This is a genomic window from Paracoccus caeni, from assembly GCF_016629665.1.
GTDB classification, from domain to species: domain Bacteria; phylum Pseudomonadota; class Alphaproteobacteria; order Rhodobacterales; family Rhodobacteraceae; genus Paracoccus; species Paracoccus caeni.
Genome location: NZ_JAEPRQ010000001.1, coordinates 736,187 through 849,780, shown reverse-complemented (window position 1 = coordinate 849,780; position 113,594 = coordinate 736,187). Strand labels below are relative to the sequence as shown.

The window sequence follows — 113,594 nt, the reverse complement described above, 5'->3', positions numbered from 1 at the left end:
GCCAAGCTCGTAGGCTGCGTTGATGTCTTTCATTCCGGCCAGATCGTCATTGTCGGATGCTTCGCGCTCACCCACGACGTTGAACGAGGGCGAGATGCCGAAGCCCTGCAGATCGGTCGAGCCGTCGCTGTCAAAGCCGGCATTGCGCCAGATCAGCCACGGGCTTGCCTCACCATCGTCGGAGCCGGGATAGTCGGGGCCGTAGGATGCGCCTGCGCCCAGATCCACCGAGAATGTGCGACCGGTAAAGCCGAAATCCTGAGCCGAGACACCGGTGGCAGCCGATGCGGCAATAAGGGCGACGACCAGAGCAGTTTTCATGGCACGATTTCCAATGGGAGGGCAGCAGGTGAAATGAGCTTTAGGGCCGAATCGGTGACCGGCACAAGGCGGCGGAAGTCACTGTTTCGACAGCAGGACATTTGCGCAACAGGTCAGCCGCCCTCGGCTTTATCAAGGTTTTCCAGCGCCTGCATCCACAACACCTCGGCCCGGGTCATCGCCGAGACGGCTTCGGCATGTTTCTTGCCCCATTTTTCAGCCTCGACCGAATCCTGATAAATCTTTGGATCGGCAAGCTTCAGATCCAGCTTTTCCAGCATCTCGGTCAGTTTCTGGATACGATCTTCGGACTTGCGAACCTCGGCGCGGAGCGCGAGGATCTCGTCGCGACCGGCCCGTTTGGCAGGCTGCTTAACCGTCTCAACCGTGGATTGCGCCTTTGGCGAGGTATCGCCTGACAGCAGAAACCTGCGATAGTCGTCCAGATCGCCGTCATAGCTTGACACGGCGCCGTCCTTGACCAGCCAAAGCCGCTCGGCCACCAGCGCCAGCAGGTGCATGTCGTGGCTGACCAGCACGACCGCGCCGGTATAGTCGTTCAGCGCCTCGGACAAAGCCTCGCGGCTTTCGATGTCGAGGTGGTTGGTCGGTTCGTCCAGCACCAGAATATGCGGTGCGTCGATGGTGGCGATCAGCAGCGACAAACGCGCCTTTTGCCCGCCCGACAACTGCCCGACCTTGGTGCCTGCCTGCGCCTCCATCAGCCCGAAACCGGCGAGGCGCGCGCGCAGACGTGGCGGAGCCTCGTTCGGGCGAAGGCGGCGGATATGGTCCAGCGGCGTTTCGTCCAGTTCAAGCTCGTCCACCTGATGCTGGGCGAAATAGCCGACCCGCAGCTTGCCCGACCGGACCATGCGGCCCTGCATCGTCGGCAAACGCTCGGCCAGCAGTTTCGACAGCGTGGATTTGCCCTGACCGTTCCGGCCCAGGAGCGCGATCCGGTCATCCTGATCGATGCGCAGCTCCAGCCGTTGCAGAACCGCCCGACCGTCATAGCCGACGGCGACATCCTCCATCGCGATGATCGGCGGCGACAGGGCTTCCGGCTGTGGGAAGCCAAAGCGGTGGAACTTCGCCTCTTCCGGGGCGGTGATCGGCTGCATCTTCTCTAGCATCTTCACGCGGGACTGCGCCTGCCGGGCCTTGCTGGCCTTGGCGCGGAAACGGTCCACGAAGCTTTGCAGATGTTCGCGCCGGGCTTGCTGCTTTTTCGCCTCGGCGGCCTGCAAGGCGCGCTTTTCGGCGCGGATGCGGGTGAAGCTGTCATAGCCGCCGGTGTAAAGCGTCAGCTTGCGGTTTTCGAGATGCAGGATATGGCCGACAGCGCGGTTCAGCAGGTCGCGGTCGTGACTGATGATGATAACCGTATAAGGATAGCGGGCCAGATAGGTTTCCAGCCACAGCGCGCCTTCAAGGTCCAGATAGTTGGTTGGTTCGTCCAAGAGCAACAGATCGGGCTGCGCGAACAGCACCCCGGCCAGCGCCACCCGCATCCGCCAGCCGCCCGAAAAGTCGCTGGTCGGACGCGCCTGATCCTCGGTCAAAAAGCCCAAGCCGTCGAGGATCGAGGCTGCGCGCGCCTCGGCTGACCAGGCGTCGATATCGGCCAGCCGGGTCTGAATGTCGGCGATCCGGTGCGCGTCGGTCGCGGTCTCGGATTCGGCCAGCAAGGCGGCGCGTTCCTTGTCCTCGGCCAGAACCGTGTCCAGCACCGAAGTCTCCGTGCCCGGTGCCTCTTGCGCGACACCCCCGATCCGCGCCCGCGACGGCAGCGAGATCGCCCCGCCGTCCAGCCCAAGCTCTCCCCTGATCAGGCGGAACAGGGTCGTTTTGCCCGCGCCGTTGGGGCCGACAAGGCCGACCTTGTGGCCATCGGGAATCGTTGCAGAGGCCTGCTCGAACAGCGGCCGCCCCTGAATGGAAAAGGATATGTCGTCGATACGCAGCATGCACGCCGCATGGCCCATGCGCTGGCTGGCGTCAATGCCCCTCAAATGTCGGTTGCGATGCGTAATGTTATAATATAACTAGTCACGCTACCCACGCGAGCCAGCTGCTGAAGGAAGACCGATGAACGCCCTGATGAAACATGACGACGACCGTTTGCCCGTGACCGTGCTGTCGGGATTTTTGGGGGCGGGAAAGACCACGCTTCTGAACAATGTGCTGAACAACCGTCAGGGGCTGAAGGTCGCGGTCATCGTCAATGACATGTCCGAAGTGAACATCGATGCCGATCTGGTCCGAGCCGAGGGCACCATTTCACGCACCGATGAAACGCTGGTCGAGATGTCGAATGGCTGCATCTGCTGCACCCTGCGTGAGGATCTTCTGGCCGAGGTTCGCAGCCTGTCGGAAAGCGGTCGTTTCGATTACCTGCTGATCGAATCCACCGGCGTGTCAGAGCCGCTGCCTGTCGCGACGACCTTCGAATTTGCCGATGAAGAGGGCGTCAGCCTGTCCCAGGTCGCGCGGCTGGACACGATGGTGACCGTCGTTGATGCGGTGAACCTGCTCAAGGATTTCTCCAGCCACGATTTCCTTGCCGATCGTGGCGAGGTGATGGGCGAAGGGGACGACCGTACATTGGTCGATCTGCTGACCGATCAGATCGAGTTTGCCGATGTGGTGGTGCTGAACAAGGTTGGCGATGCCGGAGCTGATCGCGTGCAGGCCGCGCGCAACATCATCCGCGCGCTGAACGCCGATGCCCGGATCATCGAGACCGATCATTCGCGGCTGGACCCGCGCGATATCCTGAATACCGGCCTGTTTGATTTCGACCGCGCGCATGAGCATCCGCTTTGGGCGAAAGAGCTTTACGGATTTGCCGACCACACCCCCGAGACCGAGGAATACGGCATCTCGTCCTTCGTCTATCGCGCGCGCCAGCCCTTTCACCCGCAAAAGATCCACGATGTCCTGAACGGCGAACTGCCGGGGGTGATCCGTGCCAAGGGCCATTTCTGGATCGCCTCGCGGCCCGACTGGGTTGCCGAATTTTCGCTGGCGGGGGCCTTGTCCAGCATCCGGCCTCTGGGCCGCTGGTGGGCCTCGATCCCTCGCGAGCGTTGGCCCGCACATGAACAGGGGATCGCCTATCTGAACGAACACTGGGCCGAGCCGCATGGCGACCGCCGTCAAGAACTGGTCTTCATCGGCGCAGGGATGGATCAGGACATGATCCATGCGCGGTTGGACGCCTGCCTGTTGGAGGCAGAGAACACCGATCAGGCCTTGTGGCGGCGCCTTGCCGATCCGTTCCCGCGTTGGGACAGCGCGCAGTGACGGGTGTATGATGGCAGGCCGCTTCCCGCGATCCGGCAATCTGGGTGCGACCGCGCAGCGCTGTCGGCGGCGCACGACAGATCCCATGGCTGCCTATGACGCTTTGCCTGCGCCGCTGCGGCTATGGCTTGCCCATGCCGCCCTGCCATGGTCACCGGCATCCTGCCGCAAATTGTGGGACAGGGCGCGCGCAAAAGGCGCTTCGGCGGAAGAGGCAATCGCCACGCTCGAACGGGCGCAGTGCCGCGCGTTGCAACGGGAGATGCTGGCGGGGTTCTAACCCCGCCGGGTCTTGGTTAAGTGAATGCCGCTTGCCGCCGTTGGAAATGCATCAGGACAAGCGGGGCGGCGAAACGCGCGCCTCTCTTATGTTTTGCAAATTGTCTGAGACGGATCGTCTGAGGGATGCAGGCATTCGCCGTTCAATGTGAGCGTAAGGACCTGATCGCCCAGTGTCAGAATAACCTGCCCGTCGTCATCAAGCCGATAGCTCCCAATCATCGGTGGCAGCGCTGTATCTCCTTGCCAGAACTGCACATTGCCGTCCTCAAGGATCATCGTTGCGCTGCTACCCTCTCCATCATCTGTGTGATAGGTTCCTTCGACGGCATCCTTTCCGCAAGCTGCAAGGATGAGGACAAGTCCGAGGGCCGATTGCCGTGAAATATTGGCGGCTTTTGCAATTGATTTGGTGGATGGGGACAGCAAGGCCCTTGCCCAGCCTGACCGGAATATCATGTTCCAGCGTCTGAGCTCTGGCTGGGTGAGCCTTTTTCCGGACGTGAAGATGGTCCGAAGATCGATCCGGTCCGGGGAAAGGCGGCGCATCTCAAGATCCTTCTATGGGTCGATCTACCCGCCCGACAGCATACTGACGAACATAGTCGCCACAACCGACATGACGATGATGCTGCTTGGTCATCGCTTCCGGTGGTTCGAGGGCGATAGAATACAGACCCTCCCGGACCTGCCGGAGGCTACCTGCACGTGAATCGTCCGCCCCATCTGAAATGCAAGAACGCAGTCAATCTCACCGGTTCCATCTTCCAGTCTTTGTCGCCGGCTGGGCATCGTTCAATTTACAGCGCTTCGCTGCCATTCATGACTCTGGCCAAAATCGCGATGTTCTTGAATCGCACGGAACCCAACAACGGAATATCGAATGTTGCTCCGTCCTATGCCCGGTCATTCGAGGTAGTGATGAAGGGGATGTCGCCGTAGGTTCCCGTTTTCCCGGTTGTGAAGCGACGCTCGATCTTCATGCCAGCTTGTCCCCCTGCAATCACCGTCCCTCGCCCTTGCCTGCACGGGTTTGCCCACGGTCGGCGCAGAGTCCGCCAAGCCGCAGACGGTGGCCCGTCTGACAGGTAAAGGTCGTCAATAATGACAAGGGACTGGTAGAGTTCGGATCACCCGCCACTACATCTTGCGGTTCCATTGCCATGAGCCACAAGGTGCCGGGATCGCGCTCAGTTTTCAACCTAAATTTTATATGACAAAGATCCGGTTTCTCATTGACAGAGCGCCCGACACGCCGCGTTGGAATGTGTTCACAGTGAGGGTGCAGAAACACGTCCACCGCGCGAAAACATGAATTTCTTCCAAGGATAATAATCCGCTGCGACGATCTGTTCAGATTTTTTCCACAGGCTTATCCCGAAGCTATCCCGTGCCTGCACACAGCCTCAGCCCTTCGGCCACAAATCGCAGATTCAGTGCGAAATTTCGAGGACACCCCGGTCGGTCACGATCCGGTCCAGTGGCTGATCGAACGGCTCTGCCGGAATGAGCGGCAATTCCTGCGCCGCGAAGGCCAGTCCGATTGCATGGACCTGCCCCGATTCGCGTAATAATTGCAACGTGCGGTCATAGAAGCCGCCGCCATAACCTAATCGGTTCCCCGCCCTATCGAACCCGGCAAGTGGCACGATCAGCACATCCGGCACCAGAACCCGCGCCGATTCGGCGGGTTGCGATGTGCCATAGGCACCGGGATGCAGCGCGCCGCCGTCCCATTCGCGAAAGATCAACGGTGTCGCCTTGGCCAAAACCACCGGCAGGCAGATCGGGCCATCATGTGCCTTGATCGCGGGCAGCGGGTCCGCCTCGCCCCTCATTGGCCAATATCCAGCCAGCACCTTGCCGCGATACGGTCGAAGCGCCTCGATCAGCAACGCCGTCAGCGCCTGCTGATCGCCGCCTTGCTGGCGGGCGGCCATCGCCTCGGCGCGCAGCGCCTTCTTTTCAGCGGCGCTCACAGCAGCACCACCGTCGCAAGGCCAAGGAAGGCGAAGAAACCGACCACATCGGTCACCGTCGTCACGAAGGTGGGCGAGGCCAGCGCCGGATCGGCACCCAGCTTGTCCAGAGCCAGCGGCACCAATATCCCGGCCAAAGCGGCAACGAAAAGGTTGATGATCATCGCAAAGCCGATCACCGCGCCAAGGGCGAAATTCCCGAACCAGAAATAGGTCACCGCCCCGACCGCCAGCCCGAAGATGGTGCCGTTCAAAAGGCCCACCAGCGCCTCACGCCGGATCACCCTCATCGAGTTATCCACGGTCAGATCCTTCGTTGCCAAACCGCGCACGGCGACGGTCAGCGTCTGTGTTCCGGCATTGCCGCCCATCGAGGCGACGATGGGCATCAGCACCGCCAGTGCCACAAGCTGCGCGATGGAACCCTCGAACAACCCGATGACCGAGGCCGCCGCCAAAGCCGTCAGAATATTCGTGGCAAGCCATGGCACCCGCTGACGGACCGTTTGCGGCACCGTGTCGGTCAGGCTCGATTCATCGCCGACACCGGCAAGGCGCAGAATGTCCTCTTCATGCTCTTCGTCCAGCACGGCCATCGCGTCGTCGATGGTGATGACCCCGACCAGCCGGTCGTCGGCATCCACGACCGGCGCCGAGATCAGGTGATACTGATTGAACGCATAGGCCACGTCGCCCTCATCGGCATAGGCGCTGATGGTGCGAAAGCTGTCCTCTTCCAGCTCGCGCATCGGCGTGCTGCGCTTGGCGGCCAGAAGGCGGCCAAGCGTCACATAACCGACCGGATGGCGGCGCGGATCGACAAGGACGATGTGATAGAACTGCTCGGGTAGCCAATCCTCGCGCCGCAGAAAGTCGATCGCCTCGCCAGCGGTCCAGTGTTCGGGCGCAGTCACCACCTCGGATTGCATCAGACGACCGGCCGAATATTCGGGATAGGCCAGCGATTGCTGCACCGCCGCCCGGTCGCCCGCATCCAGAGCGGCAAGGATTTCCTCGCGCTCGGGCTCATCCATATCCTCGATAAGGTCAACGACATCGTCGCTGTCCATCTCGCGGACGGCTTCGGCCAGAACGTCGCGGGGAAGCTGTTCTACGACCTCGTCCCGGATCGATTCATCGATCTCGGACAGGATTTCGCCGTCGATCTCTCCGCCATAGAGGCCGATGAAGATCCGCCGCTTGGCCGGAACAAGATGTTCGATGATATCGGCGATGTCGGCAGCATGCATCGGCTCGAGAAGCTGGTTCAGCCTCTCGGGGTCCTCGTTGTCGATCGCCTCGTTGATCTGCTGACGTAATTCGCGGCGGGGGGTGAATTCATCCTCGTCGCGCTCGGTCTGCTTTTCGGCAACCTGCTCTTCCGGGGTCGGGCTGTCGTCGGTCATGCCTAGCTCCTGCAGGGGTCTTCAGTGGGAAACGCCAAACCGGGCTTAGCCGTTCAACAGTTCCAGCGCAGCTTTATGCAGCAAAGGTGACGCGGCGGCGACAACCTGCCCGCCCTCCAGCACCGGCCCGCCCTGCCAATCGGTGACGATCCCGCCCGCAGCCTGCACCACCGCCATCGGTCCGGCGATGTCATAGGATTGCAGCCCCGCCTCGATCACCAGATCGATCTGCCCAAGCGCCAATAACGCATAGGCATAACAGTCCAGCCCATATCGCGTCAGCCGCACCTGCTGCGAGACGCGCTTGAAGGCGGCAGCCTCGGCCTCGGTTCCGACCTCGGGGAAGGTGGTCATCAGCGTCGCATTCGCCAAATCGACGCCCTGCCGCACCGCCAGAGGCCGTTCGCCAGCCGCCGAGACCAGCCGGGACACGCCCAGCCCGCCCTCGAACCGTTCGCCGATATAGGGCTGATCGATGATCCCGTAGATGATGTCGCTGCCATCCGAGAGCCCGATCAGCACACCCCAACTGGGCGCCCCGCAGATGAAAGCGCGGGTGCCGTCGATAGGGTCCAGAATCCAGGTCAGGCCGCTGGAACCTTCCGTGCGGCCATATTCCTCGCCCAGAATGCTGTCATTCGGCCGTCGTTCGGCAAGCACTTCGCGCATCGCCCTTTCGGCGGCACGGTCAGCCTCGGTTACGGGGTCGAAACCCTTCGTATATTTGTTGTCTGCCGCCAGCCCCGCACTGCGAAAAAGGGGCAGGATGGCCGCGCGTGCCGCGTCGGCCATGTCATGTGCAGTCGCGATGATATCCTGCGCGTCGTCCATACCAGCCCCCGCAATTGTCGTTGCGGCAAGGACTAGCCTGATCCGGCACAGGCTGCCAGTCTGAGTTGCGAAAATGCGCGGCGATCAGACCAACGGGCCCGAATGCCAGGCAAACATCCGTTCAGGGGGTGCCGCAACCTGCAGCACCCTGCACTGTCCGGTTTCCCGCAAACCTCAGGCAGCGTCCGACAAGACGCGCGCCAGTTCAAAAATCTGGCGCCGCTGCGCGACCGGCATCGCATAATAGGCGCGAACCAGTTGCAACGCTTCCTTGTCGGCGAGGATATCCCCCTCGACATGGTCGGCGATATCACCCTCGCTCAGTCCTTCGAAAAAGAAACTGACAGGAACGTCCACTGCCTGTGCAATATCCCACAGACGCGACGCAGATACGCGATTCATTCCGGTTTCGTATTTTTGAATCTGCTGGAATTTGATCCCGACCTTGTCAGCCAATTGCTGCTGTGTCATTCCGATCATCCAGCGACGATGGCGGATACGCTTACCAACATGAACATCTACACCGTGCTTCATCGTCAAAACCTCGCTCAATCTATGCTGGCACTAGCTTAACCAACCTCAATTTTCGAGTGTTAACGTAGTTAACGAACTACTTTCTGACCAAAAAGACAGGTTCTTTTATGCGTTACGTGCAGAAAATTTTTCGTCAGCTGTAAGGATTGAGCCTTTGAACACCACTTCTCCGGCTTTTATTGACTCACGAATCAGCGCTGCTTTCATTGATGAGACGGGCGGAAATCCGGTTATCCGTGAGGTCGCCGCACCAATTCCTCAACCCGGTGAGGTTATTCTGCGAATGCATGCCGCCGCATTGAATTTCGCCGATCTGCTGAAAGCGCGCGGACAATATCAGGAACGCGCCGACTGGCCCTTCGTGATCGGTCTTGAAGGCGCCGGAGAGGTTGTGACCGCGCCCGAGAACAGCGACTTGCATCCGGGTGACCGTGTTGCTGTCCTTGCACAGGGAAGCATGTCGCAGATGCTGGCGGTGCCTGCCGATGCCTGCGTGAAAATCCCGGACTCGATGAGCTATCAGGAAGCCGCAGGTTTCCAGATCGCCTATGGCACCAGCCATCTTGCACTGACCCTTCGCGCCGGACTTCGGGCGGGTGAAACGCTGCTGGTGCTTGGCGCTGCGGGCGGCGTCGGGCTGACCGCGGTTGAGATTGGTCATGCGATGGGCGCAAGGGTGATCGGTGTGGCGCGCGGGCAGGATCGGCTGGAGGTGGTGCGGAAGGCGGGTGCGGACCTTCTGATCGACAGCGCGACCTGTGACAACCTGACCGCCGCACTTCGCGAGGCGGGTGGCGTCGATGTGGTCTATGATGCGGTCGGCGATGCCCCCGGCGAGGCGGCGTTTCGTGCCTTGAAACCCGGCGGGCGCTATCTGGTCATCGGCTTCGCGGGGGGCAAGCCCCCTGCTCTGCCGTTAAATCATGCGCTGGTGAAGAATATTGCGATCCATGGTCTTTACTGGGGCGGCTACGGCCAGCTTGACCCCAAAGCGCGTCTGGACAGCCTGAACCAGCTTTTTGCCATGTTTCAGGCGCGGCAATTGCAGCCGGTAACAGGTGAGGTTCTGCCGCTGGCAGAGATCGCAAAGGGCTTTGCAATGCTGCGAGAAAGATCATCTGTCGGAAAGATCGTGATATCCCTGTGATCTGCGCGCATTTGACGCGCCTTCAGGATTGAAAAAACGGGTCAACCTGCCAATATTGTCGGATAAGTCGGCATTGGCCGATACCGCAGAGGGAGACTTTGATGGCAGATTACAACACGTACCGTACCGCGCAGGGCGTCGGCACCCGCTCGGCGGTGATCGACGAAGGCCTGCGGGCCTATATGAACAAAGTTTATGGGCTGATGGCGGTCGGCATGGGTGTGACCGCCGTCGCAGCCTACGGCACCAGCACCGCCGCGATGAGCAATCCGGCGCTGGCGAATGCCCTTTACAACTCGCCGCTGAAATGGGTGCTGATGTTTGCACCGCTGCTCGTGGTGTTCGGCTTCGGTGCTGCGCTGAACCGTCTTTCGGTTTCGGCCGCGACGATGGTCTTCTATGGCTTCGCCGCCCTGATGGGTGTGTCGATCAGTTCGATCTTTCTGGTCTTCACCGGCACTTCGATCGTGCAGACATTTCTTGTGACGGCAATTGCCTTCGCCGGTCTTTCGCTGTGGGGCTATACCACGAAGAAAGACATCTCGGGGTGGGGCAGCTTCCTGATCATGGGCGTGATCGGCCTGATCGTCGCCTCGATCGTGAACATCTTCCTGCAATCTTCGGGGATGCAGTTCGCGATTTCGGCCCTCGGCGTGCTGATCTTCGCCGGTCTTACCGCGTATGACACGCAGAACATCAAGAACACCTATCTGCGCCTTGCCGGCTCGGACAGCGAATTCCTTGGCAAAACCGCCATCATGGGCGCGTTGCAGCTTTATCTGGACTTCCTGAACCTGTTCATGTTCCTCCTGCAATTCCTGGGCAACAGAGAGTAATCTGTTCCCCGTCGAAATCGAAAACCCGCCAGATTAAATCTGGCGGGTTTTTTCATGCCTCGTTCTCCGCACGACGGCAGCAGCGAAGTTCCGAAAGCGTCCTGCACGGTTTCCTTTGCTCACTTAAAAATTTTATGCATGAAATAACTGGCACGACGATGGGGGACCAAATCGATGCCAGAGGCCGAGCAGACCGAGACGACAACAGATCCGGGTCTGGCCCGTCAGCGGTTGCGTCTCTGGCTACAGATGCTGAAGGCCGTGCGCTTCGTCGAGGCTGATCTGCGCGACCGATTGCGGCAGCAGCATGACATGACCCTGCCTCGCTTCGACGTGCTGGCCGCGCTTATGGCCGCGCCGGACGGGTTACGGATGACCGAACTCTCACAGCAATTGATGGTCTCGAACGGCAATGTCACCGGCATCGTTGACCGCCTTGTCGCTGACGGTCTGGCGCAGCGCGAGACCATCGAGACCGACCGCCGCGCCTACAGAATCCGCATCAGCGCCCAGGGTGATCGCCTGATGCGCCAGATCACCGCCGAACATCTCGGCTGGATCGATGAACTGTTCGAACAGGTGACCGAGGCCGACGCGGCGCGCGGCATTTCCATCATGCTGGATATTCGCCACAAGACCCCGCGATAATCGACCCAGACAGTGCCACCGCATTCCCGACCAGTTTTTTCTTGCGTGATGGAAATTTTAAGTATGAAATTGTTTGCAACTGAATCACGGAATTCAGATCTTCAACGGGAGCCATCGTCAATGCGTTATCTTGCTGTTTCGACCGCGCTAGGTCTAGCCATGACCTCCGCCGCTTTCGCCGAAGACCCGGTCAAGATCGGCGTTCTTCTGACCCTGTCCGGCCCGCCCGCCGTTCTGGGTGAACATGCCCGCGACGGCATCCTTCTGGCCGAGAAGGCGCTGGAGGGCAAGATCGGCGGGCGCGACGTCGAACTGGTCATCGTCGATGATGAGGGCAAACCCGACATTGCCGCGCAAAAGGCGCGAGAACTGGTTGAGGGTCAGGGCGCGGATTTCGTGGTCGGGCCGATCTTTTCCAACATCATGACCGCGATTGCCGGGCCGGTGACCTCTGCCGGGGGTATCCTCGTTTCGCCCAATGCCGGTCCGTCGAATTTCGCGGGCAAGGACTGCAACCCGGATATCTTCGTCGTCTCGTATCAGAACGACCAGATGCCGCAGGTGCTGGCCCAGCATATGAACCAGCAGGGCATTGCCAATGTCTATCTGATCGCGCCGAACTATCAGGCCGGGCAAGACAGTCTGAACGGGTTCAAGGCGCTTTATTCCGGCACCGTCGCGGGAGAGCTGTATGTGCCGCTAGGCCAGCTTGATTTCTCGGGCGAGCTTGCGCAGATCGCCGCATCGCAGCCCGAGGCGGTCTATGCCTTCATGCCGGGCGGCATGGGCGTCAATCTGGTCAAGCAGTGGAATCAGGCGGGGCTTTCCTCGATCCCGCTGATGTCGGCCTTCACCGTCGATGAGACCACTCTGCCCGCCGAACAGGACGCGGCTTTGGGGATGTTGACCGGATCAAACTGGGCCCCGGATCTGGACACGCCGGGCAATGCCGAATTCGTCACCGCCTTTAAGGAGGCATATGGCCGCGTGCCCTCGCTCTACGCGATGGGCGGCTATGATGCGATGATGCTGATCGACAGCGCCGTCACCGCCGCCGGAACCGAAGATCGCGAGGCTTTGCGCACCGCGTTGAAGGCCGCCGATTTCCCAAGCCTGCGCGGCGAGCTGAGCTTTTCGTCCAACAACTTCCCGATTCAGGACTTCTACCTGACCAAGGCGATCAAGGATGACGAAGGCTTCTATCGCACCTCGGTCGTCGAGAAGGTCTTCACGCAGGCAGCGGATTCCCATGTCGGCGAATGCCCGATGAACTGATGTCCACCGGGCATCACTGACGGACGCCCCGGACCCGCCCATGGGTCCGGCATCCGCATCCGAGGGGGACCATGTTCAACCTTTTCCTTCTGCAACTGCTTAACGGCGCGCAGTTCGGCATTCTGCTGTTTCTGGTGGCGGCGGGTCTGACGCTGGTTTTCGGCATCATGGACTTCATCAATATCGCGCATGGCGTGCTTTACATGGTCGGCGGCTATGTGATGGCGATGATGATGGGAACGACCGGGAATTTCTGGCTGTCTCTGGCGCTGGTCCTGCCGGTGACGCTGGCCGTCGGTCTGGTGTTGGAGCTTCTGGTTTTCCGAAGGCTTTACGACCGATCACATCTGGATCAGGTGCTGGCGACCTTCGGGTTGGTGCTGGTGCTGTCGGAACTGGTAAAAATCTTCTGGGGCTCCGCGCCGCTATCGGTCGCCATGCCCGAGATGCTGTCCGGCTCGGTCCCGCTGGCCGGGCCGATGCGCTATCCGGTCTATCGGATCGCGGTGATCGGCGTCGGGTTAAGCGTCGCGATTGGCCTGTGGTTCGTGATCGCCCGCACCCGCGTCGGCATGCTGTTGCGGGCGGGGGCGGCGAACAGATCGATGGTGTCGGCGCTTGGAACCGACATCAACCGGCTGTTCATGCTGGTCTTTGCGGCGGGCGCGATGCTGGCGGGCTTTGCCGGGGCAATCGTGTCGCCAATCCTGTCGGTCGATCCGGGCATGGGCGATTCCATCCTGATCCTGACATTTGTGGTCATCGTCATCGGCGGCGTCGGCTCGGTCAAAGGCGCGTTCTATGCCGCGCTGCTGGTGGGCATCGTCGATACGCTGGGCCGCATGTTCGGCCCGATCCTGTTGCGGCTGGTGATGGAGCCCGCCGCCGCCGCGCAGGCCGGACGCACCATAGCCCCGATGCTGGTCTATATCCTGATGGCGGCAGTGTTGTTCTGGCGACCTGCCGGCCTTTTCGGGCGCAAGGTGTCGCAATGAGCGACCTTCGCCCCCGCCTCGCACCTCGCCTAAAACTGGCACTGGTGATCTTCGCCCTTCTCGCCGTCGTTCCGCCGATCGCGCAAGCCATTGGCGAGCCTTTTCTGATCGTCGTCGCCACTCGCATGATGGTCTTCGCCATTGCCGCGCTGTCGTTGGACCTGATCCTTGGCTATGGTGCGATGGTGTCCTTTGGCCATGCCGCCTATCTGGGCTTCGGCGCCTATGCGGTGGCGATCCTGTCCCGCGCCGGGATTAATGACCTGCTGCTGCAGATATTGGCGGCGATGGCGGCAGCGGCGCTGTTCGCGGTGGTGACCGGCGCAATAAGCCTGCGAACCCGAGGCGTCTATTTCATCATGATCACCCTCGCCTTCGGGCAGATGGCGTTCTTCTTCTTCGTGTCGTTTTCGGCCCTTGGCGGCGATGACGGGGTGGCACTTCGGGCACGCTCGACCGTCTTGGGCATCCCGCTGCTGCAAACAACACAAGGGCTGTTCTATGTCACGCTGGCCCTGCTGGTCGCTGTGTTCGCCGGGCTTTACCGGCTGACCCTGTCGCGCTTCGGGCGGGTGCTGACCGGCACCCGTGAAAGCGCGCTGCGCATGCAGGCCATCGGCTTTCGCCCCTTCCCCTATCAACTGACCGCCTATGTCATCGCCGCCTGCCTTTGCGCCATCGCCGGGGTGATGCTGGCCAATCAGGCGGTCTATGTCTCGCCCGCCTATATGAGCTGGCACCGCTCGGGTGAGATGATCGTCATGCTGGTCCTTGGCGGCATCGGCAGCCTGACCGGCGCCATGGCCGGCGCGCTGATCACCGTCGGATTGGAGGAAGGGCTGGCCCGCTGGTCCGAACACTGGCGGCTGGGCTTCGGCCTGATCCTTGTGCTGGTGGCATTGTTCTCGCCCGGCGGGCTGACAGGGCTGCTGCGCCGTCTCAATCTGATAAGGGGCGGAAAATGAGCCAGCCATTGCTGCGCGTCGAGGGGTTGAGCAAAGCCTATGGCGCGCTGAAGGTCACGCAGAATGTGTCGCTCGATGTCGATGAGGGACAGCTTCACGCCATCATCGGCCCGAACGGCGCGGGCAAGACCACGCTGATCGCCCAGCTTTCGGGACAGTTGCGCCCGGACAGCGGCACGGTGGTCTATGCGGGCGAGGATGTTACCCGGTTGGATATGGCCTCTCGCGTGCAAAAGGGGCTGGCGCGGTCTTTCCAGATCACCACGCTGCTGGCCGGTTTCACCGCATTGGAAAACGTGGCGCTGGCGGTGCAGGCGCGGGCCGGGTCGTCCTTCCGCTTCTTCCGCCCCGCCGCGACCGAGCAGGCGCTGAACGACGAAGCGATGCAATATCTGGCCGATGTCGGTCTTGCCGGACGTGAGGGCCGGGTGGCCGGATCGCTGAGCCACGGAGAGAAACGCCAGCTTGAAATGGCCGTCGCTCTGGCCACACAACCGCGGCTCTTGCTGCTGGATGAACCGCTGGCAGGCACCGGACATGAGGAAGCCGCGCAGCTGATCGCGCTGTTTGATACGTTGAAAAGCCGGGTGACGATGGTGCTGATCGAGCATGACATGAATGCGGTCTTTGCCTTGGCCGACCGCGTATCGGTGCTGGTCTATGGTCAGATCGTCGCCAGCGGAACCCCGGCCGAGGTCCGCGCCGATGCCAAGGTCCGCGCCGCCTATCTGGGTGAAGAAGAGGTGTCCGATGCTCTCGGTTGAAGGTTTGCAGGCCGCCTATGGCGACAGCCGGGTGCTGTTCGGCATCGATCTATCCGTCGCGCGTGGCGAGGTGGTCACGCTTCTGGGCCGCAACGGCATGGGCAAGACAACCACTGTCCGTTCGATCTTCGGACTGCTGCGCCCCTCGTCTGGCAAAGTCTCGATCGAGGGGCGCGACCTCACTGCGGCAGCCCCGCATCTGATCGCCCGCGCCGGTCTGGGCCTTGTGCCGGAAGGACGGCAGGTCTTCGCGCCGCTGACGACCGAGGAAAACCTGATCGCCACCGCCCGCACACGCGGCAAGGCGAAATGGACGCTGGACCGGGTCTATGCCCTCTTCCCGCGCCTGAAGGAACGACGCCGCAATATGGGAGATCAGCTTTCAGGCGGCGAACAGCAGATGCTGGCGGTAGGACGGGCGCTGATGACCAATCCAGCGCTTCTGGTGCTGGACGAGGCGACCGAAGGGCTGGCCCCGCTGATCCGCGAGGAAATCTGGTCCTGCCTGCGCCACCTGAAGGACGAGGGCGAGGCGATCCTGGTCATCGACAAGAACGTGGACGCGCTGGTCCGCTTTGCCGACCGCCATGTGGTGATCGAGAAGGGCAAGGTCGTCTGGACCGGCACCACCCCCGACCTGATCGCAACCCCCGATGTCAAAAGCCGCTTCCTTCAGGTCTGAACCCCGGGCTTCTTCTTCACGCAAATATCCTCGGGGGGTTGCCTGCTGGTACGCCGCTGGTTCGAGAACCAGCAGGCGACGGGGGCGAAGCGCCCCCAGCCTGCCTATGCCTCGCCCGCCGTCTTTCGCAACTGGAACCGCTGGATCTTCCCGGTCGCCGTCTTCGGAAGCGCATCCGTGAACACAACGCTCCGCGGATATTTGAACGGTGCAATCGTCGCCTTCACGTGATCCTGCAACACCCGCACCATCAGCGCATCGCCCGCATAGCCTTCTGCCAGCACCACATGCGCCTGCACGATCTGGCCGCGCTCGTCATCCGCAACCCCGATCACCGCGCATTCCTGCACAGCGGGATGGGCCAGCAGCGCCGCCTCGACCTCTGGTCCCGCGATGTTATAGCCGGATGACAGGATGATATCGTCGGTGCGGGCGGCGAAGTGGAAATGGCCGTCCTCGTCCTGCCAGAAGGCGTCGCCGGTCAGGTTCCAGCCGTCGCGGACATAGACCGCCTGCTTCGCCGCGTCGGTCATGTAGCGGCAGCCGGTCGGCCCACGCACCGCCAGACGACCCGTTTCGCCGCGCGGCAGTTCCTGCATGTCGTCGCCGACGATCTTCGCCTGATAGCCGGATACAGGCTTGCCGGTGCAGCCCGGCAAGTGGTCGTCGAAGCGGTTCGATATGAAGATATGCAGCATCTCGGTCGCGCCGATCCCGTCCAGCATCGGCTTGCCGGTCTTGGCTTTCCATTCCTCGAAAACCGGCGCGGGCAGCGTCTCGCCCGCGCTAACCGCCGCGCGCAGACTGGACAAATCCGCGCCCTCATCCATCGCGCGCAGCATCACCCGATAGGCCGTCGGCGCGGTGAAGCAGACTGTGGCGCGGTGTTCCTCGATCATCTGGATCATGTTCGGGGGGCTGGCCTGTTCCAGCAGCGTCGCCGCCGCACCAAAGCGCAAGGGGAAGATCGCCAGACCGCCCAGCCCGAAAGTAAAGGCCAAAGGCGGGCTGCCGATGAACACATCCTCGGGCGTCACGTTCAGCACTTCCTTTGCATAGCCATCCGCGATGACCAGCAGATCGCGGTGGAAATGCATGGTGGCCTTTGCCTCGCCCGTCGTCCCCGAGGTAAAGCCCAGCAGCGCCACATCATCGCGCCCGGTCTGGACCGCATTAAAGTGCACCGGCTTCTTCAGCGCCACCCGGTCCAGTTCGGCATCGTGATTGGCAGTGCCGTCGAAACCGACCACGGTTGTCAGAAAATCGCTTTGCTTCTGGCACAACGCCAGTTCCTCGATCATCCGCGTATCGCAAAGCGCGTGGCTGATCTGGGCCTTGTCCACCAGCTTCGCCAACTCTCCCGCCCGCAGCATCGGCATCGTATTGACCGCAACCGCCCCCGCCTTGGTCGCCGCCAGCCAGCAGGCCACCATTGCCGGGTTGTTGGCCGAGCGGATCATCACCCGATTGCCTGGCTTTACGCCGAAATCCTCGACCAGCGCATGGGCAATGCGGTTCGACCAGTCCGAAAGCTCTTTATAGGTGCGCGAGCGGCCATTGCCGATCAGCGCCACATGGTCGCCGAAGCCCTTTTCGACCATCCGGTCGGTCAGTTCGACCGCCGCGTTCAGATATTCGGGATAGTCGAAGCCGGTCAGGTCCAGTTCGGGCCAGCTCTCCGCCGCAGGCAGGTTGTCGCGGGTGAACGTGTCGATATGGGCCGAAGGTCCAAGCGGCGCATTTGCGGTCATCTTCATTCTCCCAGTTGGGCGGGCGGGCATCTTGGCGTGCCCTGTCCCGCGATTGTCCTTTTGTCAGGCGGGGATCACCGCAGTCGCCTCGATCTCGACCTTGGCGCGGTCCTCGACCAGCGCCACCACCTGAACCAGCGCCATCGCCGGATAGTGGCGGCCGATGGTTTCCTTGTAGGCCGCCCCGATCTCTTTCAGCGCGCCAAGATATTCTTTCTTGTCAGTGACATACCATGTCAGCCGCACCAGATGTTCAGGCCGGGCGCCAGCTTCGGCCAGAACGGCGACGATGGAAGCCAGCGCGGTGCGGACCTGACCGGCGAAATCGTCCGTCTCGAATTCCTGCTGGTCGTTCCAGCCGATCATGCCGCCGGTGAACACCATCCGTCCGGTCGCGGCCATGCCGTTGGAATAGCCGGGCGTGGCTTTCCAGTTCCTCGGATGCAGAACCTCATGCACCATCCCGTGTCTCCTTGAATTCAATGATTTTGTCTCGAATGATCCCCGGCCAGCCAGCGGCCTTGCCGTCACGGCCAACCCAAACGATGGTCGAGCGGTGTTCCAGCTTCACCTGACCGTCCACACTGACCACCTGCGCCAATCGCAAGCTGGAGCCGCCGACATGTTCGACCTCAAGCGTGAAATCCAGCACCTCGCCCAGGCGCGAAGGGGCGCGGAAATCGGTGTCGATCTTCACTGTCGGCACCGCGCAGCCTTCGTCGATATGAATGCGCGCGAAGGAATAGCTCAGCACTTCGGCGAAGAAGTTCTCGATCACCGAGTTCAGCATCTCGAAATAGCGCGGATAAAACACGATCCCCGCCGGGTCGCAATGGTTGAACTCGACCTGTATCCGGCGGCGATAGATCATCCAAGGATGCTCCGCGCGATGACGACCCGTTGCACGTCGCTGGCCCCTTCATAGATGCGCAGGGCGCGGATATCGCGGTAAAGCTCCTCGACCTTGACGCCGTGCCGCACGCCGTCGCCGCCATGCAGTTGCAGGGCGGCGTCGATCACCTCTTGCGCGGCCTCGGTGGCGTAAAGTTTCGCCATCGCGGCTTCGCGGGTGATGCGCGGCGCGCCCATATCCTTCGCCCAAGCGGCGCGATAGACCAGCAAAGCGGCGGCATCGACCTTCAGCGCCATATCAGCCAGATGCCCCTGAACCAGTTGCAGATCGCTAAGCGGCTGGCCCTGAATGCGGCGGGTTTGCGTGCGCTCCAGCGCCTCGTCCAGCGCGCGCCGCGCCATGCCAAGCGCCGCCGCGCCGACCGTGGGGCGGAACACGTCCAGCACCGACATGGCCAGCTTGAAGCCCGCACCCGATTCACCGATCAGGGCCTCATCGGGTAGGAACACCTTGTCCAGCTTCAGCGTGGCAAGGGGATGCGGCGCGATCACCTCGATCCGTTCGGCGATGGTCAGGCCGGGGCTGTCGGCGGGCATCAGGAAGGCGGACAGGCCGCGCGCGCCCGGAGCCTCGCCGGTCCGCGCGAAGATCACGTAAAGATCGGCGATGCCGCCGTTCGAGATATAGGTTTTCTCGCCAGTCAGCCGCCAGCCACCCACGACACGTTCAGCCGTGGTCGCGGTATTCGCCACATCCGAGCCAGAGCCTGGCTCGGTCAGCGCGAATGCCGAAATCGCCTCTCCTGCCCGGGTCCTCTCCAGCCATTCACGCTGGCCCGGCGTGCCGAAAAGCGAAATCGCCCCCATGCCAAGCCCCTGCATCGCGAAGGCAAAATCGGCCAGCGCGTCGTGGCGGGCAAGTGTTTCGCGGGTGAGGCACAGGCTACGGACATCCAATCGCTCACCCTCGGCCGCACCTGAATGGCGCAGGAAACCTGCCGCACCAAGCGCCGCGACCAGCCCCTTGCAGGCGGCATCGACATCGCCGTGATCGACCGGCAGATGCGCCGCGCACCATTCATCCAGCGCCGATGCCAATTCGCGGTGACGGTCCTCGAAGAAGGGCCAGTTCAGGAAACTTTGATCTGCCACGGCTCAATCCCCCTGAAAAACCGGCTTTTCCTTGGCGACGAAGGCGCGATAGGCGCGTTCGAAATCGCGGGTCTGCATGCAGATCGCCTGTGCCTGAGCCTCGGCCTCGATCGCCTGCTCCAGCCCCATATTCCATTCCTGATTGATCTGCGTCTTGGTGATGCCATGCGCAAAGACCGGCCCGGCAGCGATCCGTTCAGCCAGCTTCCGGGCCTCGGCCTCCAATTGATCGGCAGGGTGGATCGCGTTCCAGAAGCCCCAGGCCTTGCCCTCCTCCGCCGACATGGCGCGACCTGTATAAAGCAATTCCGCCGCCCGCCCCTGCCCGATGATGCGCGGCAGCATGGCGCAGGCGCCCATATCGCAACCGGCCAGACCGACGCGGGTGAACAGGAAGGCGCATTTCGCCTCGGGCGTTGCCAGCCGCAGATCCGAGGCCATGGCGATGATCGCCCCTGCCCCCACGGCCACACCATCGACCGCCGCAATGATCGGCTTGCCGCAGCCGATCATCGCCTTGACCAGATCGCCGGTCATCCGGGTAAAGGCCAGCAGATCCTTCATATCCATGCCGACAAGCGGGCCGATGATGTCATGCACATCGCCGCCGGAACTGAAATTCCCGCCATTCGAGGCAAAGATCACCACATCGACATCCGTCGCATAGACCAGCGCCCGAAACGTGTCGCGCAATTCGGCATAGCTTTCGAAGGTCAGCGGGTTCTTGCGGTCGGGGCGGTCCAGACGGACGGTGGCGATGCGGTCGCTGACCTCCCACTGGAAATGCTTGGGGCTCAGCCCGGCAAGCTCGGTTCTGGTGAGATTGCTCATGTCTTCTCCGCCCTCTTCAGAATATCCGTGATCGCGTCCACATCGTCGTCGCTCAGCCGTGCGAACAGTCGCGTCACCTCGACCTCATGGCCCGCCGCCTGCGCCTCGAACGCCGCCAGCCCTTCGGGCGTCAGCACAACCGAGACCGCGCGCCGGTCGGTTTCCGACGGAATACGCCGGGCCAGCCCGTCCTTTTCCAGCCGATCCACCACCACCGTCGCATTGCCGTTGGAGACCAGCAGCATCCGCGACAGCTCGCCCATGGTCAGCCCGTCGCGCCGCCGATAAAGCGCCGCCATCACGTCGAAACGCGGCAGCGTCGTGTCATGGGTGAGACGCAGATATTCGCGCAGCTCGCCCTCGGCCCGGCGGGTGACGCCCAAAAGCCGGATCCACATCTTCAGCCGCCGCTTGCTGCCTTCGGTCATGTCTCCCCCCCGGCAATCGCGATGGGCTGGCCGTTGATCCCCTCGGACCCCGGCGCGCAGAGCCACAGGGCGGCGGCGGTCACCTCGGCAGGCTGGATCAGGCGTTTCTGCGGATTGGCGGCGGCCAGCGTGGCGCGGGCATCTTCGGCGCTCATCCCGGTCTTTTCGGTGATCGTCGCCACAGATCGGTCGGTCATTTCCGTATCGAGAAACCCCGGACAAAGCGCATTCACCGTGACCGGCTTCTTCGCCACCTCCAGCGCCAGCGACCGGACCAGCCCCACCACCCCATGCTTCGCCGCCGCATAGGGCGCAACATAGGCATAGCCCTTCAGCCCGGCGGTCGAGGCCACCGCGATCAGCCGCCCCCAACCGGGCATCTGCGCCAAGCCCTCGCGGAAGGTCAGGAAAGTGCCGGTCAGGTTGACGGCCAGCGTGGCGTTCCATTGCTCCAGCGTGGTCCGGCCCAAAGGCGCGCTATCCGCCGCCCCCGCATTGGCGATGACAATGTCGCACCGCCCGGCCTCGGCAAAGAGGCGCTTTAAATCGGCTTCGCTGGTGACATCGGCAGTCACGAAGCGCGCGCCGGTGTGTTCGGCGACCGATGCCAGCGGACCTTCACGGCGACCGCAGATCACCACCTCGGCCCCGGCTGCGGCAAAGCCCGCGGCAAGATCGGCGCCAACGCCGGTGCCGCCTCCGGTAATGAGAACGCGCTTGCCCGCGACGCTCATGCCCGGATCGCTTCCTGCTGACGTTCGTGCAGGCGATACAGAAGATCGCGACCGCCCTTGTAGGGCGCGGGCCATTCCACCCCGGTCTCGCCCTGTTCGACGGCGGCGTGCAGCGTCCAGTAAGGATTGGCCAGATGGGCGCGGGCAAGGCAGACCAGATCGGCGCGGCCCGCCATCAGGATGCCATTCACCTGATCGAAATCGCTGATATTGCCCACGGTCATCGTGGCAAGCCCGGCCTCGTTCCGGATGCGGTCGCTGAAAGGCGTCTGGAACATGCGGCCATAGATCGGCTGTTCCGCAGGATCGGTCTGGCCCGAGGAAACGTCGATGATATCCGCCCCCGCCGCTGCGAACATCTTGGCGATCTCGACCGCCTCTTCCGGGTCCACGCCGCCATCGATCCAGTCATTGGCCGAGATCCTGACCGACATCGGCTTTTCCTCGCCCCATGCGGCGCGCATCGCCCGCAGCACCTCCAGCGGATAGCGCATCCGGTTTTCCAGCGAGCCGCCATAATCATCGGTCCGCTTGTTGGTGATGGGCGAGATGAAGGTCGCCAGCAGATAGCCATGGGCCGCGTGCATCTCGATCATGTCGGCACCGGCCCGCGCAGCCATTTCGGTCGAAGCCACGAACTGGTCGCGGACCATATCCATATCGGCGCGGTCCATTTCCTTCGGCACGGCGTTGGCGGGTTTGTAAGCGATAGGGCTTGCCGCCATCAGTTGCCAGTTGCCGGAAGCCAGCGGCGCATCCATCCCCCCGTCCCACGGCACGCAGGTCGAACCCTTGCGCCCGGAATGGCCGATCTGGATGCAGAGCTTGCACGAGGTCTCGGCATGGATGAAATCGGCCAACCGCTTCCACGCCGTCTCATGTTCGGCGGCATAGAGGCCGGGGCAGCCGGGGGTGATACGGCCCTCTGCCGACACGCATGTCATCTCGGTATAGATCATCGCCGCGCCGCCCTTGGCGCGTTCGGCGTAATGGATCAGGTGCCAGTCGGTCGGGCTGCCGTCCACGGCCTTGTATTGCGCCATCGGCGACATGACGATGCGGTTCTTCAGCGCCATGTTGCGCAGACGGAACGGCGCAAACATCGGGCGATGGCCGGGCGCACCGCCCGCCTTTCGCTGAAACCAGTCTTCCGCCGAGGCCAGCCATTCAGGATCGCGCAGGCGCAGGTTTTCATGGCTGATCCGCTGACTGCGGGTCAGCAGGGAATAGGCGAACTGGACCGGGTCCATGTCCAGATACCGCTCGACCTGTTCGAACCATTCAAGGCTGTTACGCGCCGCCGATTGCAGGCGCAGCACTTCCAGCCGGCGTTCCTCCTGATACCGCTCGAACGCGCGTTCCATCGTCGGTTCGGAATGCAGGTATTCCGCCAGCGCGATTGCGCTGTCAAAGGCCAGCCGCGTCCCCGAGCCGATTGAAAAATGCGCCGTCGCCGCAGCATCGCCCATCAGCACGACATTCTCGTGATACCACTGCTCACAGATCACCCGAGGGAACTGCATCCACACCGCCGAGCCGCGCAGATGCGCCGCGTTCGAGCGTAGCGAATGCCCGTCCAGATGCCGCGCAAAGATCCGGCGGCAGGTTTCGACCGTTTCTTCCTTCGACATATCGGGGAAGCCCAGCTTCTCCCACGTCTCGGGCAAGGTCTCGACGATGAACGTCGCGGTGCTGTCGTCGAACTGATAGACATGCGCCCAGACCCAGCCATGTTCGGTCTTTTCGAAGATGAAGGTGAAAGCGTCGTCGAATTTCTGATCGGTGCCCAGCCAGACGAATTTGCATTGACGCGTGTCGATATCGGGCTTGAAAACCTGCGCATATTCCTGACGGACCAGCGAGTTGATGCCGTCGCTGCCAACGACCAGATCATATTCGCGGCGGTATTCTTCGGCGGTGCGGAACTCGGTTTCGAATTGCAGATCGATGTCCAGCTCGCGCGCCCGCTGTTGCAGCAGGATCAGCATCTGCTTGCGCCCGATCCCGGCAAAGCCGTGGCCGCCCGACACCGTCCGTTCGCCGTCATGGATCACGGCGATGTCGTCCCAATAGGCGAAATGGCTGCGGATCGCCTCGGTGCTGACGGGGTCGTTCTGCTGCATCCGGCCAAGCGCATCGTCCGACAGCACCACCCCCCAGCCGAAGGTGTCATTCGCCTTGTTGCGCTCCAGAACGGTGATCTTGTGCGATGGATCGCGCAGTTTCATCGAAATCGCGAAATAGAGACCCGCAGGCCCCCCGCCCATGCACAAGATCTTCATTCCATTCCTCCCCGCGGACTTCGGTCCGTCTGCGGAGAGACTGCCAGCGAATCGGATTCATTTCAAGTTTGAAATTTCGAACTTGAAATGATATGACCGCGTGAATGAGAGGAGCGCGGGAATGACGACAATCGCGGTTATCGGTCTTGGCGCAATGGGCCTTGGCATTGCGCAGGTCTATGCGGCTGCCGGTTTCACCGTGCTGGCAACCGACGCGGTGCAGGACGCGCGCGACAGCGCGATTGAAAGGCTGCGCACAAACCTGCTTCCGCGTGTCGAAGCGCGAAAAATGCCGTTGGCCGAGCTTGAGGCGCTGCTGTCCCGCATCACCATCGTTGACCGCGTCGCGGCAATGGCCGCTGCCGATCTGGCCATCGAGGCCGTCATCGAGAAGATCGACACCAAGCGCGCGCTTTTCACTGATTTGGAAGCGGTTGTTGGGCCGGATGCCGTTCTGGCGACCAACACCTCATCTCTTTCAGTCGCGGCAATGGCCGAGGGGCTGGCCCACCCGGAGCGCCTGCTCGGCCTGCATTTCTTCAACCCCGCGCCGGTGATGAAGCTGGTCGAACTGGTGGCCCATCCGCTGACCAGCACTGATGCCTTGGGCCATGCCCGCCGCCTGACCGAAGCCGCAGGCAAGACGGTGATCGATTGCCCCGACCGTCCCGGCTTCATCGTCAATCGCTGCGCCCGCCCCTTCTATGGCGAGGCTCTGGCGCTGCTGGAGGAAGGCCGCTCTGCCACCGACATCGATGCGGCGATGTTGGCAGCGGGCTACCGACTTGGCCCGTTCGCGCTGATCGATCTGGTCGGCGCGGACATCAATCTGGCGGCGACCGAAAGCCTGCACGCCGCGATGAACGGCAATCCCCGCTATTATATCCACAGCGCGCTGCGCGATCAGGTCACCTCGGGCAATCTGGGCCGCAAGACCGGCAAGGGGTTCATTCATCCCGAAACGCCCGGCCCGGCCCCTGCGGACGCCGCAGCCATTGCCCTGCGTATCGAGGCGATGATCGCCAACGAGGCCGGGTGGCTTCTGGCAGAGGGTGGCACCACTGAAACCGGCATCGACACGGCGCTGAAACTTGGCCTCAACTTCCCGCGCGGTCCGTTTGAAATCCTTGCCGCATATGGCCGCGACCGCCTGCGGGACGAACTTCATCGCCTTGCAGAAATCGCGCCTGCCGGGTTGGCTGACCGATACCGGCCCGCGCCGATACTGGAATTCGCCTGACAATCTGAAAATCACATCTGCGGATCACGGGGTTCGCGGAAAGGTTGCGCCGGAGCCCGCGTTTACATCATATGCAGGGCTCTCGCCCGCGTGATAGGCTCTCTTGTCAGCACGAATTGGCCCGTTTTTTCAGCGTTGCTGACCCGTACGTGTATATGGGGTGAATATCTATGACGATCAGAAAGTTTGCGACGGCGACGTCGCTGGCCGCTTTGGCCAGCCTCGCGATCGCCTCTGGCGCTTCGGCGGCAACATTCACCATCGATTCCGGGGATATCACTGTCTCTGGTGCCGATTTCTGCGTTCCCGGCGACTGCACGCTCGACGGTGCCGTCAATGGCGGCACGTTCGATCTGAGCAGTGTCGGAGAAAGCGTCACACTTAACGATCTGTTCAACTGGGAAATTCTCGTCACCAATCCGCTTGCCACCGGCTTTGGAGCCTATGGGATCAATGTGACGCTGAACTTCTCTTCCCCGTCCAGTGCTTCCGGCGACGGAGAGGGTCTGGGCGGCTTCGTGACCCTGCTTGGGACCGTTTCCGCAGGCGCATTGCTATGGACCGTCGGGACCGGATCGGTCGATTTTGCCGAAGGATACCAGCTTGCATATGAATTGCATGACGAGCTGGAATTCGGCATCGGCCTTGAAACCACCACCGGGGCAAGCTTTACCCTGACGCAGATTCCCGCCGTGGTTCCGCTGCCCGCAACAGCATTGCTGCTGATGGGTGGTGTCGGTGCCCTTGGTGGCGTGGGCTATCGTCGCCGCCGCAAGGCAGCCTGACGGAACGGCCTGCCATCACTTGACACGATCCCGGCCCGGAGCACCGAAAGGCGTTCCGGGCCGCAGTCGTTCTGCCGACAGCCGCATTGCTGAGCGCAAAGAAAAACGACCGGCAGAGGCTGCCGGTCGTTGCGATTTTCTGAAGCCTCGGCTCAGTTCCGGGTCGAGTCCCCGTGATGCTGCGCCAGATCGTCCACGTTCTGCAGATCACCCGGATGCGGCTTGTGGCTGACCCGGTTCCAGATCCAGGTCAAAGCCCACAGCACCACACCGATCGCCAACAGCCAACCGGCAACACGATACTGTCCCATCTGCTCGGGGCTGCGCGCCCACGGACCAACCAGGAAGGCACATGTCAGCGCGCCGATCCAAGGCACGAAGACCGGGACCTTGAAATGCTCGTGCTTGACCGGATGCTTGCGCAGCACCAGCAACGAGATGTTGACCACGGTAAACACCGCCAGCAGAAGCAGCGAGGTGGTGCCACCCAGCAGGCTGACCGCCGGGGTCGAGGATTTGGTGACCACGAAGTAGATCAGACCGAAGGCCAGCAGGGTGGTGAAGATGATCGCCACCCAGGGCGTACGGCGCGTGCGATGCACAAGGCCCAGACCATGCGGCAAGACGCCCTGCCGGGCCAGACCGTAAAGCAGGCGGCTGGCCATCAGCATGTTGATCAGCGCCGAGTTCGCCACCGCGAACATGCCGATGAACGGGAAGATCTTGTCGAAGGGCAGGTTCGGCGCACCGGCGCGCACAACCTGCGTCAGTGCCGAGCCCTTGTCCGGGTCGGACAGATCGCCAACCGGGACCAGCGCGACCGCAAAGATCGACACCAGAATATAGATGATGCCGGTGATCGTGAGGCCGGTCAGCATGATTTTCGGGAAGATGCGAACCGGGTCCTTGACCTCTTCGGCCATGTTCACAGAATCCTCGAACCCGACCATGGCAAAGAAGGCCAGCGCGGTTGCCGCCGTCAGCGACATGAACGCGCTCTTTTCTTCCGAGGAATGGAAAACCATCACCTCGCTGAAATCGGCACGACCCTGCGACGCCGCATAGAAACCGATGAAGATGATCATCAGCAGGCCGGACAGCTCGATACAGGTCAGGACCACGTTCGCCTTGACGCTTTCGCCGACGCCCCGGAAGTTGATGACCGCGACCAACAGCATGAAGCCAAGCGCAAGCAACAGAATGCCGGTGCTGCCCGAGGTGAAGCCCAGCCCGAACCCGTCATTCAGAAAGCCCGCAAAGGCGTTCGACGCGGTCGAGGCCGAAGTGATCCCCGAACACATGACAGTAAAGGCCACAAGGAAGGTCAGAAAATGGATGCCAAAGGCGCGGTGCGTATAAAGCGCTGCACCCGCAGCCTGCGGATAGCGCGTGACCAGTTCCAGATAAGACAACGCCGTGATCGTCGCGACCAGAAAGGCTACCAGAAACGGCGCCCACGCCGCCCCTCCGACCTCTCCGGCGACCGTGCCCGTCAGGGCATAGACCCCGGTGCCTAGAATATCCCCCACAATGAACAACAAAAGCAGCTTCGGCCCCATCACGCGGTGGAGTTCGGGCTGCTGCTGAGGTTGAGGGGCGCTGCTGCTTGTCGTCGTCATCCTGTCATCCTCGTTGAAGTTTCTTTTCTGAGATCAGGTTGCGCCTAATGATCCATATGCGCAAGAGGCTGTTAATATATTGATTTTTATTGAAAATGCTGGAACATGTTGCGGATTTGGCGCGGTTTGCCGAAATCGTGTGTTGACGCCATTCGCGCGATTCGAACCACCCTTGGCGGACGGTGCAGCACGGAAGGTTCGACAGTTCTGAACCGCCCCGTTTACATCCCGCCGATGCCCGCCCTCACCCGGTCCGGACTGCCGCACACCTCGTCGTCGCCGACCCGCCTAGTCCGGTAATTCGTTGATCGCGCCTGTGTTCCTGCCGCAATATTGCTGAAGATTATCGTCATTCAGTGGTAGAAACCTGCCACAGACAGTCATAACCTTGATGATAAAGTGTCACTCGGGATGGAAACCCCGATGCGGCCCGTGCCTGCGTTGCTGGATTAACTAATATTAACAAGTGTTTCCCGGATTCTGCAGATCCTTGGCTCTGCGTCGGGTGTTTCGGAGTTCAAGCCCTGGCTTTTACGTTTTCCATCATTGAGTGGTCATCTGTCATCGACCCGACCGGCCTGTTCCGCCAGACCGGCACGTCCGAAGGCGATGTCGGCTCTGGCGGGATTCCTGGAAGCACACGGGTTTCATTCTCTGCCGTCGCGACACGGACGATCACGACCGGCTCTGACAGCGGCGCAGCGGATTTTCCCGATGACGGCGGCGCGCGTCTTTACGCCCCGGTCACGCTGAACGGGACCAGCTTCGCCACCGGCGCCCGTGTTGAGGCGGATTTCGAGGTGATCCTGCACGATCCCGCAAGCGGTCATTACTTCCGCGCGACATGGCTTGCGATCGATAACCAGCCGGTCGGCGTCAGCCTGTCGCGGGCCTGGGATGCTGCGGCGGGGCGCTATGTGGACGGTCCGGGCGGCATCTACGATCCGGGGCAGTCGCTGGTCCTGATCGACGGCGACACACTGGACGGCAGCCCGAACATTGCCCAGTTCGCCACCGACAGCAATTACGCCAGCGACGGCATCGGCAATGATGCGGTGCTGAACGACTCGAACGGCTCTGTCACCTGCTTCCTACGCGGGACCGAAATCATGACCCCGCAGGGCGAGCGGCGGGTCGAGGATTTGCGCGTCGGCGATCTGGTGGCGACGCGCGATCACGGGTTGCAGAAACTGCGCTGGATCGGCAACCGCCGGATCATGGCGCGCGAACTCTCGGCCCGGCCCGAACTGCGGGCGATCCGTATCTCTGCGGGTTCTCTGGGTCGCGGCCTGCCGAAATCCGATCTGCTGGTATCGCCGCAGCACCGGATTCTGGTCCGCTCGCTGATCGCGCAAAGGATGTTCGGCACGCCCGAGGTTCTGGTCGCGGCCAAGCAATTGCTGGAACTCGACGGTATCGACAGGGCCGAGGATCTGGACGAGATCGAATATTTCCACCTGCTCTTCGACCGTCACGAGATCGTCTATTCGAACGGCGCGGAAACCGAATCGCTCTATACCGGGGCCGAGGCTTTGCGCGGCGTCGGCATGGCAGCGCGCGATGAAATCTTCGCGCTTTTCCCGGAATTGCGGCGGGATGGCTGGCAGCCCGCTTCCGCGCGTCCGCTGGTCCCCGGCAGTCAGGGCCGCACCCTTGCCGCACGTCACCTGCGCAATGGCAAATCGTTGCAGCATTAGCGGCCAAAGGTGGGGATGACATCGCCGCCGCAACATCTAATCTGGCGGGATAGCTCACCAAGGAAGATTGCAGTGCAGATACGTCTCGTCGGCCCGCTATGTCTTGCGCTGACCCTTGCGACCGGCGCTTTGGCACAGCAGCCGGACCTGTGCTTCGGACGCACCTATGACGCCGCGCATCTGGCCGCCAATCCGTTGCAGCAGGTCCGCGACATCCGCGTTCTGGAGCTTCCTCCGGATGACAGCGACCCGGCTTACGGTGTCACCAACTATGATATCCGGGTGCTCTTTCGCGACGACCCGCGCGAATTCAATGCCGCTCCGGGCTGCCTGAAAGGTGAAACGGATGCCTTGCGTTGCATCGTCGAATGCGACGGCGGCGTGATGTTCCCCGAGCGGCTGGCCGATGGCCGCCTGAAGATCACCACCTCATATCTGCGGGCCGAGACGACCGAGGGTGCCGATGGCGAAGGCGGCTGCGCCGAGCCGGTGACACGCAGCATCGCCGACAACCGACCCGAAGGTGCGGATGAGGAACAGGTCCACCAGACGATTTTCCTGCTTTATCCCCGCGATCCCCGCGAATGCAAATGGCAGGGCCACTAGCCCCCGATCCGGCCCTTGAATGCACACAACTGCAACAATATCTGGTATAATCCCCCTAAGTTGCGACCAAGGAGCGTCCGATGAGCCGCTTTGCTGCGCCGATTGCCGAACAGATCTGGGATATGAAATACCGGCTGAAACAGGCAGACGGCCAGCCCGTCGATGCCTCGGTCGAGGATAGCTGGCGGCGGGTGGCGCGCGATCTGGCCTCGGTCGAGCCCGACCCGGCAGCCTGGGAAGACCGCTTCTACGCCGCGCTTGAGGATTTCAAATTCCTGCCCGCCGGACGCATTCTGGCAGGCGCGGGAACGGGCCGCTCGGTCACGCTGTTCAACTGTTTCGTCATGGGCACGATTCCCGACAGCATGGAGGGCATCTTCCAGTCCCTGAAAGAGGCCGCGCTGACCATGCAGCAGGGCGGCGGCATCGGCTATGACTTCTCGACCATCCGCCCCAAGGGGGCAGAGGTTCATGGGGTGGCGGCGGATGCCTCTGGCCCGCTGTCCTTCATGGATGTCTGGGATTCGATGTGCCGCACGATCATGTCGGCGGGCAGCCGTCGCGGCGCGATGATGGCCACGATGCGCTGCGATCACCCCGACATCGCGGCCTTCATCGAGGCCAAACATGACAGCGCCCGGCTGCGCATGTTCAACCTGTCAGTGCTGGTGACGGATGCCTTCATGGCCGCGGTCAAGGCCGACGGCCCCTGGGATCTGGTCTTCGGCGGCAGGGTCTATCAGACGGTTCAGGCGCGCGATCTGTGGAACCGGATCATGCGCGCCACCTATGACTTTGCCGAGCCGGGGGTGATCTTCATCGACCGGATCAACCAACAGAACAACCTGCACTATGCCGAGACGATCTCGGCCACCAATCCCTGCGGCGAACAGCCCTTGCCACCTTACGGCGCCTGCCTGCTGGGCTCGGTCAACCTTGCACGTCTGGTCTCAGACCCGTTCACCGACCGGGCGTCGCTGGACTTGACCGCGCTGGATGATCTGGTCCGCGTGGCCATCCGCATGATGGACAATGTGGTCGATGCCAGCCGCTTCCCGCTGCCCGAACAGGCGGCCGAGGCACAGGCCAAACGCCGGATCGGACTTGGCGTGACCGGGCTTGCCGATGCCTTGCTGATGCTGGGCCTGCGTTATGGCGCGCCGGATGCGGTTGAGCAGACCCGCATCTGGATGAAGGCCATCGCCCACGCCGCCTATCTGTCCAGCACCGATCTGGCCCGCGAGAAAGGGGCGTTTCCCCTGTTCGACGCCGATGCTTTCCTGCAATCGGGCTTCATGCAGCGCATGGACCCCGAAGTGCGCGAGGCGGTGGCGCAACATGGTATCCGCAACGCCCTGCTGACCTCGATCGCGCCGACCGGGACGATCAGCCTCTATGCGGGCAACGTGTCCTCGGGGATCGAGCCGGTCTTTGCCTACGCCTATACCCGCAAGGTTTTGCAAAAGGATGGCTCGCGGACCGAGGAAGAGGTGGTCGATTACGCGGTCCAGATGTGGCGCGATCTGCACGGCGATGCGCCGCTGCCGGATCATTTCGTCAATGCGCAGGTGCTGGCGCCGATGGATCACGTCGCCATGCAGGCGGCGGCGCAGGAATGGGTGGATTCGTCGATTTCGAAAACCATCAACGTCCCTGAGAATATCGATTTCGAGGCGTTCAAGGACGTTTACCTTGCCGCGTGGGATATGGGCTGCAAGGGCTGCACCACCTATCGCCCGAACGATGTGACGGGCAGCGTCCTTTCGGTCAGCGAAACCTCGGAGACGGCACCCGAGGCGGATCGCGGCGCGGCGGTGGTCTATCTGACCGAACCGCTGGACCGCCCGGGAACGCTGGAAGGCGCGACCTATAAGGTGAAATGGCCCGGCTCGGAACACGCGATCTACATCACCATCAACGACATCGTGCAGTCGGGCCACCGACGCCCCTTCGAGATCTTCATCAACTCGAAGAATATGGAGCATTTCGCCTGGACCGTCGCCCTGACGCGGATGATCTCGGCGGTGTTCCGGCGCGGCGGCGATGTGTCCTTCGTGGTCGAGGAACTAAAAGCCGTCTTTGATCCACGCGGCGGCGCATGGATGGGCGGGCGCTATGTCCCCTCGATCCTCGCGGCCATCGGCGGCGTGATCGAGCGGCACATGATCGCCATCGGCTTTCTGGCGGGCGAAGGCATGGGCCTGAAAACCGACCCGCAGGCCGAGGTGATGGTGGTCGGAGAACGGCCAATCGGCCCCGCCTGCCCGAATTGCGGCCAATACGGCATGCGCATGATTGAAGGCTGCATGACCTGCCCCAGTTGCGGCCATTCGAATTGCGGCTGAACGGATCGCGGCTTTACGCTTGAGAACCGCTTACAGGCTTTCGTCCGACAGCAACCCAGCCCGCACCGCCGCCTCGCATTGGGCGGCCAGCGTCTTGCGCGTCTGCCCCTCGACCATGATCGGCGCATGCAGCCGGATCACCACCCGGCCCGGATGTTTGACCGACAGCACGGTCAGCAGATGCGGACCCAGATCCATATCGGCCCACCATCCGTAGAAGCGCGGATCTTCGCCTTCCGGGGCCTGATAGCTTGCGGTCAGCGGCTGCACGACCAGCCCTTTCGGCAAAGCGGGGTCCAGAAAGCCCTGAAACAGCGTCGGCTTGAACGGCAACACCCGGCGTCCATCGGTCGAGGTGCCCTCGGGGAAAAACAGCAGCCTATGTCCCGCACGCACCCGCGCGGCAAATTCCTCGGCCTGAGCGCGGGCCAGCTTCGGGTCGCGCACCACGAAATGCGTATCGGTCACGCGGGTCAGGATATTGATGCCGGGCCATGTCCGCACCTCGGCTTTCGAGACGAAAAACACCGGCATCGCGGCGTTCATCGTCAGAATATCCAGCCAGCTCGAATGGTTCGCCACCACCGCGCCCGCCCCGCTCATCGGCACGCCCTCGCGCCGCCAGCCGATGCCCATGCACAAAAGCGCCAGTCGGCAGACGATCTGCACATGCGGCCCGGTCCATGGACGGCGCGGCCCATGAAACAGCCGCTCGATCCCGCGCATCGGCAGGATCAGCAGCACGCCGATCAGCAGAACCAGAACCGCAGGCACCCCGCGCCGGATGACACGCCACCAGCCCGCCACACCTTGCGGTCGCCGCATCTCCGGCGGCTCAGCCCCCCGCCATGTCGCCTCACCCCGGCCAGCGGCCACGGGCCCGACATCGGCATCGACAATGGCGGGCGAAACGATCTTCTCGCTCATTTCTCCTGCCGGCGGCCTTCATAGAATTTTCGATGTTTTTCGGACATCGCCTTGGTGTCCATCAGCAAAAACACATCGGTCGTGTTGAAGTCGTGATCGATAAACGCCCCCTCACCGACCAGACCGCCCAGCCGCAGATAGGCCTTGATCAGCGCCGGCATCCCCACCATCGCCTCGCGCCGGTCCAGCCTGTCCACCGGGATCAGGTCCATCCGCTGATACCCTTCGGGCAGGGCCACCGGGCGCAGCCCCTCGGGCGCCAGATGCTCATGGTGCAACCAGCTTAGCGAGGGCGCCAGCATCGTCGCATCCGTGCCATGGAAAGAGGCCACGCCGAACAGGATCTCGATCCCGTTATCCAGCACGTAATCGGCCAGGGCGTTCCACAGAAGAAACATCCCCGAACCGCCCCTGAACTCGGGATCGACACAGGACCGGCCCAGTTCCAGAACCGAGCGTCCGCATTCCCGCATCGGCGTCAGGTCATATTCACCGTCGCAATAGAAGCGCCCGAACTCTGCCGCCCGATCACCCGGCAGCAGCCGATAGACGCCCACGACATGATCCAGATCCTCGACCGAGCGGCGATTGTCGATCAGGCACAGATGATCGACCACCGGGTCGAACTCATCCATCTCCAGCCGCGCGTCGTGATCGACCAACGGCCCGTCGCCGCCCAGCTCCTCGACAAAGACACGATAACGCAGCCGTTGCGCCGCCTTCAGGTCGCTTTCCGTCCGGGCCAGACGGATGTCAAAGAAATGCGTCTCAGAATTCATATATTCGCGGTCCAGTCGGGCAAGGCCAAGCCCGCCCTGCATAGGTCTGCGATAGCGGTGATGCAACAAAGTTCGCTTGACGCTTGGTAAACTTACAGAGCATTCTTGACCGACACAACCATTGGTTGCAATTTAGTCATATCAAACAGCTAGCCTTCACCCGGCCAGACAATATCCAAAGAGACACGTCGCCCGTCTATGACCTGCTTGCCCGCCTCGGCGAAATTGACCGTGATCCGGTCGCCGATCCTTGATTGCACCTGCCCCTTGCCCCATTCGGGCGCGCCGGGATGGCGAACGATCATTCCGGGCTCAAGCATTTCGTTCATTGTCACGACTCCATCACGATTGAAGAAGGTAAACCCGCATGACCATCGACACAACGCGTCTTCGCCCCGGCCAGCTTACGCAACTTCTGGGCTCTCGCCTGTGTCATGATCTGGTCTCGCCGCTGGGCGCGATCGGCAATGGGGTAGAGCTTCTTGAAATGTCGCCCGACTATCCCGCCCTCGCCAAAAGCGCCGAGCTGCGACTGATTTCGGAATCGGTTCAGGCGGCGCGCAACCGCATTCAGGGCTTCCGCGTCGCCTTCGGCCAAAGCGCGGGCGGGCAAAGGATCGGCCGCCCGGAACTGGTGAAACTGCTGGAAGGCTTTTCCTCGCAAACCCGTCTCAACGTCACGCTGGACGCCACAGGCGACTTTGCCCGGCCCGAGATCCGCATGGTCCTGCTGGCGCTGATGTGTCTTGAGACCGCCATGCCCTGGGGTGGCCGCGTGCTGGCCGTCCACAGCCCCGGCCAATGGCGTCTGGTGGCCGAGGCCGACCGCACCCGCCCCGAGCCAGAGCTTTGGACATGGCTTGGCCCCGTCCCCGACGAGACCGAGCCGCTGACGCCCCGACCGCCGCTGGCCTCGGAGGTGCAATTCCCGCTGCTGGCCGACGCAGCTGCCGAACAGCAACGCCAGATTCACTGGGAACTTGACGACAAGGGCGCCGAGATCGCCTTCTGATCCGGCCTAATCCCGAATGGTGCCGTCGCCGGTGACCAGATATTTGAACGTGGTCAATTGCTCGGCCCCGACCGGGCCACGCGCATGCATCTTGCCGGTGGCGATGCCGATCTCGGCCCCCATGCCAAACTCGCCGCCATCGGCAAACTGGGTCGAGGCATTGCGCATCAGGATCGCCGAATCGAGGCTGTTGAAGAAGCGATCGGCGGTGGCGTCATTCTGGGTCAGGATCGACTCGGTGTGCTGGCTGCCATAGCGGCGGATATGGGCAATCGCCTCATCCACCCCATCGACCAGCTTCGTCGCGATGATGCTGTCCAGAAACTCGCGCCCGAAATCATCCGCCTCGGCCTTCACCGTGCCCGGCAGCTTCGCAAGCTCACCATCGGCGCGCACCTCGACCCCCGCCGCCAGCAGATCTTCGATAATCGCTGCGCCGTGCTTGGTGTAGAACTGCCAGTCGATCAGCAGACATTCCGCCGCGCCGCAAATCCCCGTCCGCCGGGTCTTCGCATTCAGCACCACCCGCCGCGCCTTTTCGGGGTCGGCATCGCGGTCCACATAGACGTGGCAAATCCCCTCAAGATGCGCAAAGACCGGCACCCGAGCCTCGCGCTGCACCAGCCCCACCAATCCCTTGCCGCCGCGCGGAATGATCACGTCGATCAGCCCTTGCGCGCCCAGCATCGCCGACACCGCCTCACGGTCGCGCGTCGGAACCAGTTGGATCGCCTTCTCGGGCAACTTGGCCTGCCGCAAACCCTCGACCATGCAGGCATGGATCGCCTGCGAGGAATGCAGACTTTCCGAGCCACCCCGCAAAATCACCGCATTCCCGGCCTTCAGCGCCAGCGCACCGGCATCGGCGGTGACATTCGGGCGGCTTTCATAGATCACGCCGACCACGCCGATCGGCGTCCGCACGCGCTTGATATGCAGGCCGGTCGGACGGTCCCATTCGCTGATCACCTGCCCCACCGGGTCCGCCTGCTCGGCCACGGCGCGCAAGCCGTCCTCGATCCCGCGCAGCCGGTCATCATCCAGCCGCAGCCGGTCCAGCATCGCGTCGGACAAGCCCTTGGCGCGCCCGAATTCCATGTCCTTTTCATTGGCTGCAATGATCTCTGGCACACGCTTGCGGATTTCGTATGCCGCGCCGATCAGCGCCGCATATTTACGCTCGGCCCCTGCCTGCGCCAGTTCCACCGCCGCCGCCCGCGCATCCTGACCCATCGCGGTGATCAGCGCCTCGGCCTCTGCCAGATCCTTCATCTCAACCTCCTGCGTCCGAATGCGACGCCCGTTCCGCGCGCCCATCCGGCGCGGGTCATCTGCATAACCGCAATCACACCGGAACAGGAGTCCCAAATGCGCCTTCACTACACCCCGATCCCGACCGAGATCGCCAACAGCTACCGCAGCGGTCAGCCCGACGCCTTCAGCCTGACACCGGAACGAAACGCAGCCTCGTCAGGTCGCGGCACACCCTGCCGCCACTGCCTGAAACAGGTGCCAAAGGGTGAACCCTATCTGATCCTCGCCCACCGTCCCTTCAAGACCCTGAACCCCTATTCCGAAACCGGCCCGATCTTCCTTTGCGCAAACGACTGCCCGGCGGCAGCCCCGGATTTCCCCGCCGCGATCCTGACCGCGCCACATCACATCGTCCGAGGCTACTCGGCCGACGAACGCATCATCTATGGCACCGGCGCGGTGGTGAACAGTTTCGACATCCCGCTCTACGCCGCCGACCTCTTCGCCCGCCCGGATGTCGCCTTCATCCACATCCGCTCGGCCAGCAACAACTGCTACCTCTGCCGCATCGACCGAGTGTAATGGCAGCAAAGTCGGAATATCCTAAGCTGGCGGCAGGCTCAGGAGGAATATATGCGACTCACTCTTCTCATCGCCACGGCGATTGCGCTTCTGGCGGGCTTCCCGCTCCGGGCGGATCAGAGCTTTCGCGATTTCCTCGCTGCTCTGCCGGAAAGCGCACTGACGGGTCCGACCAGCGCGCTGGTGGAATATCTGAACATGCAGGCCATGTTCAGGGACGCCAGCCCGTTCCGGAATCCGACCATGGATATGAGCCTAGGGCAGACGATGAGACCGGTTATTGCTCTCGCAGTTGGCGGCGAAACCAATTTCAGGACGAACACCGACATCGACCCTCGCGAACTCGGATATTTCGCCAGCTTCGGGTGGCCAACGGACAATATCGTCCTGTGGGGATTTCCAGACGAACAGGCTGCGACCGCTGCGTTCACCAACCTTCCCGGTCATGGCTTCAGCGACGTCACATCAAGCCCGGGACTGCTTGCGAATGGCGAACCGGATCATATCGATATCAGGCGACGCGACCCGTTCCACCCTTTCATCGGACCTCTCGGCCTTACTTCCGTCTTCGCACAGAAGCAGAGCGCGTTGCTTCACGGCAGCAATCCCAAAGCCGTCACCGCCGCGCTAGACGGGTCCACGCCTGCGCTGGACATGCCATCGATCCAGACGCTGCTGGCGGGTCTGGAAACCGAGAACGCAACCGTGCGGCAGGCGATTATCCTGTCCAACGATCCGCCCGAGCCGGTCGGCGGCAAAACTTTCTCGCTCATCCTATCAGCCGAACTTCGCAATCCTGACGGCCAAAGAACGATTCTGATCTCTATGGCGCATGCAGATTGTACTGAAGCTGAAACCAACCTCGCCGCGATGAGTATGATCATTTCCCCCTCCGGCTCCAGAATCCTCCCAACCCCCGCAGGCTGCGCAGCGGTGATGACCTTTGGCCCCTTCGTCGCGGGCGACAACTCGGCACAGACAACCTTCGACGGATTAATCGGCGGCACGCTAACCCCCTGACAGCCTGCTTGCTCCGAGCATCGTCCATTCTTCTTCACGCAAATATCCCGGGGGGCCCGGGGGGCGGCGCCCCCGGCCTCGACCACCCGCGCAACGCTCGCAAGCGGTGTACAGCCCGTGCACATCCGGTTTACGCGCGGTGTGTGCCCTGTGCAGCCAAAACCCCAGCAAATGCTGACAAACCAATACATCGGCGCAGAACCTGCCCCGTTGCGTCGTTAACCGAATTTTCAGAAAGGATAATGGCGCGGTTGACGGGGCTCGAACCCGCGACCCCCGGCGTGACAGGCCGGTACTCTAACCAACTGAGCTACAACCGCGCTATATCTGGGCGAACAAGGTGCAAGTGGCGCGGTTGACGGGGCTCGAACCCGCGACCCCCGGCGTGACAGGCCGGTACTCTAACCAACTGAGCTACAACCGCACACTCACCTTCCCCGGCTAATCGCCCGCCGGAGTGAAGGGGGTTTACGCAGCCCCGCGCCCTGCGTCAAGAGCGTGTCGGAATATTTCCGAACTTCCCCGCGGATAAGAAATCCGCCCCCCGCAACAGGGCTCTGACACCCCGGTCGTCGAAGGCCCCGAAGTCGGCAATCCGCGCATCACCCGGACGGCCAGCCAGCCAAATGCTTGGGCCTCCAACATATCTCCATCCAGCCCGATCACCTCGACCGGCGCGACCGCAGAGGGCAAAGCCGCGTCCAATGCCGCCATGATCGCGGGATTATGCCGCCCGCCGCCACAGACCAGTATCGAGGCGGGAGCCGAAGGCAACCACCGTAACCCCGCCGCCACCGATCCCGCCAAAGCGGCCACCAACGTCGCCGCAGCATCGGCATCAGACAGTGATGACAGCGCTTCCACGAGACCGGAAAATTGATCTCTGTCCAATGACTTGGGCGGCACACGCTCGAAATATATATGGCGCAGAAACGCCTTGACGACGGCCATATCTGCCGCCCCGGAAGCCGCCAAAGCGCCCCCGTCATCCCGGCTCTGCCGCAGCCGTGCCCGCACCAGATCATTGATCGGCGCATTCGCCGGACCGGTATCGAAGGCCAGACATGCCCCCGCCGCCTCGGGCGCGGCAGCCCTCGGATCGACCCATGAAATATTCCCGACCCCGCCCAGATTGAGAAACGCGACCGGCTCGGGCGACAACGCTCCCTGCCCGACCGCCCATTCCGCAAGCGCCCAATGAAAGAACGGTGCCAGCGGCGCGCCCTCGCCTCCGCGCCGCACATCCTCGCTGCGGAAATCCCAGACAACAGGTCGCGCCGAAGCCACCGCCAGCAACGCGCCGCTTCCCGCCTGATGCGTCCCGCGCCCCTGCGGATCATGCGCCAATGTCTGGCCGTGATAGCCGATCACCCCGGCCTCGGGGAACGCCTCGGCCAGCGCCGCATGGCTTGCCACCGAAATCTCGGCCGCATCGGCCACGCCCTCATCCCCCGGCCATCGCCCAAGCGCCGCATGCAGCACCGCCGCCTCGTTATCCGAATAGGCCCGAAACGCGCTTCGCCCGAAGCCGCCGATCCGGCTGCCATCGGTTTCGATCACCGCCGCGTCCACCCCGTCCATCGAGGTTCCCGACATCATCCCCAAAGCCGTGATCATCGCGCTTTTCCTTCAGCCTTTCAGCCGGTATATCCGCCCGGACCAGAAGGAAACAGCCCATGACCTACCAGCCCAAATCCGATTTCCTCAATGTGATGATCGAGCGCGGCTATCTTGCCGATTGCACCGATATCGAGGCGCTGGATCAGGCGCTGCTGGCCGGGCAGGTCACCGCCTATATCGGCTATGACGCCACGGCGGCCAGCCTGCATGTGGGCCACCTGCTTAACATCATGATGCTGCGCTGGTTCCAGAAAACCGGCCATCGCCCGATCACGCTGATGGGGGGCGGCACCACCAAGGTCGGCGATCCCTCGTTCCGCTCGGACGAACGCCCGCTGCTGGATGGGGCCGCGATTCAGTCGAATATCGACGGCATGCAGCAGGTCTTTGCCCGCTACCTATCCTATGACGGCGATGCGGCGCTGATGCTGAACAATGCCGAATGGCTGGACGGGCTGAACTATCTGGAATTCCTGCGCGATATCGGGCGGCATTTCAGCGTCAACCGGATGCTGGCCTTCGAATCGGTGAAATCCCGGCTGGATCGCGAACAATCGCTGTCCTTCCTCGAATTCAACTACATGATCCTGCAAGCCTATGATTTTCTTGAGCTGAACCGCCGCTATGGCTGTCAGTTGCAGATGGGCGGCTCGGATCAATGGGGCAATATCATCAACGGGATCGACCTGACCCGGCGCGTCGATGATACGGTGATCTGGGGGCTGACCTCGCCGCTGCTGACCACTTCGGACGGGCGCAAGATGGGCAAATCGCAGGGCGGCGCGGTCTGGCTGAACGGGGCGATGCTGTCGCCCTACGAGTTCTGGCAGTTCTGGCGCAACACCACCGATGCCGATGTCGGGCGGTTCCTGAAGCTTTACACCGAGCTTCCGGTCGATGAATGCGACCGCCTTGGCGCGCTTCAGGGGTCCGAGATCAACGACGCCAAAATCCGCCTTGCCAACGAGGTGACCACGCTTCTGCACGGCGCCGAGGCCGCCGCGAGTGCCGAGGCAACCGCGCGCGAGGTCTTTGAACAGGGTGGCGCAGGCGGTGATCTGGAGGTGGCGATCTTGGCCGCAGCGGCGCTGGATGGCGGGCTTTCGGTCACGCAGATGCTGGTTCAGACCGGCATCGTCGCTTCGGGAAAAGAAGCCAAGCGCCTGATCGCCGAAGGCGGTTTGCGGCTGAACAACGAAGCCGTCACCGATCCGCAACTCACAGTAGATGCAGCACTTATCGGCGACGGGCTGAAGGTTTCGGTCGGCAAGAAAAAGCACCGGATGGTCCAGATCGGCTAGTCATTTGCTGCATAGCAGCATTGCAGGCGCAGTTTACGCTGCGTCGCAGCGCTGGATTTTCGACTGCTAACTTCCTATTTTCTGCGCGTGGGAGGGATTTAGGCCCAACCGGAGAGTGGAAATGGCACAATCGCAGACGAAAACGCTGACCATCGCCGACGCCAAGGCACAAGCCAAGGCCGCCGATGCGGTTCTGGAGCAGATGTTCGCCTATTATGATCGCGTCGAGATCAAGGACGACAGCGCGACCGGGCACGATATTCGCCACGCAGCCTGATCTGATCAGGTAAGCCAGCTATTCATGGGGGCGGAGACGCCCCCTTTTCGTATCCGGCCCTCGCCCACCTGCCGACAGGCGATCAGCGCGCCACCGCGCCGGGATAGCCATTTTGCCGCAGATGATGCAGCGCGCGCACAACTTGTTCGCGATCATCAAAAGGCCCGGCCAGCAGCAATCGCCCTTGCCCCCCATCCCGGCCACGTCCGGTTGCATATCCCATTGCCGTCAGCCGCAGCCGCGTCTGCCCATAGCCGCCCTCATCCGCGAAAGAGCCGATCAGCACATAACGCGCACCGGCGGGAATCATATCGGCAAGGTCGCGTGCTGATTTATCCACCGCGGATCGGGTTGTAGCCGCCCTGTCCGAACGCGCCGGTCGCTGCACTTCGACAGTCGTCCTGGTCTCTGTTACAGTTGCCCGCGCCCGGCTTTCGCCCACCGCAGCAGATACGACCCCGCTATCGGTTCTGCCTTCGGTTTTTCCGCCCGGCAGACGCGTGGTAAATGTCGCGCTCAATTCATCGGCGCGCATGCCAGCGCATAGCCCCTGGGTGACATCGGCGCCAACCGCAGGTTGCTTATCCACCACCCGACGGTAACCCAGCAGCGCGCAAAGACCGCCATTCTGATCGGGACTGCCCGCGCCGACGATTCTTGCCGCCTCGCTGGCTGCAATCCGTGCCGAAATCGCCTGTCGCATGGCATTCTGTGCGGGGTCCGGCTCAGGTTCGGCGCGTTCTTCGCGTGGTCGCAGATCGCTGGTCAATTCACCGTCACGCAGACCCTCTGACAACAGCGCCGCCAGCTTTTCGCCGGAGGTCTGTTGCACATCGCCCTCTGCCGCTTCCGCAGGGCGCAGCGTCGATGTCGGGGGAAAACCGCAAAGCTGCGCGCCCTGGCCGTCCCTTCGCGCCACCCAACCGGTGTCCCCGCGCGCGTACACGCATCCGGCGCCGTCGATATATTGGGCACCGGTAAAATCAGGGGCCGGCGCTGGCACGGGACTGCCCCATACCAGCACCGGCAGCAACATCGCACCAGCTACGACACCCCAAATCCTCATCTGTCATCCACGAATCGGTCTGTTGAACCAAGCCTATGACAAAGATCTGGAGCAATCGTTAATGGCGGCTATTTCGTGCCGAACATCCGATCCCCGGCATCGCCCAGACCCGGCACGATATAGCCGTGATCGTCCAGCCGCTGATCCAGCGCTGCGGTAAAGATCGGCACATCGGGATGCGCCTCTTTCATTCGCGCAACACCTTCAGGAGCGGCCAGAAGGCACAGAAAACGCAGGTTTTTCGCGCCTTCCTTCTTCAGCATATCGATGGCCGCCACCGAAGAGTTTCCCGTCGCCAGCATCGGATCGACAACGATGGTCATCCGCGCATCCAACTCGCGCGGAACCTTGCAGTAATATTCCACCGGTTGCAGCGTCTCGGGGTCGCGATAAAGCCCCACAAAGCCCACGCGAGCCGAGGGGATCAGTTCTAAAATCCCGTCCAGAAGCCCGTTCCCCGCCCGCAAGATCGAGATCAGCGCCAGCTTTTTCCCTTCCAGCGTCGGCGCGTCCATTTCGGTCAGCGGCGTCTGGATCCGCATGGTCGTGACCTCAAGCTCGCGGGTGACCTCATAGGCCAGAAGCAGGCTGATCTCGCGCAGAAGACGGCGGAAACCGGCGGTCGATACGTCCTTCTGCCGCATGATCGTCAGCTTGTGCTGGACAAGCGGGTGGTCGATGATGGTCAGATGCTGGCTCACGAGAACTCCTTTCTCAGCCGGTCGCGTGTCACCTCATCACAGAAGGCGGCATCGGCGGCCCAGCGGTTGATCTGGCGGAACTCGGTATCGCCCCAACCGAAGGTTTCGGCAAGCCGGTCATATTCGTGACGCATGGTCGTGTGGAAAAACGGCGGATCGTCGGTCGAGACGGTCACCCGCACCCCCGCATCGGCCAGCCGCGCAATCGGGTGGCTGGGCCAGTCTGGATAGACCCCAAGCGCCACATTCGAGCCGGGACAGACCTCCAGCGTGATGTCGCGCGCCACCAGATCGCGGATCAGCGCCGGATCTTGTATGGCATGGACGCCGTGCCCGATCCGGGTGCAGCCAAGCTCCAGCGCCTCGCAGATACTTTCCGGCCCGCCCCACTCCCCGGCATGGCAGGTCAGACCCAATCCGGCCTCGCGGGCGCAGTCGAAGCTCCAGCCGTAATCGGTTGCTTTACCGACGCTTTCCGCGCCGCCCATGCCAAATCCGGTGATCCAGCCGCCAGCGGTTTCCGCCGCGCAAATGGCGGATTTCTTGGCCCTCTCGACCCCGAAATGGCGGACGCAGGTGATGATCGCGCGGCTGTCGATGCCCTCGGCCCGCGCCTTCAGCGCCACCTCATCCATCGCCGCCAGATATTCGCGCCACGCCACCAGATCGCCACCACCGCAGAATTCGGGCGAGACGAACAGCTCGGCATAGATCACCCCTTCCTCGGCGCAGCGTTCCAGCACCTCAGTCAGCAGCCGGGCATAATCCTGCGGCGATTGCAGCACGCTGGTCGCGGCCTCGTAGCAGCGCAGGAACCCCTCGAACCCGTCATAGGCATAATGGCCCTGCGCGTCGAAAACGCCGGTCAGATCGGCGCGCTTTTCGGCAGCGATGGAGCGGATGAATGCGGGTGGGGCTGCGCCTTCCAGATGCAGGTGAAGTTCGATTTTCTTCATATAAAGGATTGTCCGTGTTGAGTTTTGGGAAGCCCCAGATGTGCCATGACCGAGGCTCCGATATCGCTATAGCCGACATTACCGACCGCGCGCGATCCCAGACCATATCCCAGAACCGGCACCCTTTCGCGAGTGTGATCGGTGCCGGGCCAGCTTGGGTCATTACCGTGATCGGCGGTGAAGATCGCCAGATCGCCGGGCCGCAAGGTTGCCAGAAACCGGCCCGCCACCGCGTCGAACCATTCAAGCTGCGCCGCGTAGCCCGGCACGTCGCGTCGGTGGCCGAAATTCGTGTCAAATTCGACGAAATTGGCAAAGGTCAGGCTGCCCGGTTCCGCCTCTTGCCCCAGACGGACCAGATGCTCGGCCAGATCCGCATCGGATTTGCCCTTGTGCAGATGGCTGATGCCGCGATGGCTGAAGATGTCACCGATCTTGCCTATCGCATGGGTCACGCGCCCAGCCTTCGTCGCAATGTCCAGAATCGTGTCGGCGGGCGGCGCAATCGCGAAATCGCGGCGGTTCGGGGTGCGCTTGAACTGCCCCGGAGTCTCACCCAGAAAAGGCCGCGCAATCGCCCGTCCGACCCGCATCCGGTGCAGCATCGGCGCGATCCCCTCGCAAAGCGCGATTAGCCGATCCAGCCCGAAATGTTCCTCATGCGCGGCGATTTGCAGCACGCTATCGACCGAGGTGTAACAGATCGGCCAGCCGGTGCGGATATGCTCGACCCCGAAATCGTCGATCACCTGCGTCCCCGAGGCGTGGCAATTGGCCAATATCCCCTCGGTCCCGGCAAGCTCGCATAACCGCTGCGTCACCTCGGCGGGGAAGGACGGCACCGTGTCGGGGAAATAATGCCATTCCCACGGCACCGGCACGCCCGCGATCTCCCAATGACCCGAAGGCGTATCCTTGCCCGGCGAAATTTCGGTCGCAGCCCCCCACAGTCCCTCGGGCTGAACCATCAGCCCCGGCGCATCCTGACCCGAGGCCAGCCTGATCGCCGATCCAAGCCCAAGCCGCGCCAGATGCGGCATGTTCAGGGGCTGCGCGGCGGCGATATGGCCGATGGTATTCGCGCCGCTATCGGGCAAGGCGCCGTTGAAGAACCGATCCGCATCGGGCGCGCCGCCGATGCCTGCGGAATCCATCACGATCAGAAAGGCGCGGTTTTCACTCATTCACTCACGATCCTTGCACGGACCAACGGTCCGGGTTGCCCATCGCCCAATCTATACGCCGCCTGAACACCCGCCACAGCGATTTCCGCCGCCGTCTCATCGGCGGCATGAACCATCGCCAGCGGACGATCCGGCCCGACCTCTTCCCCCAGCTTCGCCAGATCGGACAGCCCGACGCGGTGATCAATCTTCTCGCCCGCCCGCACGCGCCCGCCGCCAAGCGCCACCACCGTATGGCCAAGCGCGGTCACGTCGATCGCCCCCACGCGCCCCGCCACGACAGGCACCGGCGCGATGACCGGAGAGATCGCCAGAAACACATCCGGGCGTTCCACCAGATCGGCAGGCCCGCCCTGCGCCGCAACCATCTGCCCGAAAATCTCGGCCGGTCGCCCGGAATCCAGCAGCGCCGCCGGATCGCCCGGCACATCGGCCAGCCGCAGACATTCCGCCGCCAGTTCCAGCACCAGATCGCGCAACGCGCCCTTCTGACCCTTCAGAACCGCAATCGCCTCGAACACTTCCAGCGCATTCCCGGCGCTGCGGGCAAGCGGCTGGTCCATATCGGTAATCAGCGCCGCCGTCCGGCAGCCAGCGCCATTGGCGGTCTTGACCAAAGCCTCGGCCAGCCGCTGCGAGGCATCGTCTTTCTTCAGAAACGCCCCCGACCCCGCCTTCACGTCCAAAACCAGCGCCTGCAACCCCGCCGCCAGCTTCTTCGACAGGATCGAGGCGGTGATCAGATCGATCGACTCGACCGTGCCGGATTCGTCGCGGATCGCGTAAAGCCGCCGATCCGCCGGGGCCAGATCGCCGGTGGCTGAAACGATGGCACAGCCCACCTCGCGAACGATCTTGCGAAACGCCGCCTCGCCCTGATCGCAGACGAACCCCGGTATCGCTTCCAGCTTGTCCAGCGTGCCGCCGGTATGCCCCAGACCCCGCCCCGAGATCATCGGCACGAACGCCCCCGCCGCCGCCAGCAGCGGCGCAAGGATCAGACTGGTCGTATCCCCGATGCCGCCGGTCGAATGCTTGTCCACGACCGCCCCCGGCAGATCCCAGTGCAGGACCTGCCCGGAATCGCGCATCGCCCGGGTCAGCGCCACCCGCCCCTCAGTTCCGACGCCCTTCAGCAGCACCGCCATCGCAAACGCCGCCGCCTGCGCATCGCTGACCGAGCCATCGGCCAACCCTTGCGCCATCAGCGCCGCGCCGGGCCGGTCCAAACCGCGCCCGTCGCGGATCGCGGCAATCACCTGCCTCGGATCGGTCATCCGGCGTTCTTCATGTGATCGGCGCCAAACCGCCCCGGCAACAGCTCGCCAATCGTGGTCGAGAAGGTCTCGCCTCCGGTGGTCGCCAACGTCACCGGCACATCGCCCGCCCCGAACTCAGCCAGTTTCTGCCGACAGCCGCCGCAGGGCGGCACCGGCGAAGGCGCATCGGCGATCACCGCCACCTCGACCAACGTGGTCTCACCCGCCGCGACCATCGCGGAAATCGCCCCTGCCTCGGCACAGGTCCCCTCGGGATAGGCCACGTTTTCCACGTTGCAGCCACGATAGACCTTGCCCGAAGCCCCACGAATGGCCGCGCCGACCTTGAATTTCGAATAGGGCACATAAGCCGCCTCGCGCACCTCGCGCGCCGCATCCAGCAGAGACATTCCCGACCTCCTGCATATTCAGTATCGCGCATTTTTGCGCCCTGCCATGCGCTAACGCAAGGCGAAGCCGCCTGTTCCCCGCCTGCCAAATGGTTTAGGAGATGGTTTAACGGTGAACTAATTCCGATGCTTGAGGGGGCAGAGATGGACGAACGCAGGCAGGACAACGCCAGACAGGAAGCTCTGGACTATCACGAATTTCCCCGTCCGGGTAAGCTGGAGATCCGCGCGACCAAGCCGCTGGCCAATGGCCGCGACCTCAGCCGCGCCTATTCACCGGGCGTTGCCGAAGCCTGTCTGGAAATTCAGGCCGATCCGGCCAATGCCAGCCGCTACACCTCGCGCGGCAACCTTGTGGCGGTGGTCTCGAACGGGACCGCGGTGCTGGGCCTTGGCAATATCGGTGCCGCCGCCTCGAAGCCGGTGATGGAGGGCAAGGCCGTCCTCTTCAAGAAATTCGCCAATATCGACTGCTTCGATATCGAGGTGAACGAGGCCGATCCCGAAAAGCTGGCCGATATCGTCTGCGCGCTGGAGCCGACCTTCGGCGCGATCAACCTTGAGGACATCAAGGCCCCCGAATGTTTCATCGTCGAGAAACTGTGCCGCGAGCGGATGAATATCCCGGTCTTCCATGATGACCAGCACGGCACCGCCATCGTCGTGGGCGCCGCGGCCACCAACGCGGTTCTGGTGGCGTCCAAGAAGTTCGAGGATATCAAGGTCGTCTCGACCGGCGGTGGTGCGGCGGGGATCGCCTGCCTCAACATGCTGCTGAAACTGGGCGTGAAGCGCGAGAATGTCTGGCTCTGCGATATTCATGGGCTGGTCTATAAAGGCCGGGTCGAGGATATGACGGCGCAGAAAGCCGAATTTGCCCAGCACAGCGATCTGCGCACGCTGGACGACGTGATCGACGGCGCGGATATGTTCCTTGGCCTCTCCGGCCCCGGCGTGCTGAAGCCCGAAATGGTCGCCAAGATGACCGACCGGCCGATCATCTTCGCCCTTGCCAACCCGACCCCGGAAATTCTGCCCGAGGATGCCCGCGCGGTAAAACCCGACGCGATCATCGCCACCGGCCGCAGCGATTACCCGAACCAGGTGAACAACGTCCTCTGCTTCCCGTTCATCTTCCGGGGTGCGCTGGACGTGGGCGCGACGACGATCAACGACGATATGGAACTGGCCTGCATCGAGGGCATTGCCGCCCTTGCCCGCGCCACCACCGCCGCCGAAGCCGCTGCCGCCTATCGCGGCGAAACGCTGACCTTCGGCCCGGAATATCTGATCCCGAAACCCTTCGATCCGCGGCTGATGGGTGTCGTGTCCTCTGCCGTGGCCCGCGCCGCGATGGAATCCGGCGTCGCGCAACGACCGCTTGAGGATATCGAGGCCTACAAGCGCAAACTTGACGGCTCGGTCTTCCGTTCGGCGCTGATCATGCGCCCGGTCTTTGAAGCCTCGGCGCTTGCCAGCCGCAAGATCGCCTTCGCCGAGGGCGAGGATGAGCGGGTCCTGCGCGCCGCCAATGCGATGCTGGAAGAAACCACCGACGTTCCGATCCTCATCGGACGCCCCGAGGTGATCGCCATGCGCGCCGAACGCGCCGGCCTGCCGATCCGCCCCGAACGCGACTTCGAGATCGTGAACCCGGAAAACGACCCCCGCTACCGCGATTACTGGGAAACCTATCACAGCCTGATGGCCCGTCAGGGCGTCACCCCCGACATTGCCCGCGCGGTGATGCGCACCAACACCACCGCCATCGGCTCGGTCATGGTCCATCGCGGCGAGGCCGACAGCATGATCTGCGGCACCTTCGGCCAGTTCTCGTGGCACCTGCGCTATGTCCGCGAAATCCTGGCCCGCGGCGATCTGCACCCGGTCGGCGCGCTGTCGATGATCATTCTGGAAGACGGCCCGCTCTTCATCGCCGACACCCAATGCCACAACGACCCGACGCCGACCGAGGTGATGGAAACGGTGATCGGCGCCGCCCGCCATGTCAGCCGCTTCGGCGTGACGCCCAAGATCGCGCTGTGTTCGCATTCGCAATTCGGCAATCTCGACACCTATTCGGGCCGCAAGATGCGCGAGGCGATGCGCCTTCTGGACGAACGCAATCCGGGCTTCATGTATGACGGCGAAATGCATGTCGATGCGGCGCTGGACCCGGACCTGCGCGAACGCATCTTCCCCGGCTCACGTCTGGACGGGATCGCCAATGTGCTGGTCTTCGCCGGAACCGACGCCGCATCGGGCGTCCGCAACGCGCTGAAGATGCGCGCGAACGGACTGGAGGTCGGACCGATCCTGATGGGCATGGGCAACAAGGCCCATATCGTCACCCCCTCGATCACCGCCCGCGGCCTTCTGAACATGAGCGCCATCGCTGGCACCCCGGTCTCGCATTATAGCTGACAAAGACAGGGTGCGTGCCCCGCACGCACCTTATCCACACCAGACGCAACACCCACCGTGCGCAAGCGGTGTACACCCTGTGCACATCTTGTGACTACGCGTTGCACGCTCGGTGCAGCGGAAAACGCAGCATTTGCTGGTCTCTTCTCACCCGGCCAGCATCTCCGTTGCACAAATACCGAATGCAACGCCCGCTGCGTTGCGCCTAGCCTGCCGCCTGCCACTCTCTGACCGCATCCAGCGGCCACAGCAACATCAGCACATTCAGCGCCAGCCCGTCGCGGATGATCCACAGCGTCAGCAACTCGAACCCGATCACGATGGCGACGGAGGCCCAGACCGGCAGCCACCGGGCAAGGTAAAACCCCAAGACCATCGCCAGCATATCGCTGACCGAATTGATCACGCTGTCGCCGTAGTAATCCAGCGAGATCGTCACCGCCCGATACCGCTCGATGATCGCGTCCGAATTCTCGACGATCTCCCAGATCGCCTCGATCAGCGTGGCGATGGCCAGCCGCCATCCAAACGACAACCGCCGCGCCACCAGCCACAGCCCGGCATAGAACAGGAACCCGTGCAGCAGATGCGACGGCGTGTACCAGTCGCTGATATGCTGCGAGTTTTCCGAGCTGAACTTCACCCCATGCCACAGCTTCACATAGCCGCAATCGCAAATCGGCACCCGCCCGGCGGCAAGAAGCCAAAGTGCGGCGATCAGGATGATTCCCGCAGAAATCCAGTAGGGTAGCGCCTTCTTCGAAATCATGCTTCCCGCCTTCGACAGCTTTCCTCCGCTTTGCCCTGTCATGCGATGGCTGTCCAGTCCCGGCTGGTTCGCCACAAAAGCGCGCCGCCTGATACAGGCAATTTAACCAATTGTATCTGCGGACCTCGGGTCTATCATCGACCTTGTTACGTATTGAATAAACATTGGAAGGAGGGGCCAATGGTTGTCTTGCATACCGTAATTGCAATCGTTCTCGTGATCGGACTGATTATCCGCTTCCGCGTCGATCCTGTCATCTCACTGATCCTCGGCTCGCTTTATCTTGGCCTTGCCAGCGGCGTCGGCTTCGGCGGCACGCTGGAAGCCATCACCGGCGGCTTTGGCGAGATCATGGCCAAGGTCGGCTTGCTGATCGGCTTCGGCGTGGTGATCGGATCGCTTCTGCACGCGACCGGCGCGTTCAGGCGCATGGTCTCGACACTGGTCAACGCGGTCGGGCCGAAGCGCCTGCCCTATGCGATGGCCGGAGCGATGTCCACGATCTTTCCGTCGATCTATGTCGATGTGCAGGTGGTTCTGGCCTCGCCCGTCGCCCGCTCGGCGGCACCGCATCTGGGCAAGAACGGCCTGCCGCTTCTGGCAGGCGCCATCGGCACCGGCATCTTCTCGGGCTATGTGTTCGTGGTGCCGGGCCTGGCAGTGATCCTGGTCGCGGGTCAGGTCAATGTCAGCCTTGGCACATGGTTGCTGGGCGGTCTGGTGATCGGCCTTGCGACCGCGCTTCTGACCACATTCCTGTTCCAGATGCTTCTGAAAACCAGCTACTGGAAGCCCGAAACCGACGAGGAACCGGACGAGGCGATGCTGGAGATCGAGGCCAGCGACGACAAGGCCAGTCTTGACGACGCGCCCAGCCTTGGTGTCTCGGTCCTGCCGATCATCGTGCCTTTGCTGATGATCGCCTTCGGCGCGTTTGCGAAACTTGCCGGGGTCGAGAACGACTTCATCGCCTTCATAGGCAACGCCAATCTGGCGCTGTTCGTCGGCCTGATGATCGCCTTTCTGATCGCCCGCAGCCGGATCGGCGTGGACAAGACCAATGAGGCGCTGTCCGAAGGTTTCCATACCAGCGGCGAGATCCTTCTGATCACTGGCGTCGGCGGCTCGCTGGGCGCGGTGATCGAGGCGTCGGGCATGGACAAGCAGCTTGGCGCGCTGTTCGCCGCCGATGCGGGTGCGCCGATCATCATCAGCATCCTCTTGGCGTGGTTCATCGCGGCGGTGCTGCATATCGCCATCGGCTCGGTCTCGGTCGCGGCGCTGACCGCAGCCGGGATCATCGGTCCGATCGTCCCGCAACTGGCGGTCTCGCCGGTGGTGATCGGCTTCGCCATCGCCTCAGGCGCGCTGTTCGCGGTGCAGGTGAACAGTAACTTCTTCTGGATGTTCAAGGCGCTATTGGGCCTATCTACCAAAGGTGCGTTAAAGACGCTGACCATGGTGACCTCAATCGCGGCGGTGGTGTCGCTGCCAATGGTCATCGCGATAAGCTGGCTTCTCTAGGGCAGCCCGCGCCGCGCATTGTTCCGCGCGGCGCGCCGCGCAAGCAACAAGGCCGCGTCCGAAAATCGGGCGCGGCCTCCGACTTTCCGCCATATCGACGAATGTTACCGCTAAGATAGTTGCGTCACGAAGGCCTTCTTGCGACACAATCGGATCAGGTGGGGGAGTATTCTTGATGGCTTATCGCGACGTTTACGCCGACTGGCAGGCGGATCCCGAGTCGTTCTGGCTTCGGGAGGCCGAAAAGATCGACTGGATCAGGATGCCCAGCAAAGCCTTTTTCGACCAAGGCCCGGCGGGGGAATGGTTTGCTGATGGCATTCTGAATGCCTGCTGGAACGCGGTTGACCGGCATGTCGAGGCGGGTCGCGGCGAGCAGGTGGCGATCATCCATGACAGCCCGATCACCGGCACGCACCAGACCCTGACCTATTCCGAATTGCTGCAGAACGTCGCCCGGCTAGCCGGTGCCCTGCGCGAACGCGGCATTGCCAAGGGCGACCGCGTGATCATCTACATGCCGATGGTGCCCGAGGCGCTGACGGCGATGCTGGCCTGCGCCCGCCTTGGCGCGATCCATTCCGTCGTCTTCGGCGGTTTCGCCGCGCAAGAGCTTGCCGTCCGCATCGATGACGCCACGCCCAAGGCGATCATCGCCGCCTCTTGCGGGATCGAGCCGGGGCGCATCATCGCCTACAAACCCTTGATCGACAAAGCGATAGAGCTTGCCCGCCACAAACCCGAATTCTGCGTGATCCTGCAGCGCGAACAGCAGCCCGCCGAAATGATCAAGGGGCGCGATCTGGATTGGAACGGCTTCCAGCAGGATGCCACTCCGGCGGAATGCGTCCCGGTCGAGGGTAATCACCCCTCTTATGTGCTCTATACATCGGGGACGACCGGACAGCCGAAGGGCGTGGTGCGTGATAGCGGCGGGCATCTGGTCGCGCTCAACTGGACGATGAAGAACATCTACGGGATCGACGCGGGCGATGTGTTCTGGGCGGCCTCGGATGTCGGCTGGGTCGTGGGACATTCCTATATCTGCTACGGGCCGCTGGTCGCCGGGGCGACAACGGTTGTCTTCGAGGGAAAGCCCGTTGGCACGCCCGACCCCGCAGCTTTCTGGCGTGTAATCCAGAACAACAAGGTGAAAAGCTTTTTCACCGCGCCCACCGCGATTCGCGCCGTCAAGCGCGAGGATCCGAAGGCCGAATTGCTGGCTGAATATGACCTGTCGAGCCTGCAAGCGCTGTTCCTTGCGGGCGAGCGTGCCGATGGTGACACGCTGATCTGGGCCGAAGAGGCGCTGAAACTTCCGGTCATCGACCATTGGTGGCAGACCGAAACCGGCTGGCCGGTCGCGGCGAACCCGCTGGGCCTTGAATTGCTGCCGATGAAAAAGGGCAGCCCGACCGTGATCATGCCGGGCTATGATGTGCAGGTGCTTGATGAGGGTGGCCAGCCCGTCGGGCCGGGAACGCTGGGCGCGGTCGCGATCCGCCTGCCCTTGCCCCCGGGAACGCTGCCGACCCTGTGGAACGCCGAAGACCGCTTTCGCCGCGCCTATCTTCAGCATTTCCCCGGCTTTTACGAGACCGGAGATGCGGGCTATGTCGATGAGGACGGCTATCTCTATATCATGGCGCGCACTGATGACGTGATTAACGTGGCCGGGCATCGCCTGTCCACCGGCGCGATGGAGGATGTGCTTTCCCATCATCCCGCCGTTGCGGAATGCGCGGTGATCGGGGTTGCGGACGACCTGAAGGGACAGATGCCGCTGGGCTTTCTGTGCCTGAAAAAGGGTGCCAACGACAACCATGACAGCATTGTGCGCGAAGTGGTGGCGATGGTGCGCGACCAGATCGGCCCGGTTGCGGCGTTCAAGACCGCCTGCGTGGTGGATCGCCTGCCCAAGACCCGCTCTGGCAAGATCCTGCGCGCGACCATGGCGAAAATCGCCGATGGGGAAGAGTTCAAGGTGCCGGCAACAATCGATGACCCTGCCATTCTGGACGAAATCGCCGTCGTGCTGCGTCAGGCGGGCTACCCCCGCGGCTGATGTTTGAACCATCAGCGCGTTTCCGCGTTGCATTTGCGGAGGCGCCTATGAAAGTTGAAAAGCCCGACCCCAGCAGCGAATTGATCGATCACATCCACCTGCGAACGGCCAATTTCGACCTGTCCTGCCCCTTCTACATCGCGATATTCGACGCGATGGGCCGGGGCAGTGCTTTGCACAAAGGTCGGGACTGGCTTGAGATCGGGGCTTTTTATCTGGAACAGGCCGAACCGACATTGCGTCCAAGCAGCATCCATCTGTGCTTCCGCGCCCGGTCGCGGGACGAGGTCGAAGCCTTCCATCGCGAAGGTCTGAAAGCAGGCGGCCGCGACAATGGTTTACCCGGCCTGCGGGACTATCATCCGGGCTATTACGCGGCATTTCTGCTTGATCCTGACGGCAACAACATCGAAGCGAAATTCGATGAGAGGACGGATCAGGACGATCTCTAAGCCGGTTTCCATCTCTCTTGCCCTGATTTTCTGATGGCGTCGCACAGGGAAAAATCTTCTCCCCCGACCATCGAAAAAACATGACCTCTCTTATCGTCATTCCCCGGCGTCGGTGACATGATCAGCCCATGCGCCCCCATGGGACGCGCCTTTGCTGAATCAGGAGCGGTCATATGCCTCTGGAAGCGGTTGGTCTGGGCGATACGCTGGCCAGAATGTGCACCAATGAAGCCTTGCGGAAGGCAATTGAACGTCGCTCTGACGAGATCGAGGATATCGATCAGCAAGAGCGTGCGTTACTGTCACCGCCAATCCCCGGGGCGATCCCGGTCCCTCACCGATATGCCGTCGCTGCCTTCGTGGCGGCGTGGCATCAGGAGCAGGCGATTGCGCAGCGCTATCAGAGCATTCTTGCAGCGCGTGAGGATGCCGACGCCGCTTTCTTGAAAGCCGTCCGCATCTGGTCGCGCAGTCTCGGCAGAAGCAATGAGCCCGTGTCAGAGGACGCCCCGGATGAGGGCGGATCGTGGCTTGGCGCGGCCGCTTCGTATAGCCGCGCCCTTCTGGGCGGCACTCCGCAGATAGCTCAGCACGGATACTGGCTGAATTCCGACGAACGCGAAGAGATCGGGCAGATCGCGAGTATCGTCATCTTACGTGTCCGACTGGTCGCGGGTCTGCGCCAATGTGTGCTGGCAGCGCAGGAGTTGCCAGGCGAGTTTTCAGGGAAAGGTCGCAGTCATGATGTTTGATGCACAGATCGGCACCGGCGGTTCGAAATCACGATGGCCCTGGCGCAGCAGGCCGCAGGGCCTTGAGAACGGCGAACGCGCATTGATCGCACTGGTCGTCGCGCGTCAGGCAGGACTGACCGAGCTTGCCCGCCAATACGCCGACGAGGCCGCCGACGCGACACATGACCCGTTCGCCGTCACGCTGCTGCTTGAGGAGGGGCTACCGTCCCCGCTAACAGGTCGGCTGGGCGCGCTGGCAACCGCCGCAGGGGCGCTGGCGCAGACACCGCCAAGTCTTGGGGCGTTTGAGCTGAAAAGGCTGAACGCAAACGGTATTCAGCCCGATGAGTTGCTGGACGTGGTCTTCACCGTCGCGCGGATCACCAGCGAGTTGCAGGCGAAGTCCGGCGAATAGAGCCGACTGTGTTGTGTCCTTGTTGTCGGCGGATGCCATAGCCTCTTACTTGAAAATTCCGCATCACCGCCCGCAATCTCGGCAGCGCCACCCGCCTTTGCTCCCCAAAATAGGGGTGGGGTAAATATTCCACCAAAGCATGGATTTTTTATCTCGACACCATGCTGTCATCTCCAAGAACATCCTCACCAGTTTCTTGTTTAGATTTACCGCTGCAAAACCAAACTGCATTTATAAAAATCAGATAAAAAATTTATTTATAGGCAGTGACTTACAATAAATATCCATCCAGAAACCTTGCCCGCGGATTGTGGGCAAAGCGCCCATTATATGATCCTTCAGCACCAAGCAGGTTCCTTTTCCAACCACAGCAGGAAAGTCTGACGATGGCGGCACAGGGAAATGCTGCCGAGGCAGCGGCCAGATTGCTTTATCTGTGTCACCATTGCCCTTTTCGCCCCAGTAAGGCGAGATCATCCCACCTTTAGAATGATCGAAAACGCGGCACATGCGCGTCGATCGATCAGCGCGAACTGTCCCCGCATTCCATTTCCTTGCGCAAAACGGGAACTCGTCGAAAAATCAATGTCATCGGATAATAAGTCCAGTTGAGATGACGAAAATTCGATGATATTATTAACAAACCACAGCATTTTCATTTCGAATCCCCAGCACCTCAGCCAACTCTGAGTATTTTGCGAGGTTATCGTTGTGAATCCTGACAAAGCCTTTCCGCACGAGGAAAACGCGCGGGTTATCTTCAAGACACTGAAATTCAGAAGCCTGGAAATAAAGAACCGCATATTCCGCTCGAATATTTCTGGCACTTTTGACGACTACAACGGACATGGCAGCCACACCCGGTTGAACTGGGAGGAAAAGTTCGCGCGTGGCGGGGTGGGCGCTATCCTGACCTCGTTCACGCCGGTCTCGGTGCGCGGTCGCATTCTGACGCGCTATGCGATGATCGATAGTGACGACAAGATCCCGTTCTGGCGGGCCGCCGCGGACCGGGTGCATGGGCATGACTGCAAGCTGATCATGCAATTGTCCCATTCGGGCAGACAGCAGGATCTGGGCGGGGTCGAGAACCTGCATCTCAGGGCGCAAAGTTCTACCAGCAAGCGGGATTACTTTCACGGCATCCTTTGTGAGGCGATGACAAAGCCCCAGATCGCAAATGTCGTCAATCTGTTCGCCCAAGGCGCTCGCCGCGCGCGTCAGGCGGGGCTGGACGGGGTCGAACTACACGGCGCGAACGGCTATCTGATCACGCAATTCCTCTCATCCGGCATCAACGACCGCAAGGACGAGTATGGCGGCAACTGGGAGGCGCGGGCACGGTTCGTGCTGGAAATCGTGCGCGCGATCCGGGCCGAGGTCGGGCCGGATTTTCACCTGCAGATGAAGATCAACGGCGAGGATCATAATTCCTGGCTTTATCCGTGGCAGAAACCCGGCAACACGTTGGACGAGACTCTGCGGATCTGCCGCTTGCTGATGGATGACGGCAAGGGGGTTGATGCCTTCCATGTCTCGTCAGGTTCGACCTTCCCGCATCCACGCAATCCTCCGGGTGATTTGCCGATGCGCGATCTGGTGCGCTGGTATGACGGCATGATCAGTCAGGGAACACGTGCCGGCTTCAATCACGCGATCTTTTCGAACCGCCTGACGGCGCAGGTTTTTCGTGCCTATTGGCGCTGGCGGCGCGGCAAGGTGATTGAGGGGATCAACCTGCCCTATGCCCGCGCCGTCCGCGAGGCGGTTCACGCGGTCGATCCGGCCATCCCGGTGATCTGCACTGGCGGCTTTCAGCATGCCGACGCGATTGCCGGGGCGATCCGTGACGGTGACTGCGATGCGGTGTCCATTGCGCGCCCGCTGATCGCCAATAACGACCTGCCGCAGATCCTGCAGCGGGCCAATGGTCCCGAACAAAGGCGCGAATGCACCTATTGCAACAAGTGCCTGATCAACGATCTGGAAAATCCCCTTGGCTGTTACGAGGTCAGCCGCTTTCCCGGCAACAGCTTCGAAGAGAGATATGAGGCCATGATCGCCGATGTGATGTCGGTCTTTGAGCCGCCAACCTATCCGCCCCCCACCACCGCTGCACACCAGCGGGTGCAGCCATGAAACGCGACGATGAGCCGCTAACGCCCGTCGAAAGATCGGTACGCAACCGCAAACGGCTGGTCTGGCTGATCATCCTCGCGCTGCTGGCTGGGCTGTTCTACTGGCTGGTGGTGGTAAACCAGTATGTCGTCGCCCAGAAATCGGAACAGGACCATTTCCTGCATGGTTCGATCGGGGCGGAGACTGCGAACGGCCTGCCCTATTGGGTTTTCAAGGCGCTGCCCGAAATCTACGACGACAAACTGGGCGGTGAGGGGTGGGGGAAATTCGGCCTGATCACCCTTCCCGAAGATGACCTGCCACTTGGCTTTTCGCGCCGGGTCGTCACCGGCGTCGAGCGGGTCTGGTTCAACTGCTCTCTCTGCCATATCGGCAGCTATCGGATGTCCGGAGGGGAGCAGCGCCTTATCGCGGGCGCGCCGTCGAACAATCTGCGCCTGCAAGAGCTGATCGTCTTTCTTGCCGAGGCAGGCCGTGATCCCGGTTTTACGGCCGACAGCCTGATGGACGGGATAGAAACGGCCGGGGGCGACCTGCCATGGTATCAGCGGCTGATCTATCGCCATCTTGTCTTCCCGGCTGTGAAGACAAGATTGCAATGGGTCAGTGAACGTCTCGCTTTCATCGACCGGCAACAGGAATGGGGTCCGGGTCGGGTGGACACTTTCAACCCCTACAAGGCCATCCAGTTCAACTTCCGCATGGATCAGGCGCATGTGGGTGATGATGTGCTGAACGGTTCGTCCGATTACCCGGCGATCTGGCAACAAAGCCCGCGCGAGGGCATGAACCTGCATTGGGACGGCAACAACGATTCCGTGGCCGAACGCAACCTTTCGGCGGCACTTGGCGCGGGCGTCACGCCGGTCACTGTGGACCGTGCCGCGATCGCGCGGATCGAAGAATGGATGTGGCAGCTACCCGCGCCACGCTATCCCGGCCCGATCGACGACGAGGCGGCCAACCGGGGTGAGACCCTTTACACCCGTTACTGCGCCGCGTGTCACGGTCGCTTGGCCGTCTCGCCGCCCCCGTATCCGGCTCTCGACGCTGCGGCCCCCTATGGCCCTACGCCCCCGTTGCGGGACTGCGCCGCACCGCGCCCCGCCACCTATGCAGCGGTCTGGAATCCGCAGACCAGAGGCGAGGCGGATGACCAGCCCGACACCTATGGCGAAGGTATCTCCGCCTATGCGCCCGCCCGGCGCTATGACTACGACCGGGGGCGCTATCCTTGTCTGGGACAGGTGGTGCCGCTGGACCGGATCGGCACCGATCCGGGGCGCTGGCGATCCTATACCCGCGAATTCTCAGCCGCGCAGAACCTGCTTTACGCAGGCTACCCTTGGCGGTTCGAGCGGTTCCGCAAGACCGACGGCTATGCCAGTCACCCGCTGGACGGGATATGGGCACGCTCACCCTATCTGCACAACGGCTCGGTTCCGACGCTCCGCGATCTGCTGGAACCGCCCGAGGCCCGGCCAGTCGAATGGTATCGCGGCTCGGACGAGATTGACCCGGTTCGGGTCGGCTATCGCTCGGATGCAGCCGCGCCGGGGCGTCTGTTCCTGTTCGATACAAGCCTGCCCGGTAACGGCAATGGCGGCCACGACTACGGTACCGGGCTTTCCGCCCGGCAAAAGGATGACATCGTCGAATACATGAAAAAGCTATGAAACGCATCGACTCTCTCAGCCACTGGAAAAGCCGCCACGCCATCGTCGTTTGGCTGGGGATCGTGCTGAACATGGGATTCGTGCTGCCGCTGATCTTCGCCCCCGAATGGTTCCTGTCGCTCTTCGGGCTGACGGCCGAGCCGCTGATCTGGCCGCGCTTCTCCGGCATTCTGCTGGGCATCCTGTCGGTCTTCTATATTCCCGCCACGCTCGACATCGACCGCTACCGGATTTTTGCCTGGCTGTCGGTCTTTCCGTCGCGGACCTTCGGGGCGGTGTTCTTTTCCTACATGGTCTTCGTGGCACAACAGCCCGCCGCCTTCCTGATGGGGGTCGCGCTGGACGGCAGCATCGGCATCGCCTCGCTCTGGTGCCTGATCCGCATCGTCTCGCTGGAACAGCAGATTGCCGAGGGGGACACCTGATGCGTTTGGCGCGGATCCTGCAGGCGCTTCTGTTGCTTCTGGTCATCGGCGGCATCGGTGGCTGGCTTTTGCTGTTCCGCCCGGTATCTCAGCCGCGAACGAATGACATGGCGGCGGTGTTCAACCACGGCTCCATCGGGAACGAGGAAACGCAGGGCATCCCCTACTGGATTTGGCGGGTGCTGCCGCAGGTTTTTCCCGATCTGCTGCCGGATGGCGGTGATGGCTATGCAGCCTTCGGCGTTTACTGGCAGCGCGGACAGGAATTGCCCGTCGGCTTTTCCAGGATGACGCTGGGCGCCATTCCAAGGGTCGCACCGAATTGCGCCTTTTGTCATCAGGGCAGCTACCGCCTGACCGAACAGATGCCGGCACGGCTGGTCAGCGCCGGTGCGGGCACGCGGGTCAATGTGCAGGCCTATCTGCGCTTTCTGATCGCCGCCGGGCAAGACCCGCGTTTCACCTCGGACCGGCTGATGGAGGAAATCGACGGCATCGTCGCGCTGCCCTTCTGGGAACGGTCGCTCTACCGCTATCTGCTGATCCCGGCGACACGGAGCGCGCTGCAACAGCAGGCGCAGCGCTTCGCATGGACCGAGACCCGGCCGGATTGGGGGCCGGGCCGGATCGATCCGTTCAACCCGGTGAAATACGCCAATCTGCAACTGCCCGACGACGGCACCATCGGCAATTCCGACATGATGCCGCTCTGGGCGCTAGGCAGCGTGGCGACGACGCAATCGGTGATCCGCTCGATGCATTGGGACGGGCTGATGACCGATCTGCACGAGACCGTGGTGGCCGGAGCCATCGGCGACGGCATGACCCGACTCAGCTATCCACGGACGCGCGACAACCTTGCCCGGATGGAGGATTTCATCCGCGTTCATAAGCCGCCCCCCTCGCCCTTCCGCACTACTTTGCCGACGGGCGATCCATACCGTGTCGAGCCCGGCGCGGTAGAGCAGGGAAAGGCGATCTATCGCAGGCTCTGCGCCGATTGCCACGAGCCAAGCGGGCCGCGTTTCCGCCAGCCGATCCCGGTGCTGGAGCTTGATACCGACCGCCACCGTCTGGACATGTGGACGCCCGCCGCCCGCGACCGCTATGCCAGCTACGAACATGACTATTCATGGGGTTTCCGATCCTTCCGCAAAACCGAGGGGTATGTCGCCGTCAACCTGACCGGGCTTTGGCTGCGCGCGCCCTATCTGCATAACGGCTCGGTCCCGACGCTGCGGGCCCTGCTGTTGCCGCCGGATCAGCGCCCGCAGACCTTCATGCGCGGCAGCGATCTGATCGATCCGGTCAACGGCGGCTTTCGCGACGATCCTCTTCGTCCCGGCTGGCTTTACGACACGCGCGAGCCGGGGAACGGCAATGGCGGCCATCTGTGGGGGACCGAGCTTTCCCCGGCCGACCGTGACGCCCTGCTGTCCTATCTGAAGACATTGTGAGGTTGCCATGCGTCTTCTGAAGCGAGTTGTTAAATGGCTGGCCGGGCTGGCTGTCGTGCTGGTCCTGATCATAGCAATCGGAGGGTTTCTGCTGGTTCGGGCCTTCGTGGAACCCGACGCGGCAGCCTTCGGCACGGTCAAGGATGAAGCTGCCGCCGCAAACCTCAAGGGCGAACATTTCCGACCTGCCGATGAAGGCTATTTCGCGGCGATGGACAAGGGCCTGCTGCTGCCCCCCGCCACAGGCCAGGATTATCCGGCAGAGATCCTTGAGATCGCCGACCTGACCGGCCTGCCCCCGGAAGATGTGCGAAACGCGGCGATCCGTGGCCAGAATGCGTGGATAGTCTGGACTGGTGGCAATGACCGCTTCTGGGACTTCGCCGCGGCAAATACAGTCGGCTCGTTCGATCTGCTGAAGACGATCTCGTCGCATCCCTCGCAATATTACAGCCGCGACAACCGTTTCCGCTGGCTGGGCCTGATCAATGAGCCATGCTTCTCACGGCCGACCGAACCTGACGGCGATCATTTCGGCCTGTGGCTGGATCAGCGCGACAGTGGCTGCCCAGACGATCCCTTTGCCGATGAGGCGAAATATGCGGGCGTCGCGGTCGGCGCGCGCGGCAAGACCCAGCCGGTCGGCTCCTATTACGGCGAACCTACGGGCGTGATCGGGCTGCGCCTGTTCCCCAACCCTGATTTCGACGAAGCGGCGAAGGAAAGCTGGGATCCGGTCCGCTACTATACCGATCCCGACTATTACAACGACGGCAAGCTGGTCCGGCCCTACCGGGTCGGTATGTCCTGCGCTTTCTGCCATGTCGGCCCGAACCCGATCAATCCGCCGCAAAACCCGGAAGCGCCGGAATGGGAAGAACTGACCTCGAACCCCGGCGCGCAGTATTTCTGGGTCGAGCGCATCTTCTTCTGGAACACCCGCCCCCGGTCCGAGCCGGGCGCCCCTGCCCCGAACGAGGCGAATTTCCTGTTCCAGCTTTTCCACACCAATCCTCCGGGATCGCTGGATACCTCGCTGGTCTCGTCGGATTACATGAACAACCCGCGGACCATGAACGCGGTCTATGAGGTCGGCGCGCGCCTGCAGATCGCCGCCAGACTGGGGACCGAGCAATTGCAGGGCGGCGAGAAGGACAACCGGCAGCTTCAGGACTTCCCGCAGACCGCCGCCCTTGCCGATCTTTATGATGCGACCAAGGGGACCGTCGCCTCGATGCGGGTGCTGAAGGACGGCGCGGATTCGGTTGGCGCACTGGGCGCGCTGAACCGCGTCTATCTGAATATCGGCCTTTTCTCCGAGGAATGGCTGCTGCATTTCCGCCCCTTCCTTGGCGGACAGAAGATCTCGCCCATCCTGATCGCGGACGCTCAGAAGAACTCGGCCTATTGGCAGGCGACCGAGAATATGACCGCCGACATGGCGATCTTCTTTCTGGTGACGGCGCGGGCCGACCTGCTGGCCGATGCGCCCGGCGGCCCGGACCTTCTTGATGCACGCGACCCTGCCGGTGTCGCGCGCGGCAAAGAGGTCTTTGCCGAGAACTGCGCCGCCTGCCATTCCTCGCGCCAGCCCGCACCTCCGGCTGAATCGGGCGTCGATCAGGGCATCTGCGAGGGCGGCGGTGCGGGGCCGCATTACCGCGAATGCTGGGACCGTTACCGGACATGGACGTTGACCGATGACTACAAAGCCCAGATGCGCGCCATCGTCGCAGAGCCTGATTTCACCGCTGCAAACTATTTCTCGACCGAACGCCGCGTGCCGATTGACGAGTTGGGGACGAATACCTGCTCGGCCATCGCGACCAACGGGCTGCGGGGCGATATCTGGGACAACTTCACCTCGGACAGCTACAAATCGCTGCCGCCGCCGGGGCCGGTGACAGTGCATCACCCTGTCTCCGGCGCGGCCTCCAGCTTTCAGTCGCCTGGCAACGGGCGCGGATATCTGCGGCCCGCATCGCTGGTCAGCCTGTGGTCAACCGCGCCCTATCTGCTGAACAACTCTGTCGGCTACGATGGCTATTCCGGTAGCTCCTATTCCGGAGATCAGTCGGCAAGCTGCCCCGCCGCCGATATCCGCGATCCCGACATGCCCTGTGTCGAGAACCGGCTTTATCAGTTCGACAAGTCGATCCGCCAGATGCTGTGGCCCGAAACCCGCCGCAGGGATACCCTGACGACAGAGCCAGTGCCGGGCTATATCTATCGCCTTTCCGCCCCGGCCTGCCTGATCGTGCCCAAGGGCTTTGCCCCCGATCCGATCCGCAACAATGCCCGGCTGCTGTCCCGGGTCGCCCCATGGCTGGTATCGCCCGACGGAACCGTGCGGGTCGGCCCCTTCCCGAAGGATTTCCCGATCAACGCGCTGGTGAACACCAAGCTGTTGCCGGACAATGATGAACCCGAGATGCTGACCCATCTTCTGAATATGGCCAAAGCCTCGCCCACGCTTCTGGGCGCGGTGCGGCAACTGGGTGGCCGCTGCTCGCCCGAGGAACTGGCCGACCCTGCGGTGCAGGCGGATGCCGAGCGGATCGTCCGCGAGACGGGTCTGGTCGATACACTGGTGGGCCTGTCGAAATGTCCCGACTATGTCGTCAACAAGGGGCATGAATTCGGTGCCGATCTGTCCGATACCGACAAGGAGGCGCTGATTTCCTTCCTGATGGAGCTTTGACATGACCCGCGCCGCCCCCGATTACATCGTTGTCGGCGCGGGGGCTGGCGGCGCGGTGGTCGCGGCCCGACTGGCAGAATCCGGCTTTCGCGTGCTGGTGATCGAGGCAGGGGGCGATCCACTTTCAGGCGCGGTCGATGAAAGCCTCGACATGCCCGTTTCCGATGCGATCCGCGTGCCCGCCTTTCACGCCTTCGCCTCTGAACATCCTGGTCTTTGCGACGATCACTGGGTCAAGCATCACGACGATATCCAGCTGCGCCGCCGCGACTGGCGCTATGACCCGCAGCGGGATGGCGTGTTGTATCCGCGTGCAAAGGGCCTTGGCGGCTGCACGGCGCATCATGCGATGATCACCGTCAGGCCGAACGATTCCGACTGGAACCAGATCGCTGCGATCACCGGCGATCCGGGTTGGCGCGCCTCGGCCATGCAGCGTTATTTCGAGCGGATCGAGCGGTGCCGATATCGGCCCTTTTTCTGGCGCTGGCTGTGGCGGCTCACCGGGTTCAATCCGACCGGGCATGGCTGGTCCGGCTGGCAGACAACCGAACGCGCCATTCCGTTGCGCGCCATCCTTGATCTGCCGCTGCGACTGGCGCTGCTGCGTTCGGTCGGCAGCGCCACCGATTTGCAGGAAGAAGCCGGGACGCGTTGGGAAACGACGACGCTGGACCCCAATGACCGCCGCTGGTGGAACCGTGGCATCGCCGGGATCCGCGTGGCTCCTCTGGGCACCCGCCGCCATGCCCGCCACGGCGCGCGAGAGCGGCTTCTTGATGTTCACGACCGCCATCCCGAGCGGCTGGAACTGCGCCTTCACAGCAAGGTGCTACGGGTCGAGATCCGCAATGGCCGCGCCATCGGTGTGGTCGTGCGGAAGCCCAGTGGAGGTGAAGAACTGATCGAGACAAGCCGCGAGGTGATCCTTGCCGGAGGTGCCTTCGGCACCCCGCATCTGCTGATGCTCTCGGGCGTTGGCGATGCCCGTCACCTGCGCGACAACGGGATCGAGCCGCAGCAGGATCTTCCCGGTGTCGGCAGCAATATGCAGGACCGCTACGAGATCGGTGTGGTCAACCGAATGAAAAAGCCATGGGGCGCGATGCGTGGCGTCACCTATTCCCGCAAGGATCGCCATTATCGCGTCTGGAAATGGTTCGGTCGCGGCAATTACGCCTCGAACGGGGTGCTGTTTTCACTTGCCATGCGCTCTGACCCAAGGCTGGCCGAGGTCGATCTGCACTGCTTCGCGCTGCTTGCGGATTTTCGCGGCTATTACCGGGGCTATTCGGAAAGGCTCCGGCGCGGAGATTACCTCAGTTGGGTGATCCTGAAAGCCTATGCCGCCAATCGCAACGGCAGCGTGCGGCTGACCAGCGCTGACCCGGACACGCCGCCCGATATCAGTTGCCGGTCGTTCAGCGGTCCGGGTGACACGCAGGATCTGGACGCCGTGGTGCAGGCGATCCGCGTGGTCCGGCGTCTGGGCGATTCCATGGACGATCTGGTCGCCGAAGAGGAAGAGCCGGGACGGCAGCGTAGTTCGGACGAATCCTTGCGGGACTATGTCCGCCAGAATGCCTGGGGTCATCATGCCTGCGGAACCGCCGCCATGGGCCCCAAGGCCGAGGGCGGCGTGCTGGACGCACGGCTTCGGGTCCATGGAATAGGCGGATTGCGCGTCGTAGATGCCTCGGCCTTTCCGCGCATCCCCGGCTATTTCCTCGCCATGGCGATCTTCATGCTGGCCGAGCGGGGGGCCGACATGCTCATCGAAGATGCCGATCAGAAATAACCCTCGTCGATCATGAACTGGAACATGTCGTTCATGCTCTCTGCAAGCGGGCGATAGGTCATCCCCAATTCGCGACGCGATTTCCCGTTATCGGCGCGCCACGGCACATTGATATTGCGGCTGACAAACTTGCGCGTCAGGCCAAGGCGCGGTGCCAGCAGCCACAGCAGCGCCTTGGGCGCCGGGCGGCGGGGCAGCGGATAGCGGGTGCCGTAGGTCGGTTGCAGGGTCATCAGCGCCGCCAACAGATCGGTCTGATGGCCGACGATGATGTTACGCCCCTCTGCCTGCGGCAGGAAGGCGGCGGCCAGATGCGCCTCGGCCACGTCACGGACATCGACGATCCCAAGACCAAGCCGCGGCGCACCGTGTCGAAACTCTCCGCTACCGGCGCGTTGCATGATGGCAAAGCTTTCCGAGCTTGGCTTGCCGCCCACCGCCGGACCCATGATCAGCGCGGGATTGACCACGACCAAGCGGAAACCGGCACCTTCCGCAATGCGCCATGCCTCTTGCTCGGCCAAGGTTTTCGACAGCGAATAGGGCTGATGGTCCAACGAGGCTGTGCTGTTCCAGATCGCCTCGGTCAGCACACCGCCCGGCGCGTCGGCGCAATCGGCCGCGTCGGTATAGATCGCCGCGCAGGAACTGGTCAGAACCACCCTCTCGACACTTTCGGTCTTCGCAGCCTGCATCAGCACATTGCGCGTGCCCAGCATTGCAGGCTCGATCAGCTCTTTCTGCGGGTCTTTGACGACGGTCTTGAAGGGCGATGCGGTGTGCAGCACCACACGGCATCCCTGCATCGCGTCGGCGAAATCGTCCGGCGACAGAAGTTCGGCGCGAAACAGATGCAGCCTGCCCGGTCCGGCCTCGGCCATATCGGTCAGATGGCGCAACCGGGCCGTGTCCGAAGGATCACGCACCGTGGCCTGCACGGTCACTCCGCTTTCCAGAAGTCGCCGGATAATCCAGCCCGCGACATAGCCCGTGGCGCCCGTGACAAGCACCGGTCGAGAGGGATCGTCGATCGCATGTTCCATGCTGCCCGTCCGTATCGCCGCTTTCGTGCAATCATACCCACGAAACCGCGCCCCGCAAAGGAGACTCCGTCCCCCTGAGACACAAATCCCGCCCCTGCTCGGGCGGACGGCAGCAGCGATGTGACCTCTATTCTGCCTCGGGCACGTAGATCATCCGCCCGTCATCCAGCCGATAGGTCACGCCCGCACGGACGCCCTGCCCCTCGCCTATGGTGTCATTGGCTTCGTAGCTTTGCAGCACTTCGCCTTCTTTGATGGTGACCCGCATCTGGTCGGTGCCGGGATTTTCGACCACGGTCACGCTGTCCGAGGCGAAGGGGTTCAGCGGGTTTTGCAGGATCACGATCATCAGGATGCCGATCACCACCAGAAACAGGTCGATCAGGTTGACGACCGACAGGATCGGATCGTCATCCTCTTGGTCCAGAAACCGCATCAGGCAACCCCCTGCCCGCGTTCCGCCGCGCGTAGTTCCACAAGCAGCCAGCGGCGACGAATGGTCAGCACCAGAAAGGTGATCGAGGCCGCGATCAGCGCAAGGATCACCGCCGAGAACGCGACGACCAGATTTTCCGCCACCGCAGCGGAATCGTTTTTCCCAAGCGCCAGAAGCGCCGGGCCCATCGGGATCATCGTCGCCACCAGCCCCAGCATCGGCGCGGCGCGCGACACGATCCGCAACCATTCGGTGCGGCGCAGGATCTCAAGCTCCAGATCATCGCCAGAGGCGCCAGCACCGGACAGCACCAGCACCGGACGATAACGACCCGCGCGGCGCTGCACATATTCGGTCAAGAACATGCCAAGGCTGACAAAGGCATAGGCCAGCGCGGCAAGGATCAAGATCAGGACGGGCACCTGAAACAGGCGGGAAATCTCGAACAGGTTGGTTTCCAGCGCGGTCATGCGGGGACTCCGATGGGGCGGGCGCGGTTGGCCCGGATTTGAAGGAAGGCGCCAAGGACGATCAGCGCCAGAATCGCCGAGGCGCCCAGCAGAAGCTGAATTGTGATCGGGGCGTCAGCAGGTGGCGGCGGGACGGGCGCCAGCACCTTGCCTTGCACCTGCTGTGCCGCCGGTTGCGAAGGGGCCGCATCCTGCGCAGCGGGCGCGGAAGCAGAGGGCGCGACAGCGGCGGGCACGGCAGCACCAGCGTCGGTGCCATAGCCCTGCCCCATCTGCTTCAGAAAGTCCTGAATGACGGTGGCCTCGTGGACGCTGACCTCATCCATCGCCACCAGTTCCTGCCAGCGTTCGGCCATGCGCGCACGGGTTTCGGCGGGTGCGTCCCAATAACCCTTGCGGATCGCCTCGGACATGCGGGCGATCAGTTGCGCCTGTGCGGTCGGGTTGTGCTGCTCGAACCACTCATTGACGCCAAGGTCCAGCCGGTCCTCGACATAGGTTTCAAACATCGCCTGCCACTGATCGGCACGAACGCTTTCGGGCGCGACCACCTGCCAGCCGAAGAGGTTGTTGGTGCCGTCCAGCACCGCAAGTGTGCCGGAATACCCCTCTTCCTGCATCGCCGACAGCCATTGCGGGCTAAGATAGCGCAGCCGCAACTCATCCGAGAGGAAGCTGGAAAGCGAGGCGGTGCGCGGCTCGCCGCGGCGCAGATCCGAGATGTAGAGGTCGGGTGTCGCACCATCCAGATGCCGGATCGCCAGCCCAAGCCCGCCCAGAAATTCGAACGGGTGATCGCTGTTCAAGACGCCATGCAGGTTCGAACTGCGCGACATGATCGCCGCATCGCTGCCCCGCAATTGCTGGGCAAAGAGGTTGACGCCCTCGGGTGCCACGCCCCAGTCATCGGCGCCGTAGGCAAAGCGCGTGCCCTCAAGGAAGGTGCGGGCCGGGACTGCTTCATCCTCCCAACTCGCGGAATCCAGCGTGACATGGCTGATCCCCGAACCATAGCTTTCCGGCGCATTGCTGAAGATACGATGCCGGGCCAGTCGGGCGGCCTGATCGGCCTCTACCCCTTCACGCGCAAGTTCCGCCGCGATGCGTCGGCTGTTCAGCGACACGGTATTTCCCGGCTCGTCCAGTTCGGCCAGCCGGTCGGTCGCCTCTGCCAGCAGCCGCATGAAGCTGTCAAATTGGTCGCGATAGACGCTGGTGACCGAGATCACCACGTCGATCCTTGGCCGCCCTAATTCCGCGGCGGGGATGATTTGCAGCTCGGTCAGCCGCCCCGCCGGATCGCGGATCGGACGCAGACCAAGCGCATGCAGGATCTGCGCCTCGGTCACGCCAAGATGATTGATCGCCTCGCTGGCCCAAAGGCTGAAGGCCAGCCGGTCCGGAATCGCGCCGTCATGATCCGCCGCATAGGCATCCAGCAATTGCTGCAATCCGCGTTCGCCCGCGGCATAGGCGCTTTCCGACGGAATGCGGTTCGCCTCGAAGGCGTAAAGATTGCGGCCCGAGCGCAGGTCAGGATTGCGGATCGGATCACCGCCCGAGCCGGGCGGGACATATCGCCCGGCCAGCCCGGCCAGAAGCGAGGGGATTTCCTCGGGCGCGGCGGCGGCTCGGTCAAGCTCGATGGCGCGGGCGCGCAGGGCGGCCATGTCGGGATCGGTGGCCGCTTCACCGTCACGCAGCCAACGGCGAAGCTGGGCCACGGGTTCGCTTTGGGCCAACAAGGCAGGGTCGAGTGTCAGCGGCTCGGGGCTGTGGTCGTGATCGTGGCTGCCGTGGTCATGGGTGAAGCTTTCGCGATAGGGCTCTCCAAGCTGTTGCAGGATGGTGACCAGCCGGTGTTCGGGATCGGCGGCCTCCCCAAAGGTATGCAAGCCCAAGGGCACCGCGCTTTCGGCAAGGTGATGCAGATGATCGTGCAACGCCGACATGAAGGCGGGGAAATCGGCCGCGATCCGGGCATCGTCCCAGTCCATATCCGCCGCGATGCCGGTCTCTGCCGCCATCTCCTGCAACCTGTTGGCACTTTCGTCACGGACCGGGCCGGGGGCAAGTTGAACATATTCGTGGATCGCGTCGTGAAGATCGCGCAGATCCTCTTGCAGGCCAGCGGGCGCGAAGGGCGGGGTCTGGTGGCTGACGATCACCGCGCGGCCACGGCGACGGGCCTGAATCGCCTCGCTGATATTGTCCTGAAGATAGGGGTAAAATACCGGGATATCGCCAAGCGCGAGGAACGGATAATCCGCCGCCCAAAGCCCGCGATCCTTGCCCTTCAGCCATTCCTGCGATCCATGCGTGCCCAGATGGATCAGCGCATCCGCGCCGAATTCCTGCCTGAGCCACAGATAGGCCGCCATATACAGATGATCCGGCGGCATCGCGGTATCGTGGTAATGCGAATGCCCGCCCTGTCCGGTGCGCGGCATCTGCGGCAGGATCGCCAGATTACCCAGTTGCAGCCGCGGGATGACAAACGCCGCCTCGCCGTCAACCTGCCTGACCGCCCAATGCCGCAGGGGATCGCCCGCGCTGGCAAGTTCGGCCCTGCGGATTTCGGGCAGGCTGTCCAGCCATTCACGATAGGCCGAAACGGGCAAGCTGTCCGCAAGCCCGCGTTCCAGTAGCTCCTCGGGCGGTACGGTGCGCCAGACCATCGACAACAGCGCCTGAAGGTTCTCGATCGCACCTGCCTCGTCCAGCGGATCGACGCGGTAGCCAGCATCGGCAAGCGCCTTGGTGATCACCTCGATGCTGCGCGGGATATTCAGGTTCGAGGCCGAAAAGTTCCGCTCACCAGGAGGATAATTCCAGAACATCATCGCCAGCCGCTTGTCGGCGGCAGGGGTGCGGTGCAGCGCGGCGATCCGGGCCAGTTTTCCGGTCAGAGCATCCAACTGCTCGGGGATCAGCACTTCCTGCCCGCCTTCGATAGCGGTCAGCACGATCGGATCACTGGCTCCCCAGACCTCGGCCCCGGCCAGAAACACCGCCGCCGAACCCTGCGAGACACCGCTTTGCGCGGCGCGGAAATCGTCAGGTGTGCCTTCGCGATAGGCCAGCGTCTGAATGACAGGCAGGTCGATCTGCAAAAACTGCTGCGCCAATGCCGGGCCGTCGCGCAGATGGGTGCGGATCACCACCGCCTCGGCCCCGGCTTCAGCAAGCAAACCCGGACGAGCCTCGGGTGGCGACCAGAACGCCACCGGGATCAGACCTGCCGCCTCGATCCCCCGGATCAGGCCATCGATGGGACCAGAGGTCAGATCGGTGACCGTGCCGGAATGGGTGATGATACCGACCACGCCCTTGTCGCCGGTCCCGCGCCCCTGCTGCCAGTCCAGATAGGCGGCGACATCGGTGAACAGGCCCGGCGCGTCGGGGTGATGGATTGCGGTTTCGGGGATCTGGATCGGATCGGGGAAAGCGCTCCGGTCGGCATCCTGCGACCATGCGGACAGATAGCGGAAGAAATTGCGATAGTTCTCGGCCCCACCCGCCGCGTAATATCCGGCCAGCCTTGCCGCATCCGAGGGCGGCAGGCCCTGCCATTCCGGCGCGCCTCCGCCCACGGTGACCCAAGGCGTGCCGCCATCCTTGAGATCGGCCAAACCCGCGTCCAATGCGGTGCGGTCATTCAGACGCGGCGCGTCGATCAGCACCAGATCGGCATCTTTGAACCATGCGGCATCGCCCTGCCCCGGCCCGACGATCACCGATTGCAGCGTGACGCCTTCGGTCGCGGCCAGTTCCTTCAGCGCCTGAAACTTGCCCGGTATGACGAAATCCGGCGCAAGAATGCGCAAGACCGGATCGGCAGAACCGGCCTGAGCAGACAGGATCAGCGCAAGCGCCGCCAGCAGGGTTCGCAGCATCAGAAAGGCTCCGTCAGAAACGCGCGGTCAGACCGGCAAAGATGCGTCTGCCGGGATCGGCGAATTTGTAAGCCTCATCCTCCAGTGCCAGCCGCTCATCGGTGAGGTTCTCGATCCCGAATTGCAGCGAGGCCGCCTCGCTGACCGCATAATCGCCATAGGCCGACACCATCGTATAGGACGGCGCGGTGCCGGTGCCCGTGGTGCTTTTCTGCGTGCCGACATGCCGCAGGCTCAGCGTCGCCGAGAAGCGGTCAACCGGCTGCCATTCCAGATCGACCGTCCCCGAATGGCGCGGACGCCCGGTCAGTTGTTCCCCCGTGCCGCGATCAATGGCGTCAAGATAGCCATAGCTTGCGCGCAGGATCAGATCCGGGCGCAATTCGATATCGCCGCCCAGTTCCAAGCCGCGAATCCGCACCTCATCGACATTGCTATAGGTCCATGTCTGCGGCAGCCCGTTGGTGCAGTTCACCACGCAGCCGGATTGAATCAGGTTATCGACATCGTTCTGAAAGACGGTCGCATTCGCGTTCCAGCCGGTTCCCGCGTAATCCACGCCAAGCTCGGCGCTGACGCTGGTTTCGGGTTCCAGATCGGGGTTGCCGATCACCGTGAACCGCCCGCCCCCGGCTGTTGCCCGATATTCCGGCGAAAGCTCTTTCAGGGTCGGCGCGCGGAAGCCCTTGCCGATGCCGCCCTTGACGGTCAGCGCATCGCTGGCATGCCAGACCAGGTAGGCGCGCGGGCTGGTTTCCCAACCAAAAACCTCGTGCCGGTCAAAGCGGGTGCCGAAGACCAGTTCTAGCCGATCACCAAGCGCGATTTCGTCTTGCAGGAACACCGCGTAATGGGTTGCGTCCTCACGACCTGCGGCGTTGACAGTCGGATCCTTCAGCCGCTCGTCGCGAACTTCTGCCCCAAGGGTCAGGCGATGGCCGTCCAACGGCGTCGTCACGATCTGCCCGTCCAGCATCGTGTCGATCAGCCGGTTCGGCCCGCCCGCCGGCATCCCGTCGCTGCGCTGGTTGGTCCGTTCGATATCGGTGCGCGTCAGCCGCAGCCGCGTCTCGGCCCAGTCCCAATCGCCTTCATGGCTGAGCGAGACCCGATTGCGTCGAATGTCGTCTTCCGAACGATAGCTGGACGGGCCGGAGACCACGTCGTGCCACCGCTTTTCACGGCCATAGCCAAGGCTCAGATCCACCGTTTGCCGATCATCAGGCGTCCAGACAAGGCCAAGCCCGGCAGTCGTGGCATCCTGCTGACCCAGCTCCGTCCGCCCCGGTTCGCGTTCCGAGCGCATCGCATCACGACGACGCTGCTCGGCCCAAAGGCTTAACCCTAGCGTTCCCGGCACCAACGGCCCATCAGCATAGATGCTGGCCGCGCGCTGATCGCCGCCATCGCGAGGCGCGGTGACATTGGCGCTGACTGCACCTGCCCAGACATCGCCCGGACGGCGGGTGATAACGTTGACCACCCCGCCAAGCGCCTCGGACCCATAGAGCGAGGACATCGGCCCGCGCACAACCTCGACCCGATCAATCGCCGCCGAGGGGACCCAACCGTGCTCATAATCCGAATGCGCCACCGCCGAGGATGAGGTGCTGATCCGCGCGCCATCGACCAGAACCAGCGTATGATCCGAATTCATTCCGCGCAGGCTGATGCCGCGATTCCCCATGCCGACACCGTCCAGCGTCACACCCGGCGTTCCGGCCAAAGCATCGCTAAGATCATTGATCGGCTTTTGGCGAAGCGCCGCCCCATCGACGACCGAGATGGTCGCCGGAGCGTCACGCTGGCTGCGTTCCCCCTGGGTCGCAGTGATGACGATAGTATCAAGAAGGACCGGCGCATCGGCCTCTTGGGCATGTGTGAGGGTGGCAACGCCCGACAGCAGCAGGGCAATTACGGCACGCTTCGAGGCTAGGGAATGTCTGATCATGACGGGCTCCGGTCGAGTTCGAAGCTGCATTACGTAATAACATTACGTTTATCAAGGGGAGGTCGGAGACGAGCGATGTAGCTGCAAAGGACCGGCGCTTATGACAACGGTGCGGGCAGGTCTGCGAAAGTTAAGGCGACTGCAGAAGCTTTATCGACGGTCCTACGGGTGCCCGACGCAACACCGACCGTTCGCAAGCGGTGTACAGCTTGTGCACATCCTGTGCATGCGCGGTGCACACCCTGTGCAGCAAAATCCCCAGCATTTGCTGGAAACATTCACCCGGCTCATTTCTCCGTTGCGAAAATACCGACTGCAACGCCCGCCCCGTTGCGCGGCGTCTGCGCAGATCGCATCACACCAGAACGTCCCCCGGCTCCGGCTCATCTCCCCGCGCGACCGCCTGCAGGTTCGCAATCATCCGCCTCAGCCCCGTTGCAAAACCTTCGGCCGACAACGCCCCTACATGCGGCGTCAGAACCACCTGCGGCAGGCCGAGCAGCGGATTATCCGTCTCGACCGGCTCAACCGAAAACACATCGATCCCGGCCCCGCGCAGCCGCCCCTCCCGGATCGCCTCGGCCAGATCAGCCTCGACCAGAACCCCGCCTCGCGCGGCATTCACCAACACCGCATCCGGCTTCATCAGCGCCAGTTCCCGCCGCCCGATCAGGTTGCGCGTGCTGTCGTTCAACTCGCAATTCAGCGTCACGACGTCGGCCTGCGCCAGCAGATCATCCAAGGGCGAATAGCGTGCGTTCAGCGCAGCCTCGTCCTCTGCCGATAATGGATTTCTTTTGAAATACAGAACCCTGCATCCGAATCCCTGCAACAGCCGCGCCAGCGCTTGCCCGATATGACCCATGCCGATGATACCCACGGTCCTGCCGCTCAGCGTCGCACAGCTTGGCCCGACCTCGCCCTTCAGCCATTTGCCCTGCGCGATCCCCATATGCCCCCGCACGATATTGCGATTGACGGCAAGGATCAGGCCCAGTGTCGTCTCGGCCACCGTCACCGCATTCGCGCCGGTCGTCCGCATGACTCTGACGCCCGCCGCCCGCGCCGCATCAAGATCGAAGCCGTCATAGCCCACGCCCCATTTATGCACCGCCTTCAGCCCCGGAACCGCGAACATCGCCGCCGTCACCGGCACATCGCCGGTGATCGCAAAGGTCGCGCCCTGCAAGGACGCCACCTGATCTTCGGGCGCGCGCGATACCGCCGTGGCGATGTCCCAACCCTCTGGCAGATATGGCTTTATCCGCTCCAGCCGCTCTGGCCCCATCGGGTCAAGCATCACCAGTCGCACCATATCGCCCCTCATATCGTGAACCGCACGCCCGGCCGTGCCAGCCCGCCGCCCTGCGCCAATACCGTCCCGTCCGCCCGCCAGCAGGCCGCGCCGGTCATCATCCCATCCGCCTCGAAAGAGATCGCGTTCATCCCGCCACCGATGGTCTTGACCAACCGCACCTCATGCCCAAGCGCGCGAAGCGCATCGGCCATCGGCGCATAAGCCGGTTCAAGCTCGACATGCTGCCCGTCTGTCCAAACTCGCGGTGCCTCGACCGCCTGTTGCAGGTCCATCCCATGATCAATCAGATTGACGATCGCCTGCATCGCCGAGGGGAAAATCCGCACTCCACCCGGCAGCCCAAGCGCAAAGGCGGGCCGTCCGTCCTTCAGCACGATCATCGGCGCCATCGAGGTCGGCACCCGCTTGCCCGGCTGGATCGACAAAGCCAGCCCCGGATGCGGATCGTAGTTCAGCATATAATTGTTCGGAATGATCCCGGTCCCCGGCACCATGAAGCAGGCACCGAACAAGCCATTGATCGTATGGGTAGAACTGACGATGTTGCCATCCCGGTCGGCAACCGTCAGATGCGTGGTATCGCGGCTTTCGTGAATGTTCGGCTTGATCGGCCCGGCCATTCCCAGCCTCGCCAGACAGTCCCGCGCATAGGCTTTCGAGGTGAACCTCTCGACCGGAACATCGACGAAATCGGGATCGCCCGACGCGGCGCGGCGATCTTCGAACCCCTGCCGGATCACCTGTGCCAGCAGGTGCAGGCTCTGGGCCGAACCGAAGCCCATCGCGCCGATGTCGAAACTCTCCAGCATGTTCAGCATCTGCACCACATGCACCCCGGACGAGGCAGGCGGCGGCGGACCGGCAATCGTATAGCCGCGATAATCGCCAAAGATCGCCTCACGCTCGACCGCGCGGTAATCGGCCAGATCGTCCAGCGTCACACTCCCCGCATCCGGCCCTCCCGTCGCCAGCCGCTGCACCAAAGCCGCGCCAAGCGCCCCGCCATGCAGTGCCGCATCGCCTTCGCGCTGGATCAGCCGCAGGCTTTCGGCATAGTCGCCCATGACCAGCCGAGACCCGACCGCGACCGGCTGACCCTCTGGCAGCAGAAGCCGCGAGATTTCGGGGTCGCGCAGCAGGTCCGACTGACACTCATGCAGCGCGCCGTTCAGGTAATGGCTGACCAGAAACCCACGAGAGGCAGCACGAATGGCGGGCTCGACCACATCGGCAAAGGGCAGCTTGCCATAACGCCGCTGCATCATTGCCCAGCCGCGCAGATTGCCCGGAACCGCCACAGCCGAGGGGCCGATGGTGTTTCTCCGCCCCGCGACTTCCATATAATCCGGCGGCTGATCCGAGACCGGCTGGAACATATCGGGCCGCGCATTTCGCCCAGTCACCGACAGCGCATCGATCACCACATGCCGCCCATCGGCCAGACGGATATGGCTGATCCCGCCCCCCGCAATACCGACCATCATCGGCTCAACCACCGTCAGCGTCAGCATCGCCGCTACCGCCGCGTCGATGGCATTCCCACCCGCCGCCAGCATCTCTGTCCCCGCAGCCGAGCCAAGCGGCGCGTTCGTCACCACCACGCCCAAGGCTCCGCTGGCCGGGCGCTTCTCGCAGATGAAGGGCAATGTGGACGGCAAGGCAGGCTCTCGGTTGCGGATAGGCTGACCATAGGCGCGGCGCGCGGGCAGTAAAAGACCTTGGAAACCCGGCCTTCCGCACAGAGCATAGGGCCGTGCCCGACCGCGGAAGGGCACAGATACAGTTGTTCTTGGCACTTTATCGTGCAACCCCGTCGGACATAGCTGTTGAGCGGAACATCACCGAAGTGCCCGCCCGGTGGGCGGTCGGGCACTGCCCGGCGTCGCCTGAAGGCGACTTGAATCCGGGCGGGTTCTTCATCTTCAAGGTGCAGGTCCCGTAGTCATTATCCTTTCGCCCTAGGCTTGCACTTCCCCGCAATCCCGCCCTTCATCGCTGCTGCAAGACAGGAGGCGATGATGTTCGATTTCTTCTCGGCCCGCAGGCGCCCGACATTGACGGGCCGGGCGATGATCGCCACCTCGCATCCCCTGCCCTCGGCGGCGGGTCTTGAAATTCTTGCCGCAGGTGGCAATGCGGTCGATGCCGCGCTCGCGGCGGCGGCGGTTCAGGCGGTGGTCGATCCGCTGATGAACGGGATCGGCGGCGATTGCTTTGCCCTCTATGCCCCGGCAGGCGGCAAGATGAAGGCGCTGAACGGCTCGGGACGCGCGCCCGCCGCAGCGACCATCGAGGCGTTGCAACAGGCAGGGCTGACCGACACGATCCCGCATGAAAACCCGCATGCCGTGACCATCCCCGGTGCGATCTCGGCATGGTGCCGGTTGCATCAGGATCACGGCAGTCTGCCGCTGTCACGGCTGTTCCAGCGTGCGGTAGAATATGCTGAGAACGGCTTCCGGGTGACGCCTCGTGTCGCGAAGGACTGGGCGGGATCGGTGCAGGTGCTGGGCGCGGATGCCCGCTCGATCCTGATGCCGTTGGGCCAGCCGCCCGCCCCCGGCGACCATCTGAGCCAGCCGCTGCTGGCCAAGCTTCTGCGAGACATCGCAGAACATGGCGCCGCTGCGTTCTATGAGGGTGCGACCGCGGAAAGCATGGTGAACTTCCTGCGCTCGAAAGGTGGCCTGCACAGCGTTGAGGATTTCGCCGACGGCCGCGACGGCGCGACGTGGCATGACCCGATCAGCGCCGATTATCGCGGCTTTACCATCCAAGAATGCCCGCCGAACGGCCAAGGTATCGCCGCCCTGATGATCCTGAAGATCATCGAGGGTTTCGACATGGCAACCCTGCCCGAGGTGGACCGCACCCATATCCTCGCCGAGGCGACGAAGCTGGCCTATCACCACCGCGACGCGCTGGTGGGCGATCCAGATCATTCGGGCGATGTGGTCAGGACGCTGCTGTCCAACGAAGCCATCCTGCGCCTGCGCGACCGGATCGACATGAACCGCGCCCAGCCGCCGGTGCTGTGGGACGAGCCGGAGCATAAGGATACGATCTATCTCTGCGTCGTGGATGCCCAAGGGAACGCCGTCTCGTTCATCGGCTCGATCTTTCAACCCTTCGGCTCGGGTCTGATGGACCCGGCGACAGGGGTGCTTTTTCAAAGCCGCGGTGCCTCGTTCCGCCTGATCCCCGGCCATCCGAACGCCATCGGGCCGCGAAAACGTCCGATGCACACGATCATCCCCGGCATGGTCACCCAAAACGGGCGCACTGTCATGCCCTTCGGCGTCATGGGCGGCCAGTATCAGGCGACCGGCCATGCGGCATTTCTGTCGAACCTGATCGACCTTGGCATGGACGTTCAATCGGCCATCGACGCGCCGCGCAGCTTTGCCACCGGCGGCAGGCTGGACATCGAGCCGACCATACCGCAAGAGGTGCGAGACGCGCTGGAAGCCCGGGGGCATCGGGTGAATGTGCTGAAAAGCCCTATGGGCGGCGGTCAGGCGATCCGCATCCGCGAAGATGGATTGCTGGAAGGTGGCTCGGACAGCCGCAAGGACGGGATGGCACTGGGCCTCTGAGGCGCATTGAAGATGAGACGCAGATGAAGTTCCTGAAACGCTTTGGCATCGATCTTTACATGCTGCTGCTGATGGCGGTGGTGACGCTGGGCGCGCTGATCCCGGCGCGGGGCGTGGGGGCCGAGGTGCTGGGCCACGTCACCTTCTGGGCGGTGGCGCTGCTGTTCTTTATCTACGGGGCCAAGCTGGATCTGGCCTCGATCCGCGCGGGCATCATGAACCTGCGCCTGCAATCGCTGTCCTTTCTGGCGACTTATGTGATGTTCCCGCTGATCGGGCTGGCCTTTGCCGGGTTGCTGGGCCGATGGCTGGGACCGGAGCTGACGCTGGGCCTGTTGTTTCTGGCGGTGCTGCCTTCGACCATTCAGTCGTCGATTGCCTTTACCGGCATGGCGGGCGGCAATGTGCCTGCGGCGATCTGTTCGGCCACAGTGTCGAACCTGATCGGCGTGGTGCTGACGCCCGCGCTGATGGCGCTGATCCTGCATCAAAGCGGCGGTGTCAGCGGCGACGCGGTGATCAAGATCGCCACCCAGATCCTGCTGCCTTTCGCGGTGGGCCAGATGCTGCGCCGCTGGATCGGCAGCTTCATCCAGCGCCACAAGCTGCTGACGATGATCGTTGACCGCGGCTCGATCCTGCTGATCGTCTATTCCGCCTTCAGCGCGGGCACGGTCGCGGGCATCTGGTCGGCGATCCCGGTGCCCCGCTTCATCCTGCTGGGGCTGGTGATCGCGCTGTATCTGGCCATCGTCATGGGGCTGATGAGACTTGCATGGAAGCAATTCCGCCTGCCCCGACCCGACGGGATCACGCTGTTGTTCTGTGGCTCGACCAAAAGCCTTGCGACCGGATTGCCGATTGCGACAGCATTGTTTCCGCCCTCGCAGGTGGGTGCGATCGTGCTGCCGATCATGCTGTTCCACCTGCTGCAACTCTTGGTCTGCGCAGTGCTGGCACAGCGTTTTGCCGAAGAAATTAACCCTGCGTCATCCTCAAACCCTTCGAAACAGGGTTAACGAAACTCCGGGAATTGGCTGGTTTGCCAGCGGCATGAGGGCAGTTATCCTTTGCGCCTCGCTGACAAAAATGCGATGGTCGCCGGATATTGACTGAAGACCATTACCGGAGACGGACGCGAATGAACGCGCCTTTCAAGCAATTGCAACGTTTGGGTCGGTTGACGACCGTACTTGGTCAGGACGAATTGGTCCTTCTGCGCTTTGACGGCACCGACCACCTGAATGACCTTTTCGAATTCCGTGTCGAAGCCTTGGCCACCCGTGAGGATGTCGATTTCGACGCCCTGATCGGCACCCATGCCACCGTCGAGATCGAGGGGCGAGAGGCTTCCCGGCCCTTCGACGGCATCGTCACGCAGGCCCGCTGGGCAGGCGTGGGCGAGAATGGCCACCGCTATGATCTGACCTTGCGTCCGTGGTTCTGGCTTGCTGGCCGTCGCCGCAACCAGCGGATCTTTCACAACAAGACCGTGGTGCAGATCATTCAGGAATTGCTGTCGGACTATGCCCAGCTTGGCGATCCGGCGCTGGAGATCAAGCTGAACAACGACTATCCAGTGTTGGAATACACGGTGCAATACCGCGAATCCGACCTCGATTTCGCCCGCCGCCAGATGGAGCGGCACGGGATCAGCTTCCACTTCAAACATACGCGGGGCAGCCACACGCTGGTCCTGACCGATGACGTGCTGGCGCATGAGACCATCGGCGCGCGGCCCTATAAACGCTATGACGGCCACCATCAGCCCGAGGGCGAGCATTTCTGGGAATGGGCGCCCGAGCGGAACCTGACCACCGGCGCAATCCGGCTGACTGATTACAACTTCAAAAAGCCCGATCAGGCGATGGAGGCGGATCGCATCGGTGATGCCGCCTATGCGCAGGGCCAGATCGAAAGTTTCGATTATCCTGGCGATTACCCGGCGCAATCGGTCGGCAAGATCGTTGCCGGGCTTCGTGCCCATCAGGAACGCGGCTCTGACCGCCGCAATCGCGCCATCGGCGACACGCTGTCGCTGGGCGCGGGCAAGATCGTCGAATTGTCGGGCGATCCGGTCCCCGGCTCGGGCGAACGGTATCTGTGCCTGTCAGCCGTCTATCACTTCGTCAGCGAAGCCTATGGCTCGGGGGATGAGACCAGCGATGGCTATAGCTTCACCGGCAGCTACACGCTGACCCCGGATACCGCGCCGATGGTGCCCCCGCGCAAGACCTTTGTGCCTGCCGTCCAGGGTCCGCAGACCGCGGCCGTGGTCGGCGACGGCGAGATCGACTGCGACGAATATGGCCGCATTCTGGTCCGCTTCCATTGGGATCTGGAGGATGCGTTTTCGATGCGTTGCCGGGTCAGCCAGAACTGGGCCGGCAATGGCTGGGGTGGCATGGTGATCCCGCGTATCGGCATGGAGGTCGTGGTCGAGTTTCTGGAAGGCGACCCCGACAAGCCTCTGGTCACCGGCTGCGTCTATAACGGTCGCAATCAGGTGCCCTATGCGCTGCCCGCCAACAAGACGGTCAGCACCTTCAAATCCGACACTCATCAGGGCAGCGGCTATAACGAATTCCGCTTCGAGGATGAGAAGGGCCGCGAAGAGGTCTTCATGCATGCGCAGAAAGACCACAACACGATCATTGAAAACGATGAAAGCCACTCGATCGGCCATGACCGCAGCAAGACGGTGGGCAACGATCAGTCGGAATCGATCGGCAATGACAAGACGATCAGCGTCGGCCACGATCACCGCGAGAATATCGGCAACGACATGTTCTACGATGTCGGTCAAAGCCAGCAGGAAAACTATGGCAAGGACCACATCCACCGGGTCGGCAATATCCACAAACAGTCGATCTATGCCGACCATCTGTACGAGGCAGGCCGCAATTTCGAGGGCGAGGTGTTCGGGCGCTACACGCTGGACGTAGGCGATTCGATCACCAACAACACCAAACGCCACACGCTGATGGCCTATGAGAAGATGCAGATCAAAGGCCCCGGCGGCAAGATCACCATCGACGCCAGCGGCATCACGCTGGAGGCGCCGACGATCTGGCTGAAGGGCAACGTGATCATGGGCGGCTCGGGCGGGGCGCAGGTGCCGACGCTGCAAATGGCCGCGCGCGAAGGGCTGCCGCTCTGCGAGGAATGCGCCAAGTTCGATGAGGAAGCCTGATGATCGTCGCGCGCGTCGGTGACAAGCATCTGTGCCCGCAGCACGGCCCGAACGTCATTATCGAGGGCGGCAGCGCCACCGTTCAGGGCCGCGCCGTGGCCCGCGTCGGCGATAAATGCGCCTGCGGCGGCGTGATCGTTGAAGGCAGGCCGGGGGCGCTGATGGATGGCCGCCCGGTGGCCTATATGGGCTCCAAGACAAGCTGCGGCGGCGTCATCGTCGAATGCAGCGGCAGCGCCACTTTCGCCTGATCATAGGCGGCAATTTAAGACGGTAGAGCACACGCCCGGAATCAAGTCGCCTTCAGGCGACGCCGGGCGGTGCCCTGCCCTCTTCTTCGGATCGCAACCGCCTCAAAAAGCTGAATGCCGGTCCGAACCAGCCCGCTCGACCAGCGGCTCTTCCTGCTCGACCGGGCTATTCGCTTCCCACCAATCGCCAAGCGCATCGATCAGCGGCACCAGTTGCTGACCGGCTGGCGTCAGATCGTATTCCACCCGCAGCGGATAGCCGCCAAATTCAGTGCGCTGAACAATCCCCGCCTCTTCCAGTTTCCGCAACTCGACCGTCAGCATCTTGTGCGAAATCGTCGGGTTGTCGCGGCGCAGGTCGCTGAAGCGCTTGGTGCCTTCCTGCAGGTAATAGATGAGCAGGGTCGGCCAGCGACCGCTGAGAACCTGCATCACCTCTTCGATCGGGCAACGGGAGATCAGCGTTTTCATGGCGTCCTCGTGGTTACGAAAAGGTGCGTAATTTACTTTGCATTGAGGGTGCTTAGGTTCCCGTCATGCTGCGCAGCGTGATCCTTATCAAATCACGAGGAACTGAAACATGGAACCTGTTCTGATCTATGGCTTCCCGGCGGGAAGCTCGATGGGGCTTGTCGCGGCTCTGGAATGGCTGGGGCAACCCTATCGCCTCTGCCGCGTCGATATGATGGGCGAGATGCGCGAGCCTGCCTACAAGCGCATCAATCCGCGCGTCGAAACCCCGGCGCTGATCACCGATCAAGGCGAGGTGCTGACCGAGACGATGGCCATCGCCGCATGGTTCGAAGCGCGCGATACCGAACGGCGCATCAGCTTTGACCCGCTCAGCCGAGAAGCGGACCGGATGCATCAGATGATGGCCTTCATCAACACCGGCTTTACCGGCGCGTTCAGCCCGCTCTGGGCCGCGATGGAGATGGAGCCGCCCAATCCCGCGCTGCAATCGGCTTTGCGGGAATGGGGTCGGGATGCGGTGATCGAACGCCACGACCGGCTGGAAGAGATGATAGAGGGCGACAGCTTTCTGATCGTAGATCATCCGACGCTGGCCGACGGCTTGCTGATCGGCATCGCGCGTTGGCTGGACTTTCATCAGGTGGCGCCGCAAGCCCACTGGCCAAAACTTGCCGCCCTGCGCGCCCGGATCGAAGCGGACCCGGCGGTGATCTATGCCACCGCGCTTGAGAATGGCGAAAACCAACCCGGCAATGGCGCCTGTAAAGGTCATCTGCCGCTGGCGGAGGTGATCCGGCGTTTCGGGCGCAACTGATCAAGGAAAGGGCCGGGATCATCTCCCGGCCCTTGTCGTTATGCAGGCTCTGCCACCGTCTCCGCTTCATCATCGTCGGTCGGTGGTTTCACCCCCATGACCACGCAATAAAGCGCCGGGACGAACAGTAGCGTGATCACCGTCCCGGCGATGATGCCGCCCATCATCGAGAAGGCCATCGGTCCCCAGAAGACCTGCCGCGAGATCGGGATCAGCGCCAGCGATGCCGCCGCCGCCGTCAGCAGGATCGGACGCGCCCGGCTGTCAGATGCCTCATAGACAGCCTGCCATTGCGACCGGCCCTTGTGCAGCAGTTCCTGTATCTCGTGGACAAGGATGATCGAGTTGCGGATCAGAATCCCGATCAGCGCCAGAATCCCTAGGATCGCCACGAAGCCCATCGGCACACCAAATGGCACCAGCACCGCGACCACCCCGATAAGGCCCAGCGGAGCCGCTGCGAAGACGATCAGCGACAGTCGGAAGCTTTGCATCTGCATCATCACCAGAACCGCCATGATCAGCAGCATCACCGGCACGACCTGGGCAATCGGCTCCTGACTTTCCGCCGAGGATTCGACCGTCCCGCCGATTTCGATGGTGACCGATGACGGCAGCGTCTGGCGATAGGCCTCGACCCGGTCGGCCAGTGCGTTGACCAGTGTGGCGGGTTGATCTGCCGTGCCGATGCCCGCCTTGACCGAGACGGTAGGCAGGCCGTCGCGTTGCAGGATCATCGGCTGCTCGGTCCCGTATTCCAGCGCCACCAGTGAGGTCAGCGGAATGCGGCGGCCATCGGGCACTGCAAGTTGCAAGTTGCGGATCGAATCCAGCGATTGCCGGTCCGCAGCCTCGCCCCGCGCGATCACATCGACAAGGAAGATGTCGTCGCGCAACTGCGTGACCGTGGTGCCGGAATAGACCGCCGACAAGGCATCGGCGATGTCCTGCGAGGTCACGCCAAGCTGCCGGGCCTGATCCTGATCGACCTCCAGCCGCACGACGCGGGCAGGCTCGTTCCAGTCCAGCGTGATCTCGCGCAGGCGGCTTTCTTCGGACAGAACCGTCGCCAGACCGCGCGCGGCATCGCGTGCCTCGTCCACATTCGGGGCGCTGACGCGATACTGCACCGGCTTGCCGACCGGCGGCCCGATTTCAAGGTTCTTGATGGTGATATCGACCCCGGCGAAGTCGTTCTCGGCCAGATCGCGCAGCTTCGCCTTGACCCGGTCGCGTGCGGCCAGATCGGGCGTCTGGATCACCAACTGTCCCATCTGCGGCCCAGCCGTCGGCACGTCGAGCGACAGCACGAAACGCGGCGCGCCCTGCCCGACATAAGAGGTCCAGAACAGCACATCGTCATCGCCCTTCAGCGCGGCTTCCAGCTTGTCCATATCCGCCCGCGTCTTGGCAATCGAGGCATTCTGACGCTCGTTGATATCGACCAGAACTTCGGTCCGGTCCGATGATGGGAAGAACTGCTGCTCTACGAACCGCATCCCGTAAAGCGAGACCATGAAGACCAAGAAGGTCAGCACCACGGTCGTCCAGCGGAAACGCATCGCCATCAGCAGCAGCCGATGAAACTGGCGACGCAGCCATCCGGGCTTTGGCTCGTGATGCCCCAGATTTTCCTTGAGGAAGGCCACGCCCAGAAGCGGCGCGAACAGGACGGCGACGAACCACGACACCGTCAGCGACACCGCGATCACCACGAAAAGCGAGAAGGTGAATTCGCCCGCAGCCGAATTGTTCAGCCCGATAGGGATGAAGCCCGCCACCGTCACCAGCGTTCCCGACAGCATCGGAAAGGCAATCGAGGTCCACGCATAACTGGCCGCCTTGCCCAGCGACTCGCCCAGTTCCAGCCGTGAGATCATCGTCTCGATGGCGATCATCGCGTCATCGACCAAAAGCCCAAGCGCGATGATCAGCGCGCCGAGCGAGATCCGCTGCAGCGTGATCCCATACAGCTCCATGATGACGAAGGTGATCGCCAGCACCAGCGGTATGGTCAGCGTGACCACGAAACCGGCACGGAAACCAAGGCTGACAAAGCTGACCGCCAGAACGATCACCACCGCCTCGATCAGCGCGGTGATGAAATGGCCCACGGCCTCTTCGACCACATGCGGCTGATCGGCAAACTTCGCCATCTCGATCCCGATGGGCAGATCGGCCGCAATCTCGGCCATCAGCGCATCAAGCTCTTTCCCGAATTCAAGGATATTCTCGCCATCGCGCATGCCGATCTGCAAACCAATAGCAGGCTCGCCATTATAGCGGAACAGACTTTGCGGCGGGTCTTCATAGCCGCGTGTGACGGTCGCCACATCGGTCACGTTGAAGAACCGTTCGCCCACGCGCAGGTTCACCGCAGCAATCGCCGAGGCGTCGTCGAACTGACCGCCGACGCGGACCAGCACCCGTTCCGGCCCCGCCTCGATCACACCCGAGGGCGCGATGGCATTCTGCTGTGCCAGCGACTGCATCACCTGCTGCTGGTTCAGCCCAAGCGCGGCCAGCCGTGCGGGCGAGAATTCAAGGAAAATCTGCTCTTTCTGCTCGCCCAGCAATTCGGTCTTGCCAGCGGCGTCCAGCGCGCTCACCCGTTTGCGAATGGTCTCGACCTGATCGCGCAATTCGCGGGGGCTGAAGCCATCGGCGGTGAAGGCGTAAATATTGCCGTAAACGTCGCCGAAATCGTCATTGAACTGAAAGCCCAGAAACTCCTGCGGGAAATCCGGCCTGATGTCGGACATCATCTCGCGGACACGCTTCCACACCTGCGGCACTTCCGATCCCGGCGTAGTCGGCAAAAGCTCGACATAGACGACCGATTGCCCCGGCATCGTGACCGAGCGGGTGAAGTAAAGCTCGTCAAGCTCTTCCAGCTTGGTCTCAATCCGCGTGGTGACCTGTTTCAGCGTGTCATCGATGCTGGCACCGGGCATGGCCGCGCCGATCACCATGACCTTGATGGTGAAGTTGGGGTCTTCCTCGCGGCCCAACCGGGCATAGCTGAGCGATCCGGCAAGCAGCGAGATGATCAGCAGGAACCAGACGAAGCTGCGGTGATGCAGTGCCCAGTCGGACAGATTGAAGCGTTTCATGGATCAATCCTCCGGCCCACGGCCTGACCTTCTTCAAGCGAGTGAATGCCGCGGATGACAATCTCATCCCCCGGCTCGACCCCGGACTGGATCAACACGCGCCCCTGAAATTCCGGTGTATGTTCTATCGCGACCGCATTGACCGACGCCTGATCGTCCTGCCGTGTCACCCGCCAGACATGCGGGCTGCCGTCGCGGTCGATGACCGCCGTTGCGGGAAGCGACAGGACCGGCGCGCCCTCGGTTCCCGGCCGGGCGCGGATCAGCGCACCAAGCCGGAAAGGCGCATCGGCGGGCAGCGTCAGGTAAAGGCGGCGGGTGCGGGTCGCGGGATCGGCAATCGGATCGATGCGGTCCAGCACGGCTGCAATCTCGACCGTCGGCGCGGTTCGTTGCCAGACGGTGAAAGCGGCGTCAGACGGCAGGCCGGTCAGCGCAGAATCGGGAAGGTCGATCACTGCCTCGCGCCGGTCGTCGGCTGACAGTTGCAGGATCGGCGCACCGGCGCTGACCACCGCGCCCGGCGCTTCATAGACGGCGCTGACCACACCGGCGAAGGGCGCGACCATGCGGGCAAAGCCTTCCGCATCCTCGGCCTGAACCAATTCCGAGCGCGCCTGTTCAGCGGCAGCATCAGCGGCGGCGGCGGCACGCTGCGCCTCTTCCAACTGGGCGCTGCTGGCGACATTGCGGTCAGCCAGAGCCTGCGTCCGTTCTAGCGTTGTGCGCGCGGTGTCGCGCTGCACCTCTGCGGCGTCCAACGCCGCCCGCGCGGCGCGGGTCGATGCCGCCATGTCCTCACCGGCAAGCTCGGCCAGCACCTCGTCCTTTTCGACGCGGTCGCCCAGTTCGACATCGCGCCGCACCATGCGGCCCAGCGTCTGGAAGGCCATCGTCACCTGCGTCCGCGATTCGACCACGCCGGGAATCCAGCGCACATCCTCGCCATGGCCCTCGACGATCTCCGAAACGATGGGACGCGGCGGCCCCGCCGTTTCCTCGGCATGGCCCGAAAAATCCAGCCAATCGGGCAGGCTCAGCGCCGAAGCGGGTGCGGCCAGCAGCGCGCCAAGGCCAACAACGGTCAGAAAGCGCGTGATCATGGCAGGGTCTCCGCCTTCTGGACCTGTCGGCCCGGATACATCAGTTGCGAACCGGCCCCGACGATCCTTTCGCCGGGCTGAACGCCTTCCGACAGGAACACCAGACCGTTCAGGAAATGGCTGATCGTGACCGGGACCAATTCCACCCGATCCTCATCGCCCACGCTCCAGACAGCAGAGGCCGCACCGTCGCGCATCAGCGCCGTCCACGGGACAGCGATCCCGGTATCGGTCGCAATCTCGACCTGCCCCCGCACCGCTGCACCCAGAAGCGCTGTGTCGGCGCGCACATCGTCGATGGCGACGCGCAAGGTCACCGTGCCGTCCTGAGGATCGACCAGCGGCGCGATTTCAATGATGGTGCCGGTCATCTCGGGTCGGGCGATATCCAGCGTCTGAAGCTGCAACTTCGCCCCTAGCGCCGCGTCCAGATGCGGGTGATCGGGCGCGCCAAAGACCGCCTCCAACCCGTCCAGCGAGGCCAGCGACACCGCTGGCTGCGCCGCGCCGACGATCTGGCCGGGGGCAAGATCGCAGGCCGTCACCACCGCCGACTGCGGCGCGCGCAGCACCGTATCCTCGACCGCGCGGCGCGCCTGATCCAGCGCGCTTTCGCCACGCTCGACCGCGCCATTCGCCTCGGACTCGGCCTGCACGGCGGCATCGCGTGCCGCCCGTGTGCCGACGCCGCGCGCCAGCAAAGCCTTGGCCCGGTCGCTGGCCTGCTTGGCCTGTGCCTGCGCCGCCCGGGCCGAATCCAGCGACGCCTGCGCCACCCGCAGCGCCTGATCCTGCTGCACCGAATCCAGCCGGGCCAGAGGATCACCGGCGGCAACCTCATCGCCCTCGTCGACCATCACCTCGATCACGCGCCCGCTTTGGCGAAAGCCAAGCTCGATACTGTCGCGCGCCTCAATCGTGCCGGAAAGCTTCAGGTCCACCAATACCGGCTGTTCCTGCGCCTCGACGATCTCGACGCGAAGCGGGCCGTCCTGCGCCAAGGCACCTGCTGCAAAGAGCGGTAAAGCAATAAACGCGGTCAAAATGCTCCGCGCCGTCGTCCTTCGAAAAACTGGCATGCCACCGACCCTCTCGTATCGGATGACATTTGGGATCAAGTTTGCGCTATTGCAAAGCCCTGTGTCCCTACGTCACCGCGGATTTCTGATGAAATTCCGGCCTGTCCCATGAGGATTTTCGCAGGATTTCCCCTAACACTTCAACAGCCTGCGACACATCGTCCCGGTCATTATAAAGCGGAGCAAAGCCAAAGCGCAGCACATCGGGTGCGCGGAAATCGCCGATCACCCCTTCGGCAATCAGCGCCTGCATGATCGCATAGCCCTGCGGATGGCGGAAACTGACCTGCGAGCCGCGCTGCGCCGGATCGCGCGGCGTGTTCAGGATGAGATCGGGGCTGGTCGCCTCGACACCATGAATGAACGCCTCGGTCAGCTCGATCGAGCGGGCGCGAAGATCCGCCATATCAACCCCGTCCCAGACATCCAGCGCCGCATCAAGGCCGGTCATCGCGATGACCGGCGGCGTGCCGACACGCATCCGCTCGATCCCCTTGGCGGGGTGATATTCCAGATCAAAGGCGAAGGGCGCGGCATGCCCCATCCAGCCTTGCAGGATCGGTTCGGCCTCATCGGCAAGGCGCGGATTGGTCCAGATGAAGGCGGGCGAACCGGGTCCGCCATTCAGATATTTATAGGTGCAGCCGACCGCAAAATCGGCATCCGCGCCCAGCAGGTCAACATCGACAGCCCCTGCCGAATGCGCCAGATCCCAGACCGTCAGCACGCCATGTTCATGTGCTTTCCGGGTCAGCGCCTTCATGTCGTGACGGCGGCCGGTGCGGTAATCGACCTCGGTGATCATCAGGACGGCCAGATCGTCGGTGATATTGGCCTCGACCTCTTCCGGCGCGACCACGCGCAATTCGGCACCGACGGCGCGGGCAAGGCCTTGGGCCACATAGAGATCGGATGGAAAATTGCCGCTGTCGGACAGGATCACCCGCCGGTCGGGCCGCATCACCCGCGCTGCACTGACCGCCTGAAACACCTTGATCGACAGGGTATCGCCCATGACCACCTGTCCCGGCCCTGCCCCGATCAACCGCGCCACCCGGTCGCCGACCTTGCGCGGCTGATGATACCAGCCCGCCCGGTTCCAGCCGGTGATCAGCATCTCGGACCATTCCCCGACCATCATCTGCGCCACGCGCTGTTCAGCCCCGATCGGCATCGGACCAAGCGAGTTCCCGTCCAGATAGGTGATCCCCGCCGGCAAATGAAACGCGCGGCGGGTGGCGTTGAAATCCGTCATGATTGTGCCTCCTGTTACCGAAAGGTTAACAGTGCCATGATCGCGCCGGAAGAGGGAGAAACGCCGATGCTCTATCAGGTCACCGATTGGGACGACGCCTATGCCAACAGTCCCCATATCGCGAATGCCGCGGCGATTCTGGAGAAGCTGCGGACATCCTCTGACGCCTTCCGCGCGGCCCATGATCCGCGGCCTCTGGGCCGGGGGCGGATCTATCTGCCCGATGCACCGGCGCGCGGATTGGCTGTCTTCATCCATGGCGGCTACTGGAAAGAGCCGTTCCCCGATCTCTGGTCCGGCCTTGCTGCGGGGGCGTTCGCGCAGGGCTGGGCGGTGGCGATGCCAAGCTATGAACTGGCTCCGCATGCCCGGATCAGCGCGATGACCGCCGAGGTCGCGGCTGCGATCACCGAGGCCGCGACACTGACCGAAGGCCCGATCGCGCTGACCGGCCATTCGGCGGGCGGTCATTTGGCAGCGCGGATGGTCTGCGACGATGGCACGCTGCCGGATGAGGTTTTCCGGCGGGTCACGTCCTGCGTTCCGATCTCGCCCATCAGCGATCTGCGGGCGATGATGCGAACGAAGATGAACGAGACGCTGGGCATCGACACCGAAGAGGCGTTGCGGGAAAGCCCTGCTCTGCTCCCCCCCCGCCCCGACGTGCCTGTGACCACCTGGGTCGGCGGCTCTGAACGGCCCGAATTCATCCGGCAGGCGCGGCTATTGGCGGATGTCTGGGCCGGGTTGGGTGCTGCGACCGATTGCGTGGTCGAGCCGGGCTGCAACCACTTCACCATTCTGGACGGCCTGACCCGCCCGGACAGCCCGCTGATGAAGCGGCTGTTGGGCTGACGGCAACCACGCCGAACACGGCAGTTCACGCGGCATGACAATCACGCCAGAAACGCGCGCTACACGCGCTTGTCGTTTTGCGGCGCCATGGGCTGGTGGCAGCATCCGGTCATTCACACGAAGGACAGGCTCATGCGCAATTTCGCCCTTACCGCTTCCGTCAGTTTCTCAACCCTGCTTTTTCCCCTTTCCGCAATTGCCGAACAGGACCGACAGCAAAGCACCCAATCCGCCCGCCCGCAGGTGCAGGTGGCGTTCGTCCTTGACACGACCGGCTCGATGTCCGGCCTGATCGAGGGTGCGAAGCAGAAAATCTGGTCGATTACCAATACCATTCTCGACGTGAACCCCGATGCCGATATTAGCATGGCGCTGATCGGCTACCGCGACCGGGGTGATGAATATGTGGTCAAGCCGTTCCATATGACGCGCGACGTGCAGGGGCTTTATTCCGAACTTCGTCGCTTCACTGCAGACGGCGGCGGCGACACGCCGGAATCCGTCAATGAGGCACTGGAAGCCGCCGTCCGGGGGCAGGATTGGACCGAGGGCGACAATGTCCGCCGGATCATCTTCCTTGTGGGCGATGCCCCGCCGCATATGGATTACCAAAACGCGCCCCGCTATGCCGAGGTGATCTCGGCCGCGCGGGAAAAAGGCATCATCGTGAATACGATTCAGGCCGGAGACGACCCGGAGACGCGTGAATACTGGCAGGAAATCGCCCGGCTGGGCGGGGGACAGTATCACCCGATCCCGCAGGACGGTGGCCAGATCGTGCAGATCCAGACCCCTTATGACCAGCAGATCAACGATGTGCAGCGGCGCATCGACGATACCATTGTGCCCTATGGCACCACCCATGCACAGGAGGCTGTGCGTGAAAAGGTGGCCGAACGGGCCGACGCCCCTGCATCGGTCCGCGCCGACAATTCCAGCTTCTACGCCAAGCGCGGCGGTGGTGAGGCGGTGACGGGCGGCAGCGATCTGGTCGCCGATATCGAAAGCGGCTCGGTCTCGCTGGATGCTGTTCCCGAGGCGGAACTGTCGCCAGAACTTCGCGGCATCGCTGCGGGAGAACGCGACGCCTTCGTCCGCCAGAAGCAAGATGAACGGAAAGTGCTTGAGGCAGAAATGGCCGATCTGGTCGGCAAGCGCGATGATTTCATCAAGCAAGAAAGCACGGCATCAACCGGCGGCGACAGCTTTGACAACACCGTCCGGTCGTTGCTCCGCGATCAGTTGGGCTGAGCGTATCATCTAGGAGAAACGGCAGGGCGCGAGCAGAATGTTCGCGCCCTTGTCAGCACATAAGCCCGCCGATCAGCGAAGCCTCTATTCTTCGTCCGACGCGCCCTGACAGCCCTCGAAGAACGGCTGCATCTGCGCCACGATCACCGAATTTTCGTCCAGCGCCCGGGTCATCAGCTCTTTTTCCTCGTCGCTGATCTCGTGCCCGTCATCCAGCCGGTCCTGAAGCGTGCCGTAGCCGGTCACATCCAGCGGCGACAGTCCCGCCTGTTTCAGGATGGCGACCGTCTCGCGTACCGCCTCGGCCTGATCCTTGCCCGAGGCGTAGCACATCAGCGCTGCGCCGGTAGAGCCATCCGGCAAGCCGTCATCCTTGGTGCGACCGACTTCGACCAGCAGGGTATAGACGTTCATTCTGGCTCTCGCTCTTCCTTGGCTGGTGCAATCCACTGTGTCGAACTGCAAAACTCGCATACCCCATCGGGCAGCACGGTGGCGGCGCGGGCTGTCGCGCCACAGGTCAGACAGCATGCCAGCCCGCCGGGCGCAAGGGCCGGATCGCGCAGTGGCGCCGGACGATCTTGGGAGGGGAAGACCCCGTCGGGCGGAAGGAGCGGCAATCCGGGACGGGCATGCGGCCGGCGAAAGATCGACAGCTTGCCGCTGCTTTCCAGATAGGCGTGCTGAACCTGCCCCAGATTGCGGATACCGGCCTCGCGCAGCAGACCCCGAATCTCGGCCGGTCCCATGTCGCAGGCGTTCAGCCCCTCATGGACCAGCCGCCCATCGCGGACCAGCTCGACCGGGCGACCGTCGATCAGATCCTTCGCCCTGTCGGATCGCAGCAACAGCAAATCCAGCAGCTTGTTCGCGGAAATCACCACGGTGATCACCAGCATGGCGACCAGCAGCGGCACCTCTGGATAGAACATCGCATCGCCCACCGCCGAGCCAAGCGCGATGACCAGCACGAATTCAACCATCGACAGTTGCGCAATGCCGCGCCCGCCGATCCAGCGGATCATCAGCAGCGTGTAGATGTAGATGATCAGCGTGCGGACCAGAATCTCGGCATAGAAAAGCAGAGGTTGTTCACCCAGAAACATCCGGTGCAGATCGAAGGGAATGATGTTCTGATCCATGGTGCCTTGCGGTTTTCCCGAACGCGGTGTTCTTGATTGCCGATCTATTCGAACCATTCCCGCTCGAATACGTTCCCGATCGACAGTTGATCACAACCCGCTGAAGGAATTCGCAGATGGCTAAAGTTCTGGTTCTCTATTACTCGGCCTACGGTCACATCGAGCAGATGGCAGAGGCCGTCGCCGAAGGTGCCCGCGAAGCCGGAGCCACCGTAGATATCAAACGTGTGCCCGATCTGGTTCCCGACGATGTCGCGAAAGCGTCCGGCTACAAGCTGGACCAGAAGGCGCCCATCGCCCAGATCGCAGATCTCGAGAATTACGATGCCATCGTCATCGGCACCGGCACCCGCTTTGGCCGGATGAGCAGCCAGATGGCGAATTTCCTTGATCAAGGGGGCGGTCTTTGGGCGCGTGGCGCGCTGAATGGCAAGGTCGGGGCGGCCTTTTCCTCGACCGCGACCCAACACGGCGGGCAAGAAACGACGCTGTTTTCGATCATCACCAACATGCTGCATTTCGGTCTGACCGTTGTCGGGTTGGATTACGGTTACCAAGGTCAGATGGACGGCTCGAAAATCGTCGGCGGTTCGCCCTATGGCGCGACGACCATCACCGGCGGCGATGGCAGCCGCCAGCCCGGCGAAGAGGATTTGGGCGGTGCCCGCTATCTGGGCCGTCGCGTTGCAAACACCGCGGCGAAACTTTTCGGCTGAAGCTGGCCGGTTCACGGAATGGCGGGGGCGTCCTCTGGACGCCCCCTTTCGTTTGCGCAATCATCACCGCCTGACCTGACAGCGAGGGAGGCGGGATTGAGCAAAAGTCTTGCACGGGTAAAGGCGGCTTTGGCGGCTTCAGACACGCCCGTCGAGGTGCTGGAAATGTCCGAAAGCACGCGGACCGCCGAAGAGGCTGCTTCCGCTGCGGGCTGCGAGGTCGATCAGATCGCCAAATCGATCATCTTTCGCGGCGAGGATAGCGGCCATGTCGTGCTGTTCCTGACGGCTGGCGGCAATCGCGTCGATCCCGCCAAGGCCGCCCTTGTCGCCGGGCAACCGCTGGGCAAGGCCGATGCCGGACTGATCCGGGAAGAGACCGGATTTGCCATCGGCGGTGTCGCCCCCATCGGCCATCTGAACCCCGTAACCGCCTATTTCGACCCTCGCCTTCACGACTTCACCCAAGTCTGGGCGGCTGCGGGCACCCCGCGCCACATCTTTGCCATTGCGCCGGATCGCCTGCTGGAAATCACCGGCGCGACCGAAGCGGATTTTGTTCAGTAGTTTCTTACCCCTTATTCCCTCTTTTCAAAGGAGCCTTCCGATGCAGCAACCGACATTGATGCTCAACGATGGCAGACGCATTCCGCAGCTTGGCCTTGGGGTCTGGCAGATGCCCGAGGATGAGGTGCAGGACGCCGTCGCGTCCGCGCTGAATATCGGCTACCGGCTGATCGACGGTGCCGCGATCTATCGCAACGAGGCCGGAATGGGGCGCGGTGTCCGCGAGGCCGCCGTGGCCCGGGACGAGGTGTTCGTCACCTCGAAACTGTGGAACGCCGATCAGGGTCGCGACTCCACCTTGCGGGCGTTCGACACCACGATGGAGCGGCTGAAGCTGGAATATCTGGATCTCTACCTGATGCACTGGCCGACCCCGGCGCGCGGGCTTTACGTCGAGACATGGAAAGCGATGATCGAATTGCGCGCCTCTGGCAGGGTGCGGTCCATCGGGGTGTCGAATTACCACGAAGCGCATTTGCGGAAACTGATCGACGAAACCGGCGTGACCCCGGCGGTGAACCAGATCGAACTGCATCCTTCGCTGAACCAGTCGCATATGCGCGAGGTAGATCGCGACCTTGGCATCATCACGCAAAGCTGGTCGCCACTTGGTCAGGCGACTGCGCTGGCCTCGGGTCCGGTGCAGCAGATCGCAGACCGACTGGGGGCGTCGCCCGCGCAGGTGGTGATCGCCTGGCATATGGCGCATGGGCTGTCGGTGATCCCGAAATCCGTCAACCCCGACCGCCAGCGCGAGAATTTCGAGGCGCTGACGCTGCGCCTGACCGATGAGGACATCGCGACAATAGACGCGCTGGACCGCCCGGACGGACGGATCGGGCCGAACCCGGACGACTACGAGACGACCTGAGCGGCGCTCAGCCGCGAACCGATCCTAACAGGCCGCATGCCCCTGTCGGCGCCATTCCGGCGCCTCTTCCTCGGTCACGTCGGGCCAATCATCCGGCCAGGCGGGACCCGGGATACCGCGCTTGCATTCCAGTTCGGCCAACTGCGCTTCGGCGTCAGCAATATAGTCGCGCGTGACCGGCACGGCGTCGCTGCGATGGGCAAGCTGGATCTGATAGACGACCATGCTCCCCTCGCGGAAAGACACCTCGCTGCCTGCAAGATAGAATTCCCACATCCGGCAGAACGCCTCGTCATAAAGCGCTTTGGCCTCGTCGCGGCGGGCAAGGAAGGCTTCGCGCCATGCCTTCAGCGTCTCGGCGTAATGCAGGCGCAGGATCTCGACATCGGTCGCGATGAGCCCGGATTTTTCGATGGCGCGGGAAATTTCGGACAGGGCCGGGATATAGCCGCCGGGGAAGATATATTTCTGCAGGAACGGATTGGTCGCGCCCGGCGGTTCCGCGCGGCCAATCGTGTGCAGAAGCATCACCCCATCCTTGCGCAGCATCGCAGCGCTTTTGCGGAAGAATGTATCGAAATGGTTGACGCCGACATGTTCGAACATCCCGACCGAGACGATGCGGTCGAAGGTCTCATCGATGTCGCGATAATCCTGCAGCCGGAAATCCGCAGGCAAACCATCGCGACCGGCACGGCGCTGCGCGACTGCAAGCTGTTCGTCCGACAGCGTCACCCCGGTCACGCGGGCCTCGGCGACGCGGGACAGATACAGCCCCATTCCACCCCAGCCACAGCCGATATCCAGCACATCCAGCCCGTCACGCAGCAGCATTTTCGCGGCGATATGCCGCTTTTTCAGCAGTTGCGCGGTGGCCAGCGGCGTATCGGGCGTCGGGAACCAGCCGCAGGAATATTGCATGTCGGGATCAAGGAACATGCGGTAAAGATCGGCCGAAAGATCATAGTGCCGATGCACGTTGTCGCGCGCGCGCAGGCGCGTGTTCATCTGACGAAACCGCCTTTGTGCGATCCGCGCCTTATCCAGCGCCTTCATCCAGAAAACCGGCATCAGTTCGCGCCCGGCATTCAGATGCGCCAGCATGATGAGGTCATAGACAGAGCCTTCGAGGATATCGACCTCACCCTCCATGAAGCATTCACCCAGCTTCAGGGCCGGATTGACGGCGACCGCGCGTTCGGCGCTGGCAGAGTTAAAGCGCATGACAATGGCCGGGCCAGAGCCGTCGCCGTAGGCAATCCGGTCGCCATTACTACTGATGACGGTCAGATTTCCCCGGCTGACAAATCTGCCCAGAAAACTGCGTAGGATTGTGTTCATTTTCTTCATCCGACCTGGACACATTGCATCAAGGCAAGGGGCAGGATGAGCCGCAGCGTTTTGGGACAGCCTGCCACGAGAGATTTAACCGCGCGCGGTTGCCGAAGGTTTCTCTCATTTTACACGATATGCAAGTCTGTTGCTTCGCAGCAACAGTTCTAACCTGCCAGATGAACCGCCCAATCACAGCCCGCCGAAGATCGCGGCAGTCCGAATGGCGGCAAGGTGCCCGTGGCTGGACGTTACCCTATCCAAGCCGAATCGCATTCGTTACAGTGAATCACAATAAGAACCCAAGCAGTCACGAACAGGCGAACCAATGGCTTTCATCCGCGTATTCACCTCCTCCGTCCTGATCGGAGCCCTGGCCGCATGCGCCGCTCCGCTGAACCGCAGCCCCGGCTTTTCCGCCGCCGGTCCGGTAGAAGTTGCCCCGATCCCTGCTGCCTCGGCGGGTGATGAGGCCGGTCTGCAGCGCTTTGTCCAAAGTTTCCGGGCCCGCGCCCTGTCCTCAGGCGTTTCCGCCGCGACCTATGACCGGGCGATGCAATTCGCTCGCTACAACCCAGAGGTGATCCGTCTGGATCGTCGGCAGGCCGAATTCTCGCGCCCGGTCTGGCTGTATCTGGACAGCGCCGTGTCCGAAGTTCGGATCACCACCGGTCGTCAGAAAGCCTCGCAGCTCAGCAGCGCATTGTCCGCGATCGAGGCCCGTTACGGCGTTCCGCGCGAAATCGTGCTGGCCGTCTGGGGGATGGAATCGAACTTCGGCGCCAATCGCGGCAAGATGCAGATCATTCCGTCGCTGACGACGCTGGCCTATGACGGGCGGCGCGGCGAGATGTTCCAGAACCAGTTGATCGCGGCGCTGAAAATCCTGCAGGCAGGCGATACCGACCCGCAGCACATGCTGGGAAGCTGGGCGGGCGCGATGGGCCATACGCAGTTCATGCCGACCTCTTATCTGGATTACGCCGTCGATTTCACCGGCGATGGTCGCCGCGACATCTGGTCCGAAGATCCGACCGACTCGCTTGCCTCGACCGCGAATTACCTGCGCCGCAATGGCTGGGTGCCCGGACAGGCATGGGGGGCCGAGGTGCAACTGCCCTCGAACTTCAACATGGGCCTGATCGGCAAGGGCACCCGCAGATCCAGTGGCGATTGGTCGTCGCAAGGCGTGCGGCGGATCGGTGGTGGGTCGCTTCCCAACGGGAACGGCTCGATCATCATGCCGGCGGGCGCGCGTGGCCCGGCCTTCCTGATCCTCGACAACTTCCGCTCGATCCTGCGCTACAACAACTCGGACAACTACGCGCTTGGCGTGGCCTTCCTGGGCGAGCGGATCGCCGGGCGGTCGGGCATTCAGGGCGCATGGCCGCGCACCGACCGCCCGCTTTCGACCAACGAGCGCGAGGAAATTCAGCGCAGGTTGGCGCAGAAGGGCTTCTATCAGGGCGAAATCGACGGTCTCTTCGGCTCGGCGACGATGGAATCGGTCTCGGCCTATCAGCGTTCGATCGGCGTGACACCGGACGGATATCCGACCTCTGTCCTGCTGGATCAACTGCGCCGTTAAGGCAGTTTGCGTATTTCCGGGGCAGCAAATCCTGCTGTCCCGGAGGTTTGCCGCAGAAAATATATCTATTTGTTCAGATTGATTATTTGCAGCGTCTATCGTGCTATGATTGCATTATTGACGCTGACACAGGATTATCATCGTGACGAAAAAACTCATTGCCCTTGGTGCGCTGGCAGTTTCGCTCGCGGCCTGTTCGCCGCAGCAATTCGAATCCGCGCCGGTTACGGTGGACTCGCCGCAAGGCCCGGTCACCTGCCAGCTTTACACCAAAAACATGCTTGATTGGGATCGCTCGACCGACCGTCCGAACGGGATGAGCGTGACCGAGGCAGACAATCTCTGTCGGGCCGAAGGGCGTCGCCAACAGGGCGGGTCAAGCTGAGCAAACAGACCTTCCGCGCCAATAGCTACGGCGCGGACCGAACCTAGGCGAGATGGTCGCGGAAGGCCGCGATGACCTGTGCATAAACGTCGCGCTTGAAGGGCACGATGTTGTCCAGCAGGTCGTCAGCGCCGATCCAGCACCATTTGTCGAACTCGGGATGGTCGGTATCGATGCGGATATCGGCATCGCTGCCGGTGAAACGCATCAGCACCCAAATCTGGCGCTGGCCGCCATATTTGCCCTTCCATGCCTTGCCCAGCAGTTCGGGCGGCAGATCGTAATAGACCCAGTCGGAGGTTGCGCCCAGAACCTCGACCTTGTCGGGTGAGACCCCGGTTTCCTCGACCAGTTCGCGCAATGCGGCCTGCAACGGCTCTTCGCCCTTGTCGATCCCGCCTTGCGGCATCTGCCACGCGCCCTGCATCTCGATCCGCTGACCGGCAAAAATCCGGCCTTCGTCGTTAATCAGGACCACCCCGGCGCAGGGCCGGTAGGGAAGCCCCCCCGGCCCGCGGATTTCACTTTCGTCTTGCGCCATCGCAGGATCAGCCGTCATTGCCTGAGGCGTCGGCACCACCCTCGCCCGCGCCAGATCCCTCGCCGGTGACGGCGGGTGTCTGTGCGGGCTGCACCTGATCGGCACGGAAATCGACGGCAGCCAAGCCTTTGAGGATATCGACCGCATAGGCCAACTGGTAATCCTCATCGCGCAGCTTCGCGGTCGCTTCGACCTCGGCTTTCTCCTGCTCGATCTGGCTTTTCTCTTCGTCGGACACGGAATCGTTGCTCAGCGCGCCACGCAGATCGGCCTCGGAGCGACCGAAATTCGACTGGCTGCGCGGACCGTTCTCGGCCTCTTCGTCCTCGTTGACGGGCGGGCGCGGCGGTTGGGCGACCAGAATGTCGGGCTGGATGCCAAGCGACTGGATCGAGCGGCCCGACGGCGTGTAATAGCGCGCCGTGGTCAGACGGATGGCGCTGTCCTGCGTCACCGGCATGACGGTCTGGACCGAGCCTTTGCCGAAGGTCTTTTCGCCCACGACGATCGCCCGACGGTGATCCTGCAATGCACCGGCGACGATCTCGGACGCACTGGCGGACCCGCCATTGGTCAGCACCACCATCGGCTTGCCCTGCGCCAGATCGCCCTCTTCCGCGTTCCAGCGTTCGCTTTCTTCCGGGTGACGGCCACGGGTCGAGACGATCTCGCCCGCGTCAAGGAAGGCATCCGAAACGCTGATCGCCTGATTCAGCAATCCGCCCGGATTGTTCCGCAGATCCAGCACGAAGCCGGTGACCTTCTCGATCCCGCCCGCCTCGGCGACGGCTTTCTCAAGCTCGACCTTCAGCGTGTCATAGGTCTCGTCGTTGAAGGTCGAGACGCGCAGAACGACCGCGTGACCCTCGATCCGGGTGCGAACGACGGTCAGTTTGATCGTGTCGCGGGTCATGGTCAGATCGAAAGGCTCGGTCTCGCCTTCGCGCAGAAGGGTGACGGTGATCTCGCTGCCGACCGGGCCGCGCATCATGTCCACCGCCTGATCCAGCGTCAGCCCCATCAGCGATTCGCCGTTTACATGGGTGATGAAATCGCCCGATTGCACCCCGGCCTCTGCCGCAGGCGTGTCGTCGATCGGCGAGACGACCTTGACCAGACCGTCTTCCTGGCTGACCTCGATCCCAAGGCCGCCAAAGCTGCCGCGGGTCTGGGTCTGCATGTCCTCGTAATCGTTTGCCGACAGGAACGAGCTGTGCGGATCAAGCGAGGTCAGCATGCCGTTAATCGCGGCCTCGATCAGTTCCTTGTCGCTAGGGGCCTCGACATAATCGGCACGCACCCGTTCAAAGACATTGCCGAACAGCTCAAGCTGCTCATAGATCGATGCGTTGTCGCCCGTTTCCTGCGCGACAAGGGGGCCGGCGATCTGGGTCGTCAGCAGCGCTCCTGCAAGCACACCGCCGATGCCGGCGATCAGATAGTGTTTCATATCGGCCTTTCCTGCCTCAATCCTGTTCAGGCTCCACGACGGGATTCAGCACGAACCAAGCCGCCGGGTCCAGTGTTTCCTGACCCTTGCGCAGTTCCAGATACAGGCTTTCGCTTTGCCCTGCATCTCCGCCCCGAGCCGCGTCGGCGACGAATTGCGCACCAAATTCCTGTGCCGAGACTTCCGAGCCGCCCATCAGGCCCAGCGGCTCACCCGCATTCAGCACATCGCCCACCTCGCCGAAGACCTGCGACATTCCCGCGAATACCAGAAGATAGCCACGCGCGGGCTCGATAATCATCACATTGCCGTAATCCAGCAGCGGCCCGCGATAGCGGATCGTTGCCGACCATGGCGTGGTGACCAAAGCGGCAGGCGGCGTCGCGATAACCCAGCCGGGACGACGCACACCCGCCGCATCCGGTTGATCATAGGGCCGCATCACGGTGCCCACCACCGGCAAGGACAGGCTACCTGCCGCGCCCTCGAAATCGCTGATCGGCGGGCCGACATCGGCCTGCATCTTGCTGACGCCGCTGGCAAAATCATCAAGGCTCTGCGCCGCGTCGCGCAGCTTTTGCAGCTCTTCCGGCGCGTCGGCGAAGCGGATCGGCATGCTGGAGCGGTCGGTAACCGCGCTGGCCAGCAACCTGCGCGCCTCTTGCACCGCGCCCAATCCCTCGCCCAGCATCGTGGCAGCGCCTGCCTGCAATTCGCGCACCGTCGCGATTTCCTCAAGGCTGGTCTGCAACTGCTCTGCCTCGGCCCGCAGGCCGGGCGTCACATCCGAGAGGATCATCCCCGAACGCGCATTGGCCAGCGCCCCCGCCGGATGCAGCAGCATCGTCGATTCCGGCGATTGCTGCAAAGCGGTCATTGCCCCAAGCACGCTTGCAAGGCGGGTGCGCTGCGTCTCGAACCGCTGCTGCAATTCCTCCTCGCGGGAGCTTGCCTCACGCAGGCCGTCGCGCAAAGCGGCCAGCCCCTGCTCGTAACCCCGGATCACTTCGGTCAGGGCGACCACCTGATCGTCCGCGGTCACCGCCTCGGACAGTTTGCCAATCGAGTCGCGAAGTTGCGCCGCCGCACCCTGTGCGTCGATCACCGCCTGAGAGGCAGGCGACAGATCGCCTTCAGCCTCATCCTGCGCCACGACGGGCGTGACGGTCAGACAAGCACTCAACAGGACCGGAAACAGAAAACGAGCGATCATGCGGTCACGATCAGGCTTTCGCCGGTCATCTCGGCGGGCTTGTCCAAGCCCATCAGTTGCAGAACGGTCGGGGCCAGATCGGCCAGACGCCCTTTGCGCACCGTCGCCCCTGCCGGGCCGTTATAGACGATCACCGGAACAGGGTTCACAGTATGCGCGGTATGCGGGCCGCCCGAAACCGGGTCCACCATCGTCTCGCAATTGCCGTGATCGGCGCAGATTACCGCCGCACCGCCCACGCGATCCAGCGCTTCGATCATTCGGCCAAGCCCCTGATCGACCGCCTCGCAGGCGCGCATCGCGGCGGGCAGGCTGCCGGTATGGCCGACCATATCGGGATTGGCGAAGTTGACGACAATCAGGTCATATTGGGCCTCGATCGCCTCGACCAGCTTGTCCGCGACTTCAAAGGCGGCCATTTCCGGCGCCAGATCATAGGTCGCGACCTTCGGGCTTTGCGGCATGAACCGGTCTTCGCCGGGTTCGGGGGCTTCCTTGCCGCCGTTCAGGAAGAAGGTGACATGGGGGTATTTCTCGGTCTCGGCCAGACGAAACTGCCGCAGCCCCTTCTGCGCGACCCAAGCGCCCAGCGTGTTGACGACCCGCCGTTTGGGATAGGCAGAAGTCATGTAGAGATTGTGGCGATCGCTGTAATCAACCATGCCAAGGGCCGCCGTCCATTCAGGCCGGTCGCTGACATCGAAGGCGTCAAAATCGCTGTCGGCCAAAGCGGCAAGGATTTCGCGGGCGCGGTCGGCACGGAAATTGAGGCAGAAAAATCCGTCCCCATCCAAGGCGCCATTATAGCCGTCGATGATATAGGGTTGGATGAATTCGTCGTATTCGCCCTTGCGATAGGAATCGGCAACTGCGGCATCGGCGGATTCAGCGCTTTCGCCTGTCCCGGCGACGATGGCACGATAAGCGCGCTCCACCCGCTCCCACCGATTGTCGCGATCCATCGCGTAGTAACGCCCAATCACCGTGCCGATCCGTGCGCTGTCGGGCAGATTGCCCTGTAATTCGGTGATAAAGCCCATCGCCGATTGAGGAGGAACGTCACGGCCATCAGTAATGGCGTGGACGGTAACGGGAATACCCGCCGCTGTCACCGCGCGGACGGCGGCCAGGACATGCTGGATATGCCCATGCACCCCGCCATCGGACACTACACCCATCAGATGCGCGGTCCCACCGCTGGCCTTCATCTTCTCAATGAAAACCCCAAGCGCCTCGTTCTTCAGAAAGCTGCCATCCTCGATGGCAAGATCGATCTGGCCCAGATCCATCGCAACCACGCGGCCTGCGCCGATATTGGTGTGGCCGACCTCGGAATTGCCCATCTGTCCGGTGGGCAGCCCCACATCAGGCCCGAAAGTGGTCAGCGTCGCATGCGGGCATTCGGCAATAAGGCGATCATAGTTCGGCGTCCTCGCCTGATCCGGCGCGCTTTGTTCGGGACGGTCCGAAGTTCCCCAACCGTCGAGAATGCACAGGATCACCGGTTTCGTCATATTGCCCCTCGTCATGCTTTGCGCCTTGTTACGCCTGCCTGCGCGGTCGGGCAACCTGTCACGACGCAAGGCCCCGCGCGATTCGTTCACGTCCTGAAGAGAAGGCACGTCCTGAAGAGAAGGCGTCAGACGCGATGATAGGGCGACCCGGCAAGAATGGTGGCCGCACGGTAAAGCTGTTCGGCCAGCATCACCCGAACCAGCATATGCGGCCAGACCATCCGGCCGAAGCTGATCTGCCAATCGGCACGGGCGCGGATCGACGGGTCCAGCCCGTCGGCCCCACCGATCACAAGACAGATGTCGCGGGCCTGATCGCGATAACCGGCGATCCTTGTGGCAAATTCGGGCGAAGTCGGCTGTTGTCCGCGTTCATCCATGACGATCAGGGCCGAACTTGCCGGAATGGCTCGGGCCAACAGATCGGCCTCGGCAGCCATACCGCCACCGCGCTTGTCCTCGACCTCGATGATATTGACGGCGGGCAGGCCCAGCGGGCGGCCGGTGCGGGCGAAGCGGTCCAGATAATCGCTGACCAGATCGGACTCGGCTCCGCCGCGCAGCCGACCTACGGCTGCGATGTCGATTCGCATGGGCCGTGCCCGATCCTAGTGCTGCGAAGGGGCGCCTTCACGCACGCGCGCAAGCGCGTCCGAGGGCATCCACATCTTTTCGAGCTGATAGAATTCGCGCACTTCCGGGCGGAAGACATGGACGATCACATCGTCGGTGTCGATCAGCACCCAGTCACCGGCATCCTTCCCCTCGATCCGGGGCGAACGGCCGGTCTGTTCCTTGAAACGCTCGGCCAGTTTTTCGGCAATGGCGGCAACCTGGCGCGAGGACCGGCCCGAGGCGATGACCATATGGTCAGCCATCGACGAACGACCACGCAGGTCGATCGTGACGATATCTTCGGCCTTGTCGTCTTCCAGAGATGTCAGGATACGGGCCAGCAATTGATCGCTGCTCAATGCATTGCCCGCGTTGGTCGCGGCAGGCCCAGAGGCCGGCGAGACGTCTTTTGACAGGGTTCCATCCTCCGGTCAGCGCGCCGATCAACCCCCGGCGCAGGGGATATGTTAAAGATAGCATCTTTTCGGGCCATCTCAATGAGGGCAAAGGAAACGATGACGCGAGGGCAGCACAATTTTGCCACGATATTGCGCGACGGGCCGTTCCGCCGTAAATAGGGTCTATGTCCGGGTTCATCTATTTCGACATCCATGACCGCGCGCGCCTGCCTTCGAGGTTCTTTGGCGAAGCGCTTTGCGTGACGGCACGGGGCTGACCGGGCCGCGCCTTCTTGCGCGCACCCGCCAAACACCCACATTCATTCGCATCTAAGCCGAAAGCCAAGAGCCATGACGAATCCCGCCGCAACCCCGCGCACGCTCTATGATAAAATCTGGGACGCCCATGTCGTCGAACAATCCGAAGACGGCACCTGTCTTCTCTACATCGACCGCCATCTGGTCCATGAGGTGACCAGCCCGCAGGCCTTCGAGGGTCTGCGCATGACCGGTCGCAAGGTCCACGCCCCCGACCGCACCATCGCCGTGCCCGACCATAACGTGCCGACGACGCTGGACCGCCAGAAGGGCATCGACAACGAAGAATCACGCATTCAGGTGGATGCGCTGGACAAGAATGCCCGCGAATTCGGCGTGCATTACTATCCGGTGAACGACATCCGGCAGGGCATCGTGCATATCGTCGGCCCCGAACAGGGCTGGACCCTGCCCGGCATGACCGTCGTTTGCGGTGACAGCCATACCGCGACGCATGGTGCCTTTGGCGCGCTGGCTCACGGCATCGGCACGTCCGAGGTCGAGCATGTCCTGGCCACGCAGACGCTGATCCAGAAGAAATCGAAGAACATGAAGGTCGAGGTGACGGGCCGCCTTGCTCCCGGCGTCACCGCCAAGGACGTGGTTCTGGCAATCATCGCAGCGACCGGAACAGCGGGGGGCACCGGCTATGTCATCGAATATTGCGGAGAGGTGATCCGCAGCCTGTCGATGGAAGGCCGCATGACCATCTGCAATATGGCGATCGAAGGCGGTGCCCGCGCAGGTCTGATCGCCCCGGATGAAACCACCTTCGCATATGTGAACGGCCGCCCGCATGCGCCGAAAGGTGCGCAATGGGAGGCTGCAGTGGCCTGGTGGCGCACGCTCTTTACCGAAGAGGGCGCGCATTTCGACAAGGTGTTGACCCTGCGCGGCGAGGATATTGCCCCCACCGTGACATGGGGCACCAGCCCCGAGGACGCCCTGCCGATCACCGCCGATGTTCCGGCGCCGGAAAGCTTCACCGGCGGCAAGATCGAGGCCGCGCGCCGTTCGCTTGACTATATGGGTCTGACGGCGGGGACCAAGCTGACGGATATCACCATTGACGCCGTGTTCATTGGCTCTTGCACCAATGGCCGGATCGAGGATTTGCGCGCCGCTGCCGATGTGTTGCGGGGACGCAAGCTGGCCACGGGCGTGCGCGGCATGGTCGTGCCGGGATCGGGTCTTGTGCGGGCACAGGCGGAAGAAGAGGGTCTGGACCAGATCTTCATCGATGCGGGTTTTGAGTGGCGGCTTGCGGGTTGTTCGATGTGTCTGGGCATGAACCCCGACCAGTTGGTGCCGGGCGAACGCTGCGCCGCGACCTCGAACCGGAACTTCGAGGGGCGGCAGGGCTACAAGGGCCGCACCCATCTGATGTCGCCTGCGATGGCCGCGGCGGCAGGCGTGGCCGGGCATCTGGTCGATATCCGCGAATTCGCGGCCCAGCCCGCATAAGGAGGATTGATCATGGACAAATTCACCACTTTGACCGGGATCGCGGCACCGATGCCGCTGGTCAATATCGACACCGATATGATCATTCCGAAGCAGTTTCTGAAAACGATCAAACGCTCGGGCCTTGGCGTGAACCTGTTTGACGAGATGCGCTATGACCGCGAGGGCAATGAACTGCCTGATTTCGTGCTGAACCAGCCCGCCTACCGTGATGCGCAAATTCTGGTCGCGGGCGATAATTTCGGCTGCGGATCATCGCGCGAACACGCGCCTTGGGCGCTGCTGGATTTCGGCATCCGCGCGGTGATCTCGACCAGCTTCGCCGACATCTTCTTCAACAACTGCTTCAAGAACGGCATCCTGCCGATCGTGTTGCCGCAAGAGGCGGTGGATGTGCTGATGGAAGATGCCCGCAAGGGGGCGAATGCGCGGATGGTCGTCGATCTGGAAAACCAGACGGTCAGCAGTTCGGACGGGCAAAGCTTCCATTTCGATATCGATCCGTTCCGCAAACATTGCCTGCTGAACGGGCTGGACGATATCGGGCTGACCATGGAAAAAGCCCCCGCCATCGACACGTTCGAACAACGTATGGCGCAGGCGCGTCCTTGGATCTGAGGGCTTTCGCCCTTTCCCTCATGCTCGCGGCCCCCGCTGCCGCAGAGCCGATCCGTATTGCCACCTATGACCCCGGCCTTTCGCGGAAAGGGCCGGGGCTTTTGCTGCAGGACATCCGCGACCGCGACCCACAGGTTCTGGCGGCGGCTGAGGTTATTGCGGCGGCAGCGCCTGATGTCATCCTGTTGACCGATTTCGACTGGGATTTGCAGGGGCAGGCGCTGTCGGCCTTTGTCGATCTGCTTGACGAAACCGGCCACCCGATGCGCTTTTTCTTCGCGGGCAGGCCGAACAGCGGAATGGCGACGGGGCTTGATCTGAACGGTGATGGGCGCACCGGCCGGGCCGATGACGCGCAGGGCTTCGGGCAGTTCACCGGGCAAGGGGGGATGGCGGTCCTGTCCAACCTGCCTTTGGGCGAGATCCGCGACTATTCCGATCTCTTGTGGCACGAGTTGCCGGACAATCTGATGCCGGTCACGCCGCCCGAAATCGCCGCCATTCAGCGCCTGTCATCGACCGCGCATTGGGATGTAACGGTGATTACTCCCGACGGCCCTCTGCATCTCATCGCTTGGGCGGCCACGCCCCCGGTCTTCGACGGGCCAGAGGATCGAAATGGCCGCCGCAACCATGACGAAACCGCCTTCTGGCTGACCCATCTGCCTGCCGCCCCCTTCGTTGCTCTGGGCAAGATCAATCTTGACCCGGACAAGGGCGACGGATTGCCGGATGCGTTGCACCGGCTGATGGCGCATGTCCACGATCCGCAGCCGATAAGACCGGACGCCAGCCGCGATGACGCGCTGACCACAGCGATATTCGCGCAGCCCGGCAATCTGCGGGTGGACTACGTCCTGCCCGCCACGGCATTGCAGGTTATCGACAGCCAAATCCTGTCCCCGCTGCCCGACGATCCACTGGCAGCGACGGTCGCTGCGGCATCCAACCACCGCCTTGTCTGGGTCGAGGTGGACCTGCCGCGCGCTCAAGCCGCCCGGTAAGCCCTACCTCTGACGATCCTGCTTTTGTTGCCGATCACGCAGCGTCGCCAGCACCTCGGCACGCCCGAACTCACGCGCGGCCTTTGCCCGCGCGATGTCGAACCGGGGGGTCAGGGCCGCGATATCGCGCTCGGCCTGCCGCAATTCGCGCGCGCTGCGCCCGGCCTGCGCATTGGCAATTCGCGCCTCTCCCACGCTCAGCGGCGCGGCGCTGTCGTAGCTTTGCCGCAAGGCCACATGCATCGCCTGCGCCCGACCCTCCAGCGCGGTCATATGCGCCTTGAACGCGGCAAATGCCTTTAACTCGCGCTCCGCCTTCAGGCGGGCGATGCGCTCAAGCGCGGCCAGCTTGCCCGCCGCGCTTACCATCCCGCCCGCGCCTTCTCGCGTATCTTTTCCGCGAAGCGGATGGCTGCAGCGACAGCGGCGAACTGTTCGCGCTTGATCTCTTGCCCGATATCGACCGTCGCATGAATTGCGCGGGCCGAAGGCGGGTCCGAGAAGATCGGCACCTTATGTTCGCGGGCACGGTCACGGATCCGCGCGGCGACATCATCGACACCCTTCGCCAGACAGACCGGCGCCCGACCGCTTCCCCGCTTCCATTCCAGCGCCACCGCGTAATGCGTGGGGTTGACGATGATCACATCGGCCTTTGCCACATCCGCCAGCATCTGCTTCATCGCCAGATCCACCGCGCGCTGTCGTCGTGCCGCCTTCAGATGGGGATCGCCTTCGGCTTCCTTATGCTCATCCTCCATCTCCTTCCGGCTCATGCGGTTCTTGCGCCGATGGTCGAACCAGCGCCACAGCATATCCACGATCCCGAACAAGACCGAGATCGCCAGCGCCATCAGCAACACCTGCGCCAACAACGCGCCCAGATCGACGATCCAGCCTCCTGCCCCACCCATGGCGCTGGCAGCCAGCCGGTCCATCATCCCGTCAAAAAGATACCAGCCGCCCAGACAGACCAACGCCGCCTTGGCCAGAGAGATGGCAAAGGTGACCAGCCCGGTCATGCCGAACTTCTGTTTCGCATTGGTGATCGGGTTGATCCGCTTCAGATCGGGTGCCAGCTTCTCGCCCGAGAAGACCACCCCTCGCTGAAGGATCAAGCCCAGAATCAGCGCTACGGCGGGCACGGCAGTCAGGATCAGCGCCGCCCAGCCCGCATACTGACCGACCACAGTCGCCAACGCGAATATATCGTCCAGCGGCCAGCCATCGGCACCCATGACGCGGCTTGCCATCGACAACCATTGCCGCACCGCGAAGGTCGCGCCCAATCCAAAGGCAAGCCACGCGCCCAGATACATCGCCGCAACGTTAAGTTCGGTCGAACGCGGGATATCGCCCTTTTCACGCGCGCGACGCAGCTTTTGTTCGGAAGCCTCGAAAGGTTTGTCGTCGTTTTCTTCGCTCATCCGGTCCTCGGCAGAGTGAAATCAAGCACAGCGTCGGCCCAAAGACCAACCAGCATCGGCGCAAGGATCGCCAGCGCCACAAGCGCCATCAGAATCGCCAAGGGCGAGCCGATGAAGGTCACCGGCAGCGCGGGCATGACCCGGTTGATGACACCCGACAGCGCCTGAAAGACAAAGCCGCCCAAGGTAAAGGGCGCAGCCAGCAGCATCGCCAGCACGAAGCTGTGCGACAGGATCTGAACCGCGGCAGGCAGAAACGCCGCAGCCTCGGGCCAGCTCCCGGCTGGCCATAATACAAAACTGTCGGCCATCAACTCGACCAGCATAACCGGCAGGCCAAGCGCCATCAGAACCGCGATGCCGCCAAGATGGATCAGGTTGCCGATGGGATGCGGGGCTGCCTCGTTCTGTCCGCCGACGATCTGCGACAGCGACGCCGTGGCCGCGATGGCAGAGGTCGCAACATCGATCGCCATCGCCAGAAGCCGTAGCAATCCACCTGTCGCGGCGCCAATCGCGATCTCGGCAAGCCCCTGTCCGATCATCGGCAGGATACCCTGTGGCGGCGCGACCATCGGCACCAACCCCGCCAGAAGCGGTGTTATGGACAGGCCAACCGCTGCGCGCACACGGACGGGGATCACCCTCTCACCCAGACCGGGCAGCGCGAGGATACAGGCCTGAACGCGCAGATAGACCAGCACCAGACCCCAATGCAGATCGGGAATGATGCCGGTCAGATCCTGCCACATCATGCGGCCTCGATCGTGCCAATGAGGCTAAGTTCGATGCCCGGATCGATCTCTTCGAACCCCAGAACCGGCGCGGTGATACCATTCGCCCCCAAAACCGCGCGCAGCATCCTGCGGCGATGATCCGGCACGACGATGACCGCCCGCGCCAGCGGGTCAGAACTCGCCAATGCGCGGCGTGTCTGTTCCAGCAGCTTCTGCGACAGAAGCGGTGTCATCGCCCCTGCCCCCGCCTTGCCGGTCTCTGCGTCCGAGCGGATCAGTTCGGCCTCCCATGCGGGATGCAGTTGCAGCGCCTGCAATTGGCCGGTGTCATCGGCATATTGCTGTGAAATCTGGCCTCTGAGGCGTTTGCGCACTAATTCGTAAAGCGTCTCGACCTGATCGACATGGCGAAACTCGACCAGCGCATCGACGATCATCGGCAGGTTGCGGATCGAGACACGCTCATCCAGCAGCGCCCTAAGAATCGCCAACAGCGTTTCCGGCGACAGCTTGTCGGGGATGGTGCTTTCGAAATAGCGCCTGTTCCGCTCGGCCCGCGCCGGATCGGAAAGGGTTTTCAATTCATCAAGCTGACGTTGCATCGCACCCAGATTCATCAGCGATGACAGGTTGGTTTTCACCACCTCCATCAGATGCGTTGACAGAACCTCCATCGGGCTGACGACCGTTGCGCCGCCGGTCGCCGCCTCGTCCTGAAGCGCGGGCGAGATCCAGCGAGCCGGGCTTTGATAGACCGGCTCACTGACCGCATGCCCCGGCAGTTCGGCCAGCACCGTTTCAGGACCAAGCACCAGAACCTCTCCCGGTCGCAGCGCCCCACGGCCACGCACGACACCGTGGATGCGGATCTGGTAATTGCCGGGGGGCAGATCGTCTGTATCGGTGATACGGATGTCGGGCAGGATCAGACCGAAGCTGCGGGCGATGTGGATCCGCAAATTGACGATCCTGCCGCCCAGCCCCCGCGCCTGATCCAGAGCCATCAGAACAAGGTCGGGGCCAATCTCGACGCTGATTTCGTCGGTATCGATCATGTCTCCCAGACGGGCCGCGGGTCTTGCCCGTTGCTCTTCCGGCACGACGGGCGGCAGCGCCTGCGCCAATCGCGCCTGACGACGCGCAATGCCCCATGATGTCAGCGCCATCGCCGCCGCCATCGTCAGAAACAGCAGGCGCGGCATGCCGGGAATAAGCGACATCAGCACCATCGCCGCCGCGACCATCGCAGCGGGCTGCCATGTCCGGGTCAACTGGCTGGACATCAGTTCGGCCGTGGTGTCGGTCGCCCCCCCTCGCGACAGCAGCAGCGCAGCCGCCATCGAGGTGATCAGCGCCGGGATTTGCGTCACAAGACCGTCGCCGATGGTCAGGTGCGAATAGGTCGCCATCGCCTCGGCCATCGGCAGGCCGTGGACCAGAATACCGACGGCCAGACCGACAAGAAGGTTTATGAAGGTGATGACGATACCGGCGATTGCATCTCCCTTGACGAATTTCGACGCACCGTCCAGCGAGCCGTAAAAGCTGATCTCACGCTGCTCCTGGATACGCCGTCGCTTCGCCTCCTGATGGTCGATGGCGCCCGCGTTCAGATCGCCATCGATGGCAAGTTGCTTGCCCGGCAGCGAATCGAGCGCGAAACGCGCCGCGACCTCGGCCATGCGGCCCGAGCCCTTGGTGATCACCATGAAATTCACCACCGAGATCACCGCGAAGATCGTCAACCCGATCAGCAGCGATCCCCCGGCGACGAAATCGGCGAAGCCGTTGATGACATGGCCTGCCGCATCCTTGCCGTTATGCCCCTCGGTCAGGATCAGGCGGGTCGAGGAGACGTTGAGCGACAGCCGGATCACCAGGCTGACCAGCAGAAGCACCGGGAACGCCTGAAAATCGGTCGGCTTATCCACCAGCGATGCCATGACAAGCACCAGCGTCGCTGTGGCAATCGACAGCGCAATCCCGAAATCAAGCAGGCCGGGCGGCAGGGGGATGACCAGCGATATGACGATCAGCACCAGCGCGCCGGTGATCAGAAGCGAACTGTCCAGAAATCGGCCCGAGCCGGATATGGCCGTCACCGCCTTCATTCGCCGCCCTCCGCCGCCGAGACCACCGGACGCAGGATCTGCTCCAGCGTCCAGATATCGCCGCGCAGAAGGCCCGTTCGTCGCAGAAAGATCAGCGTTTCCAGCCTTGCATCGGGCGGCATCCGCATCAGTCGCGCGCGATAATCACGCGGCAGCGGCTGGCCCTGCAGCAGCCATTGCCCGGCTTCCTCCGCGAAGGCGGCGGAATCGGGCAACAGGTGCAGATCCTCTAAAGGTGCGGCGGTGGCCGCCATCAGGGCAAGCGCGGTCAACATCAGGCAGCCCTTCTGAGATCACGAAGCGCGGTGTCGAGATTGTCGAAGCTGGGACGAAGGTGATCGGGCACGGCCTGCCGGCCTACCTCGACGCAGAGATTGGTGGCGTGCTGATGCAGCCCGGCGACCAGCACGGATTTGATCACATCGAAGAAGCCCAGATCCTGTTTCACGACTGTGGACAGACGGTGCGCCAGAGGGGCCACGAAACCATAGGCCAGAAACACGCCCAGAAACGTGCCGACCAGCGCGCCACCGATCATCTTGCCCAGCACCTCTGGCGGTTGGTCGATCGAACTCATCGTCTTGATCACGCCAAGCACCGCCGCCACGATCCCAAGCGCGGGCAGCGCGTCTGCCATGCTTTGCAGTGCATGCGGCACATGCAGGGCGTCCTCGCGCATGATGGTCAGGCGACGCCCGATCATCTCTTCGACCTGATAGGGATCGTCGTAATTCAGGCTGGCCGAGCGCATCGTATCCGCGATCAGCGACACCACATCCGCGTCTGCCAGAAGCTTCGGATAGGCGGCAAAGATCGGCGACTCGGCCGGGGTCTCGATATGCTGTTCCAGCGCCACCGGGTTTTCGCGCGCGATGCGGATCAGTTGATACATCAGGCACAGGACGTCGCGATGATCGTCCTCGGTCCATTTGGCACCGCGAAAGGCGCGGATCAGCCCCGACAGGGTGTGTTTCAGAACATGCCCGGTATTCGACAGCACGAACGAGCCGACCGCCGCGCCCATGATGATCATCATCTCGAACGGCAGGGCATGGGTGATGACACCCATTTTGCCCCCCGCAAGGATGTAGCCGCCGAAGACCATGACGAAGGTCAGGATGATGCCGATGAAACCGAACATGAGAGGTCCTTACGGGTGAGGAATGCTGCGGGCGCCCATCTGCGCGGTCAGCAGGGCGGCCTGTTGCGGCTCGACCGAGGCGATGATGCGCGCGCCGTTCTGCGGCTGGACGCGCATCAGGATTTCGGCGGCGAAATGCGGCGGTAGATTGGTCAGGATCGCGGCGGCCTCGGCTGGCTTCATCTGGTCATAGACCGCGACCAGCCGGTCGATATCCTGCGCGATGTCGTTTGTTTCGGTATTCCGGCTGGAGCGGATGCCATCGCGAACCGTCCGAAGTTCGACAAGCCGCGCGGTGATCGCACGCTCGGCCTCGGCAATCTCGGCGCGCTTTTCGTCCAGCACTTCAAGATAGCGTTCAACCCGCTGCCGACGGTCCTGCAATTCCTTCACCAGCGTCACCGCCTCTGGCACGTCAGAGCAGCCTTGCAACAGACCGGGCGGATCGGCGAAGGCAGCAAAAAGCCCCGCGACACCTTGCGCGTGCCATAGCGTCGCCACGGCGGGAAGCGTGAAGCAGAGGCCCATCAGCGGCAGTAGCCTACGCATCACGAAGCTCCGCGCGCTTTCGCAAGCGCCGCGCCGTTGGCGGCAACGTCGCCTCATGGATGCGCTGTTGCAAATCCCACCGCGCACGTTCGCCCCGCGCCGCCGAGATCTCGCGCGACAAGGCGTTAGAGGCGACCGTGGCCTCGTCCCGCGCCAAACGGATCGCCTTTTCCAGCCTTTCAATTTCGGCACACATCACCGCAATCGCGCCGCCCAGGCCGGATTCGAGATTGTTGAGCCGTCGCAGCCGCCGCGACAGAACGGCGCAATAGGCCGCCAAAGCGATCGATGCTGCGATCAGACCAGCCTGCAAAACCACGTCATAATTCATCTGATGCGATACTCCGTGATCAGCACATCCTTCGCGACCTGATCGCCCAGGACCAATTGCGCGCGTGTTTTCAGTTCGGCCCTGATGATCTCCAGCACACCGCGCTTGTCATAGGCCGCCGGATCAATGCCGGAGAGGAAGATCGTGAATGCGTCGCGCAGGCGCGGCATCAACTGATCGATCTTCTTTTTATGGGCGGTGTCGGTCTCGATGCTCAGCGAAAGGGTCAGTTCACGTTCGCTAC

105 protein-coding genes and 2 tRNA genes (2 of these 107 running past the window's edge) are annotated in these 113,594 nt (G+C 62.7%); 47 read left to right on the top strand and 60 right to left on the bottom strand.

Going from position 1 to position 113,594, the window contains the following annotated elements:
* Both JJJ17_RS04075 and JJJ17_RS04070 read right to left on the bottom strand, forming a co-directional pair.
* Window positions 1-321: the start of a MipA/OmpV family protein gene (locus JJJ17_RS04075; protein WP_200683967.1), read on the bottom strand. Its footprint begins 423 nt before the window's first position; 321 of the gene's 744 nt are visible here — the first part of the coding sequence; its start codon is at window positions 319-321; the stop codon falls past the left edge of the window.
* Window positions 322-434: 113 nt separating this feature from the next.
* Entirely contained in the window at window positions 435-2,291 is a 1,857-nt protein-coding gene (locus JJJ17_RS04070) for an ABC-F family ATP-binding cassette domain-containing protein (RefSeq protein ID WP_200683966.1), read from the bottom strand.
* 121 nt (window positions 2,292-2,412) lie between these two features.
* Between JJJ17_RS04070 and JJJ17_RS04065 the strand changes: the two genes are divergently transcribed.
* Entirely contained in the window at window positions 2,413-3,630 is a 1,218-nt protein-coding gene (locus JJJ17_RS04065) for a GTP-binding protein (RefSeq protein WP_234463860.1), read from the top strand.
* Window positions 3,530-3,910, top strand: coding sequence for a DUF6525 family protein (locus tag JJJ17_RS04060; protein WP_325168760.1), 381 nt, complete (start codon window positions 3,530-3,532; stop codon window positions 3,908-3,910). Before JJJ17_RS04065 ends, JJJ17_RS04060 begins: the two co-directional genes overlap by 101 nt.
* An 86-nt stretch (window positions 3,911-3,996) precedes the next feature.
* On the opposite strand, the gene JJJ17_RS04055 is transcribed toward JJJ17_RS04060, so the two are convergent.
* From JJJ17_RS04055 to JJJ17_RS04035, 5 genes are all read right to left on the bottom strand, one after another.
* Window positions 3,997-4,458, bottom strand: coding sequence for a hypothetical protein (locus JJJ17_RS04055; RefSeq protein ID WP_200683963.1), 462 nt, complete (start codon window positions 4,456-4,458; stop codon window positions 3,997-3,999).
* A gap of 884 nt (window positions 4,459-5,342) precedes the next feature.
* Window positions 5,343-5,888, bottom strand: a complete 546-nt coding sequence (locus tag JJJ17_RS04050) for a 5-formyltetrahydrofolate cyclo-ligase (RefSeq protein WP_200683961.1) — start codon at window positions 5,886-5,888, stop codon at window positions 5,343-5,345.
* On the bottom strand, window positions 5,885-7,294 hold the full coding sequence (gene mgtE, locus JJJ17_RS04045; RefSeq protein ID WP_200683959.1) for a magnesium transporter: 1,410 nt from the start codon (window positions 7,292-7,294) through the stop codon (window positions 5,885-5,887). The genes JJJ17_RS04050 and mgtE overlap by 4 nt, the downstream gene beginning before the upstream one ends.
* 45 nt (window positions 7,295-7,339) lie before the next feature.
* Window positions 7,340-8,125 carry a histidinol-phosphatase gene (gene hisN / locus JJJ17_RS04040; RefSeq protein ID WP_200683957.1) on the bottom strand — a complete coding sequence of 262 codons (786 nt, stop codon included), beginning with the start codon at window positions 8,123-8,125 and terminating at the stop codon, window positions 7,340-7,342.
* 174 nt (window positions 8,126-8,299) lie between these two features.
* Window positions 8,300-8,659 (bottom strand): helix-turn-helix domain-containing protein, encoded by a 360-nt coding sequence (locus tag JJJ17_RS04035; protein ID WP_200683955.1) that lies wholly within the window; start codon window positions 8,657-8,659, stop codon window positions 8,300-8,302.
* A 154-nt stretch (window positions 8,660-8,813) separates the two neighbouring features.
* On the opposite strand from JJJ17_RS04035, the gene JJJ17_RS04030 reads away from it, so the two are divergent.
* From JJJ17_RS04030 to JJJ17_RS03995, 8 genes are all read left to right on the top strand, one after another.
* The gene (locus JJJ17_RS04030) at window positions 8,814-9,806 is read left to right on the top strand and encodes an NADPH:quinone oxidoreductase family protein (RefSeq protein ID WP_234463858.1); all 993 of its coding nucleotides are present in this window, start codon (window positions 8,814-8,816) and stop codon (window positions 9,804-9,806) included.
* 101 nt (window positions 9,807-9,907) lie between these two features.
* On the top strand, window positions 9,908-10,642 hold the full coding sequence (locus JJJ17_RS04025) for a Bax inhibitor-1/YccA family protein (RefSeq protein ID WP_200683953.1): 735 nt from the start codon (window positions 9,908-9,910) through the stop codon (window positions 10,640-10,642).
* A 174-nt stretch (window positions 10,643-10,816) separates the two neighbouring features.
* Complete coding sequence (locus tag JJJ17_RS04020; protein ID WP_200683951.1) at window positions 10,817-11,290, top strand: MarR family winged helix-turn-helix transcriptional regulator; 474 nt, start codon at window positions 10,817-10,819, stop codon at window positions 11,288-11,290.
* Window positions 11,291-11,449: 159 nt separating this feature from the next.
* A complete protein-coding gene (locus JJJ17_RS04015; RefSeq protein WP_234463857.1) occupies window positions 11,450-12,565 on the top strand; it encodes an ABC transporter substrate-binding protein in 1,116 nt (371 codons plus the stop codon).
* Between the two features lie 71 nt (window positions 12,566-12,636).
* Window positions 12,637-13,560 (top strand): branched-chain amino acid ABC transporter permease, encoded by a 924-nt coding sequence (locus JJJ17_RS04010; protein ID WP_200683947.1) that lies wholly within the window; start codon window positions 12,637-12,639, stop codon window positions 13,558-13,560.
* Window positions 13,557-14,525 carry a branched-chain amino acid ABC transporter permease gene (locus tag JJJ17_RS04005; protein ID WP_200683946.1) on the top strand — a complete coding sequence of 323 codons (969 nt, stop codon included), beginning with the start codon at window positions 13,557-13,559 and terminating at the stop codon, window positions 14,523-14,525. Before JJJ17_RS04010 ends, JJJ17_RS04005 begins: the two co-directional genes overlap by 4 nt.
* Complete coding sequence (locus tag JJJ17_RS04000) at window positions 14,522-15,289, top strand: ABC transporter ATP-binding protein (RefSeq protein WP_200683945.1); 768 nt, start codon at window positions 14,522-14,524, stop codon at window positions 15,287-15,289. The genes JJJ17_RS04005 and JJJ17_RS04000 overlap by 4 nt, the downstream gene beginning before the upstream one ends.
* The gene (locus tag JJJ17_RS03995; RefSeq protein ID WP_200683944.1) at window positions 15,276-15,971 is read left to right on the top strand and encodes an ABC transporter ATP-binding protein; all 696 of its coding nucleotides are present in this window, start codon (window positions 15,276-15,278) and stop codon (window positions 15,969-15,971) included. Before JJJ17_RS04000 ends, JJJ17_RS03995 begins: the two co-directional genes overlap by 14 nt.
* A 104-nt stretch (window positions 15,972-16,075) precedes the next feature.
* Here the strand turns inward: JJJ17_RS03995 and JJJ17_RS03990 are convergent, their stop codons facing one another.
* From JJJ17_RS03990 to JJJ17_RS03955, 8 genes are all read right to left on the bottom strand, one after another.
* Window positions 16,076-17,722 (bottom strand): AMP-binding protein, encoded by a 1,647-nt coding sequence (locus tag JJJ17_RS03990; protein WP_200683943.1) that lies wholly within the window; start codon window positions 17,720-17,722, stop codon window positions 16,076-16,078.
* Window positions 17,723-17,785: 63 nt separating this feature from the next.
* Window positions 17,786-18,184 (bottom strand): RidA family protein, encoded by a 399-nt coding sequence (locus JJJ17_RS03985; RefSeq protein ID WP_200683942.1) that lies wholly within the window; start codon window positions 18,182-18,184, stop codon window positions 17,786-17,788.
* Window positions 18,174-18,593, bottom strand: coding sequence for an acyl-CoA thioesterase (locus JJJ17_RS03980; protein WP_200683941.1), 420 nt, complete (start codon window positions 18,591-18,593; stop codon window positions 18,174-18,176). The genes JJJ17_RS03985 and JJJ17_RS03980 overlap by 11 nt, the downstream gene beginning before the upstream one ends.
* Window positions 18,590-19,726, bottom strand: a complete 1,137-nt coding sequence (locus tag JJJ17_RS03975) for an acyl-CoA dehydrogenase family protein (RefSeq protein ID WP_200683940.1) — start codon at window positions 19,724-19,726, stop codon at window positions 18,590-18,592. The genes JJJ17_RS03980 and JJJ17_RS03975 overlap by 4 nt, the downstream gene beginning before the upstream one ends.
* Before the next feature lie 3 nt (window positions 19,727-19,729).
* Entirely contained in the window at window positions 19,730-20,557 is an 828-nt protein-coding gene (locus JJJ17_RS03970) for an enoyl-CoA hydratase family protein (protein WP_200683939.1), read from the bottom strand.
* On the bottom strand, window positions 20,554-20,985 hold the full coding sequence (locus JJJ17_RS03965; RefSeq protein WP_200683937.1) for a MarR family winged helix-turn-helix transcriptional regulator: 432 nt from the start codon (window positions 20,983-20,985) through the stop codon (window positions 20,554-20,556). The genes JJJ17_RS03970 and JJJ17_RS03965 overlap by 4 nt, the downstream gene beginning before the upstream one ends.
* Window positions 20,982-21,719 carry an SDR family NAD(P)-dependent oxidoreductase gene (locus JJJ17_RS03960; protein WP_200683935.1) on the bottom strand — a complete coding sequence of 246 codons (738 nt, stop codon included), beginning with the start codon at window positions 21,717-21,719 and terminating at the stop codon, window positions 20,982-20,984. The genes JJJ17_RS03965 and JJJ17_RS03960 overlap by 4 nt, the downstream gene beginning before the upstream one ends.
* Window positions 21,716-24,001: a bifunctional salicylyl-CoA 5-hydroxylase/oxidoreductase gene (locus tag JJJ17_RS03955; RefSeq protein WP_200683933.1), complete on the bottom strand. Its 2,286-nt coding sequence runs from the start codon at window positions 23,999-24,001 to the stop codon at window positions 21,716-21,718. The genes JJJ17_RS03960 and JJJ17_RS03955 overlap by 4 nt, the downstream gene beginning before the upstream one ends.
* Window positions 24,002-24,122: 121 nt before the next feature.
* On the opposite strand from JJJ17_RS03955, the gene JJJ17_RS03950 reads away from it, so the two are divergent.
* Both JJJ17_RS03950 and JJJ17_RS03945 read left to right on the top strand, forming a co-directional pair.
* On the top strand, window positions 24,123-25,241 hold the full coding sequence (locus tag JJJ17_RS03950; protein ID WP_200683931.1) for a 3-hydroxyacyl-CoA dehydrogenase: 1,119 nt from the start codon (window positions 24,123-24,125) through the stop codon (window positions 25,239-25,241).
* 170 nt (window positions 25,242-25,411) lie between these two features.
* Window positions 25,412-26,026 (top strand): VPLPA-CTERM sorting domain-containing protein, encoded by a 615-nt coding sequence (locus JJJ17_RS03945; protein ID WP_200683929.1) that lies wholly within the window; start codon window positions 25,412-25,414, stop codon window positions 26,024-26,026.
* 152 nt (window positions 26,027-26,178) lie between these two features.
* Here the strand turns inward: JJJ17_RS03945 and JJJ17_RS03940 are convergent, their stop codons facing one another.
* Window positions 26,179-27,645 carry an APC family permease gene (locus JJJ17_RS03940; protein ID WP_200683928.1) on the bottom strand — a complete coding sequence of 489 codons (1,467 nt, stop codon included), beginning with the start codon at window positions 27,643-27,645 and terminating at the stop codon, window positions 26,179-26,181.
* An 800-nt stretch (window positions 27,646-28,445) separates the two neighbouring features.
* Here JJJ17_RS03940 and JJJ17_RS03935 point away from each other — a divergent pair.
* The 3 genes from JJJ17_RS03935 (at window position 28,446) to JJJ17_RS03925 (ending at window position 32,293) form a co-directional block, all read left to right on the top strand.
* Window positions 28,446-29,342: a Hint domain-containing protein gene (locus JJJ17_RS03935; RefSeq protein WP_325168759.1), complete on the top strand. Its 897-nt coding sequence runs from the start codon at window positions 28,446-28,448 to the stop codon at window positions 29,340-29,342.
* A 72-nt stretch (window positions 29,343-29,414) separates the two neighbouring features.
* Window positions 29,415-29,948 carry a hypothetical protein gene (locus JJJ17_RS03930; protein WP_200683927.1) on the top strand — a complete coding sequence of 178 codons (534 nt, stop codon included), beginning with the start codon at window positions 29,415-29,417 and terminating at the stop codon, window positions 29,946-29,948.
* An 80-nt stretch (window positions 29,949-30,028) separates the two neighbouring features.
* Window positions 30,029-32,293 carry an adenosylcobalamin-dependent ribonucleoside-diphosphate reductase gene (locus JJJ17_RS03925; RefSeq protein WP_200683926.1) on the top strand — a complete coding sequence of 755 codons (2,265 nt, stop codon included), beginning with the start codon at window positions 30,029-30,031 and terminating at the stop codon, window positions 32,291-32,293.
* Window positions 32,294-32,323: 30 nt separating this feature from the next.
* Here JJJ17_RS03925 and JJJ17_RS03920 read toward each other — a convergent pair whose 3' ends face one another.
* The 3 genes from JJJ17_RS03920 to JJJ17_RS03910 all read right to left on the bottom strand — a co-directional run bounded on the left by JJJ17_RS03920 (window position 32,324) and on the right by JJJ17_RS03910 (window position 34,328).
* On the bottom strand, window positions 32,324-33,220 hold the full coding sequence (locus JJJ17_RS03920; protein ID WP_200683925.1) for a lysophospholipid acyltransferase family protein: 897 nt from the start codon (window positions 33,218-33,220) through the stop codon (window positions 32,324-32,326).
* Window positions 33,217-33,999, bottom strand: coding sequence for a GNAT family N-acyltransferase (locus JJJ17_RS03915; RefSeq protein ID WP_200684789.1), 783 nt, complete (start codon window positions 33,997-33,999; stop codon window positions 33,217-33,219). Before JJJ17_RS03915 ends, JJJ17_RS03920 begins: the two co-directional genes overlap by 4 nt.
* A gap of 149 nt (window positions 34,000-34,148) precedes the next feature.
* Window positions 34,149-34,328 (bottom strand): DUF3553 domain-containing protein, encoded by a 180-nt coding sequence (locus JJJ17_RS03910; RefSeq protein ID WP_200683924.1) that lies wholly within the window; start codon window positions 34,326-34,328, stop codon window positions 34,149-34,151.
* 38 nt (window positions 34,329-34,366) lie between these two features.
* Here JJJ17_RS03910 and JJJ17_RS03905 point away from each other — a divergent pair, with 38 nt between their 5' ends.
* Window positions 34,367-35,011 carry a histidine phosphotransferase family protein gene (locus JJJ17_RS03905; protein WP_200683923.1) on the top strand — a complete coding sequence of 215 codons (645 nt, stop codon included), beginning with the start codon at window positions 34,367-34,369 and terminating at the stop codon, window positions 35,009-35,011.
* A 6-nt stretch (window positions 35,012-35,017) separates the two neighbouring features.
* On the opposite strand, the gene JJJ17_RS03900 is transcribed toward JJJ17_RS03905, so the two are convergent.
* On the bottom strand, window positions 35,018-36,283 hold the full coding sequence (locus JJJ17_RS03900; RefSeq protein ID WP_200683922.1) for a glutamate-5-semialdehyde dehydrogenase: 1,266 nt from the start codon (window positions 36,281-36,283) through the stop codon (window positions 35,018-35,020).
* 96 nt (window positions 36,284-36,379) lie between these two features.
* Between JJJ17_RS03900 and JJJ17_RS03895 the strand changes: the two genes are divergently transcribed.
* Window positions 36,380-36,847: a DUF1203 domain-containing protein gene (locus JJJ17_RS03895; RefSeq protein ID WP_200683920.1), complete on the top strand. Its 468-nt coding sequence runs from the start codon at window positions 36,380-36,382 to the stop codon at window positions 36,845-36,847.
* A 51-nt stretch (window positions 36,848-36,898) separates the two neighbouring features.
* Window positions 36,899-37,867, top strand: coding sequence for a hypothetical protein (locus tag JJJ17_RS03890; protein WP_200683918.1), 969 nt, complete (start codon window positions 36,899-36,901; stop codon window positions 37,865-37,867).
* Window positions 37,868-38,110: 243 nt separating this feature from the next.
* On the opposite strand, the gene JJJ17_RS03885 is transcribed toward JJJ17_RS03890, so the two are convergent.
* From JJJ17_RS03885 to JJJ17_RS03875, 3 genes are all read right to left on the bottom strand, one after another.
* Window positions 38,111-38,187: transfer RNA gene (locus tag JJJ17_RS03885), tRNA-Asp, on the bottom strand.
* Between the two features lie 27 nt (window positions 38,188-38,214).
* Window positions 38,215-38,291, bottom strand: a tRNA-Asp gene (locus JJJ17_RS03880).
* A gap of 44 nt (window positions 38,292-38,335) precedes the next feature.
* On the bottom strand, window positions 38,336-39,484 hold the full coding sequence (locus tag JJJ17_RS03875) for an anhydro-N-acetylmuramic acid kinase (RefSeq protein ID WP_200683917.1): 1,149 nt from the start codon (window positions 39,482-39,484) through the stop codon (window positions 38,336-38,338).
* Window positions 39,485-39,543: 59 nt separating this feature from the next.
* Here JJJ17_RS03875 and tyrS point away from each other — a divergent pair, with 59 nt between their 5' ends.
* Both tyrS and JJJ17_RS03865 read left to right on the top strand, forming a co-directional pair.
* Window positions 39,544-40,788: a tyrosine--tRNA ligase gene (gene tyrS, locus JJJ17_RS03870; RefSeq protein ID WP_200683916.1), complete on the top strand. Its 1,245-nt coding sequence runs from the start codon at window positions 39,544-39,546 to the stop codon at window positions 40,786-40,788.
* Window positions 40,789-40,909: 121 nt separating this feature from the next.
* Window positions 40,910-41,065, top strand: coding sequence for a hypothetical protein (locus JJJ17_RS03865; protein WP_200683915.1), 156 nt, complete (start codon window positions 40,910-40,912; stop codon window positions 41,063-41,065).
* Window positions 41,066-41,147: 82 nt separating this feature from the next.
* On the opposite strand, the gene JJJ17_RS20625 is transcribed toward JJJ17_RS03865, so the two are convergent.
* From JJJ17_RS20625 to JJJ17_RS03835, 6 genes are all read right to left on the bottom strand, one after another.
* Window positions 41,148-41,984 carry an SPOR domain-containing protein gene (locus JJJ17_RS20625; protein ID WP_200683914.1) on the bottom strand — a complete coding sequence of 279 codons (837 nt, stop codon included), beginning with the start codon at window positions 41,982-41,984 and terminating at the stop codon, window positions 41,148-41,150.
* Between the two features lie 215 nt (window positions 41,985-42,199).
* On the bottom strand, window positions 42,200-42,832 hold the full coding sequence (gene upp, locus JJJ17_RS03855; RefSeq protein WP_200683913.1) for a uracil phosphoribosyltransferase: 633 nt from the start codon (window positions 42,830-42,832) through the stop codon (window positions 42,200-42,202).
* A complete protein-coding gene (locus JJJ17_RS03850; protein ID WP_234463856.1) occupies window positions 42,829-43,788 on the bottom strand; it encodes an adenosine deaminase in 960 nt (319 codons plus the stop codon). Before JJJ17_RS03850 ends, upp begins: the two co-directional genes overlap by 4 nt.
* A complete protein-coding gene (locus JJJ17_RS03845; protein ID WP_200683912.1) occupies window positions 43,785-44,972 on the bottom strand; it encodes a phosphopentomutase in 1,188 nt (395 codons plus the stop codon). Before JJJ17_RS03845 ends, JJJ17_RS03850 begins: the two co-directional genes overlap by 4 nt.
* The gene (locus JJJ17_RS03840) at window positions 44,969-46,249 is read right to left on the bottom strand and encodes a thymidine phosphorylase (protein ID WP_200683911.1); all 1,281 of its coding nucleotides are present in this window, start codon (window positions 46,247-46,249) and stop codon (window positions 44,969-44,971) included. The genes JJJ17_RS03845 and JJJ17_RS03840 overlap by 4 nt, the downstream gene beginning before the upstream one ends.
* Complete coding sequence (locus JJJ17_RS03835; RefSeq protein WP_200683909.1) at window positions 46,246-46,641, bottom strand: cytidine deaminase; 396 nt, start codon at window positions 46,639-46,641, stop codon at window positions 46,246-46,248. The genes JJJ17_RS03840 and JJJ17_RS03835 overlap by 4 nt, the downstream gene beginning before the upstream one ends.
* Window positions 46,642-46,785: 144 nt before the next feature.
* Between JJJ17_RS03835 and JJJ17_RS03830 the strand changes: the two genes are divergently transcribed.
* Window positions 46,786-49,065, top strand: a complete 2,280-nt coding sequence (locus JJJ17_RS03830) for an NADP-dependent malic enzyme (protein ID WP_200683907.1) — start codon at window positions 46,786-46,788, stop codon at window positions 49,063-49,065.
* A 205-nt stretch (window positions 49,066-49,270) separates the two neighbouring features.
* On the opposite strand, the gene JJJ17_RS03825 is transcribed toward JJJ17_RS03830, so the two are convergent.
* Window positions 49,271-49,834 carry a DUF2585 domain-containing protein gene (locus JJJ17_RS03825; RefSeq protein WP_200683906.1) on the bottom strand — a complete coding sequence of 188 codons (564 nt, stop codon included), beginning with the start codon at window positions 49,832-49,834 and terminating at the stop codon, window positions 49,271-49,273.
* 180 nt (window positions 49,835-50,014) lie between these two features.
* On the opposite strand from JJJ17_RS03825, the gene JJJ17_RS03820 reads away from it, so the two are divergent.
* The 11 genes from JJJ17_RS03820 to JJJ17_RS03770 all read left to right on the top strand — a co-directional run bounded on the left by JJJ17_RS03820 (window position 50,015) and on the right by JJJ17_RS03770 (window position 65,220).
* Window positions 50,015-51,358 carry a GntP family permease gene (locus tag JJJ17_RS03820; RefSeq protein ID WP_200683905.1) on the top strand — a complete coding sequence of 448 codons (1,344 nt, stop codon included), beginning with the start codon at window positions 50,015-50,017 and terminating at the stop codon, window positions 51,356-51,358.
* Between the two features lie 175 nt (window positions 51,359-51,533).
* The gene (locus JJJ17_RS03815) at window positions 51,534-53,423 is read left to right on the top strand and encodes a propionyl-CoA synthetase (protein WP_200683904.1); all 1,890 of its coding nucleotides are present in this window, start codon (window positions 51,534-51,536) and stop codon (window positions 53,421-53,423) included.
* Between the two features lie 47 nt (window positions 53,424-53,470).
* A complete protein-coding gene (locus JJJ17_RS03810; protein WP_200683903.1) occupies window positions 53,471-53,875 on the top strand; it encodes a VOC family protein in 405 nt (134 codons plus the stop codon).
* A gap of 173 nt (window positions 53,876-54,048) precedes the next feature.
* Window positions 54,049-54,627, top strand: a complete 579-nt coding sequence (locus JJJ17_RS03805) for a carboxymuconolactone decarboxylase family protein (protein ID WP_200683902.1) — start codon at window positions 54,049-54,051, stop codon at window positions 54,625-54,627.
* Window positions 54,617-55,024, top strand: coding sequence for a carboxymuconolactone decarboxylase family protein (locus tag JJJ17_RS03800; protein ID WP_200683901.1), 408 nt, complete (start codon window positions 54,617-54,619; stop codon window positions 55,022-55,024). The genes JJJ17_RS03805 and JJJ17_RS03800 overlap by 11 nt, the downstream gene beginning before the upstream one ends.
* Before the next feature lie 711 nt (window positions 55,025-55,735).
* Window positions 55,736-57,163: an NADH:flavin oxidoreductase gene (locus tag JJJ17_RS20505; protein ID WP_200683900.1), complete on the top strand. Its 1,428-nt coding sequence runs from the start codon at window positions 55,736-55,738 to the stop codon at window positions 57,161-57,163.
* On the top strand, window positions 57,160-58,839 hold the full coding sequence (locus tag JJJ17_RS03790) for a c-type cytochrome (protein WP_200683898.1): 1,680 nt from the start codon (window positions 57,160-57,162) through the stop codon (window positions 58,837-58,839). Before JJJ17_RS20505 ends, JJJ17_RS03790 begins: the two co-directional genes overlap by 4 nt.
* Complete coding sequence (locus JJJ17_RS03785; RefSeq protein ID WP_200683896.1) at window positions 58,836-59,264, top strand: hypothetical protein; 429 nt, start codon at window positions 58,836-58,838, stop codon at window positions 59,262-59,264. Before JJJ17_RS03790 ends, JJJ17_RS03785 begins: the two co-directional genes overlap by 4 nt.
* Window positions 59,264-60,721: a c-type cytochrome gene (locus tag JJJ17_RS03780; protein WP_200683895.1), complete on the top strand. Its 1,458-nt coding sequence runs from the start codon at window positions 59,264-59,266 to the stop codon at window positions 60,719-60,721. Before JJJ17_RS03785 ends, JJJ17_RS03780 begins: the two co-directional genes overlap by 1 nt.
* Window positions 60,722-60,728: 7 nt before the next feature.
* Entirely contained in the window at window positions 60,729-63,422 is a 2,694-nt protein-coding gene (locus JJJ17_RS03775) for a c-type cytochrome (protein WP_200683894.1), read from the top strand.
* Between the two features lies 1 nt (window position 63,423).
* Window positions 63,424-65,220: a GMC family oxidoreductase gene (locus tag JJJ17_RS03770; protein WP_200683893.1), complete on the top strand. Its 1,797-nt coding sequence runs from the start codon at window positions 63,424-63,426 to the stop codon at window positions 65,218-65,220.
* Here JJJ17_RS03770 and JJJ17_RS03765 read toward each other — a convergent pair.
* From JJJ17_RS03765 to ggt (JJJ17_RS03735), 7 genes are all read right to left on the bottom strand, one after another.
* Window positions 65,211-66,263: an NAD-dependent epimerase/dehydratase family protein gene (locus tag JJJ17_RS03765; RefSeq protein ID WP_234463855.1), complete on the bottom strand. Its 1,053-nt coding sequence runs from the start codon at window positions 66,261-66,263 to the stop codon at window positions 65,211-65,213. The two genes, JJJ17_RS03770 and JJJ17_RS03765, sit on opposite strands and share 10 nt — an antisense overlap.
* Window positions 66,264-66,390: 127 nt before the next feature.
* The gene (locus JJJ17_RS03760; protein WP_200683892.1) at window positions 66,391-66,699 is read right to left on the bottom strand and encodes a DUF2149 domain-containing protein; all 309 of its coding nucleotides are present in this window, start codon (window positions 66,697-66,699) and stop codon (window positions 66,391-66,393) included.
* Window positions 66,699-67,169, bottom strand: a complete 471-nt coding sequence (locus JJJ17_RS03755; protein ID WP_200683891.1) for a MotA/TolQ/ExbB proton channel family protein — start codon at window positions 67,167-67,169, stop codon at window positions 66,699-66,701. Before JJJ17_RS03755 ends, JJJ17_RS03760 begins: the two co-directional genes overlap by 1 nt.
* Entirely contained in the window at window positions 67,166-71,065 is a 3,900-nt protein-coding gene (gene cobN / locus JJJ17_RS03750) for a cobaltochelatase subunit CobN (protein ID WP_200683890.1), read from the bottom strand. The genes JJJ17_RS03755 and cobN overlap by 4 nt, the downstream gene beginning before the upstream one ends.
* A 13-nt stretch (window positions 71,066-71,078) precedes the next feature.
* The gene (locus JJJ17_RS03745; RefSeq protein ID WP_200683888.1) at window positions 71,079-73,016 is read right to left on the bottom strand and encodes a TonB-dependent receptor domain-containing protein; all 1,938 of its coding nucleotides are present in this window, start codon (window positions 73,014-73,016) and stop codon (window positions 71,079-71,081) included.
* Window positions 73,017-73,371: 355 nt separating this feature from the next.
* Window positions 73,372-74,343, bottom strand: a complete 972-nt coding sequence (locus tag JJJ17_RS03740; protein WP_200683886.1) for a 2-hydroxyacid dehydrogenase — start codon at window positions 74,341-74,343, stop codon at window positions 73,372-73,374.
* A complete protein-coding gene (gene ggt, locus JJJ17_RS03735; protein ID WP_200683884.1) occupies window positions 74,340-75,992 on the bottom strand; it encodes a gamma-glutamyltransferase in 1,653 nt (550 codons plus the stop codon). The genes JJJ17_RS03740 and ggt (JJJ17_RS03735) overlap by 4 nt, the downstream gene beginning before the upstream one ends.
* Before the next feature lie 360 nt (window positions 75,993-76,352).
* Here ggt (JJJ17_RS03735) and ggt (JJJ17_RS03730) point away from each other — a divergent pair, with 360 nt between their 5' ends.
* The 4 genes from ggt (JJJ17_RS03730) (at window position 76,353) to JJJ17_RS03715 (ending at window position 81,374) form a co-directional block, all read left to right on the top strand.
* Window positions 76,353-77,930 (top strand): gamma-glutamyltransferase, encoded by a 1,578-nt coding sequence (ggt, locus tag JJJ17_RS03730; RefSeq protein ID WP_200683882.1) that lies wholly within the window; start codon window positions 76,353-76,355, stop codon window positions 77,928-77,930.
* A gap of 23 nt (window positions 77,931-77,953) precedes the next feature.
* Window positions 77,954-78,949 carry a bile acid:sodium symporter family protein gene (locus tag JJJ17_RS03725; protein WP_200683880.1) on the top strand — a complete coding sequence of 332 codons (996 nt, stop codon included), beginning with the start codon at window positions 77,954-77,956 and terminating at the stop codon, window positions 78,947-78,949.
* Window positions 78,950-79,071: 122 nt separating this feature from the next.
* Complete coding sequence (locus tag JJJ17_RS03720) at window positions 79,072-81,123, top strand: type VI secretion system Vgr family protein (protein ID WP_200683878.1); 2,052 nt, start codon at window positions 79,072-79,074, stop codon at window positions 81,121-81,123.
* Window positions 81,123-81,374, top strand: a complete 252-nt coding sequence (locus JJJ17_RS03715) for a PAAR domain-containing protein (RefSeq protein ID WP_200683876.1) — start codon at window positions 81,123-81,125, stop codon at window positions 81,372-81,374. Before JJJ17_RS03720 ends, JJJ17_RS03715 begins: the two co-directional genes overlap by 1 nt.
* A gap of 102 nt (window positions 81,375-81,476) precedes the next feature.
* Here JJJ17_RS03715 and JJJ17_RS03710 read toward each other — a convergent pair whose 3' ends face one another.
* Entirely contained in the window at window positions 81,477-81,845 is a 369-nt protein-coding gene (locus tag JJJ17_RS03710) for a winged helix-turn-helix transcriptional regulator (RefSeq protein WP_200683874.1), read from the bottom strand.
* A gap of 109 nt (window positions 81,846-81,954) precedes the next feature.
* On the opposite strand from JJJ17_RS03710, the gene JJJ17_RS03705 reads away from it, so the two are divergent.
* Window positions 81,955-82,662, top strand: coding sequence for a glutathione S-transferase family protein (locus JJJ17_RS03705; protein ID WP_200683872.1), 708 nt, complete (start codon window positions 81,955-81,957; stop codon window positions 82,660-82,662).
* Window positions 82,663-82,700: 38 nt separating this feature from the next.
* Here the strand turns inward: JJJ17_RS03705 and JJJ17_RS03700 are convergent, their stop codons facing one another.
* The 4 genes from JJJ17_RS03700 to kynU form a co-directional block, all read right to left on the bottom strand.
* Entirely contained in the window at window positions 82,701-85,775 is a 3,075-nt protein-coding gene (locus tag JJJ17_RS03700; RefSeq protein ID WP_200683870.1) for an efflux RND transporter permease subunit, read from the bottom strand.
* Entirely contained in the window at window positions 85,772-86,878 is a 1,107-nt protein-coding gene (locus tag JJJ17_RS03695) for an efflux RND transporter periplasmic adaptor subunit (RefSeq protein ID WP_200683868.1), read from the bottom strand. Before JJJ17_RS03695 ends, JJJ17_RS03700 begins: the two co-directional genes overlap by 4 nt.
* Window positions 86,875-87,921, bottom strand: coding sequence for an efflux RND transporter periplasmic adaptor subunit (locus JJJ17_RS03690; protein WP_234463854.1), 1,047 nt, complete (start codon window positions 87,919-87,921; stop codon window positions 86,875-86,877). Before JJJ17_RS03690 ends, JJJ17_RS03695 begins: the two co-directional genes overlap by 4 nt.
* A gap of 103 nt (window positions 87,922-88,024) precedes the next feature.
* Window positions 88,025-89,212, bottom strand: coding sequence for a kynureninase (kynU, locus tag JJJ17_RS03685; protein ID WP_200683864.1), 1,188 nt, complete (start codon window positions 89,210-89,212; stop codon window positions 88,025-88,027).
* A 36-nt stretch (window positions 89,213-89,248) separates the two neighbouring features.
* Here kynU and JJJ17_RS03680 point away from each other — a divergent pair, with 36 nt between their 5' ends.
* Both JJJ17_RS03680 and JJJ17_RS03675 read left to right on the top strand, forming a co-directional pair.
* Window positions 89,249-90,067, top strand: coding sequence for an alpha/beta hydrolase (locus JJJ17_RS03680; RefSeq protein WP_234463853.1), 819 nt, complete (start codon window positions 89,249-89,251; stop codon window positions 90,065-90,067).
* Between the two features lie 132 nt (window positions 90,068-90,199).
* Window positions 90,200-91,318, top strand: coding sequence for a vWA domain-containing protein (locus JJJ17_RS03675; protein ID WP_200683862.1), 1,119 nt, complete (start codon window positions 90,200-90,202; stop codon window positions 91,316-91,318).
* Window positions 91,319-91,402: 84 nt separating this feature from the next.
* Here the strand turns inward: JJJ17_RS03675 and JJJ17_RS03670 are convergent, their stop codons facing one another.
* Both JJJ17_RS03670 and JJJ17_RS03665 read right to left on the bottom strand, forming a co-directional pair.
* Window positions 91,403-91,732, bottom strand: a complete 330-nt coding sequence (locus JJJ17_RS03670; RefSeq protein ID WP_200683860.1) for a hypothetical protein — start codon at window positions 91,730-91,732, stop codon at window positions 91,403-91,405.
* Entirely contained in the window at window positions 91,729-92,460 is a 732-nt protein-coding gene (locus JJJ17_RS03665) for a DUF421 domain-containing protein (protein WP_200683858.1), read from the bottom strand. Before JJJ17_RS03665 ends, JJJ17_RS03670 begins: the two co-directional genes overlap by 4 nt.
* A 116-nt stretch (window positions 92,461-92,576) precedes the next feature.
* On the opposite strand from JJJ17_RS03665, the gene wrbA reads away from it, so the two are divergent.
* From wrbA to JJJ17_RS03650, 3 genes are all read left to right on the top strand, one after another.
* Window positions 92,577-93,176 (top strand): NAD(P)H:quinone oxidoreductase, encoded by a 600-nt coding sequence (gene wrbA / locus JJJ17_RS03660; RefSeq protein WP_200683856.1) that lies wholly within the window; start codon window positions 92,577-92,579, stop codon window positions 93,174-93,176.
* 96 nt (window positions 93,177-93,272) lie between these two features.
* Window positions 93,273-93,743: a YbaK/EbsC family protein gene (locus JJJ17_RS03655; RefSeq protein WP_200683854.1), complete on the top strand. Its 471-nt coding sequence runs from the start codon at window positions 93,273-93,275 to the stop codon at window positions 93,741-93,743.
* A gap of 40 nt (window positions 93,744-93,783) precedes the next feature.
* Window positions 93,784-94,614: an aldo/keto reductase gene (locus JJJ17_RS03650; protein ID WP_200683852.1), complete on the top strand. Its 831-nt coding sequence runs from the start codon at window positions 93,784-93,786 to the stop codon at window positions 94,612-94,614.
* A gap of 24 nt (window positions 94,615-94,638) precedes the next feature.
* On the opposite strand, the gene JJJ17_RS03645 is transcribed toward JJJ17_RS03650, so the two are convergent.
* A complete protein-coding gene (locus JJJ17_RS03645) occupies window positions 94,639-95,955 on the bottom strand; it encodes an SAM-dependent methyltransferase (RefSeq protein ID WP_200683850.1) in 1,317 nt (438 codons plus the stop codon).
* Between the two features lie 319 nt (window positions 95,956-96,274).
* Between JJJ17_RS03645 and JJJ17_RS03640 the strand changes: the two genes are divergently transcribed.
* Window positions 96,275-97,534 (top strand): lytic murein transglycosylase, encoded by a 1,260-nt coding sequence (locus JJJ17_RS03640; protein WP_200683848.1) that lies wholly within the window; start codon window positions 96,275-96,277, stop codon window positions 97,532-97,534.
* Between the two features lie 142 nt (window positions 97,535-97,676).
* Window positions 97,677-97,919 (top strand): hypothetical protein, encoded by a 243-nt coding sequence (locus JJJ17_RS03635; protein ID WP_325168758.1) that lies wholly within the window; start codon window positions 97,677-97,679, stop codon window positions 97,917-97,919.
* Between the two features lie 43 nt (window positions 97,920-97,962).
* On the opposite strand, the gene JJJ17_RS03630 is transcribed toward JJJ17_RS03635, so the two are convergent.
* From JJJ17_RS03630 to rsfS, 6 genes are all read right to left on the bottom strand, one after another.
* Window positions 97,963-98,460 carry an RNA pyrophosphohydrolase gene (locus JJJ17_RS03630; RefSeq protein ID WP_200683847.1) on the bottom strand — a complete coding sequence of 166 codons (498 nt, stop codon included), beginning with the start codon at window positions 98,458-98,460 and terminating at the stop codon, window positions 97,963-97,965.
* 7 nt (window positions 98,461-98,467) lie between these two features.
* On the bottom strand, window positions 98,468-99,910 hold the full coding sequence (locus tag JJJ17_RS03625) for a S41 family peptidase (RefSeq protein WP_200683845.1): 1,443 nt from the start codon (window positions 99,908-99,910) through the stop codon (window positions 98,468-98,470).
* A gap of 16 nt (window positions 99,911-99,926) precedes the next feature.
* On the bottom strand, window positions 99,927-101,123 hold the full coding sequence (locus tag JJJ17_RS03620; RefSeq protein WP_200683843.1) for a murein hydrolase activator EnvC family protein: 1,197 nt from the start codon (window positions 101,121-101,123) through the stop codon (window positions 99,927-99,929).
* On the bottom strand, window positions 101,120-102,652 hold the full coding sequence (gpmI, locus tag JJJ17_RS03615; protein WP_200683841.1) for a 2,3-bisphosphoglycerate-independent phosphoglycerate mutase: 1,533 nt from the start codon (window positions 102,650-102,652) through the stop codon (window positions 101,120-101,122). Before gpmI ends, JJJ17_RS03620 begins: the two co-directional genes overlap by 4 nt.
* Before the next feature lie 110 nt (window positions 102,653-102,762).
* Complete coding sequence (gene rlmH, locus JJJ17_RS03610; protein ID WP_200683839.1) at window positions 102,763-103,230, bottom strand: 23S rRNA (pseudouridine(1915)-N(3))-methyltransferase RlmH; 468 nt, start codon at window positions 103,228-103,230, stop codon at window positions 102,763-102,765.
* 15 nt (window positions 103,231-103,245) lie between these two features.
* Window positions 103,246-103,668, bottom strand: a complete 423-nt coding sequence (rsfS, locus tag JJJ17_RS03605; RefSeq protein ID WP_200684784.1) for a ribosome silencing factor — start codon at window positions 103,666-103,668, stop codon at window positions 103,246-103,248.
* Window positions 103,669-104,001: 333 nt separating this feature from the next.
* Between rsfS and leuC the strand changes: the two genes are divergently transcribed.
* The 3 genes from leuC to JJJ17_RS03590 are packed head-to-tail and all read left to right on the top strand — an operon-like array spanning window position 104,002 to window position 107,054.
* Window positions 104,002-105,432 carry a 3-isopropylmalate dehydratase large subunit gene (leuC, locus tag JJJ17_RS03600; RefSeq protein WP_200683837.1) on the top strand — a complete coding sequence of 477 codons (1,431 nt, stop codon included), beginning with the start codon at window positions 104,002-104,004 and terminating at the stop codon, window positions 105,430-105,432.
* 12 nt (window positions 105,433-105,444) lie between these two features.
* A complete protein-coding gene (leuD, locus tag JJJ17_RS03595; RefSeq protein WP_200683835.1) occupies window positions 105,445-106,050 on the top strand; it encodes a 3-isopropylmalate dehydratase small subunit in 606 nt (201 codons plus the stop codon).
* A gap of 20 nt (window positions 106,051-106,070) precedes the next feature.
* Window positions 106,071-107,054, top strand: coding sequence for an endonuclease/exonuclease/phosphatase family protein (locus JJJ17_RS03590; RefSeq protein ID WP_200683833.1), 984 nt, complete (start codon window positions 106,071-106,073; stop codon window positions 107,052-107,054).
* A gap of 3 nt (window positions 107,055-107,057) precedes the next feature.
* Here the strand turns inward: JJJ17_RS03590 and JJJ17_RS03585 are convergent, their stop codons facing one another.
* The 9 genes in view from JJJ17_RS03585 to JJJ17_RS03545 are tightly spaced (at most 9 nt apart) and all read right to left on the bottom strand, a layout consistent with a single transcriptional unit that may run on beyond the window.
* Entirely contained in the window at window positions 107,058-107,423 is a 366-nt protein-coding gene (locus JJJ17_RS03585; protein ID WP_200683831.1) for a hypothetical protein, read from the bottom strand.
* Window positions 107,417-108,481, bottom strand: a complete 1,065-nt coding sequence (flhB, locus tag JJJ17_RS03580; protein WP_200683829.1) for a flagellar type III secretion system protein FlhB — start codon at window positions 108,479-108,481, stop codon at window positions 107,417-107,419. Before flhB ends, JJJ17_RS03585 begins: the two co-directional genes overlap by 7 nt.
* On the bottom strand, window positions 108,478-109,236 hold the full coding sequence (locus JJJ17_RS03575) for a flagellar biosynthetic protein FliR (RefSeq protein ID WP_200683827.1): 759 nt from the start codon (window positions 109,234-109,236) through the stop codon (window positions 108,478-108,480). Before JJJ17_RS03575 ends, flhB begins: the two co-directional genes overlap by 4 nt.
* On the bottom strand, window positions 109,233-111,329 hold the full coding sequence (locus tag JJJ17_RS03570) for a flagellar biosynthesis protein FlhA (protein WP_200683825.1): 2,097 nt from the start codon (window positions 111,327-111,329) through the stop codon (window positions 109,233-109,235). Before JJJ17_RS03570 ends, JJJ17_RS03575 begins: the two co-directional genes overlap by 4 nt.
* Entirely contained in the window at window positions 111,326-111,604 is a 279-nt protein-coding gene (locus JJJ17_RS03565; protein ID WP_200683823.1) for a hypothetical protein, read from the bottom strand. The genes JJJ17_RS03570 and JJJ17_RS03565 overlap by 4 nt, the downstream gene beginning before the upstream one ends.
* Window positions 111,604-112,470, bottom strand: a complete 867-nt coding sequence (gene motA / locus JJJ17_RS03560; RefSeq protein WP_200683821.1) for a flagellar motor stator protein MotA — start codon at window positions 112,468-112,470, stop codon at window positions 111,604-111,606. The genes JJJ17_RS03565 and motA overlap by 1 nt, the downstream gene beginning before the upstream one ends.
* A gap of 9 nt (window positions 112,471-112,479) precedes the next feature.
* Window positions 112,480-113,019 carry a MotE family protein gene (locus JJJ17_RS03555; protein ID WP_200683819.1) on the bottom strand — a complete coding sequence of 180 codons (540 nt, stop codon included), beginning with the start codon at window positions 113,017-113,019 and terminating at the stop codon, window positions 112,480-112,482.
* Window positions 113,012-113,350, bottom strand: coding sequence for a hypothetical protein (locus JJJ17_RS03550; protein ID WP_200683817.1), 339 nt, complete (start codon window positions 113,348-113,350; stop codon window positions 113,012-113,014). The genes JJJ17_RS03555 and JJJ17_RS03550 overlap by 8 nt, the downstream gene beginning before the upstream one ends.
* A protein-coding gene (locus JJJ17_RS03545; RefSeq protein WP_200683815.1) for a flagellar basal body-associated FliL family protein crosses the window boundary here: on the bottom strand, window positions 113,347-113,594 show its 3' portion. 226 nt of this gene lie beyond the right edge of the window; only the last 248 of its 474 coding nucleotides appear in the window; the start codon falls outside the window, past its right edge; it ends in the stop codon at window positions 113,347-113,349. The genes JJJ17_RS03550 and JJJ17_RS03545 overlap by 4 nt, the downstream gene beginning before the upstream one ends.

What these genes read in the sequence shown, in the direction of transcription:
- JJJ17_RS04065 (WP_234463860.1), top strand. Translation starts at nt 2,413, where the DNA reads ATGAACGCCCTGATGAAACATGACGACGACCGTTTGCCCGTGACCGTG.
- gpmI (WP_200683841.1), bottom strand. Translation starts at nt 102,652, where the DNA reads ATGACGAGGGGCAATATGACGAAACCGGTGATCCTGTGCATTCTCGAC.
- JJJ17_RS03715 (WP_200683876.1), top strand. Translation starts at nt 81,123, where the DNA reads ATGATCGTCGCGCGCGTCGGTGACAAGCATCTGTGCCCGCAGCACGGC.
- JJJ17_RS03840 (WP_200683911.1), bottom strand. Translation starts at nt 46,249, where the DNA reads ATGACCGATCCGAGGCAGGTGATTGCCGCGATCCGCGACGGGCGCGGT.
- JJJ17_RS03805 (WP_200683902.1), top strand. Translation starts at nt 54,049, where the DNA reads ATGCCTCTGGAAGCGGTTGGTCTGGGCGATACGCTGGCCAGAATGTGC.
- JJJ17_RS03675 (WP_200683862.1), top strand. Translation starts at nt 90,200, where the DNA reads ATGCGCAATTTCGCCCTTACCGCTTCCGTCAGTTTCTCAACCCTGCTT.
- JJJ17_RS03740 (WP_200683886.1), bottom strand. Translation starts at nt 74,343, where the DNA reads ATGAGGGGCGATATGGTGCGACTGGTGATGCTTGACCCGATGGGGCCA.
- JJJ17_RS03695 (WP_200683868.1), bottom strand. Translation starts at nt 86,878, where the DNA reads ATGATCACGCGCTTTCTGACCGTTGTTGGCCTTGGCGCGCTGCTGGCC.
- JJJ17_RS03745 (WP_200683888.1), bottom strand. Translation starts at nt 73,016, where the DNA reads ATGATCAGACATTCCCTAGCCTCGAAGCGTGCCGTAATTGCCCTGCTG.
- JJJ17_RS03950 (WP_200683931.1), top strand. Translation starts at nt 24,123, where the DNA reads ATGACGACAATCGCGGTTATCGGTCTTGGCGCAATGGGCCTTGGCATT.
- rlmH (WP_200683839.1), bottom strand. Translation starts at nt 103,230, where the DNA reads ATGCGAATCGACATCGCAGCCGTAGGTCGGCTGCGCGGCGGAGCCGAG.
- JJJ17_RS03640 (WP_200683848.1), top strand. Translation starts at nt 96,275, where the DNA reads ATGGCTTTCATCCGCGTATTCACCTCCTCCGTCCTGATCGGAGCCCTG.
- hisN (WP_200683957.1), bottom strand. Translation starts at nt 8,125, where the DNA reads ATGGACGACGCGCAGGATATCATCGCGACTGCACATGACATGGCCGAC.
- JJJ17_RS03830 (WP_200683907.1), top strand. Translation starts at nt 46,786, where the DNA reads ATGGACGAACGCAGGCAGGACAACGCCAGACAGGAAGCTCTGGACTAT.
- JJJ17_RS03790 (WP_200683898.1), top strand. Translation starts at nt 57,160, where the DNA reads ATGAAACGCGACGATGAGCCGCTAACGCCCGTCGAAAGATCGGTACGC.
- JJJ17_RS03955 (WP_200683933.1), bottom strand. Translation starts at nt 24,001, where the DNA reads ATGAAGATCTTGTGCATGGGCGGGGGGCCTGCGGGTCTCTATTTCGCG.
- JJJ17_RS03550 (WP_200683817.1), bottom strand. Translation starts at nt 113,350, where the DNA reads ATGAATTATGACGTGGTTTTGCAGGCTGGTCTGATCGCAGCATCGATC.
- JJJ17_RS03670 (WP_200683860.1), bottom strand. Translation starts at nt 91,732, where the DNA reads ATGAACGTCTATACCCTGCTGGTCGAAGTCGGTCGCACCAAGGATGAC.
- JJJ17_RS03625 (WP_200683845.1), bottom strand. Translation starts at nt 99,910, where the DNA reads ATGAAACACTATCTGATCGCCGGCATCGGCGGTGTGCTTGCAGGAGCG.
- JJJ17_RS03965 (WP_200683937.1), bottom strand. Translation starts at nt 20,985, where the DNA reads ATGACCGAAGGCAGCAAGCGGCGGCTGAAGATGTGGATCCGGCTTTTG.
- JJJ17_RS03920 (WP_200683925.1), bottom strand. Translation starts at nt 33,220, where the DNA reads ATGAGCGAGAAGATCGTTTCGCCCGCCATTGTCGATGCCGATGTCGGG.
- JJJ17_RS03650 (WP_200683852.1), top strand. Translation starts at nt 93,784, where the DNA reads ATGCAGCAACCGACATTGATGCTCAACGATGGCAGACGCATTCCGCAG.
- JJJ17_RS04015 (WP_234463857.1), top strand. Translation starts at nt 11,450, where the DNA reads ATGACCTCCGCCGCTTTCGCCGAAGACCCGGTCAAGATCGGCGTTCTT.
- JJJ17_RS03910 (WP_200683924.1), bottom strand. Translation starts at nt 34,328, where the DNA reads ATGAACGAAATGCTTGAGCCCGGAATGATCGTTCGCCATCCCGGCGCG.
- JJJ17_RS04000 (WP_200683945.1), top strand. Translation starts at nt 14,522, where the DNA reads ATGAGCCAGCCATTGCTGCGCGTCGAGGGGTTGAGCAAAGCCTATGGC.
- JJJ17_RS03960 (WP_200683935.1), bottom strand. Translation starts at nt 21,719, where the DNA reads ATGAGCGTCGCGGGCAAGCGCGTTCTCATTACCGGAGGCGGCACCGGC.
- tyrS (WP_200683916.1), top strand. Translation starts at nt 39,544, where the DNA reads ATGACCTACCAGCCCAAATCCGATTTCCTCAATGTGATGATCGAGCGC.
- JJJ17_RS03875 (WP_200683917.1), bottom strand. Translation starts at nt 39,484, where the DNA reads ATGATCACGGCTTTGGGGATGATGTCGGGAACCTCGATGGACGGGGTG.
- JJJ17_RS03665 (WP_200683858.1), bottom strand. Translation starts at nt 92,460, where the DNA reads ATGGATCAGAACATCATTCCCTTCGATCTGCACCGGATGTTTCTGGGT.
- JJJ17_RS03700 (WP_200683870.1), bottom strand. Translation starts at nt 85,775, where the DNA reads ATGAAACGCTTCAATCTGTCCGACTGGGCACTGCATCACCGCAGCTTC.
- flhB (WP_200683829.1), bottom strand. Translation starts at nt 108,481, where the DNA reads ATGAGCGAAGAAAACGACGACAAACCTTTCGAGGCTTCCGAACAAAAG.
- JJJ17_RS03765 (WP_234463855.1), bottom strand. Translation starts at nt 66,263, where the DNA reads ATGGAACATGCGATCGACGATCCCTCTCGACCGGTGCTTGTCACGGGC.
- motA (WP_200683821.1), bottom strand. Translation starts at nt 112,470, where the DNA reads ATGTTCGGTTTCATCGGCATCATCCTGACCTTCGTCATGGTCTTCGGC.
- JJJ17_RS03810 (WP_200683903.1), top strand. Translation starts at nt 53,471, where the DNA reads ATGAAAGTTGAAAAGCCCGACCCCAGCAGCGAATTGATCGATCACATC.
- JJJ17_RS03760 (WP_200683892.1), bottom strand. Translation starts at nt 66,699, where the DNA reads ATGCGGTTTCTGGACCAAGAGGATGACGATCCGATCCTGTCGGTCGTC.
- cobN (WP_200683890.1), bottom strand. Translation starts at nt 71,065, where the DNA reads ATGCTGCGAACCCTGCTGGCGGCGCTTGCGCTGATCCTGTCTGCTCAG.
- JJJ17_RS03835 (WP_200683909.1), bottom strand. Translation starts at nt 46,641, where the DNA reads ATGTCTCTGCTGGATGCGGCGCGCGAGGTGCGCGAGGCGGCTTATGTG.
- JJJ17_RS04070 (WP_200683966.1), bottom strand. Translation starts at nt 2,291, where the DNA reads ATGCTGCGTATCGACGACATATCCTTTTCCATTCAGGGGCGGCCGCTG.
- JJJ17_RS03775 (WP_200683894.1), top strand. Translation starts at nt 60,729, where the DNA reads ATGCGTCTTCTGAAGCGAGTTGTTAAATGGCTGGCCGGGCTGGCTGTC.
- JJJ17_RS03815 (WP_200683904.1), top strand. Translation starts at nt 51,534, where the DNA reads ATGGCTTATCGCGACGTTTACGCCGACTGGCAGGCGGATCCCGAGTCG.
- JJJ17_RS03705 (WP_200683872.1), top strand. Translation starts at nt 81,955, where the DNA reads ATGGAACCTGTTCTGATCTATGGCTTCCCGGCGGGAAGCTCGATGGGG.
- JJJ17_RS03825 (WP_200683906.1), bottom strand. Translation starts at nt 49,834, where the DNA reads ATGATTTCGAAGAAGGCGCTACCCTACTGGATTTCTGCGGGAATCATC.
- JJJ17_RS03555 (WP_200683819.1), bottom strand. Translation starts at nt 113,019, where the DNA reads ATGCGTAGGCTACTGCCGCTGATGGGCCTCTGCTTCACGCTTCCCGCC.
- JJJ17_RS03645 (WP_200683850.1), bottom strand. Translation starts at nt 95,955, where the DNA reads ATGAACACAATCCTACGCAGTTTTCTGGGCAGATTTGTCAGCCGGGGA.
- JJJ17_RS03755 (WP_200683891.1), bottom strand. Translation starts at nt 67,169, where the DNA reads ATGACCGCGCTGGAAACCAACCTGTTCGAGATTTCCCGCCTGTTTCAG.
- JJJ17_RS03970 (WP_200683939.1), bottom strand. Translation starts at nt 20,557, where the DNA reads ATGAGCAATCTCACCAGAACCGAGCTTGCCGGGCTGAGCCCCAAGCAT.
- JJJ17_RS03570 (WP_200683825.1), bottom strand. Translation starts at nt 111,329, where the DNA reads ATGAAGGCGGTGACGGCCATATCCGGCTCGGGCCGATTTCTGGACAGT.
- ggt (WP_200683882.1), top strand. Translation starts at nt 76,353, where the DNA reads ATGTTCGATTTCTTCTCGGCCCGCAGGCGCCCGACATTGACGGGCCGG.
- JJJ17_RS03945 (WP_200683929.1), top strand. Translation starts at nt 25,412, where the DNA reads ATGACGATCAGAAAGTTTGCGACGGCGACGTCGCTGGCCGCTTTGGCC.
- JJJ17_RS03895 (WP_200683920.1), top strand. Translation starts at nt 36,380, where the DNA reads ATGCGCCTTCACTACACCCCGATCCCGACCGAGATCGCCAACAGCTAC.
- wrbA (WP_200683856.1), top strand. Translation starts at nt 92,577, where the DNA reads ATGGCTAAAGTTCTGGTTCTCTATTACTCGGCCTACGGTCACATCGAG.
- JJJ17_RS03780 (WP_200683895.1), top strand. Translation starts at nt 59,264, where the DNA reads ATGCGTTTGGCGCGGATCCTGCAGGCGCTTCTGTTGCTTCTGGTCATC.
- JJJ17_RS03630 (WP_200683847.1), bottom strand. Translation starts at nt 98,460, where the DNA reads ATGGCGCAAGACGAAAGTGAAATCCGCGGGCCGGGGGGGCTTCCCTAC.
- JJJ17_RS03770 (WP_200683893.1), top strand. Translation starts at nt 63,424, where the DNA reads ATGACCCGCGCCGCCCCCGATTACATCGTTGTCGGCGCGGGGGCTGGC.
- JJJ17_RS03905 (WP_200683923.1), top strand. Translation starts at nt 34,367, where the DNA reads ATGACCATCGACACAACGCGTCTTCGCCCCGGCCAGCTTACGCAACTT.
- JJJ17_RS03915 (WP_200684789.1), bottom strand. Translation starts at nt 33,999, where the DNA reads ATGAATTCTGAGACGCATTTCTTTGACATCCGTCTGGCCCGGACGGAA.
- JJJ17_RS03900 (WP_200683922.1), bottom strand. Translation starts at nt 36,283, where the DNA reads ATGAAGGATCTGGCAGAGGCCGAGGCGCTGATCACCGCGATGGGTCAG.
- kynU (WP_200683864.1), bottom strand. Translation starts at nt 89,212, where the DNA reads ATGACGGATTTCAACGCCACCCGCCGCGCGTTTCATTTGCCGGCGGGG.
- JJJ17_RS04010 (WP_200683947.1), top strand. Translation starts at nt 12,637, where the DNA reads ATGTTCAACCTTTTCCTTCTGCAACTGCTTAACGGCGCGCAGTTCGGC.
- JJJ17_RS03800 (WP_200683901.1), top strand. Translation starts at nt 54,617, where the DNA reads ATGATGTTTGATGCACAGATCGGCACCGGCGGTTCGAAATCACGATGG.
- JJJ17_RS04005 (WP_200683946.1), top strand. Translation starts at nt 13,557, where the DNA reads ATGAGCGACCTTCGCCCCCGCCTCGCACCTCGCCTAAAACTGGCACTG.
- JJJ17_RS04025 (WP_200683953.1), top strand. Translation starts at nt 9,908, where the DNA reads ATGGCAGATTACAACACGTACCGTACCGCGCAGGGCGTCGGCACCCGC.
- JJJ17_RS03845 (WP_200683912.1), bottom strand. Translation starts at nt 44,972, where the DNA reads ATGAGTGAAAACCGCGCCTTTCTGATCGTGATGGATTCCGCAGGCATC.
- JJJ17_RS03785 (WP_200683896.1), top strand. Translation starts at nt 58,836, where the DNA reads ATGAAACGCATCGACTCTCTCAGCCACTGGAAAAGCCGCCACGCCATC.
- JJJ17_RS03985 (WP_200683942.1), bottom strand. Translation starts at nt 18,184, where the DNA reads ATGGTGCATGAGGTTCTGCATCCGAGGAACTGGAAAGCCACGCCCGGC.
- JJJ17_RS03820 (WP_200683905.1), top strand. Translation starts at nt 50,015, where the DNA reads ATGGTTGTCTTGCATACCGTAATTGCAATCGTTCTCGTGATCGGACTG.
- leuD (WP_200683835.1), top strand. Translation starts at nt 105,445, where the DNA reads ATGGACAAATTCACCACTTTGACCGGGATCGCGGCACCGATGCCGCTG.
- JJJ17_RS03620 (WP_200683843.1), bottom strand. Translation starts at nt 101,123, where the DNA reads ATGATCGCTCGTTTTCTGTTTCCGGTCCTGTTGAGTGCTTGTCTGACC.
- JJJ17_RS03710 (WP_200683874.1), bottom strand. Translation starts at nt 81,845, where the DNA reads ATGAAAACGCTGATCTCCCGTTGCCCGATCGAAGAGGTGATGCAGGTT.
- JJJ17_RS04035 (WP_200683955.1), bottom strand. Translation starts at nt 8,659, where the DNA reads ATGAAGCACGGTGTAGATGTTCATGTTGGTAAGCGTATCCGCCATCGT.
- JJJ17_RS03725 (WP_200683880.1), top strand. Translation starts at nt 77,954, where the DNA reads ATGAAGTTCCTGAAACGCTTTGGCATCGATCTTTACATGCTGCTGCTG.
- JJJ17_RS04060 (WP_325168760.1), top strand. Translation starts at nt 3,530, where the DNA reads ATGCGCGGTTGGACGCCTGCCTGTTGGAGGCAGAGAACACCGATCAGG.
- JJJ17_RS03850 (WP_234463856.1), bottom strand. Translation starts at nt 43,788, where the DNA reads ATGAAGAAAATCGAACTTCACCTGCATCTGGAAGGCGCAGCCCCACCC.
- JJJ17_RS04020 (WP_200683951.1), top strand. Translation starts at nt 10,817, where the DNA reads ATGCCAGAGGCCGAGCAGACCGAGACGACAACAGATCCGGGTCTGGCC.
- JJJ17_RS04055 (WP_200683963.1), bottom strand. Translation starts at nt 4,458, where the DNA reads ATGCGCCGCCTTTCCCCGGACCGGATCGATCTTCGGACCATCTTCACG.
- JJJ17_RS03590 (WP_200683833.1), top strand. Translation starts at nt 106,071, where the DNA reads ATGCTCGCGGCCCCCGCTGCCGCAGAGCCGATCCGTATTGCCACCTAT.
- JJJ17_RS03995 (WP_200683944.1), top strand. Translation starts at nt 15,276, where the DNA reads ATGCTCTCGGTTGAAGGTTTGCAGGCCGCCTATGGCGACAGCCGGGTG.
- JJJ17_RS03940 (WP_200683928.1), bottom strand. Translation starts at nt 27,645, where the DNA reads ATGACGACGACAAGCAGCAGCGCCCCTCAACCTCAGCAGCAGCCCGAA.
- JJJ17_RS03565 (WP_200683823.1), bottom strand. Translation starts at nt 111,604, where the DNA reads ATGTTGACCGCGCTTGCCCTGATGGCGGCCACCGCCGCACCTTTAGAG.
- JJJ17_RS03680 (WP_234463853.1), top strand. Translation starts at nt 89,249, where the DNA reads ATGATCGCGCCGGAAGAGGGAGAAACGCCGATGCTCTATCAGGTCACC.
- JJJ17_RS03865 (WP_200683915.1), top strand. Translation starts at nt 40,910, where the DNA reads ATGGCACAATCGCAGACGAAAACGCTGACCATCGCCGACGCCAAGGCA.
- leuC (WP_200683837.1), top strand. Translation starts at nt 104,002, where the DNA reads ATGACGAATCCCGCCGCAACCCCGCGCACGCTCTATGATAAAATCTGG.
- JJJ17_RS03575 (WP_200683827.1), bottom strand. Translation starts at nt 109,236, where the DNA reads ATGATGTGGCAGGATCTGACCGGCATCATTCCCGATCTGCATTGGGGT.
- mgtE (WP_200683959.1), bottom strand. Translation starts at nt 7,294, where the DNA reads ATGACCGACGACAGCCCGACCCCGGAAGAGCAGGTTGCCGAAAAGCAG.
- JJJ17_RS03585 (WP_200683831.1), bottom strand. Translation starts at nt 107,423, where the DNA reads ATGGTAAGCGCGGCGGGCAAGCTGGCCGCGCTTGAGCGCATCGCCCGC.
- JJJ17_RS03980 (WP_200683941.1), bottom strand. Translation starts at nt 18,593, where the DNA reads ATGATCTATCGCCGCCGGATACAGGTCGAGTTCAACCATTGCGACCCG.
- JJJ17_RS03720 (WP_200683878.1), top strand. Translation starts at nt 79,072, where the DNA reads ATGAACGCGCCTTTCAAGCAATTGCAACGTTTGGGTCGGTTGACGACC.
- JJJ17_RS03925 (WP_200683926.1), top strand. Translation starts at nt 30,029, where the DNA reads ATGAGCCGCTTTGCTGCGCCGATTGCCGAACAGATCTGGGATATGAAA.
- JJJ17_RS03990 (WP_200683943.1), bottom strand. Translation starts at nt 17,722, where the DNA reads ATGACCGCAAATGCGCCGCTTGGACCTTCGGCCCATATCGACACGTTC.
- JJJ17_RS03890 (WP_200683918.1), top strand. Translation starts at nt 36,899, where the DNA reads ATGCGACTCACTCTTCTCATCGCCACGGCGATTGCGCTTCTGGCGGGC.